This is a genomic window from Brevundimonas albigilva, from assembly GCF_023503965.1.
GTDB classification, from domain to species: Bacteria; Pseudomonadota; Alphaproteobacteria; order Caulobacterales; family Caulobacteraceae; genus Brevundimonas; species Brevundimonas albigilva.
This window is the reverse complement of the sequence record NZ_CP097298.1, coordinates 112,184-224,428: the sequence shown is the minus strand read 5'-3', so window position 1 is coordinate 224,428 and position 112,245 is coordinate 112,184. Positions and strand designations below refer to the sequence as shown.

Annotated in this window: 103 protein-coding genes, 6 tRNA genes and 17 pseudogenes (2 of these 126 only partly in view); 69 read left to right on the top strand and 57 right to left on the bottom strand. The window is 66.7% G+C overall.

The genetic code is table 11. The annotated features are described in order from the left end of the window. Both MU852_RS01175 and MU852_RS01170 read right to left on the bottom strand, forming a co-directional pair. Positions 1–603, bottom strand: the 5' portion of a protein-coding gene (locus MU852_RS01175) for a thymidylate synthase (protein WP_249750673.1). It extends 255 nt beyond the left edge of the window; only the first 603 of its 858 coding nucleotides appear in the window; the start codon lies at positions 601–603; its stop codon lies off the left edge, out of view. A 67-nt stretch (positions 604–670) separates the two neighbouring features. Then, a complete protein-coding gene (locus MU852_RS01170; protein WP_249750672.1) occupies positions 671–1,213 on the bottom strand; it encodes a DUF924 family protein in 543 nt (180 codons plus the stop codon). Between MU852_RS01170 and ilvC the strand changes: the two are divergent. Further along, positions 1,212–2,232, top strand: a pseudogene (ilvC, locus tag MU852_RS01165) (ketol-acid reductoisomerase). The gene MU852_RS01170 and the pseudogene ilvC sit on opposite strands and share 2 nt — an antisense overlap. 28 nt (positions 2,233–2,260) lie before the next feature. Here the strand turns inward: ilvC and MU852_RS01155 are convergent. Next, a tRNA-Pro gene (locus MU852_RS01155) sits at positions 2,261–2,337 on the bottom strand. A 200-nt stretch (positions 2,338–2,537) separates the two neighbouring features. Here MU852_RS01155 and MU852_RS01150 point away from each other — a divergent pair. After that, a tRNA-Gln gene (locus tag MU852_RS01150) sits at positions 2,538–2,611 on the top strand. A 181-nt stretch (positions 2,612–2,792) separates the two neighbouring features. Here MU852_RS01150 and MU852_RS18060 read toward each other — a convergent pair. The 3 genes and pseudogenes from MU852_RS18060 to MU852_RS01140 form a co-directional block, all read right to left on the bottom strand. Further along, positions 2,793–3,551: pseudogene (locus MU852_RS18060) on the bottom strand (tyrosine-type recombinase/integrase); the annotation flags it as partial. Between the two features lie 223 nt (positions 3,552–3,774). After that, complete coding sequence (locus MU852_RS01145; RefSeq protein WP_003167202.1) at positions 3,775–4,026, bottom strand: helix-turn-helix domain-containing protein; 252 nt, start codon at positions 4,024–4,026, stop codon at positions 3,775–3,777. A 302-nt stretch (positions 4,027–4,328) separates the two neighbouring features. Next, positions 4,329–6,681: pseudogene (locus MU852_RS01140) on the bottom strand (heavy metal translocating P-type ATPase). 85 nt (positions 6,682–6,766) lie between these two features. Between MU852_RS01140 and MU852_RS01135 the strand changes: the two are divergent. Next, the gene (locus tag MU852_RS01135) at positions 6,767–7,039 is read left to right on the top strand and encodes a metal-sensitive transcriptional regulator (RefSeq protein WP_054766929.1); all 273 of its coding nucleotides are present in this window, start codon (positions 6,767–6,769) and stop codon (positions 7,037–7,039) included. A 181-nt stretch (positions 7,040–7,220) separates the two neighbouring features. On the opposite strand, the gene MU852_RS01130 is transcribed toward MU852_RS01135, so the two are convergent. After that, positions 7,221–7,652, bottom strand: coding sequence for a RidA family protein (locus tag MU852_RS01130; protein WP_003167198.1), 432 nt, complete (start codon positions 7,650–7,652; stop codon positions 7,221–7,223). A gap of 150 nt (positions 7,653–7,802) precedes the next feature. On the opposite strand from MU852_RS01130, the gene MU852_RS01125 reads away from it, so the two are divergent. Beyond that, the gene (locus tag MU852_RS01125) at positions 7,803–8,738 is read left to right on the top strand and encodes a LysR family transcriptional regulator (RefSeq protein ID WP_249750669.1); all 936 of its coding nucleotides are present in this window, start codon (positions 7,803–7,805) and stop codon (positions 8,736–8,738) included. A 108-nt stretch (positions 8,739–8,846) separates the two neighbouring features. Here the strand turns inward: MU852_RS01125 and MU852_RS01120 are convergent, their stop codons facing one another. Continuing rightward, positions 8,847–9,587 carry an SDR family NAD(P)-dependent oxidoreductase gene (locus MU852_RS01120; RefSeq protein ID WP_035283814.1) on the bottom strand — a complete coding sequence of 247 codons (741 nt, stop codon included), beginning with the start codon at positions 9,585–9,587 and terminating at the stop codon, positions 8,847–8,849. A gap of 53 nt (positions 9,588–9,640) precedes the next feature. Here MU852_RS01120 and MU852_RS01115 point away from each other — a divergent pair, with 53 nt between their 5' ends. Then, on the top strand, positions 9,641–10,342 hold the full coding sequence (locus MU852_RS01115) for a TetR/AcrR family transcriptional regulator (protein ID WP_249750668.1): 702 nt from the start codon (positions 9,641–9,643) through the stop codon (positions 10,340–10,342). A gap of 16 nt (positions 10,343–10,358) precedes the next feature. On the opposite strand, the gene MU852_RS01110 is transcribed toward MU852_RS01115, so the two are convergent. The 3 genes from MU852_RS01110 to MU852_RS01100 all read right to left on the bottom strand — a co-directional run bounded on the left by MU852_RS01110 (position 10,359) and on the right by MU852_RS01100 (position 12,593). After that, entirely contained in the window at positions 10,359–10,820 is a 462-nt protein-coding gene (locus tag MU852_RS01110) for a VOC family protein (RefSeq protein ID WP_054765647.1), read from the bottom strand. 116 nt (positions 10,821–10,936) lie between these two features. After that, entirely contained in the window at positions 10,937–11,563 is a 627-nt protein-coding gene (locus tag MU852_RS01105) for an FMN-dependent NADH-azoreductase (RefSeq protein WP_054765648.1), read from the bottom strand. A 121-nt stretch (positions 11,564–11,684) separates the two neighbouring features. Then, on the bottom strand, positions 11,685–12,593 hold the full coding sequence (locus tag MU852_RS01100) for a LysR family transcriptional regulator (RefSeq protein WP_249750667.1): 909 nt from the start codon (positions 12,591–12,593) through the stop codon (positions 11,685–11,687). 126 nt (positions 12,594–12,719) lie between these two features. On the opposite strand from MU852_RS01100, the pseudogene MU852_RS01095 reads away from it, so the two are divergent. Then, positions 12,720–14,230, top strand: a pseudogene (locus MU852_RS01095) (alginate export family protein). A 191-nt stretch (positions 14,231–14,421) separates the two neighbouring features. Beyond that, positions 14,422–14,772: a hypothetical protein gene (locus MU852_RS01085; protein WP_003167189.1), complete on the top strand. Its 351-nt coding sequence runs from the start codon at positions 14,422–14,424 to the stop codon at positions 14,770–14,772. A 43-nt stretch (positions 14,773–14,815) separates the two neighbouring features. On the opposite strand, the gene MU852_RS01080 is transcribed toward MU852_RS01085, so the two are convergent. Beyond that, positions 14,816–15,685 carry a hypothetical protein gene (locus tag MU852_RS01080; protein ID WP_054765649.1) on the bottom strand — a complete coding sequence of 290 codons (870 nt, stop codon included), beginning with the start codon at positions 15,683–15,685 and terminating at the stop codon, positions 14,816–14,818. Between the two features lie 551 nt (positions 15,686–16,236). Between MU852_RS01080 and MU852_RS01075 the strand changes: the two genes are divergently transcribed. Next, the gene (locus MU852_RS01075) at positions 16,237–18,045 is read left to right on the top strand and encodes an amidohydrolase (protein ID WP_054765650.1); all 1,809 of its coding nucleotides are present in this window, start codon (positions 16,237–16,239) and stop codon (positions 18,043–18,045) included. A 174-nt stretch (positions 18,046–18,219) separates the two neighbouring features. Here the strand turns inward: MU852_RS01075 and MU852_RS01070 are convergent, their stop codons facing one another. After that, on the bottom strand, positions 18,220–18,861 hold the full coding sequence (locus MU852_RS01070) for a TetR/AcrR family transcriptional regulator (RefSeq protein ID WP_035283885.1): 642 nt from the start codon (positions 18,859–18,861) through the stop codon (positions 18,220–18,222). A gap of 66 nt (positions 18,862–18,927) precedes the next feature. Here MU852_RS01070 and MU852_RS01065 point away from each other — a divergent pair, with 66 nt between their 5' ends. Genes MU852_RS01065 through MU852_RS17160 form a run of 5 tightly spaced genes read left to right on the top strand, consistent with a single transcriptional unit; the run spans position 18,928 to position 23,669 of the window. After that, positions 18,928–20,343 carry a TolC family protein gene (locus MU852_RS01065; protein ID WP_054765651.1) on the top strand — a complete coding sequence of 472 codons (1,416 nt, stop codon included), beginning with the start codon at positions 18,928–18,930 and terminating at the stop codon, positions 20,341–20,343. Continuing rightward, positions 20,340–21,392, top strand: coding sequence for an HlyD family secretion protein (locus tag MU852_RS01060; RefSeq protein ID WP_017505076.1), 1,053 nt, complete (start codon positions 20,340–20,342; stop codon positions 21,390–21,392). The genes MU852_RS01065 and MU852_RS01060 overlap by 4 nt, the downstream gene beginning before the upstream one ends. Next, positions 21,389–22,552, top strand: a complete 1,164-nt coding sequence (locus tag MU852_RS01055; RefSeq protein ID WP_003166883.1) for an ABC transporter permease — start codon at positions 21,389–21,391, stop codon at positions 22,550–22,552. Before MU852_RS01060 ends, MU852_RS01055 begins: the two co-directional genes overlap by 4 nt. Continuing rightward, positions 22,549–23,313: an ABC transporter permease gene (locus MU852_RS17165; protein WP_283843722.1), complete on the top strand. Its 765-nt coding sequence runs from the start codon at positions 22,549–22,551 to the stop codon at positions 23,311–23,313. The genes MU852_RS01055 and MU852_RS17165 overlap by 4 nt, the downstream gene beginning before the upstream one ends. Then, positions 23,226–23,669 carry an ABC transporter permease gene (locus MU852_RS17160; protein ID WP_283843879.1) on the top strand — a complete coding sequence of 148 codons (444 nt, stop codon included), beginning with the start codon at positions 23,226–23,228 and terminating at the stop codon, positions 23,667–23,669. Before MU852_RS17165 ends, MU852_RS17160 begins: the two co-directional genes overlap by 88 nt. Positions 23,670–23,700: 31 nt before the next feature. Here the strand turns inward: MU852_RS17160 and MU852_RS01045 are convergent, their stop codons facing one another. The 6 genes and pseudogenes from MU852_RS01045 to MU852_RS01020 all read right to left on the bottom strand — a co-directional run bounded on the left by MU852_RS01045 (position 23,701) and on the right by MU852_RS01020 (position 28,932). Then, positions 23,701–24,390 carry a transporter substrate-binding domain-containing protein gene (locus MU852_RS01045; protein WP_249751999.1) on the bottom strand — a complete coding sequence of 230 codons (690 nt, stop codon included), beginning with the start codon at positions 24,388–24,390 and terminating at the stop codon, positions 23,701–23,703. Between the two features lie 197 nt (positions 24,391–24,587). Beyond that, a complete protein-coding gene (locus MU852_RS01040) occupies positions 24,588–26,354 on the bottom strand; it encodes an oleate hydratase (RefSeq protein ID WP_054765655.1) in 1,767 nt (588 codons plus the stop codon). A gap of 44 nt (positions 26,355–26,398) precedes the next feature. Then, positions 26,399–27,262, bottom strand: a complete 864-nt coding sequence (locus MU852_RS01035) for a 3-hydroxyacyl-CoA dehydrogenase (RefSeq protein WP_003169322.1) — start codon at positions 27,260–27,262, stop codon at positions 26,399–26,401. Positions 27,263–27,311: 49 nt separating this feature from the next. Next, a pseudogene (locus MU852_RS01030) lies at positions 27,312–27,689 on the bottom strand (acyl-CoA thioesterase); the annotation flags it as partial. A 66-nt stretch (positions 27,690–27,755) separates the two neighbouring features. Continuing rightward, positions 27,756–28,379: a TetR/AcrR family transcriptional regulator gene (locus tag MU852_RS01025; RefSeq protein ID WP_035285090.1), complete on the bottom strand. Its 624-nt coding sequence runs from the start codon at positions 28,377–28,379 to the stop codon at positions 27,756–27,758. Positions 28,380–28,743: 364 nt separating this feature from the next. Beyond that, positions 28,744–28,932 carry a hypothetical protein gene (locus MU852_RS01020; RefSeq protein WP_003169318.1) on the bottom strand — a complete coding sequence of 63 codons (189 nt, stop codon included), beginning with the start codon at positions 28,930–28,932 and terminating at the stop codon, positions 28,744–28,746. A gap of 476 nt (positions 28,933–29,408) precedes the next feature. Here MU852_RS01020 and MU852_RS18055 point away from each other — a divergent pair. After that, positions 29,409–29,612 (top strand): annotated as a pseudogene (locus MU852_RS18055) (Arm DNA-binding domain-containing protein); the annotation flags it as partial. Positions 29,613–29,800: 188 nt separating this feature from the next. Then, a complete protein-coding gene (locus tag MU852_RS01015) occupies positions 29,801–30,661 on the top strand; it encodes a tyrosine-type recombinase/integrase (RefSeq protein WP_430641176.1) in 861 nt (286 codons plus the stop codon). Here the strand turns inward: MU852_RS01015 and MU852_RS01010 are convergent. Further along, complete coding sequence (locus MU852_RS01010) at positions 30,618–30,818, bottom strand: helix-turn-helix transcriptional regulator (protein ID WP_430641175.1); 201 nt, start codon at positions 30,816–30,818, stop codon at positions 30,618–30,620. The two genes, MU852_RS01015 and MU852_RS01010, sit on opposite strands and share 44 nt — an antisense overlap. Before the next feature lie 224 nt (positions 30,819–31,042). Here MU852_RS01010 and MU852_RS01005 point away from each other — a divergent pair, with 224 nt between their 5' ends. From MU852_RS01005 to arsH, 5 genes and pseudogenes are all read left to right on the top strand, one after another. Then, positions 31,043–31,378, top strand: a complete 336-nt coding sequence (locus MU852_RS01005) for an ArsR/SmtB family transcription factor (protein WP_003169314.1) — start codon at positions 31,043–31,045, stop codon at positions 31,376–31,378. A gap of 7 nt (positions 31,379–31,385) precedes the next feature. Further along, entirely contained in the window at positions 31,386–31,811 is a 426-nt protein-coding gene (gene arsC, locus MU852_RS01000) for an arsenate reductase (glutaredoxin) (protein WP_003169312.1), read from the top strand. Next, positions 31,808–32,896, top strand: a complete 1,089-nt coding sequence (gene arsB / locus MU852_RS00995) for an ACR3 family arsenite efflux transporter (RefSeq protein ID WP_054765657.1) — start codon at positions 31,808–31,810, stop codon at positions 32,894–32,896. Before arsC ends, arsB begins: the two co-directional genes overlap by 4 nt. Then, complete coding sequence (locus MU852_RS00990; RefSeq protein ID WP_003169309.1) at positions 32,896–33,315, top strand: GNAT family N-acetyltransferase; 420 nt, start codon at positions 32,896–32,898, stop codon at positions 33,313–33,315. Before arsB ends, MU852_RS00990 begins: the two co-directional genes overlap by 1 nt. Continuing rightward, positions 33,312–34,066 (top strand): annotated as a pseudogene (gene arsH, locus MU852_RS00985) (arsenical resistance protein ArsH). Before MU852_RS00990 ends, arsH begins: the two are co-directional and overlap by 4 nt. A 186-nt stretch (positions 34,067–34,252) precedes the next feature. On the opposite strand, the gene MU852_RS00980 reads toward arsH, so the two are convergent. The 7 genes and pseudogenes from MU852_RS00980 to MU852_RS00950 form a co-directional block, all read right to left on the bottom strand. Then, positions 34,253–35,362 carry a Fic family protein gene (locus tag MU852_RS00980; protein ID WP_003169307.1) on the bottom strand — a complete coding sequence of 370 codons (1,110 nt, stop codon included), beginning with the start codon at positions 35,360–35,362 and terminating at the stop codon, positions 34,253–34,255. Positions 35,363–35,590: 228 nt separating this feature from the next. Continuing rightward, entirely contained in the window at positions 35,591–36,886 is a 1,296-nt protein-coding gene (locus MU852_RS00975) for an FTR1 family iron permease (protein ID WP_249750666.1), read from the bottom strand. Between the two features lie 65 nt (positions 36,887–36,951). Next, positions 36,952–37,521, bottom strand: a pseudogene (locus MU852_RS00970) (c-type cytochrome); the annotation flags it as partial. Between the two features lie 163 nt (positions 37,522–37,684). Beyond that, positions 37,685–39,088 carry a dihydrolipoyl dehydrogenase gene (lpdA, locus tag MU852_RS00965; RefSeq protein WP_249751998.1) on the bottom strand — a complete coding sequence of 468 codons (1,404 nt, stop codon included), beginning with the start codon at positions 39,086–39,088 and terminating at the stop codon, positions 37,685–37,687. A gap of 72 nt (positions 39,089–39,160) precedes the next feature. Beyond that, the gene (locus MU852_RS00960; protein ID WP_054765659.1) at positions 39,161–40,420 is read right to left on the bottom strand and encodes a cytochrome P450; all 1,260 of its coding nucleotides are present in this window, start codon (positions 40,418–40,420) and stop codon (positions 39,161–39,163) included. Between the two features lie 163 nt (positions 40,421–40,583). Continuing rightward, entirely contained in the window at positions 40,584–41,018 is a 435-nt protein-coding gene (locus MU852_RS00955; RefSeq protein WP_054765660.1) for a MerR family transcriptional regulator, read from the bottom strand. A gap of 54 nt (positions 41,019–41,072) precedes the next feature. Then, positions 41,073–41,375, bottom strand: a pseudogene (locus MU852_RS00950) (MAPEG family protein); the annotation flags it as partial. 83 nt (positions 41,376–41,458) lie between these two features. Between MU852_RS00950 and MU852_RS00945 the strand changes: the two are divergent. Continuing rightward, complete coding sequence (locus MU852_RS00945) at positions 41,459–41,911, top strand: lasso peptide biosynthesis B2 protein (protein WP_249750665.1); 453 nt, start codon at positions 41,459–41,461, stop codon at positions 41,909–41,911. A 1-nt stretch (position 41,912) separates the two neighbouring features. After that, positions 41,913–43,628, top strand: a complete 1,716-nt coding sequence (locus tag MU852_RS00940) for an asparagine synthase-related protein (RefSeq protein WP_066624967.1) — start codon at positions 41,913–41,915, stop codon at positions 43,626–43,628. On the opposite strand, the gene MU852_RS17155 is transcribed toward MU852_RS00940, so the two are convergent. From MU852_RS17155 to MU852_RS00915, 6 genes are all read right to left on the bottom strand, one after another. Next, positions 43,561–43,893 (bottom strand): alpha/beta hydrolase family protein, encoded by a 333-nt coding sequence (locus MU852_RS17155; protein ID WP_283843721.1) that lies wholly within the window; start codon positions 43,891–43,893, stop codon positions 43,561–43,563. The genes MU852_RS00940 and MU852_RS17155 overlap by 68 nt on opposite strands. Continuing rightward, a complete protein-coding gene (locus tag MU852_RS17150; protein WP_283843720.1) occupies positions 43,886–45,865 on the bottom strand; it encodes a S9 family peptidase in 1,980 nt (659 codons plus the stop codon). Before MU852_RS17150 ends, MU852_RS17155 begins: the two co-directional genes overlap by 8 nt. An 84-nt stretch (positions 45,866–45,949) precedes the next feature. Continuing rightward, positions 45,950–48,901: a TonB-dependent receptor gene (locus MU852_RS00930; RefSeq protein WP_249750664.1), complete on the bottom strand. Its 2,952-nt coding sequence runs from the start codon at positions 48,899–48,901 to the stop codon at positions 45,950–45,952. Between the two features lie 91 nt (positions 48,902–48,992). Further along, a complete protein-coding gene (locus MU852_RS00925) occupies positions 48,993–49,181 on the bottom strand; it encodes a hypothetical protein (RefSeq protein WP_249750663.1) in 189 nt (62 codons plus the stop codon). Positions 49,182–49,398: 217 nt separating this feature from the next. Beyond that, positions 49,399–49,887, bottom strand: coding sequence for a FecR family protein (locus MU852_RS00920; RefSeq protein WP_249750662.1), 489 nt, complete (start codon positions 49,885–49,887; stop codon positions 49,399–49,401). Between the two features lie 95 nt (positions 49,888–49,982). Then, complete coding sequence (locus MU852_RS00915; protein ID WP_066625047.1) at positions 49,983–50,471, bottom strand: RNA polymerase sigma factor; 489 nt, start codon at positions 50,469–50,471, stop codon at positions 49,983–49,985. A gap of 476 nt (positions 50,472–50,947) precedes the next feature. Here MU852_RS00915 and MU852_RS00910 point away from each other — a divergent pair, with 476 nt between their 5' ends. Both MU852_RS00910 and MU852_RS00905 read left to right on the top strand, forming a co-directional pair. Further along, on the top strand, positions 50,948–51,190 hold the full coding sequence (locus MU852_RS00910; RefSeq protein ID WP_084375300.1) for a helix-turn-helix domain-containing protein: 243 nt from the start codon (positions 50,948–50,950) through the stop codon (positions 51,188–51,190). Positions 51,191–51,384: 194 nt separating this feature from the next. Beyond that, positions 51,385–51,684: a DUF7662 domain-containing protein gene (locus tag MU852_RS00905; RefSeq protein ID WP_017505555.1), complete on the top strand. Its 300-nt coding sequence runs from the start codon at positions 51,385–51,387 to the stop codon at positions 51,682–51,684. A 67-nt stretch (positions 51,685–51,751) separates the two neighbouring features. Here MU852_RS00905 and MU852_RS00900 read toward each other — a convergent pair whose 3' ends face one another. The 7 genes and pseudogenes from MU852_RS00900 to MU852_RS00870 form a co-directional block, all read right to left on the bottom strand. Beyond that, complete coding sequence (locus MU852_RS00900) at positions 51,752–51,979, bottom strand: hypothetical protein (protein WP_017505554.1); 228 nt, start codon at positions 51,977–51,979, stop codon at positions 51,752–51,754. 10 nt (positions 51,980–51,989) lie between these two features. After that, positions 51,990–52,373, bottom strand: a complete 384-nt coding sequence (locus tag MU852_RS00895; protein ID WP_017505553.1) for a copper resistance CopC family protein — start codon at positions 52,371–52,373, stop codon at positions 51,990–51,992. Positions 52,374–52,390: 17 nt separating this feature from the next. Beyond that, a complete protein-coding gene (locus MU852_RS00890) occupies positions 52,391–53,587 on the bottom strand; it encodes a copper resistance protein B (protein WP_066624985.1) in 1,197 nt (398 codons plus the stop codon). Beyond that, a pseudogene (locus tag MU852_RS00885) lies at positions 53,584–55,393 on the bottom strand (copper resistance system multicopper oxidase). The gene MU852_RS00890 and the pseudogene MU852_RS00885 overlap by 4 nt, the downstream one beginning before the upstream one ends. 126 nt (positions 55,394–55,519) lie before the next feature. Then, a complete protein-coding gene (locus MU852_RS00880; RefSeq protein WP_017505550.1) occupies positions 55,520–56,083 on the bottom strand; it encodes an RNA polymerase sigma factor in 564 nt (187 codons plus the stop codon). A 9-nt stretch (positions 56,084–56,092) separates the two neighbouring features. Then, positions 56,093–56,533, bottom strand: coding sequence for a Spy/CpxP family protein refolding chaperone (locus tag MU852_RS00875; RefSeq protein ID WP_017505549.1), 441 nt, complete (start codon positions 56,531–56,533; stop codon positions 56,093–56,095). Then, positions 56,530–56,811, bottom strand: coding sequence for a hypothetical protein (locus MU852_RS00870; protein ID WP_017505548.1), 282 nt, complete (start codon positions 56,809–56,811; stop codon positions 56,530–56,532). Before MU852_RS00870 ends, MU852_RS00875 begins: the two co-directional genes overlap by 4 nt. 129 nt (positions 56,812–56,940) lie before the next feature. On the opposite strand from MU852_RS00870, the gene MU852_RS00865 reads away from it, so the two are divergent. From MU852_RS00865 to MU852_RS00850, 4 genes are read left to right on the top strand one after another with little or no spacing between them, the layout of a single operon-like run. After that, a complete protein-coding gene (locus tag MU852_RS00865; protein ID WP_249750661.1) occupies positions 56,941–57,954 on the top strand; it encodes an acyltransferase family protein in 1,014 nt (337 codons plus the stop codon). Next, positions 57,918–58,091, top strand: coding sequence for a hypothetical protein (locus MU852_RS00860; RefSeq protein WP_249750660.1), 174 nt, complete (start codon positions 57,918–57,920; stop codon positions 58,089–58,091). Before MU852_RS00865 ends, MU852_RS00860 begins: the two co-directional genes overlap by 37 nt. Beyond that, positions 58,088–58,564, top strand: a complete 477-nt coding sequence (locus tag MU852_RS00855) for a DUF411 domain-containing protein (protein WP_066629153.1) — start codon at positions 58,088–58,090, stop codon at positions 58,562–58,564. Before MU852_RS00860 ends, MU852_RS00855 begins: the two co-directional genes overlap by 4 nt. A 40-nt stretch (positions 58,565–58,604) precedes the next feature. Further along, entirely contained in the window at positions 58,605–59,096 is a 492-nt protein-coding gene (locus MU852_RS00850) for a YybH family protein (RefSeq protein ID WP_017505545.1), read from the top strand. A 175-nt stretch (positions 59,097–59,271) separates the two neighbouring features. On the opposite strand, the gene copD is transcribed toward MU852_RS00850, so the two are convergent. The 5 genes from copD to MU852_RS00825 all read right to left on the bottom strand — a co-directional run bounded on the left by copD (position 59,272) and on the right by MU852_RS00825 (position 62,299). Continuing rightward, a complete protein-coding gene (gene copD / locus MU852_RS00845) occupies positions 59,272–60,186 on the bottom strand; it encodes a copper homeostasis membrane protein CopD (RefSeq protein ID WP_066629157.1) in 915 nt (304 codons plus the stop codon). 4 nt (positions 60,187–60,190) lie between these two features. Next, positions 60,191–60,553 carry a copper homeostasis periplasmic binding protein CopC gene (gene copC, locus MU852_RS00840; protein ID WP_017505543.1) on the bottom strand — a complete coding sequence of 121 codons (363 nt, stop codon included), beginning with the start codon at positions 60,551–60,553 and terminating at the stop codon, positions 60,191–60,193. 200 nt (positions 60,554–60,753) lie between these two features. After that, positions 60,754–61,200 (bottom strand): DUF305 domain-containing protein, encoded by a 447-nt coding sequence (locus MU852_RS00835; protein WP_066629159.1) that lies wholly within the window; start codon positions 61,198–61,200, stop codon positions 60,754–60,756. A 96-nt stretch (positions 61,201–61,296) separates the two neighbouring features. Continuing rightward, positions 61,297–61,740 carry a DUF305 domain-containing protein gene (locus tag MU852_RS00830; protein ID WP_283843717.1) on the bottom strand — a complete coding sequence of 148 codons (444 nt, stop codon included), beginning with the start codon at positions 61,738–61,740 and terminating at the stop codon, positions 61,297–61,299. 22 nt (positions 61,741–61,762) lie between these two features. Beyond that, positions 61,763–62,299 carry a MerR family DNA-binding protein gene (locus MU852_RS00825; RefSeq protein WP_249750658.1) on the bottom strand — a complete coding sequence of 179 codons (537 nt, stop codon included), beginning with the start codon at positions 62,297–62,299 and terminating at the stop codon, positions 61,763–61,765. 68 nt (positions 62,300–62,367) lie between these two features. Between MU852_RS00825 and MU852_RS00820 the strand changes: the two genes are divergently transcribed. After that, positions 62,368–63,132, top strand: a complete 765-nt coding sequence (locus MU852_RS00820) for a glutaredoxin family protein (RefSeq protein WP_055808283.1) — start codon at positions 62,368–62,370, stop codon at positions 63,130–63,132. Positions 63,133–63,375: 243 nt separating this feature from the next. Continuing rightward, complete coding sequence (locus MU852_RS00815; protein WP_249750657.1) at positions 63,376–63,801, top strand: hypothetical protein; 426 nt, start codon at positions 63,376–63,378, stop codon at positions 63,799–63,801. On the opposite strand, the gene MU852_RS00810 is transcribed toward MU852_RS00815, so the two are convergent. From MU852_RS00810 to MU852_RS00795, 4 genes are all read right to left on the bottom strand, one after another. Continuing rightward, entirely contained in the window at positions 63,793–64,263 is a 471-nt protein-coding gene (locus MU852_RS00810) for a hypothetical protein (RefSeq protein ID WP_249750656.1), read from the bottom strand. The two genes, MU852_RS00815 and MU852_RS00810, sit on opposite strands and share 9 nt — an antisense overlap. Beyond that, complete coding sequence (locus MU852_RS00805; RefSeq protein WP_249750655.1) at positions 64,260–64,880, bottom strand: hypothetical protein; 621 nt, start codon at positions 64,878–64,880, stop codon at positions 64,260–64,262. Before MU852_RS00805 ends, MU852_RS00810 begins: the two co-directional genes overlap by 4 nt. Before the next feature lie 341 nt (positions 64,881–65,221). Then, on the bottom strand, positions 65,222–66,004 hold the full coding sequence (locus tag MU852_RS00800; protein ID WP_003170293.1) for an NACHT domain-containing protein: 783 nt from the start codon (positions 66,002–66,004) through the stop codon (positions 65,222–65,224). 277 nt (positions 66,005–66,281) lie between these two features. Further along, complete coding sequence (locus MU852_RS00795) at positions 66,282–66,860, bottom strand: hypothetical protein (protein ID WP_249750654.1); 579 nt, start codon at positions 66,858–66,860, stop codon at positions 66,282–66,284. A 251-nt stretch (positions 66,861–67,111) separates the two neighbouring features. Here MU852_RS00795 and MU852_RS00790 point away from each other — a divergent pair, with 251 nt between their 5' ends. The 3 genes from MU852_RS00790 to MU852_RS00780 all read left to right on the top strand — a co-directional run bounded on the left by MU852_RS00790 (position 67,112) and on the right by MU852_RS00780 (position 69,015). Further along, positions 67,112–67,495: a hypothetical protein gene (locus tag MU852_RS00790; protein ID WP_054765707.1), complete on the top strand. Its 384-nt coding sequence runs from the start codon at positions 67,112–67,114 to the stop codon at positions 67,493–67,495. 19 nt (positions 67,496–67,514) lie between these two features. Next, the gene (locus tag MU852_RS00785) at positions 67,515–68,171 is read left to right on the top strand and encodes a hypothetical protein (RefSeq protein ID WP_003170290.1); all 657 of its coding nucleotides are present in this window, start codon (positions 67,515–67,517) and stop codon (positions 68,169–68,171) included. A gap of 70 nt (positions 68,172–68,241) precedes the next feature. Beyond that, positions 68,242–69,015, top strand: coding sequence for a DUF3307 domain-containing protein (locus MU852_RS00780; protein WP_035285540.1), 774 nt, complete (start codon positions 68,242–68,244; stop codon positions 69,013–69,015). Positions 69,016–69,562: 547 nt separating this feature from the next. Here MU852_RS00780 and MU852_RS00775 read toward each other — a convergent pair. Next, positions 69,563–69,757 carry a hypothetical protein gene (locus MU852_RS00775; protein WP_249750653.1) on the bottom strand — a complete coding sequence of 65 codons (195 nt, stop codon included), beginning with the start codon at positions 69,755–69,757 and terminating at the stop codon, positions 69,563–69,565. Positions 69,758–69,912: 155 nt separating this feature from the next. On the opposite strand from MU852_RS00775, the gene MU852_RS00770 reads away from it, so the two are divergent. Next, complete coding sequence (locus MU852_RS00770) at positions 69,913–70,428, top strand: Dps family protein (protein ID WP_249750652.1); 516 nt, start codon at positions 69,913–69,915, stop codon at positions 70,426–70,428. Positions 70,429–70,440: 12 nt separating this feature from the next. Here the strand turns inward: MU852_RS00770 and MU852_RS00765 are convergent. Beyond that, positions 70,441–70,523, bottom strand: a tRNA-Leu gene (locus tag MU852_RS00765). A gap of 394 nt (positions 70,524–70,917) precedes the next feature. Here MU852_RS00765 and lon point away from each other — a divergent pair. From lon to MU852_RS00745, 4 genes and pseudogenes are all read left to right on the top strand, one after another. Then, positions 70,918–73,316 (top strand): annotated as a pseudogene (gene lon / locus MU852_RS00760) (endopeptidase La). Positions 73,317–73,432: 116 nt separating this feature from the next. Then, a complete protein-coding gene (locus MU852_RS00755) occupies positions 73,433–73,708 on the top strand; it encodes an HU family DNA-binding protein (protein ID WP_249750651.1) in 276 nt (91 codons plus the stop codon). 31 nt (positions 73,709–73,739) lie between these two features. Continuing rightward, a tRNA-Val gene (locus MU852_RS00750) sits at positions 73,740–73,816 on the top strand. A 465-nt stretch (positions 73,817–74,281) separates the two neighbouring features. Then, positions 74,282–76,015, top strand: coding sequence for a hypothetical protein (locus MU852_RS00745; RefSeq protein WP_249750650.1), 1,734 nt, complete (start codon positions 74,282–74,284; stop codon positions 76,013–76,015). 218 nt (positions 76,016–76,233) lie between these two features. Here the strand turns inward: MU852_RS00745 and MU852_RS00740 are convergent, their stop codons facing one another. Further along, on the bottom strand, positions 76,234–79,533 hold the full coding sequence (locus MU852_RS00740) for an autotransporter outer membrane beta-barrel domain-containing protein (RefSeq protein WP_249750649.1): 3,300 nt from the start codon (positions 79,531–79,533) through the stop codon (positions 76,234–76,236). Between the two features lie 322 nt (positions 79,534–79,855). On the opposite strand from MU852_RS00740, the gene MU852_RS00735 reads away from it, so the two are divergent. After that, positions 79,856–81,106, top strand: a complete 1,251-nt coding sequence (locus MU852_RS00735; protein ID WP_249750648.1) for a glycosyltransferase — start codon at positions 79,856–79,858, stop codon at positions 81,104–81,106. 85 nt (positions 81,107–81,191) lie between these two features. Here the strand turns inward: MU852_RS00735 and MU852_RS00730 are convergent. From MU852_RS00730 to MU852_RS17140, 4 genes and pseudogenes are all read right to left on the bottom strand, one after another. After that, positions 81,192–81,268 (bottom strand) — tRNA-Asp (locus tag MU852_RS00730). Between the two features lie 82 nt (positions 81,269–81,350). After that, positions 81,351–81,427, bottom strand: a tRNA-Asp gene (locus tag MU852_RS00725). Positions 81,428–81,524: 97 nt separating this feature from the next. After that, the gene (locus MU852_RS17145; RefSeq protein WP_283843878.1) at positions 81,525–82,343 is read right to left on the bottom strand and encodes an AbgT family transporter; all 819 of its coding nucleotides are present in this window, start codon (positions 82,341–82,343) and stop codon (positions 81,525–81,527) included. Between the two features lie 44 nt (positions 82,344–82,387). Continuing rightward, positions 82,388–83,142 (bottom strand): annotated as a pseudogene (locus MU852_RS17140) (AbgT family transporter). Positions 83,143–83,360: 218 nt separating this feature from the next. On the opposite strand from MU852_RS17140, the gene MU852_RS00715 reads away from it, so the two are divergent. The 29 genes and pseudogenes from MU852_RS00715 to MU852_RS00580 all read left to right on the top strand — a co-directional run bounded on the left by MU852_RS00715 (position 83,361) and on the right by MU852_RS00580 (position 108,060). Next, the gene (locus MU852_RS00715; protein ID WP_201216089.1) at positions 83,361–83,738 is read left to right on the top strand and encodes an NADH-quinone oxidoreductase subunit A; all 378 of its coding nucleotides are present in this window, start codon (positions 83,361–83,363) and stop codon (positions 83,736–83,738) included. Then, positions 83,708–84,318, top strand: a pseudogene (locus tag MU852_RS00710) (NuoB/complex I 20 kDa subunit family protein). Before MU852_RS00715 ends, MU852_RS00710 begins: the two are co-directional and overlap by 31 nt. Next, entirely contained in the window at positions 84,315–84,944 is a 630-nt protein-coding gene (locus MU852_RS00705; RefSeq protein WP_249750647.1) for an NADH-quinone oxidoreductase subunit C, read from the top strand. The pseudogene MU852_RS00710 and the gene MU852_RS00705 overlap by 4 nt, the downstream one beginning before the upstream one ends. Before the next feature lie 56 nt (positions 84,945–85,000). After that, positions 85,001–86,221: an NADH-quinone oxidoreductase subunit D gene (locus tag MU852_RS00700; protein WP_249751997.1), complete on the top strand. Its 1,221-nt coding sequence runs from the start codon at positions 85,001–85,003 to the stop codon at positions 86,219–86,221. Beyond that, on the top strand, positions 86,218–86,895 hold the full coding sequence (gene nuoE / locus MU852_RS00695) for an NADH-quinone oxidoreductase subunit NuoE (RefSeq protein WP_249750646.1): 678 nt from the start codon (positions 86,218–86,220) through the stop codon (positions 86,893–86,895). The genes MU852_RS00700 and nuoE overlap by 4 nt, the downstream gene beginning before the upstream one ends. Further along, positions 86,895–87,164, top strand: coding sequence for a hypothetical protein (locus MU852_RS00690; RefSeq protein ID WP_249750645.1), 270 nt, complete (start codon positions 86,895–86,897; stop codon positions 87,162–87,164). The genes nuoE and MU852_RS00690 overlap by 1 nt, the downstream gene beginning before the upstream one ends. Continuing rightward, positions 87,164–87,394 (top strand): hypothetical protein, encoded by a 231-nt coding sequence (locus MU852_RS00685; protein WP_249750644.1) that lies wholly within the window; start codon positions 87,164–87,166, stop codon positions 87,392–87,394. Before MU852_RS00690 ends, MU852_RS00685 begins: the two co-directional genes overlap by 1 nt. A 2-nt stretch (positions 87,395–87,396) precedes the next feature. Then, positions 87,397–88,710 (top strand): NADH-quinone oxidoreductase subunit NuoF, encoded by a 1,314-nt coding sequence (nuoF, locus tag MU852_RS00680; RefSeq protein ID WP_249750643.1) that lies wholly within the window; start codon positions 87,397–87,399, stop codon positions 88,708–88,710. 2 nt (positions 88,711–88,712) lie between these two features. After that, positions 88,713–89,204, top strand: a complete 492-nt coding sequence (locus MU852_RS00675; RefSeq protein ID WP_249750642.1) for a hypothetical protein — start codon at positions 88,713–88,715, stop codon at positions 89,202–89,204. Then, positions 89,204–91,249 carry an NADH-quinone oxidoreductase subunit NuoG gene (nuoG, locus tag MU852_RS00670; protein ID WP_249750641.1) on the top strand — a complete coding sequence of 682 codons (2,046 nt, stop codon included), beginning with the start codon at positions 89,204–89,206 and terminating at the stop codon, positions 91,247–91,249. The genes MU852_RS00675 and nuoG overlap by 1 nt, the downstream gene beginning before the upstream one ends. 3 nt (positions 91,250–91,252) lie before the next feature. Further along, positions 91,253–92,329 carry an NADH-quinone oxidoreductase subunit NuoH gene (nuoH, locus tag MU852_RS00665; RefSeq protein ID WP_249750640.1) on the top strand — a complete coding sequence of 359 codons (1,077 nt, stop codon included), beginning with the start codon at positions 91,253–91,255 and terminating at the stop codon, positions 92,327–92,329. Then, the gene (locus tag MU852_RS00660; RefSeq protein ID WP_249750639.1) at positions 92,329–92,538 is read left to right on the top strand and encodes a hypothetical protein; all 210 of its coding nucleotides are present in this window, start codon (positions 92,329–92,331) and stop codon (positions 92,536–92,538) included. Before nuoH ends, MU852_RS00660 begins: the two co-directional genes overlap by 1 nt. After that, positions 92,538–93,029, top strand: a complete 492-nt coding sequence (gene nuoI, locus MU852_RS00655; protein ID WP_249750638.1) for an NADH-quinone oxidoreductase subunit NuoI — start codon at positions 92,538–92,540, stop codon at positions 93,027–93,029. The genes MU852_RS00660 and nuoI overlap by 1 nt, the downstream gene beginning before the upstream one ends. Before the next feature lie 71 nt (positions 93,030–93,100). Beyond that, entirely contained in the window at positions 93,101–93,724 is a 624-nt protein-coding gene (locus MU852_RS00650; protein WP_249750637.1) for an NADH-quinone oxidoreductase subunit J, read from the top strand. Continuing rightward, the gene (gene nuoK, locus MU852_RS00645; RefSeq protein WP_249750636.1) at positions 93,724–94,032 is read left to right on the top strand and encodes an NADH-quinone oxidoreductase subunit NuoK; all 309 of its coding nucleotides are present in this window, start codon (positions 93,724–93,726) and stop codon (positions 94,030–94,032) included. The genes MU852_RS00650 and nuoK overlap by 1 nt, the downstream gene beginning before the upstream one ends. A 7-nt stretch (positions 94,033–94,039) precedes the next feature. Continuing rightward, positions 94,040–96,151, top strand: a complete 2,112-nt coding sequence (gene nuoL / locus MU852_RS00640; protein ID WP_249750635.1) for an NADH-quinone oxidoreductase subunit L — start codon at positions 94,040–94,042, stop codon at positions 96,149–96,151. A 4-nt stretch (positions 96,152–96,155) separates the two neighbouring features. Beyond that, positions 96,156–97,640 (top strand): NADH-quinone oxidoreductase subunit M, encoded by a 1,485-nt coding sequence (locus MU852_RS00635; RefSeq protein ID WP_249750634.1) that lies wholly within the window; start codon positions 96,156–96,158, stop codon positions 97,638–97,640. 9 nt (positions 97,641–97,649) lie between these two features. Next, positions 97,650–99,089 carry an NADH-quinone oxidoreductase subunit NuoN gene (nuoN, locus tag MU852_RS00630; RefSeq protein ID WP_249750633.1) on the top strand — a complete coding sequence of 480 codons (1,440 nt, stop codon included), beginning with the start codon at positions 97,650–97,652 and terminating at the stop codon, positions 99,087–99,089. A 24-nt stretch (positions 99,090–99,113) separates the two neighbouring features. Then, positions 99,114–99,842, top strand: coding sequence for a biotin--[acetyl-CoA-carboxylase] ligase (locus MU852_RS00625; RefSeq protein WP_249751996.1), 729 nt, complete (start codon positions 99,114–99,116; stop codon positions 99,840–99,842). Continuing rightward, complete coding sequence (locus tag MU852_RS00620; protein WP_249750632.1) at positions 99,839–100,621, top strand: type III pantothenate kinase; 783 nt, start codon at positions 99,839–99,841, stop codon at positions 100,619–100,621. The genes MU852_RS00625 and MU852_RS00620 overlap by 4 nt, the downstream gene beginning before the upstream one ends. Continuing rightward, positions 100,618–102,295 (top strand): annotated as a pseudogene (locus MU852_RS00615) (ribonuclease J). The gene MU852_RS00620 and the pseudogene MU852_RS00615 overlap by 4 nt, the downstream one beginning before the upstream one ends. Before the next feature lie 53 nt (positions 102,296–102,348). After that, positions 102,349–103,119, top strand: coding sequence for a hypothetical protein (locus MU852_RS00610; protein ID WP_249750631.1), 771 nt, complete (start codon positions 102,349–102,351; stop codon positions 103,117–103,119). Positions 103,120–103,346: 227 nt separating this feature from the next. After that, entirely contained in the window at positions 103,347–104,021 is a 675-nt protein-coding gene (locus MU852_RS00605; RefSeq protein WP_249750630.1) for a class I SAM-dependent methyltransferase, read from the top strand. 53 nt (positions 104,022–104,074) lie between these two features. Beyond that, positions 104,075–104,413 (top strand): DUF3088 family protein, encoded by a 339-nt coding sequence (locus MU852_RS00600; protein ID WP_249750629.1) that lies wholly within the window; start codon positions 104,075–104,077, stop codon positions 104,411–104,413. Between the two features lie 12 nt (positions 104,414–104,425). Beyond that, positions 104,426–104,692 carry a DUF1467 family protein gene (locus tag MU852_RS00595; protein WP_249750628.1) on the top strand — a complete coding sequence of 89 codons (267 nt, stop codon included), beginning with the start codon at positions 104,426–104,428 and terminating at the stop codon, positions 104,690–104,692. A 77-nt stretch (positions 104,693–104,769) separates the two neighbouring features. Then, positions 104,770–106,085: pseudogene (gene proS / locus MU852_RS00590) on the top strand (proline--tRNA ligase). A gap of 123 nt (positions 106,086–106,208) precedes the next feature. Then, a complete protein-coding gene (locus tag MU852_RS00585; protein ID WP_430641174.1) occupies positions 106,209–107,096 on the top strand; it encodes an ABC transporter permease in 888 nt (295 codons plus the stop codon). A 5-nt stretch (positions 107,097–107,101) separates the two neighbouring features. Continuing rightward, a complete protein-coding gene (locus MU852_RS18050; RefSeq protein ID WP_430641173.1) occupies positions 107,102–107,365 on the top strand; it encodes a hypothetical protein in 264 nt (87 codons plus the stop codon). Continuing rightward, positions 107,358–108,060: pseudogene (locus tag MU852_RS00580) on the top strand (ABC transporter ATP-binding protein). Before MU852_RS18050 ends, MU852_RS00580 begins: the two are co-directional and overlap by 8 nt. Here the strand turns inward: MU852_RS00580 and msrA are convergent. After that, on the bottom strand, positions 108,061–108,699 hold the full coding sequence (gene msrA / locus MU852_RS00575; RefSeq protein WP_249750627.1) for a peptide-methionine (S)-S-oxide reductase MsrA: 639 nt from the start codon (positions 108,697–108,699) through the stop codon (positions 108,061–108,063). A gap of 477 nt (positions 108,700–109,176) precedes the next feature. On the opposite strand from msrA, the pseudogene dnaE reads away from it, so the two are divergent. Then, positions 109,177–112,245 (top strand): annotated as a pseudogene (gene dnaE / locus MU852_RS00570) (DNA polymerase III subunit alpha) (it continues 396 nt past the right edge of the window).

Sequence of the window (112,245 nt, the reverse complement as noted above, 5' to 3'; positions counted from 1 at the left end):
GGCGATGTTGAACGGCACGCCCAGGAAGACGTCGGCGCTGCGCTGATACAGCTGGCAGCTCAGCTTGCCGTCCGCGACGAAGAACTGGAACAGGCAGTGGCAGGGCGGCAGCGCCATGTCGTCGACGTCGGCGGGATTCCAGGCGCTGACGATGTGGCGACGGCCGTTGGGGTTGGTCTTCAGTCCGTGAACCAGCTTCTGGATCTGGTCGATGACGCGGCCGTCCGGCGCCGCCCACGACCGCCATTGCTTGCCATATACCGGGCCCAGCTCGCCCTCGGCGTCGGCCCATTCGTCCCAGATGCTGACCCCGTTTTCCTTCAGCCAGCCGATGTTGGTCTCGCCCCGCAGGAACCACAGCAGTTCGACGATGATCGAGCGCAGGTGCAGCTTCTTGGTGGTCAGGACGGGAAAGCCCTTCGACAGGTCGAAGCGCATCTGGCGGCCGAACACGCCCAGCGTCCCGGTGCCCGTCCGGTCGTCGCGCCGCACCCCGTTGTCCAGAATGTCGCGCAGCAGGTTCAGATACTGCCATTCCGGGTGATCCGCCGGCGCGGCGCCGGTGCGGGCCTGAAGTGCAGCGATGGCGACCTGGGCGTTCATGCCGACAGATTGACCCCCGAATCACTCGAACGCCAATCGCTCGCGTGATCCTCTCTTGTGGATCGAATCAGCCGCCGAAGCCGCCTTCGTCCAGGAAGGCCTGTTCCTCGGGCGTGCTTGCGCGACCCAGCGCGGCGTTGCGGTGCGGAAAGCGGCCGAAGCGCACGATGATGTCGCGGTGGATGCGGCCCCATTTCTCCATCTCCGCATCGCCGGCGGCCAGCGCCATGTAGCGGTCCTGGTCCTCGATCCGCTCGGAATGCTCGAACGGCAGCAGGATGAAGTTCTTCATCTCCGGCGCGACCGCCAGATGATGGCCACGCTCGACCGCCATCCGGGCGAACCACAGGGCCAGGGGATCGGTCGCGAACTGGTGCGCCGTGCCGCGAAAGCTGTTTCGTGGATACTGGTCCAGCAGCAGGATCAGGGCCAGCGCTCCCTCGGGCGTCTCCATCCAGTCGTCCAGTTCACGTCGTGCGGCGGCCCAGTGCAGGGCCCGGCCGCTGTCGCGGAACAGGGTGTCGAAGGCGGCGTCCTTGACGAACCACTTTTCGGGCCCGGCCTCTTTCCAGAAGGCGACGACGGCGGATGGCGTTATGAGGACGGTCATGACCCAGACCCTAGCCAATCCCTTGCCCGTCTTCCATGACCGCGACTGCGACCTGTCGATCCTGCGCGGTCGCCGCGTCGCCATGATCGGCTACGGCAGCCAGGGGCGCACCCATGCGCTGAACCTGCGCGATTCGGGCGTGCCCGACATCGTCGTCGGGTTGAAGACGGACTCCAAGACCCGCGAGCTGGCGCTGGCCGACGGCTTTCGCGTCATGACGGCGGGCGAGGCGACCGCCGGCGCCGACGTCGTGGCCGTGATGGTTTCGGACGAGGCGCACCGCGACCTGTGGCGCGACGAACTGGAGCCGAACATCCGCCCCGGCGCGGCCCTGGTCTTCGCCCACGGCCTGTCGGTCCGCTTCGGCCTGGTGCGGCCCCGCCCCGATCTGGACGTGATCCTGGCCTCTCCCAAGGGGATCGGCCCGCGCATCCGCGACCTCTATGAAGCCGGCGAGGGGGTCTTCTGCCTGTTCGGGGTCCAACAGGACGCCACCGGCGGCGCCCATGCGTTGGGCCTGTCCTACGCCGCCGCCCTGGGCTGCGGGCGCAAGGGCATCCTTGAGACCACCATGAAGGACGAGTGCGAGAGCGACCTGTTCGGCGAGCAGGTGGTGCTGTGCGGCGGCGTGGCCGAACTGATCGACGCGGCCTTCATGAAGCTGGTCGACGCCGGCTATCCGCCCGAGGTCGCCTGGTTCGAATGTTTCTACGAGACCAAGCTGGTCACCGACCTGATGTATCAGCGCGGCATCGCCGGAGCCTTCGCCCGCATCTCCAACACCGCCGAGTACGGCGCCTATCTGACGGGTGCGCGAGATCATCAACGCCGCCTCGCGCGCGGCGATGGATCAGGTCCTGGCCGAGGTCCAGGGCGGGGATTTCGTGCGGCGGCTGATGGCCGACTATGACGCCGGCTCGCCGGACCTGCTGGCGCACCGCCAGGCCCTGGGCCAGCGCTACATCGAGCGGGTCGGCGCGCATCTGAACGCCGTGGCTCAGGCGGCGAACGACGCTTGAGCCCAAGTCTCTGAGGAAGAAGAGAGAATGGTCGGAGTGAGAGGATTCGAACCTCCGACCCCTGCGTCCCGAACGCAGTGCTCTACCAGGCTGAGCCACACTCCGACCGTGGGGACGGGCCGTTCGGCGACGCCCCGAAGTGAGGACGCGGCTTATAGCGACGGCCGCCAGAGCCCGCAAGCACCCATTTCACCCATCTTTCGCGGCCGCGAAAATTGTCCTCTGAGAGGGTGTTGCATCCGAAAACGGCTTGGCGTATCTGACCGCCTCCGCCGGGCCACGGCCCTGCGGATACGCCGATCCGCTGGGGAATGGTGTAATGGTAACACTACGGTTTTTGGTACCGTCATTCTAGGTTCGAGTCCTAGTTCCCCAGCCACCGCCCTCACTGCATTTGAGCCCTTTTGACCTCTCCTGAGGGAGGTGGGTTTTACACTGGGTTTTACAGTTGGCCTTCTGTTCTGCCCTTCCTGAAGCCGGGCGATCATACCCAATCCGATAGCTTCCCCTGTGACGTAGCGCCGGGCGATCTCCTTCACACGCTGCAACTCCCACCCCAGGATCGTGGCCACGTCGTCGAGCGGCAGGCCGGCGAGGATGTAGTTCGTCGCCGCGGTGCCTCTCAGGTCATGGAAGCGCAGTCCATCCAGACCGGCGGTCGCTTCCGATCCTGAACGCGTCTGCGCCGCTTCCTCAGCATCATTGCGGGCGCGTTGTACGCCGCTGTCCAGACCGCGGCCTGGCGGTGTCCACGGTTCACCGTCGGAGGTGGACAGCACGGTCGGGCAACTGCCGCGCTCAAGGGAGCCCAGTACCTCCCGGACAGCGTCCGTGATCGGAAGGACCACGCTCTTTCGGCCCCGGCTTTTGCCGGTTTGCCAGATGATGGCGTTCTCCTTCACCGCCGCCCAAGGCAGGGCGATGAGGTCGTTCTTGCGCAGACCCGTGACCGCAGCCAGTCGGATCGCCGCCGCGATTGGCGGGTCAGCGTAGGCCAGGATGGTCTCCAGATGCTGCGGCTCCCAGATTATGTCGGCCCGGTTGACCTTGTAGATGCGCGGGAAGTTCGCGACGGGATTCGTAGCCAACTCACCCCGGTTCACGGCCCAGTTCAGAACCAGTGACAGCGCGCCCAGAAGCTCGTCGTCGGCGGTCTTGGGCGTGTTCGCTCGCTTGTCGCGCCAGGTGAGCAAGAAGGATCGCGCCTTAGGTGAGGTGAGGGCGGCCAGCGTTAGATCACCCAATTCCGTCCGTACGAGGTCAAGATGTTTGCGGCGATCCGTCTTGGTTCGAAGAGCCAGTGATTTGTCCTGGTTCATCAGGTCGAGGTAGCGCGTGATCAAGCCGTAGAGTGTCGGCTCGTCGGTCGCGCTTTTCTCGGTCTTGATCTGCGCGCGATAGGCCTCCATCGCCGCCGGCGCCTTTCGGGCGACCTCTCGCGCGAGGGAGCGCAGGCTGGAAGCTTGCGCCGCCAGGATTTGCGGACCGCCGCGCCACGCGTACCAGTATTCAAAAACCCGGTTCGCCTTGGCGCGCTTGATCCTATGGACCCCGGGCAGCATCCGGGTGATCGGCAATGAAGCGGGCGAGTTCGGCATCGGCCTTGTTCACGTTCAGTTCCGCAGAAGAATCCAGTCCGGCCAGCCGGTCAAGATGGGCGTCCAGAACCTTGCGGTCGTATCGATGTCGTGTTCCGAGCCGCACGTGCCCGAACGATAGTTTGCGGACGCTGGCCGCTGGCAGGCCCAGGTACTCTGCGGCCTCCTTTTCAGTGAAGAGCCGAGGCTCGGTCATGTGACGCCTCCTGAGCCGCTGCGCGAGGATCGCGAGAAGCTGAGTCGAGCGCGATGTGCAGACAAGCGCTACCCGTAGGTTTCCGGTAGCCACAGACTTTTACGAGCCTGACCGTTTGACGCGTGCAGCCAGACGCCTTCCTTGCGACCTGTGGTGACGGGACTGAGCTTCGGGTGATCGTCGCGTTTTAGGCCTCGTCGAACCCGCCGCGCAGAATGCTACAGGCGCCAGACGTCACTCCGCGTTGACTGGTCGTCCGATGGCGGGCCGATCGGCAAGCAGGACTTTCGGCGCTCTGCCTTCTACAGCCGGACGCCCTTAAGCCGTAGGGCGTTGGAGATGACGCTGACAGACGACAGCGACATGGCCAGGGCGGCGATCATCGGACTGAGCAGCAGGCCGAAGGCCGGATAGAGGACGCCCGCCGCCAGAGGCACGCCGAGCGCATTGTAGCCGAAGGCGAAGCCGAGGTTCTGGCGGATGTTGCACACCGTGGCGCGCGACAGGCGTCGCGCCCGGACGATGCCGTTCAGGTCGCCGCTGAGCAGGGTGACGCCCGCGCTCTCGATCGCCGCGTCCGAGCCCGCGCCCATCGCCACCCCGACGTCTGCGGCGGCCAGGGCGGGCGCGTCATTGACCCCGTCGCCGGCCATGGCGACGCGACGGCCTTCAGCCTTCAGGGCTTCGACCACGGCGGCCTTGTCGGCGGGGCTGACGTCGGCGCGGACCTCATCAATGTTCAGGCGGGCAGCGATGGCACGGGCCGTGGTTTCGTTGTCACCGGTCAGCATCAGGATGCGAACGCCCTCGGCGTGCAGGGCCGCGACCGCCTCGGCCGTGGTCGCCGCCTTGACCGGGTCGGCCACAGCCAGCAGGCCCGCGGGCGCGCCGTCCACGGCCACGATGACCACGGTCGCTCCATCGGCGCGCAGGGCGTCGGCCGGGGCGGACAGGCCGGAGGCGTCGACGTCTTCGTCCTTCAGGAAGCCGACTGAACCGATCAGCACGCGGCGGCCCTCGACCAGGCCCAAGGCCCCGCGCCCGACGGGGCTGTCGAAGTCCTCGGCGGCGGCGGGCGTGATCCCGCGCGCGGAAGCGCCCTCGGTGATGGCGCGGGCGATGGGGTGCTCGCTGGCCCGCTCGACCGCGGCGGCGAGGCGCAGCAATTCGGCCTCGTCGAAACCGGGCGCGGGCTGGACGGCGGTCAGGGCGGGGCGGCCCTCGGTCAGGGTGCCGGTCTTGTCGACCACCACTGTGTCGACAGAGGCGAAGGTTTCCAATGCTTCCGCGTCGCGGATCAGTATGCCCGCCTGGGCGCCGCGCCCCACCCCGACCATGATCGAGATGGGCGTGGCCAGACCCAGGGCGCAGGGGCAGGCGATGATCAGCACGCTGACCGCCGCGACCAGCGCATAGGCCAGACGCGGCTCCGGCCCGATCACAGACCAGACGATGAAGGCCGCGACCGCCGCCAGCACCACGGCGGGCACGAACCAGGCGGAGACGCGGTCGGCCAGCCGCTGGATCGGCGCGCGGCTGCGCTGGGCCTTAGCCACCAGGGCGGCGATCTGGTTCAGCAGGGTGTCGGCTCCGACCTTCTCGGCCTCCATCACGAAGCCGCCGGTGGCGTTCAACGAGCCCGCGATCAGATCGTCGCCGACCTGCTTCGTCACCGGCAGGGATTCACCGGTGACGAGCGACTCGTCCAGCGATGCCCGGCCTTCGATCAGGCGGCCATCGACCGGGACTTTCTCGCCCGGCCGCACGCGCAGGCGGTCGCCCACGGCAATGTGTTCGACGGCGATCTCCTCGTCCGTTCCGTCCAACCGGATGCGCAGGGCCTGTTTTGGCGCCAGGTCCAGCAGGGCTCGGATGGCGCCGGAGGTACGTTCGCGGGCGCGCAACTCCAGCAGTTGGCCCAAGAGCACCAGGGTGACGATGACGGCGGCGGCCTCGAAATAGAGGGGCGGCTGGCCGTGCATGTCCTTGAAGGCGTCGGGGATCAGGTCGGGCGCGACGACCGAGGCCGTGCTGAAACCCCAGGCGACCAGGGTCCCGAGCGCGATCAGGGTGAACATGTTCAGGTTCCAAGTCCTGACCGAGGTCCAGCCGCGCGCGATGAACGGCCAGCCCGCCCACAACACCACCGGCGTCGCCAGGGCGAACTGGACCCATCCGCTCCAGCCGTGGGGTAGGGGAATGTGCAGACCGAGCAGGTGCGAGCCCATCTCCATCACGAACAGGGGGACCATCAGGACGGCGCCGACGACGAACCGGTGGGTGAAGTCGGCGATCTCGGGATTGGGGCCGGCGCCGGCCGTGGCGTCTTCCGGCTCCAGCGCCATGCCGCTTTGGACAGGCTCCCGGGCCGATCTGGCGCACCTCGGGGTGCATGGGGCAGGTGTAGATGACGCCGGGCTTGACGGGTTCGGGCGCGGCGGGCGTCAGGTATTTCGCCGGATCAGCGACGAACTTCGCTCGGCAACCGGCCGAGCAGAAGTGGAACTCGTGCCCGTCGTGCGTCGTATGGTGGGTCGTCTTCGCCGGATCGACCGTCATGCCGCAGACGGGATCCTTCGCTGTGGCGTTGGTCGAGGATTGGGCGTCGGGGCCCTGGGAATGACGGTGATCGTGCGGGCTATGGTCATGCGACATGGGCGATCCTCGACCTTAACTATGGACCGCAATTATACCCCCATAGGGTATTTTGCAAATGGGTGATCCACGCTATGATCCGACCATGCATCACCACGACAAGCCCGCGCTGACCAAGCGTTTGAACCGCATCGAGGGCCAGGTGCGCGGCGTCTCGCGTATGGTGGAGGACGGCCGCTATTGCATCGACATCCTGACCCAGGTCCGGGCCATTAAGGCCGCCTTGGGCCGGTTCGAAAACGAGATGCTGAAGGGGCACCTCAGCCACTGCGTCGAGGACGCCATCGTCTCGGGTGACCCAGCGGAGCAGCGTCGCAAGATCGAGGAGATCATCGCCCTGTTGGATCGGGTAGGTTGATTGGCGCAATGCGCGCCGTTAGCGCACACTTTGTTCCGGCTCGGCTGTCTTCTGACGCATCCGATACGAGCGCACTTTTCGAATGCCGAAAGCGCGCGACCCGGATGTTTTCCGACGGTCACTGAGGTCCTGAAGACGGAGATATCGGCCCCTTAGAGCCGATATCCGATCCGCAGGGCTATCAACAGGGATGTGAAATGCCGGGGTCAGCCTTGGGGAAATCCCCTGGCACGCGGGCAATCACCTTTATCTCGAAATCGAACCCTGCCAGCCAAGTGGCTCCGATGGCGGTCCAGTTGGGGTAAGGCGGTCCGCCGAGAAGCTCTGCTCGGACAGCCATCACCGTCTCCAGTTGGGCGTCTGGGTTCGTGTGGAAGGTGGTCACATCGACGATGTCGTCGAACCCGCAGCCGGCGGCGGTCAAGACTCCTTCGAGATTTGCGAACGCCCTTCTGACCTGATCCTCAAACGAAGGCTCGGGCGAGCCGTCTTCGCGACTGCCGACCTGTCCGGACACAAAGACGAGGTCACCGGACCGAATGGCGGCGGAATAGCGATGAAGATCGTAAAGGGCGTGACGATTGGGTGGGAAGATCGCTTCGCGGTCAGACATTGGAGTTACGTCTCGGTTGTTGAGGTTTTGCGCCGAGCTTGTCGGGGCTGATCGAAGGTAGGAGACGTCGATTTGATCGGTTAGACGTTCAATTCCGCACGAGTTGATGAAATAATCCCACGAATGGCCCGCCCGTCGCTAAACGATCTGATGACCTTTGCGACGGTGGCCCGCCTTCGCAGCTTTCGGCGGGCGGCGGATGAGCTGGGCGTGGCTCCCTCGACGCTCAGCCACGCCTTGCGGACGCTCGAGACACGTCTCGGTGTGCGCTTGCTGAATCGGACAACGCGGAGCGTCTCACCCACTGAGGCGGGAATCCGTCTGCTCGAAGGCCTGGGCCCAGCATTCGACCTGCTTGACGACGCGTTGGAGAGCGTCGCTCCATTCCGCGGGCAGGTGCAGGGCGTGGTCCGTCTGAATGCACCGCGTCTGGCCGTGGCGATGTTTGTCCGCGACATCCTGTCGAAGATGGCCGAACGGTTTCCCGAGGTGACCGTGGATATCGTCGCGAAGGATCGTCTCGTCGATATTGTAGAACAGGGTTTCGATGTCGGCGTACGGCCGCATGACATGATCCCCAAGGACATGATCGCGGCGCCCATGCCTGCCGGGCTTCGATACGTGTGCGTCGCGGCTCCGGCTTATCTCGAGCGCGCCGGCACGCCGGACACGCCGGAAGCTCTGAATCGCCATCGCTGCATCGGCCACCGATTGCCGAGCGGCAAACCCTATCGCTGGGAGTTCGAGCGCAACGGAACTCCGCTAGCGCTCGCTATCAGCGGCCGTCTGGTCCTTGATGACGAGGCGCTGATGGTGGACGCCGCCGTCGCTGGTTTGGGCATCGCCTACGTTCCAGAGTTTGCGGCGTCCGGTGCGCTGACGCGGGGACGTTTACGCCAGGTCCTTTCGGACTGGATGCCGGGCGAAGAGAGGCTGGCGCTCTACTTCCCTGGGCATCGGTCTATCCCCCTGCGTTGCGCGCTCTGCTGGATGTCGTCAGGGATGTCGGAGCCAGCCGAAAGCCTGGCGCGGCCTGGGCTTCAGCCCGCGATTGATGCGACGGACCATGGGGATCGTGCTCGGTGATGATCGGCGGATCCCTCAGCTTTAATGCGGTGCGTCCGGGCCAATGATCTCATGGGGCGCTGGCCGCCATGACGCCTCCGGCTGCAAGAACCGGAGGCGTCTTAGGGATCACGCTGTGGCGCCGCCGTCTGCGGTCAGGACGGAGCCGGTGATGACGCCGGCGGCCGCACTGGCCAGGAAGGCCACGGCGTTGGCGATCTCGGCCGGCTCGGCGAAACGTCCCAGCGCCGTCAAACCACGCTGGAACTCAGCGCTCTCGCCGTCCGCCGGGTTGGCCTCGGTATCCGTCGAGCCGGGGGCGACCAGATTGACCGTGACGCCCTGTGGCCCCAGTTCGCGGGCAAGACCACGCGTCAAAGACAGAAGCGCCGACTTCGACATGGCGTAGGCGGTCACGCCCGGGAACGGGACGCGATCCCCCAGGCTGGAGCCGATAAAGATGATGCGTCCGCCCGAGGTCAGATGCGGGATGGCGGCCTTGGAGAACAGCACCGGGGCCCGGACGTTGATGTCCATCATCGCCTGGTAGGCGTCCACATCGAGATCGGCGATCAGGCCATTGAAGCCCACTGCGGCGCTGTTGACGAGGATGTCCATCCCGCCAAGTGCTGTGACGGCCTCCGCGACGGACCGTTCAATCGCCTTGGGGTCGGCGCTGTCGGCCTTGATGGCGAAAGCCCTGCGCCCCTTGACTGCGATCGCGCCTCTAACGCCCTCTGCGCGATCGGGGGAGTTGGCGTAGGTGAAGGCGACATCGGCACCGTTCTCGGCCAGGGCCAGAGCGATCGCCGCCCCGATGCCGCGAGAGCCGCCGGTGACGAGGGCGCGTTTCCCACTCAGATCAATCATCGTCTCATCCATTTATGCAGTGACTGGTGCATAATTAGGTAGGGACGTTGAAAATGGGCGTCAACGGAATTATACATCATTCAATGCAGAATTTAGATTCACCCCTTTCCGAGGCGCTTCCGGCGCGGCGCGGCCGCGGCCGACCGCGGGCGTTTGATCGTGACGCCGCGCTCGACACGGCGACCACCCTGTTCTGGTCCAAGGGTTATGAAGCGACCTCCATCGCGGACCTCACCCAAGCCATGGGCATAGGCGCCAAGAGCCTCTACGCGGCCTTTGGATCGAAGGACGACGACCTCTTCACCCAGGCGCTGCATCACTACGTGCGGAAATATGAGGGTCTGGCCTGGGATCGCGCCCGCCAGGCGACGACAGCACGCGAGGCGACCGCCGCCTTTCTTCACGATTCAGCCGCCGCCTTCTCAGGCGCGGTCTTCGACATCCCGCGCGGCTGTATGGCCACGATCGCCTCCATGGGGTGCGAGGGCCTGCCCGCGCTTCAGGCCTTCGCCAAAGACGTGGAGACGACGTTCAGCCGATTGAAGGCCCGCATCGATCGAGGCGTGGCGGAAGGAGATTTGCCGCAGGATCTCGACACCGCGCGACTGGCGCGCTTTGTGGAGACCGTCCAGGCGGGCATGTCGATCCGGGCCCGCAACGGCGCCGACCGTTCCGAACTCGACAGCGTCGTCGATGTCGCGATGGCGGGGTGGGACGGCATTGTCAGCGCGGCCTCCGCTGCCGGTCGATCATAGGCGACATGGTCTGTGATCAACTCAGGACCTCTGCGAGTTCGATGAGATTGCCGAAGGGGTCGCAGAAGAACGCGAGCTTGCGGTTGATCGCGGGGACGACGAAGGGATCTGTCACGATCGTCACCGCGCGTGCGCGCAGTCGCTCGATGGTCGCGTCCACGCTGGCGACGGCGAAACAGAGGTGATGATAGCCGCGATACTGCAGGCTATCGCTCAAATCTGCGTAGGGGCGAGTCTCGACCGGTACTGGCGCGCCGCCTCCCAGAATCTCGACGTAGAAATGGTCGTCAGCGGGCGGGGCGATATAGGCGAGCAGGCTGTCGCCGTGAGGCCAGGTCGCAACGATGCGGAAATCCAGAACGCCGACGTAGAAGTCGAGAGCTTGCTGCAGATCGGGCGTGCGGATGGCGACGTGGTGGGCGCGCATGTCGGCGAAAACGGAGCCGTGATTCACAGCGGGCGGCGCGAAGTCAGGCATGGAAGACCTCCTTTTCAACGCGCAGCGACGGCGGGACGTGGGTGGGGCATCGGTGGCTCGCTCGCTCCCAAGGGCAGGGCTCGGGCTGGCCAGCCGGGGGCTCGCCGAGGCGGGGTCTAGACGTCGTCGGACAAGGGCTGAGCGGCGACGACCGCGATTGTGGATTTCGCCTGGTTGATCGCCGCTTCTCGGGCGTCCGGTCCAAGGCTGATCCGCTCAGCCTGGACGAACGCGACATCGCTGATCCCGATGAAGCCGAGCAGGAGGCGAAGATAGGGTTCCTGAAAATCCAGGCTCGCCAAGGGGCCTTCGGTATAGAGGCCGCCGCGGGACTGGATCACGATCGCCCTCTTGCCCGTGACGAGGCCCTGGACGCCCGCCTCGCCGTAAGCGAACGTGATCCTCGGCCGTATGACGTGGTCGAACCACGCTCTCAAACCGGTGGGTATGCTGAAGTTGTACATCGGCGCGCCGATCACGATGACATCGGCGGCGAAGACCTCGCCGATCAACTTGTCGGAGAGCCGACGCGCCGTCAGCTCCGGCGCGGTATTGGCCACGGCGCGCACGCCCGCGACGGTCTCGGGCGTCAGATGAGGGATCGGGTCCTGGCCGAGGTCGCGTCGCGTGACCGCCCCGCCGCTGTGAAACTCCACCAACTGTCGAACGGCGTAGTCGACCAGGAGGCTCGAGACCGAGGCGTCGCCCGCAACGCTGCTGGTGAGCGCGAGAATATTGGGCACGTCGGGCTCCGGGCTGCTGCGAGAAGCTCGACTATCCCTGTTCCGATCGGGGATGAGTAGTCGCGCGGCGAGCGCCTCGGTGTCGCCATTCCGGCAACGCGGGGCGTCGGCTATCTGGGGCTCAAACAGCCCGACTGGAGTTGGCTCCGGCCGTGCGACCCTTCAGAGCTAAACGCACATCTCGATGAGCAACTCGGTCAAGACGCGAATCTTGCGGGACGGATGCTGGCCGGGCGGCCTGAGGACGTAAGCCCCGCCCGGCGGCACCGGAAACTGCGGCATCACCTCCACAAGTCTGCCGGCCTCCACGTGGGGCGGTGAAATCGTCCGGCAACCAGGCCAGCCCGAGCCCAGCCAGGGCCGCCGAGACGAGCGCGGTTCCGTTGTCAGCCTTGAACCGGCCGCGGGGACGGATCGAGACGGTTCGGTCGCCATCGATGAACTGCCAGGTCTCGGACCCCTGCATCAGAGCCTCGTGGTCCATGATGTCGTCCGGCGCCTGTGGCGCGCCATGGAGGCGGATGTAATCGGGGCTGGCGACGAGCTTGCCGTACACGGACCCGAACCTGCGGGCGATCAGGGTGGAATCCTGCAGATAGCCGACCCGAATGGCGCAATCGAAACCTTCGGCCACTAGGTCGACGAAACGATCCGAGTAGCAGGTCTGCAAGGTGAGCTTGGGGTGCCGTCGCGCCATTTCAGCGAGGGCAGGCGCATAGTGGGTCGGGCCGAAGGTGAGGGGCGCGGCGACACGCAGACGGCCCTGAAGCTCCCCCTGTGGCGCGATCGTCTCCCGCGCCGTGTCGACCTCAGCGCAAATCCGGGCCGCATGGTCCCGAAAGGCCGCGCCCGCCTCGGTGAGGACGGCGCCGCGCGTGGTTCTCGACAGGAGTTGCACGCCCAGATCCGCTTCCAGCCTGAAAAGGCGGCGGCTGACGACGGACTTGGCGACGCCCAGCCGCCGCGCAGCGGGCGAAACGCCGAGGGTGTCCGCCACCTCCACGAAGGTGCGCAGTTCGTCGATGTGCATGATTGTTCCTCCTTGGGCGACACTGCGTAGCCCCATGGGGCCATACCGCATCGAAATCGGAACTGCCAATGTCGCAAGGGTCGGCGCTGTCGGCGTCTGCTCCACCTCCAACAAGAGAGATTCGGCATGGCGTCCCGCCACCCCTTCGACCCGACCAATCCCTCTTCCTTCCTCGCCATGGCCGGGCGGCGCAGCGGGTCGCTCCGTCGCGGGGCCGAGAAGCCCTTCGCGCGTCGGCTCTGCTGGAGAGGATGTCTGACGGGGATCGCGGCCATCGCCGTTTCGGCGCCGGCTGCCTGGGCTCAGGCGCCGGCGAGCGTGGGCGGCCCCGGCATCACCATCGAGCGATACAGTGAGGATTGGTCGGTTCTTGCGGACCCGCGGAGGCGCACGGGGCGCTGGACCGAACCGTTCAAATACCTTCCGCTCAACGACGCCGGAGACCTGTATCTGACCACCGGCCTTGAGGCGCGGACCCGATATGAATCCTACCAGCACGGGCAATGGGGGCAGCAGCCACGCAACGACTATCTCTGGAACCGTGTGATGCCCTACGCGGACCTGCATATGGGTCAGCTGCGCGTGTTCGCCCAGCCGATCATCTCAGACATTTCCGGAGCCGATCGCGTCGAGACGCCTGTGGATACGACGGGCGTCGATTTCCTGCAGGGCTTCGTCGGCCTGGAGATGGAGATTGCGTCGGGGACCACATTGGATCTAGCCGCTGGGCGGCGGCTGCGATCCTTGGGCGGCGGGCGTCTGGTGGATACGCGCTACGGCGTGAATGTGCCGTTGGCGTTCGATGGCGCCGATGTCTCCCTGACCCGGGGAACGCGTCGGATCACCGCCCTGGGTCTGCGGCCCGTCGAAAACCGTGTTGGCGACTTCGATGACCGGTCCTCGGACCAGAAGGCGTTGTGGGGGCTCTATGGAACCCAGTGGCTTGCCCAAGACCGCCGGACCGGCGTTGATCTCTATTGGTTGGGATTCCGGGATCGTAACGCGGTCTATGACCAGGGCTCGGGTCGCCAGACCGTTCACTCCTTCGGCATGCGCTGGTTCGGGGTCGAAGGCGGATGGCGATGGAACGTCGAGGGCGTCATCCAGCGCGGCGAGTTCAACGATGCCGCACAGCGGCCTGGGGCGTGGGCGGCGAAATCCGTCGCCGATTTGCGACAGCTCCGCTCAGTCCCGAAGTCGTTATGATGATCGACTACATCTCCGGCGACGACGACCCCGACGACCCCGAGCTGAACACCTTCAACGCCCTGTTCCCCCGTGGGCGGTACTTCGTCGCCCAGTCGCCGATCGGTCCTCGCAACCTCATTCACCTCCAGCCTTCGGTCACCCTTCGTCCCCGTGACGACCTGGACGTCACCTTGATGGGGGCGGCCTACTGGCGCGAGAGCACTCGCGACGGAGTCTATTCCATTCCAGGAGCGCTGGTCCGCAGCGGCCGCGGCAGCAACGCTCGCTATATCGGCACCCAGATCGAGCTGTCAGCGACATGGCGCGCGACACAGGAGTTGGCGCTGGCGGTTTCGGCCGGCGCCCTCGGGGCCGGTCCCTTCATCCGCGAGACCGGATCATCGCAGACCATCTTTCTCGCCAGCGCCATGGCGACCTTCAAATACTAATAAGCGCCGCCCTGGTCGGAAGCGGCTCGGATTCCGGGCGCATCGGCATCCGTCGCGTCCAGCCGCCGCGCTCGTCGCGTCTTCCTCACCAACAAGGCGCAGGGCGACCCTGGCGGGATCGGGGATCATCTCGAGGAACGGTCCCGGCCGTCGGGAATTTGCGTTGCAGACGAACAGACGGAAGCCGCACCATGAAGATGCAGGGATTCATATTCGCCGACGCCGCAATGGAGCGCTCGCCCGGCCAGAAAGACGAGATTGAAACCGGCGATGTCGTTAATGACGCCGACGGCGCGCCGATCAGCATCGGCTACGGGCGTTGGGGGGCGGGATCGAGACTGACCGAAACCATGCGGGTTGATGACGTCATGATCGTGCTGGAGGGCGGACTTGAAGTAACGTCAGAGGGGAAAACCGTTTCGGCCGCGCCCGGCGCAATCGTGCACATGCCCAAGGGGGTGGAGGTGACCATCACCGCCGGGGCCGACGGCGCCAGGACGGCCTATGTGACCTATCCCAACTGGCGCACGGCCCGCAGTTGAACGGGACCGTATCAGGGCCTCTTCCCCGCTCATCGGTCCGTCTTCAGGGTGGTGGAAGGCCGGCTGGTGAACCGTCAGGCCCAAGCCTGCCCCAAACCGCCCCGATCAGGGCGCCGAGGGCCAGGAACTCCAGCAGGAATTGGCTCCAGCTGAACAGGCCGATCCAGGGGTTGTCGCCGGTGAAGACGCCATAGAGGACGGTCCCGCCCACGACGCCTTTGATGAGGGCCGTCAGGAGCGCCAGCGAGGCCAGTCGCGCCCATAGCCGGGCCGGCAGACGATCCCAGATCAGCGCGGTCAGGATGACGGCGCCGACGACGGCCTCGATGAAGCTGACGTAGGCGGCGACGGTGACATGGAAGGGATAGGGGAAGACGAACAGGGGGGCGCGCGACAGATGATCGAAGGTGTCGAGCCAGGGGTTCAGAAACGGATGGATCAGGCGTTGGGCGCCGGTCGCCACGGCCGCCGCCGCGAGCGCCGCGGCCATCGCCGAGATCGGTCCACGCGCCCAACGCACCGCCACCGCGCAGAGCAGTGCGAGGATCAGGGACCGGAGCAGGGGCTTGATGAGGCCGATCGCGCCATAGGCCCAGCCGCCGGTGACCACGCCGTTCATGACCGCGACCCTGAAGGTCTCCTGCAGCAGCACCAGTATGGCGAAGGCGAGCAGCGTCCGGCCCGCCAAAGATCCACCAAGTCCCCGCGGTCCCGCGGTTGCAAGCGCCATGATCAGGCCGCCCGCGACCAAGGCGGTGTGCAGCCATGTCGCCCACAATGGCGGGGTCGGAATGGGGAAGGGGACGCCTGCGGCGAGCAGGCCGACATGGATGCTCAGCGCGATGAAGCCGGCGACGAGACAGGCCGCCGCAAGCACGCCCGTTCGGCGGAAGTCGGAAACTGAGAAAAGCATATGGCCTCGCCGTGCGTTGTTTCCGCCCGCGCACCGAGTTGAGCCTCGCCTTCGCCCGACGCTAGCGCCTTTTCGTGCGCCACCGCGTCTCCATTCGGGGAAGGTTGGAAAGGCAAGAGAGTGAGGCAAGCCGTCTGAGGGCGCCGTCGCAAACGCCGTCCGTAGCCGGAGGCCGGACCGATTGGCCCCTCCATCCGGGCAGACGCCGCCCGAGCCGACGCGAACAGCCGCCAGGGGCAAATCCGGTCGCTACAGCCTCTGTCCTGCCAAGCTGACGGTTGGATCCCGGGGGCGAAGCGCTGGAACGGCGTGCGCCGGCAGGCCAGCTTGCCCGGTACGTCCACAGAGGGGAAGGCGAGGCGGCTCTAGATCGTTTCGCCGCCACCGTACGCGTTCCTCGCACGGCGACACAGTGTGCCGGTGTCGCGGTCTATCCCGGAGGGAGGAGGCTGCGAGAACCTGTGCATTGGGGCTGCTCAAGGCCTCGCACCGAACTTCGGCGCTCCGGCTCGCGCCGGACCGGCGCCCCTTGCGAGTGAAACGAGGACAGAATGATCAGGACACTTCTCATCGCCGTCGTTGCGGCGGTCTCGTTCACCACTGCGCACGCGCAGACCGCGCCGGTCGCCGGCGCGGGCGCGGACCTGATCGTGGTCAATGCGAAGATCTTCACCGGCAATCGGTCTCAGCCGGAAGCGTCGGCGCTCGCCGTCCGAGGCGGGCGGATCTATTCGGTCGGCTCCGACGCCGAAATCCGCGGCCTGTCGACTGCGCAAACGACGGTGATCGATGCGCGCAGCCGCAGGCTCATTCCCGGCATCGTCGACGCTCACACCCACGTCCTCAATGACCTGGCCTACAACTACAATGTCCGTTGGGACGGCGTGCCGACGTTGCGGCAGGCCCTCGACATGCTCAGCGAGCAGGCGCGACGCACGCCGGAGGGCCAGTGGGTCAAGGTCATCGGCGGATGGTCGCCCTATCAGTTCGAAGAGAACCGCTTCCCGACGATCGATGAGCTGCGCGCGGCGGTTCCGGATCGTCCCGCGATTGTTCAGTACGCCTACAACCGGGCCCTTTTGAACGACCAGGCCATGGCGGCGCTCAACGTCGGCTCCGAACAGTTCGCGCAACTCCCGGATATCGAGATCGAGCGTGACAGCCGGGGAAATCCCACCGGCGTCATCCATGGCTACACATGGCTGTTTCTCGCGCTGGAAACGATGGTGCCCCAACCCAGTGTCGAGGAGCAGGTCAGCTCGATCACCTACAGCGTTCGCGGCCTGAACCGTCTGGGGGTGACCTCGATCATCGACAACGGCGGCCGGTGGCCGTACCCGGAAGCGCAAGCCCGGGTCGATGTGCTGGCCCGCGACAATCGCCTGAATGTGCGCATGCCGTTCGTGGACCTCCAACTCGGCGACGGCGGTCCGGTCAATATGGTCGATCTGGAGATCGAGGCCATCACGAGGACCGCTCCGATCAGTCCGGGACAGAACCTGCATCCCACGCTCCAGCACGGTCATGAGTATCGCGGGGCGGGCGAGGTGCTGAACGGAGCGGTGCACGATCACGAGAATTTCGATCGGCCGGCGGTGATCATCGATCCTGACACGATGCAGCGCTTCGTCGAGGAGGACGTCTCTCGGCTGATCGCGCGACGCATCCCCTTCCGGATGCACATCTCCTACAACGAGAACATTACGCCCTTCCTCGACGCCTTGGAGCGGGTGAATGAGACTGTGCCGATCGACGGCTTGCGCTGGAGCCTGGAGCACGCCGAAACCATCAGCCCGGAAAACATCGAGCGCGTCAGGCGACTGGGCGGCGGTATCGCCCTGGACGCCAAGATGGCGCTGCATGCCGATGGCTTCATCAAGACGCACGGGCGGGAAGCGGCCTTGCAGACCCCGCGTCTGCGTATGCTGGTCGACAGCGGCATCCCCCTGGCGATGACGACGGACGCCTTCCGGGCCGCCACCTTCAACCCTTGGGTCGGCATCAGTTGGATGGTGACCGGCAAGTCCGTGTCCGGCTCACAGGCGCTCGCCGATGACAACCGGCTCACGCGGGCCGAGGCGTTGAGGCTGTTCACCCGGGGCGGCGCCTGGTTCATGAATGCCGAGGCCGAGCTGGGCGCCATCGCGCCCGGGAATCTGGCGGACTTCGCCATCCTGGACAGGGACTACTTCTCCGTCTCGGAGGATGAAATCGAGGCCATTTCATCGGTCCTGACGGTCATGGACGGCAGGGTCGTTTTCGGCGTGGAAGACTACGGTGATCTGACGCCGGCCTTGCCGGCAGCGCTCCCGGCGTGGTCGCCATCCAACCATTTCGGCAGCTACTACGGGGACAAGTGACGGCGAGCCGGGCCCCCTCTTAAGAGGGGCCTTGCTTTCATCTGATCATCCGACCGGACGTTTATCCTCTTGATAGGCCGTCCGCCCATGGCTGGCGGCGTTTTGTCCTCGCGTTGCGCCGCCTGCATCGCGGTCGTTGCCGAAGGCGGAGGCGAGCGGGCGGCGCCACGCTCATCACGCGTCGATGACGGACCTTGAGACCAGAAACTCGGCGAAGAGGGCGAGCAATTCCCCGTCCTTGATTGCGGATGGTTCCAGCAGGCGCTGGAACATGGCGCCTTCGTGGACCGCCAGAATGAGACGAGCGACGCGAGAAGACGCGTGGGGGCGGCCGGGCTCGATTCCGCTCCAGACGCGGCAGACGGCCTCTTCGATAACCGAGAGGATGCGAGCCTGCCGTGCGGCGTAGTGGCTCGCCACTGCGGGGTTGCGCAGGGCGTGCAGGCCGAACTCCGCCTGCAGCAGATACCAACTGCGGTCGAAGGCGTAGCCGGCGATGAACGCCCTGACGAAGTTCTCCACCGCCGGTCCCGGTCCGGACAGGGCCGATGCGATCGAGGTTTCGAGATGCCGTTCAAGCCGTTCGATCGTCCGATCGTAGATGGCGAAAAACAGCTCCTCCTTGGACCGGAAATTGGAGTTGTACGCCCCCCGGCTCAATCTGACCCGTTCGCAGATGTCCTCCTGTGTCGCCCCCTGGAAACCGCGTTCGGCGAAGGCTTCCAGGGCGCCGTTGAGGATACGCTCGCGCGTCTGGGCACGCGTGGGACGGCTCCGGACAGGCCTTGGGCTCAAGAGAGCAGTCTTCTGGATCATTCGATACAGGTATGTATTGAGATGGATCGATGTCAACGCTACGGTCGGCCAAGGAGAACCTCGCTCATGACCTTGCGACCTTCCATCCTGCTGATCCTGCTGATCTCGTCGACCTGTGCGGCCGCCTACGCTCCCGCATCCAAGGCCCAGATCTCTGACGCCGAAACCTCCGGCCTCCAGACCGTTGGTCCTTTGCCCCTGACCTATCCCGACGCGCAGGCCAGGCTCCTGCAACGCTCGGACGCCATTGAGGCGTCGGACGCCGATGTCCGCAGCCGGGAAGCCCAGGAAAACGCTGTAAGGACGCTGCGGCTGCCCACGGTGGAGTTCGAGGGCCAGATGATGCGGTATCAAAAGACCCTCTATCTGCCGCTGGGGCCCTTGGCGGATGTCGCTCAGGACTACGCCATCAGCGATCCGTTGCAGTTCCAGATGGAACGCGACAGCACGCGGCCGATCATCACCGCCACCGTCCCGCTTTATTCCGGCGGCCGGATTCCGGCCGCCCAGGCGGCCGCTGAGGCTCAACTCGGCCAGTCCCGGGCTGAGCGCCAGATCGTCGTCGATAACGCCCTGTTGCAGATGACCGAACTCTATTTCGGGCAACAGTTGCTCACCCGGGTTCGGGACGTCCGCCGCGACGTCCTGGCGGGCCTCGAACGCCACCTGGCCGATGCGACGATTCTGGAGCGCGGCGGGTTCATCAGTCGCGCCCAGCGCCTGCAGGTGGAGGTGGCGCGTGACGACGCGGCGCGCGAGCTGGAGACGGCCGAAGCCAATCTGGCCAGCGCGGACACGGCGCTCTCTGGGACCTTGAGGGCGCCGTCGGGGATCGATCCGGCTACGTCTCTCTTCGTGCTTCTCCGGCCGCTCGAGCCGCTGGAGACCTATCTGCAAGCCGCCTATCGCGCCCACCCGCAGCTGGAGCGGCTCCAGGCCCTGGAAGACCAGGCGGAAGCCGGGGTCACCGCCCAGCGCGCCGAGCTTCTGCCGACGGTCTATGGCTTCGCCCAGTACAACTTTGATCGTCAGGACACCTTGTTGACCGATCCGGACTGGTCCGTGGGGGTCGGTCTCCGTTACACCCTCTTCTCCGGCGTCGATCGCTCGCAGAATGTCCGCGCCGCGCGCGAGAAGGTCGCCCAGGCCCAGGCGGGGCTGCGCGAGGCGCAAAGCCAGATCGAGATCGGCGTGACCCGATCCTGGAACGACGCGGAAGCGGCCCGGCGGCGGTTCCAGAGAACCGACAGCGCCATCGTCGCCGCCGAGGAGAACCTGCGCGTCCAGATGGTCGGCTACCAGGTGCAGCAAACCACCTCGCTCGACGTCATCGACGCCCAACTCGGCGTCGGACGCGCGCGGATCCAGCGCGCCCAGGCCGCCCATGACTTCGTGGTCGCGCTCGCCCGCCTTCTTCATGTCAGCGGCCGGATCGAGGACATGCCCGACTATATCGACCAGGGCGAAAGGATCGCGCCATGACCGACACCCAGGACACGCCGACGCCGAACACGGAGCCGGGCGGGGAACGGGGCGACGCCGGACCGTCTCGACGGCGCCGAAAACTGCTGCCCCTCGGCATCGGGGCGCTGATCGTGGCGGGGCTCGGCGTCGGCCTCTGGCTCAGCTACCGACCCGTTCCCGATCAGCTTCAGGGGATGGTGGATGCGCGGGAGCTTCGGATCACCAGCAAGGTGACGGGGCGGATCGCCGACTTCCATGTGGAGGAGGGGCAGCCGGTCCGGGCCGGCCAACTGCTCTACACCCTCGACAGTCCCGAGGTCGCGGCACGTTCAGAACAGGCGGGCGGCGCCCTCGTCGCCGCCGAGGCCACGGCCGACAAGGCCGACGAAGGTGCGCGTCCGGAGGATATCCGGGCCGCGGAAGCGCAATGGCGGCGCGCGCAGGCGGCGGCGGATCTGGCCCAGACGACGTATGCCCGCACCCAGGAGATGTACGATCAGGGCGTGATCGCGGGGCAGAAGCGCGACGAGAGCCGGGCCAATGCGGTGGCCTCGACGGAGGCCGCCCGCGCCGCTCGCGCCCAGTATGACCTGGCGCTGGCCGGGGCGCGCCGACAGGATCGCCAGGCGGCCGGGGGACAGGTGCGGCAGGCGCGCGGCGCCGTGGCGGAGGTCGAGGCGGCGGAGCGCGAAACCCGGGTGCTGGCGCCGTCGTCCGGCGAGGTGGGCCGGCGGCTCGCCCAGCCCGGCGAACTGGTCCCCCAAGGGTTCCCGGTCTTCATGCTCACGGACATAGAGCATCCCTGGGTGACGCTCACCCTGCGCGAGGATCAGTTCAGCGGGATTCGACGCGGACAGACTCTGACGGGTCGTATTCCCGCTCTGGAGAACCGCACGGCCCGGTTCCGGGTGACCTTCATCGCTCCCGCCGGAGATTTCGCTACCTGGCGTGCGACCCGGCAGTCGAGCGGCTTCGACGTCAAGAGTTTCGAGGTGCGCGTCGCACCGGTCTCGCGCGTCGACGGGCTGCGGCCGGGCATGACCGTCCTGTTCGACTGGCCGCAATGATCGCGGCGTTTCTCGCCGGCGCCCGACGCGAGATCGCCTTTCTGCGCGGGAGCTTCTGGGATCTGTTCCTCGTCGTCTGGCTACCGCTGGCGCTTCTCGCCCTCGTCGCCGTGCAGATGTCGGCGGGGGTTATGCGCGATCTGCCGGTCGCCGTCGTCGACGCCGACGGCGGAAGCGTCGCTCGCGATCTGGTTCGTCGTCTGGACGCCTCGCCCGGCCTGCACGTGGCGGCCCGCCCCAAGGATATGGCCGAGGCCGAGAGCGTGGTGCGGTCCAACCGCGCCTATGCGATCGTCATGCTGCCGCAAGGGCTCGAACGCGCGGTGCTGCGCGGCGAGGCGGGCAGGGTGCTGGTCTTCTACAACGCCAGCTACTCCACGCCCTCGGGGTCAGTGCTGCGCGAGGTCGGCGCCGTGATCCAGAGCCAGGCCCGGACCCTGGCCGCGCAACAGAGCGCGGCGATCCTCGGCCCGGGCCGGGTGCGGCCGGCGCCGATCCAGGTCCAGAGCCGCATCCTCTACAATCCCCAGGCCAGCTACGAGCTGCAACTGGTCGCCCTGATCCACCCGGCCTTGCTGCATCTGCTGTTCATGGTGGCGGTCGTCAGCGCCCTGGGACGCGAACTGCGAGACGGGACGATCGGCGGCTGGCTGGCCGGGCCGCCGCGCGAGGCCGCTGCGGCGGTCGTGGGCAAGATCGCGCCCTATGTGGCGATCTTTCTCGTCTGGGGCGCCCTGGCGACCATCTATCTCGCGGCGTTTCGCGGCTGGCCGGTTGAAGGCAGCGTCGGCCTGCTCCTGGCGGGCTATGTCGGCCTCTATCTCGCTTATGCGGGTATGGCCACGCTGATCGTCGGCCTGACGCTGTCCATGGGGCAGGCGCTGTCCATGACCGCCCTCTATGCGGGCGCCTCCTTCGCCTTCGCCGGGGCCGTCTTTCCAATCGAATCCGCTTCGGCCTTCGCGCGCGTCTGGAGCGCGCTTCTGCCCTACACCACCTTCGCCCGTCTCGTCGCCGAACAATGGATGATGGGCGCGCCCGCGGCGATGTCGGTCAACCTGCTGCTGATCCTGATGACCTTCGCGGTCGTGGGGTTCGGGCTGGGCCTGCCGCAATATCTGGCCGCCTCCCGCAAACCCGATGTCTGGGGGCGACGTTGATCGGCCGGGCCTTCATCGCGACGTTTCGCGCGGTCCTCGCCGACCGGTCGGCCTTCATGCTGATCGTGGTGTCGACGATCCTCTATTCCTTCTTCTACCCTTCCGCCTATTCCGGCGAGGTCGCCGTCCGGATCCCGGTCGCCGTGGTGGATCTGGACAACACCGGGGCCAGCCGTTCGCTGGTGCACAAGCTCTCGGGTCTGCAGCAGGCGGATCTCGTCGCCCGCCTGCCGTCGCCCGAGGCGGCGGACGACTGGTTGCGGACGAGAGGGGCGGGGGCGATCGTCGTCGTGCCTGCGGGGTTCGAACGTCGCATCCTGACCGGCGGGCAAGGGACGGTGGCCCTCTATGGCAACGGCGCCTATCTGCTGCGCAGCAGCACGGCGCTGGCCGGCATAGGCGCGGCGATCACGGCCGAGGCGGGCGAGGCCGCCGTCGATCAGGCGATGGCGCAGGGCGCGCCGGCGCCGCCGGCCCTGTCGGTGATCGCGCGCCCGCTGTTCAACACCCGCGAAGGATACGGCAGCACCGTCTTTCCGGGCGTCGGCTTCCTCATCATTCATCAGACGCTGCTGATGGGACTGGCGATGCTGGCGGCCACCCTGCGTGGCGAGGGGGGCGGCTTCGGTTTGCGTCCCGTCGTCTCCTCGGCGTCGCGCTCGCCTTCTTCGTCATCGGCTGGATCGATGTCGCCTACTACGCCGGCTTCGTCTTCTGGTTCCAGGACTATCCACGGGCCGCCGCCGCGCCCGGAACGCTGATCGTGGCCGGCAGCCTCTTCGTGGCGGCGACGGTTGCAGCGGCGCTTGCCCTGGCGAGCGTCTTCCGCACCCGCGAGCGGCCCCTGCAACTGCTCATGGGCACCTCCCTGGTCATCTTCTTTCTCGCTGGACTGTCCTGGCCCGCGGAGGCGACGCCGACCTGGCTCGCCTTCCTCGCCCGACTGCTGCCCACGACGCCCGGAATCCATCTCATGGTCGGGGTGAACCAGATGGGGGCCAGCCTCGTCGAACAGGGGCGCGAGGTTCTCAACCTCCTGGGCCTCATCCTCCTTTACGGCGGCGTGGCGTGGTGGCGCTTCACCCGGCCGTCCGGAGCGCCCTCGACCGGAGCGTGAACTGCGGCTGGGAATGATCGCCCGCCGCAGCCTAGGCCGGCGCCGGGCGTCCCGGACCGATCGCGAGGGCGGCGTCCTGTCCGCTGGCGACCGGCCTTCGGGCGACGAAGCCGGAGGCGACCAGATCTTCGAAGAGCGCTTCCAGGAAACCGCGCCCGTGAGGCCGCTCGCGGGGGAGGGCGACGGCCTGGTCGATGGCCTGGAAACTGTCCGGGAGCAGGCGGACGCCGGCCCGGTCGCGCGCCGCCGCCTCAAGCGTCTGGCGCACACCGGCGCAGACATCGGCGCCGCCCTCCAGGAAGAGGGCGACGGCTGCCTGGGAGGAGGGCGTATGAATCCGTCGGGCCTGTTTCAGCGAACGGTTGAGAAAGAGGTCGTAGGCGGTGTTCAGGCCCGACGCGATCGTCACGTCCGCAACGTCCACGTCGCGGACGGAGCGGAAGCGGGACTCGGAGGGGACCAGATAGGAGGCTTCGATCCGGACGTAGGGCGCGGTATAATCCAAGACGGTGCGACGATCCGGATCGATCGCGAGGAAGGCGAGATCGCAGGCCTGATCCTGAAGCGCCGCCACCGCCGCTCCCGCCGTGGCGAAGTTCGACAGCTCCATCTCCACGCCGAGGCGCACAGCGATCTCCCAGGCGAGATCGACCGACACGCCAGCGAGAGTTCCGTCCGCCGCCCTCTGCGCCAGGACCGGATTGCCGAGATTGATCGCCACGCGCAACCGCCCCAAGGGCGCCAGTTCGGACCGGATGATGTGCATCGACACGTCCATTCCCTTCTCTTGGAGGGAACTGGACGGCGCTGCGCCGTCCAGCCCTTGAGAAAGCCGTTGCCGTCGGCCTGCGGCGGGTCCGCTTCGGTGATCGTCGTCAGCCATCCTTCACCTTCCTTCGGGACGACGTCGCGCTTCGCTCACTCCGATATCAGGTGAAACTCCTCGATCAGTTTCGCAATCTCGGTGCCTTCAAGCTTCTTCATCAGCAGTTTGCGCAGGAAGGCGGGGCCGGGGACTTCTATGCCTTCGCCATCCCGCAGAGGCGTGACGGCGGCCAGCAGGGTGCGGATGTCATAGGTGGAGTTGAACACTTCCGGCACGCCGCGTTCCACATTCATCAGCGTATAGACGGCCTCCATCGGCGTACGCACCGAATATTCGGTGGTGAAGATGCAGTCGCGTTGTTTCGATTCCGCGAACTGCCCGATGAAGGCGAAGTTGACGGCGCCTTCAGGCACCACGTCCGGCCGGTCGCCGGCTTGGCGCGGCATGAAGAAGGCGGTGATGTAGGGCATCATGGTCGGGACGGTGCTGGCGCCCTTGGCGGCGAGTTCCGCAATCTCCTCCACCGGGACGCCGAGGTGATAGAGCCATTCCTGGGTGATCTCCTCGCCGGTGCAGTCCTGCATGGGCTTCTTCACATAGTCGCCGGGGGTGTCGACGAAGAGGGCGTAGAACCAGGCGATCATCTGGTCCTTGGGCTGCTTCTTGAAATGCGGCTGGCGATGCACCGTCCAACTGAGCAGCCAACTGGAATCCTTGACCGTGACGATGCCGGCGGAGACGATCTTGCCAGTGAACGGGTTCCGCTTGGTGATCTTCTCGACATAGTGGGCGATCCGCGGATCGAAGGCGGTGATCGAGGCCGAGGCCCATTTGGTCTCGGGAATATGGGCGCCGAACACGTCCGGACGTCCGAAGGACGGATCCTTGGCCGCGATGCGTCGCCACAGGTCCCAGGCGGGAGCAGGGCCTTCCTTCAGCTTCGCCGGCGTGTGATGGTCGCCGTTGTCCGAGTTTTCCGTCAGCGATCCGATGGTGATGAAGACGAGATCGTCGTCGCCGAGATCGACCCCGCCCTCCTCGCCCTTCTCGATCCAGTGAATGCGGGTGGCCTGTTTGCGTCCGTTCTGGATGTCGAAGTCCACATCCGTGACCTCCACGCCGTAGCGGAACCGGACGCCACGTTCGGTCAGCCATTTGACCAGCGGCAGGACCATGGATTCATACTGGTTGTAGCGGTTGAACTTGAGCGAGGAGAAGTCCGCCAGGTTGGCGATGTGGTGGATGAAGCGGTGGAGATAGAGCTTCATCTCCAGCGCCGAGTGCCATTCCTCGAAGGCGAACATGGTGCGCCAGTAGAGCCAGAAATTGCTCTTGAGGAAGTCCTCGCTGAAGACCTCGTTGATCCGCTTGTTCTCCATCTCCTCGCGGGTCGCCAGAAAGATGGAGATTAGATCCTTCTGCGCCCGGTCATTCAGCGTCAGCAGATGCTTGTCCGGGACGTCCTGGCCCTGGTTCTGGGTTGTACGCTGCAAGGAGAAGTTCGGATCGTCCCTGTTGAGCCGGTAGAATTCGTCAAGAACGCTGGCGTCCTCGATTTCTAGCGAGGGGATCGAGCGATAGAGATCCCACAGGCACTCGAAATGCTCCTCCATCTCGCGACCGCCGCGGATAACGAAGCCCTTTTCCGGCACGTCCAGCCCGTCGAGCGCCCCGCCGGGAATCTCCAGTTCCTCAAGGATGGTGATGCGATCACCGGGCACGCCGCCGTCCCGGATCAGGAACGCGGCCCCCGCGAGACCGGCCAGCCCCGATCCCACAAACCACGCCGTCTTCCTGTCGGCGCCCTCGGGTTTGCGGGGACGAACAAAGGCCTCATAGTTTCCACTGCTGTAGTGCACGGCGAACTCCTTCGGTTGGGCGTGGGGGAGGATTTGGTCAGGGCTCAGTCGGTGGATTTGTAGCTGTAGAAGCCTTCGCCGGAGGCGACGCCCAGCCTGCCCTTGTCGATGTAGTTTTCCTTCAGCCAGGCGGCGAGCGCGCGGGCGCGGGCGTCGCCCTGCGACAGGATGTTGTAGGGCGTGTTCAGGCCGATGACGTCGTACATCTGGAAGGGGCCCATCGGCGCGCCCGTCGCGATCCGCCAGACCTTGTCGACATCGTGGGGATCGGCATAGCCGCCCGCCGCCAGATCGGCGGCGGCGTTCAGGAATGGTGCCAGGAGGGAGTTGAGGATGTAACCGGCCTTTTCCTTGCGGATCGGGATCGGCTCCATGCCGATGTCCGCAGCGAACTTCAGGACGGTCTCGAACACCGACGGATCGGTGTCGTCCGTTCCCATGACCTCCGCGGTGTTGAACTTCCAGATGTTGTTGGCGAAATGCAGCGCGAGAAACCGGTCGGGTCGGCCGGTGAACGCCTTTAATGCGCTCGGCAGAAGGGTGGAGGAGTTGGTGGCGAAGATCGTCCTGGCCGGCGCGAGCGTGGCCAACTGTTCATAGACCGCCTGTTTGAAAGCCAGAACCTCGGGCACGGCCTCGATCACGAGATCCGCATCGGCGACGGCGGCCGCCAGATCCGTCGACAGCGTCAGACGCCTTATGGCCTCCGCCTCCTTTCCGCCGACCGCGCCCGGAACCTCCTTCCGGTACGTCTCGACCAAGGCCGCCAGTCGCAGGCGCGCCTTGGCGAGGACGTCGTCGCTGACGTCGCAGGCAATGACGTCGAAGCCGCTGTAGGCGGTCTGAAAAGCGATCTGGCTTCCCAGGACGCCCGTCCCGATCACGACCACCTTCTTGATTTCGCCCATCGTCGGATTCCTGTTTCAGTTGTCCTGGAGAAGGAAACGGCGCCGCCATGTCAGGCACGACGCGAACAAGCTTGTGGGTGCATCGATCGATCACGGCCCATTCGGCCAGGCCCGCGACGACGACCCGGCCCTTGACGTCAATGAAGTCGATCCGGCGCCGGTAGCGCGCGCCGCGGAGCGAGTCCTCGACCCAGGTGACGGCGGTCACCGCCTCTTCGGCCGCGATACTGCCGCGGTAATCGACCTGATGACGCAGAACCACCGAGACGTAGCGGTCCACATCGCCCGGGGAGGCCATGGCGAACCAGTGCGCCACCGAGGCGTCCTGGATCCAGACGATCCAGACCGCATTGTTCACATGGCCGAGTTCGTCGATGTCCTCGTCCTGCGCCTGGAAGCAAAGGTGGAACCGCCGCTGTTCGTCCACCTCGCCCTTCAGGGGCGCGCCGGACGGATGACAGCCGATCTCGACGATGCCTCGGCAGGACGGAGGTCATCCCCGGACGCTTTCGAGAGGGCTGGCCTGCAGGCCCGCGGTGGCGCGAAAGAAGGCCAGCAACATGGCGTCCCGGGCGGCGGCTCCTTCGATATCCCCCTGGACCGCCAGCCCCATCCAGAGGCCGTAAAGACCGATCCCGGCCTGGAACGGCGGCAGGAGAGGGCGCAGGTCGAACCTTTGAGCCAGTTCCTCTATGAGGTCGCCGAACAGTCGATAACAGGACGCCTTGCTCTCGCGATGTCGTTCGGCGAAGTCGGGATCCCGACGGGCGTGTAATTGCAACTCCACGGACAGCAGGGACCATTCGGGTTGGGCCGCCAGATCGGACAATCGGCCCGCCAGACCAAGCAGGGTCCGTTCGATGTCGTCTCCATCGGCGCGGCGGATCAGATCGCGGAGGAACATCACCTCGTCATGGATGTGCGTCTCCATGATCTCGACGAGCAGGTCGTCCTTGGTGGCGAAGTTGGAATAGAAGGCGCCCTGGGAATGACCGGCCGCGCCGCAGATGTTGCGGATCGACAGGGCGGCTACGCCCTCCTCGACGATCGAGGCGTGGGCGGCCGCCAAGAGGCGACGTCGGGTCCGCCCTTGCGCTTCCTTCCGGTTGACCCTCATAGCGTCGTGAACCTTTGCCGTCGTCGTGGAACATCAACTCACATATCACACGATATTCGAGTCGCATATCGTGTGATATTTGAAATATGGCAGCCAGGAGAGTGTTTCGCCCGGCGTCCGGGCCGCCGGGCCTGGACAGGTTCAGGCGTTCCTGCCGGCGGCTATTCATTCATCGATGAACGAAGCTTGCACGATGCTGCGCTGCAACATAAGTTCGGTGTCGCCCTTCCTGGGGCGTTTTCCTCCCTATGAACTTCGGGGCCGCATGACGGCCCCTTTTTTCTGCCGAGAAACCATCGCGGGCCTGTCCGCCTGCTCCGGACGTCGCCTCCAGGCCGATCGGGCTCGCGCCGATTGGCGGCGGTTACTGGGGCCGCCTGACGAGCGCCACTTCCATTCCGCGTCGCGTCACCAGGATGCTGAACAGGTCCGGACTGGCTGCGAAGCGCAGTTGCGCCAGGAGTTGCGCTTCTGCGGGGTCGACCGCCTCAACGGTTTCGGCCATCAAGTCGGTGCTGCGTCCGTCGTCTAGGATGAGTTGATATTCAGCCATCCGCCCCCTCCATCGCCTTCCACGGTCATCCAGGCGAACAGCCTATGAAGAGGCGCGGCCGGTGTCTTTGACTTTTTTGAACCGAGAGGGCGGCGCTCCTGTTTCGTCATACCCGGACATCTGCGGTAAGCATCGCCGCGGGCTCCTCAGTTGGACCCGTCGGCCCAGGCGGAGAGTCAGGGAATGATTCAGAGCTTTCGGTGCCTTTCGACGCCACTTCCGAATCTACCACTAAAACACTGACTTACAAGAAAAATATGTTCGCTGCCTCTCGGTATCTATCGAGGGGCAGCGAACCCGTGTGTCGGTATGCCAGACGGTCTTTCTCCCGTTGCCTCTCGACCCCCCGATTCATACCCTCATAGGGCTGAGGGCGTCCTGACGGTCTTTTTTCTGAAACAAGCCTATGAGTTTCTTGAAGAAATCGCTGCCGAAGACCCCGAAAACGCCTGACGGTCTTTTGGAGTAAAATTCGCATGCTAACCGACGCAGAATTGCGAAATACGCGAGGGAAATCAAAAGCGTACAAAAAGACCGACAGGGACGGTTTGTACGTGCTCGTAACACCGACAGGCGGCATCGCTTTCCGGTACGACTATCGCTTCAACGGGCGGCGCGAGACGGTGACCTTCGGTTCCTACGGTCCGGCGGGACTCTCCCTGGGGGAGGCGCGGGAAAAGCTGCGTGAAGCGAAGCGCCTGATCGCCGAGGGCGTTTCACCGGCGCTGGACAAGCAACGCGTGAAACGCAGGCTGAGAGAGGCCCAGCGGTTTGAACAGGTGGCGATCCGGTGGATGGACCACGCTCCGATGGCCGACAGCACGCGCCAGATGCGACGGTCGATCTTCAACCGAGAGGTTTTGCCCGAATGGCGAAACCGGCTCCTGAACGAGATCACGCCGAACGACCTGAGAGCGCACTGCATGACCATTGTGGATCGCGGCGCCCCGGCGACGGCATCCATGTTCGCGACATCGTCAAACAAATCTACGCCTACGCCATCCTGCACGGCGAGAAGATCGACAATCCCGCCGACGGGGTCGGGCCGGCGTCCATCGCGACCTTCCGGCCGCGGGACCGGTCGCTGTCGCCGAGCGAGATCCGGATCGCGCTGAACCTGCTGGGGGAGGTGGCCACCCTGCCGACCATCCGTCTCGGGCTGAAGTTCATCCTGCTGAGCATGGTGCGGAAGAGCGAATTGCAGGACGGGACCTGGGACGAGGTCGATTTCGAGAACGCAGTTTGGTCGATCCCGAAAGAGCGGATGAAGCGGTCGCGGCCGCATAACGTCTACCTGTCGACCCAGATGCTCGACATCCTGATCGCGCTGAAGACCTGCGCCGGGAACTCTCGCTACATCCTGCCGTCGCGCTATGACGCCGACGCGCCGATGTCGCGGGCGACTTTCAACCGGGTGACCAGCGCCATCGCCGAGCTGGCGCGCGAGCGCGATCTGCCCCTGGAGCCCTTCACGGTTCACGACCTGCGCCGGACGGCCTCCACGCTCCTGCACGAGATGAGTTTCAACTCGGACTGGATCGAGAAATGCCTCGCCCACGAAGAGCGATCTTCCCGCGGCGTGTACAACAAGGCCGAATTCGAGGCCCAGCGGCGCCACATGGCCCAGCAGTGGTCAGACGCCGTGGACGCCTGGGAGGCGGGGCGCGGATTCACGCCGGATCTGACTATCCCGGAAACGGCCGGCCCTCGTTTCGATCCGCGGCTCTGACCGGGCGGGTGATCCGCTTGCGGACATCGGGCGGCGGCGCCCGGCGGATCGGCTTGGCCCGCCGAAGCGCCAGCCAGGCTTCCACCTCGGCCAGGTCCCAGACCACGCAGCGCGGGGTCAGCAGGAAGCGCCGGGGAAACTGGCCGCGCTGCTCCATCTCAGATGGTGCTGTCCGCCAATGGCACCATCTGACGGAGCTGCGGCTTCTTGATCGTGCGCCTCAGCGGCGGGTCGGCCTGGGCCATCGAAGATCTCCATGTTGTCATGGGAATCGAACTCGAAAGGCTGCGGCAGGCCAACCCGCCAAACTCTCCACCGTAAGCTTACGGCCGGCTGCAGAGCGGGGATTGCACATTTCTATAGTTCGACTAGTTCGGAAATATGGAAACCGCAGCCTCGATTCTTGCTCTCGCCGCCCTGGCGCAGTCGACGCGGCTGGAGGCGTTCCGACTTCTCGTGCGGCACGAACCGGCCGGTCTGCCGGCCGGTGACATCTCCAACCATCTGGCGATCCCGGCCAATACCCTGTCGTCGCATCTGGGGGTGCTGTCCCGAGCGGGACTTATCAAATCGGAGCGTCGCAGCCGGTCGATCATCTACCGGGCCGATCTGGACCGGCTGCGCGACCTGGTCCTGTTCCTGCTCAAGGACTGCTGCGGCGGCCGGGCGGAGCTATGCGAGCCTCTGCTGGCCGAACTGACCCCCTGCTGCGCCTGAGGATCCCGTGGACGTCATCATCTATCACAACCCGGCCTGCGGGACGTCGCGCAACGCTCTGGAGCTCATTCGCCACGTCGGCATCGAGCCGCACGTCATCGAGTATCTGAGGTCGCCGCCATCGCGCGTCATGATCGCCTGGCTGGCCGAACGAACCGGCAAGCCGCTGCGCGACCTGTTGCGCGACAAGGGCACGCCCTTCGCCGACCTGGGCCTCGGGGACCCGGGCCTGACAGACGATCAGTTGCTCGATGCGATCGAGGCCCATCCGATCCTGCTCAATCGCCCGATCGTCGTCAGTCCTCTCGGCGTCGGCCTGTGCCGACCGTCCGAGGCCGTTCTGGACCTCCTGCCCGCCGATGATCTCAAGCGGTTCACCAAGGAGGACGGCGAGGTCGTCATCGAGGCGGCTGGCCTTCGGGTGGCGCGATGATCGATACGCCGGTCACCGACGCGGCCCCGCCGCGCCGCCTGTCCTTTCTCGACCGCTGGCTGACGGGATGGATCTTCGCCGCCATGGCTTTGGGCGTCGCACTGGGGACTCTGGTTCCCGGCCTGCCCGCCTGGGTCGACGGCCTCTCGGTCGGGACCACCAACATTCCGATCGCCATCGGCCTGATCCTGATGATGTATCCTCCGCTGGCCAGGGTCCGGTACGAGGAACTGCCGCGCGTCTTCGCCGACAAGCGGGTGCTGGCCCTGTCCCTGTTCCAGAACTGGGTGCTGGGCCCTGTGCTGATGTTCGCCCTTGCGGTCATCTTCCTGCGCGACCAGCCGGAATACATGACCGGCGTGATCCTGATCGGGCTGGCGCGCTGCATCGCCATGGTGCTGGTCTGGAACCAACTGGCGCGGGGCGACGACCAGTATGTCGCCGGTCTCGTCGCGTTCAACTCGATCTTCCAGATCCTGTTCTTCAGCCTCTACGCCTGGGTCTTCCTCACCGTCCTGCCGCCCCTGTTCGGCCTGCAGGGCAGCGTGGTGGACGTCAGCGTCTGGACCATCGCCGGCGCCGTTCTCGTCTACCTCGGTCTTCCCTTCCTGGCCGGCTTCCTGACCCGGCGCAGCCTGATCGCCCGCCGCGGGGCCGACTGGTACGAGCGGCGCTTCCTGCCGCGCATCGGACCGATCACCCTGATCGCCCTGCTGTTCACCATCGTGGTCATGTTCAGCCTGAAGGGCGGCGAGGTGGTGGCCCTGCCGCTGGACGCCCTGCGCATCGCCATTCCCCTGACCATCTACTTCCTCGTCATGTTCGTGGTCAGCTTCCTCATGGGCAAGCTGATCGATGCCGACTACCCGCGCACGACCGCCCTGGCCTTCACCGCCGCCTCGAACAATTTCGAGCTGGCCATCGCGGTGGCCATCGCGGCCTTCGGGCTGACCTCGCCGGTCGCCTTCGCTGCGGTCATCGGTCCGCTGGTCGAGGTGCCGGTGCTGATCCTTCTGGTCTCGGTCGCGCTGTGGATGGGCCGACGCTGGTTTCCGGACACGGCCCCGCCGGCGGACGCCGCCTGATGGTCGTGCTGCATCTCCTGGACGCGGATGACGCCGGCCTGATCGCGGCCCTGCAGGGCGAGGGCCTGCCGGAGCCCGGGGCCGGCCGCTACTTCCGAGCCGACGACGACAGCGCCCTGGCCGGCTACGTCGGCCTGGAAGGAGAGGGGCGGGACCTGCTGCTGCGCTCCCTGGTCGTACTCGCTGGCCTGAATTCGCGGGGGCTCGGGAGCCGGATCCTGAGCGCCGCCGAGGCCGCGGCGAGCGAGCTGGGCGGAGAACGGCTCCACCTGCTCACCACGACGGCCGAGCCCTTCTTCGCCCGGCGCGGCTTCGCCGCCGCAGATCGGGCGGCCGCGCCCGCCGCGATCCGGCGAACCCGCGAGTTCGCAGACATCTGCCCGGCCTCGGCCGCCTATCTGACCAAGGATCTCGGATGATCTTCGCCCGCCTGCGGCCGCTGCCGGATCCCGATCATCTGCCGGCCCTGGACGCGGCCTATCTGTCGAGCAACCCGGCCGCCGGCCTGGGTCCGCACGACCACCCGCCACGCATCCTTCTCCTGTACGGGTCGCTGCGCGAGCGCTCCTATTCGCGGCTCTGCGTCGAGGAAGCGGCCCGCTTGCTGCAGCGCATGGGATGCGAGACCCGCATCTTCGACCCCTCCGACCTGCCTCTGCCGGGCTCGCCCGGCGACGACGACCATCCGGCGGTGCGCGAGCTGCGCGAGCACGCCCTGTGGTCGGAGGGCATGGTCTGGTGCAGTCCGGAACGGCACGGCCAGGTCTCCGGACTGATGAAGCTGCAGATCGATCACCTGCCATTGAGTTTGGGCGGCATGCGCCCGACCCAGGGCCGCACGCTCGCGGTGATGCAGGTGTCGGGCGGTTCCCAGAGCTTCAACGCCGTCAACACCCTGCGCCTTCTGGGCCGCTGGATGCGGATGATCACCATTCCCAACCAGTCGAGCGTGGCCAAGGCCTTTCAGGAGTTCGACGAGGCCGGCCGGATGAAGCTTCGGCCTACTATGAGCGCATCGTCGATGTGATGGAGGAGCTGGTGCGCTTCACTGTCCTCACTCGACCGCACGCCACCCAGCTCGTGGACCGCTACTCCGAGCGCAAGGCGGCCGGCAGTCCGGTCGAGGCCGCAGCGGATCTCTCCGCCATCGCCATCGCGCGTCAGGCGTGAGGCCGCGTCGGCGGCGCCTTGCGGCGTCGCGCGCCTGGCAAAGGTGGTAATTCGCCACTTCTGGCGAATTAGGCGGGTTGTTGGCGGTAACTCGCCAGATGTGGCGAATTGCGATCCTCCCTGTTGAGGCTCGGGTCTTGAGCGACCGACCTGGCGAAGTGCCGTGCCGGCGTCGTGCGGTCCCGCCTATCCTCGATCGACCAGCGAATAGCTTGTGCTGCGCCCGCCGCCTTCATCCTTCACGAGGATGCCCCGCCCCACCAGATCGTTGATGTCGCGCAGGGCCGTGTCGGGCGAGGACCTCGTCAGCGCCGCCCATTTGGTCGAGGTGAGCTTGCCTTCGAAGCCGTCGAGCAGCCGGTTGATGACCGTGCTCTGGCGCTCGCTCAACGTCTGACCTGCTAGCGCCTCCCAGAAGCGCGCCTTGCGCATGACATGCGTCAGGGTGGTTTCCGCGCCATCGAACGCGCGATCGAGGCAGCCGAGGAACCAGTCCAGCCAGAGGGACACGTCCAGCGCGCCTTTCTGGGTCGCCTCCAGGGTGGCGTAGTAGTCCTTGCGCTCCAGCCTGATCTGGGCGGACATGCTGTAGAAGCGTTGAGCGCTTTTCTCGGAGCGGGCGAGCGCCATGTCGGCGATCGCCCGCGCGATCCGGCCGTTCCCGTCGTCGAACGGGTGGATGGTCACGAACCACAGGTGGGCGATCGCGGCCTTGAGGACCGGATCCGTCCGCGGCTCGTCATTGAACCAGTCGAGGAACGCCCGCATCTCGTCCTGCAGACGGTCGGCAAGGGGCGCTTCATAGTGCACGCGCTCTCGTCCGAAGGGGCCCGAGACGACCTGCATCGGGCCGGAGCTCTCGTTGCGCCAGGCGCCGACGACGATCCTCGTCATGCCGCTGCGCCCGGTCGGAAACAGGGCGGCGTGCCAGGCGAACAGCCGTTCCTCGGTGAGCGGAGACGCAAAGTTCTGGGTCGCGTCGAGCATCATTTCGACGACGCCTTCGACGTTGCGATCCGCGTCGGCGAGGGCCCCGATATCCATGCCGAGGCGGCGGGCGATGGAGGATCGCACCTGATCCTTGTCGAGCAGCTCGCCTTCGATTTCGCTGGATTTCAGGACATCTTCGGTAAGGGTCTCGAGGACGGCTTCAGCGCGGAGGTCGAAGCCGAGCGTGTGCATCCGGCCAAGCAGAAGGCCCTGGCGATGACGGACGGCTGCGAGGCGATCGGCAAGCGCGTCAGCGCGCCAGTCCAGACGCGGCCAGCCTTCGATCTCATGGATGTATTGCGCCATTCCCCGCACTCCTTGCGGAGAATATGGGCGCTATTCGCCGCAAGAGCAAGGTTATTCTCCGCGCGAAGTGCGGAGAATAGGGCGCCTAATCTCCGCACCAAGGGTGGTCTCCGCACGCTATCGGCTGCGGCCCCGCACCTTGGGTATCCGCGGACTGCGCGGCTATCGGCGCCCAAGCAGCTCCGAAACCCTGCCAACGGGTCGCAGTTGAGGGCCTCAGACGCCCGCTCAAGAGGCTGGGCGCGCGCCTTTCGGCGCCGCATGCCGGGAGAAGCCGACCACGAGGATAGCGATCGTCAGAAGCTGAACGGCGACGCCTTCGACCGTCGGATAAAGACCGAGGATCTCGATGCGGGGGATCCACGCCAGCGGATGGACATCGAGCCAGCCCGCCTCCTGCAGCGCCGCCACCCCCTTGCCGACGAGGACGACCGACAGGATGGCCATCAGGATCGAGCTCAGGGAGAAGAACCGGCCGATCGGGAGGCGCTTGCTGTAGGCCAGCAAGGCCCAGGCCACCACGGCCAGGATCGCCACCGCCGTAAGGGCGCCGGCCAGCATGCCGAGATGGCCGCCCTGGCTCCAGATCGCCGCATAGAACAGGATGGTCTCGAACACCTCGCGGTAGACCACCACGAAGGCCAGCAGGAACAGGAACCAGGCCGACCGTTTCGACAGGGCGTGAGAGAGCTTGTCGCGGATATAGGTCTGCCAGGCGTCGGCGTGCGACTTGCCGTGCATCCAGATGCCGACCGAGACGAGCACGACGGCCGCCAGAAGCGAGCCGAACCCTTCGGTCAGCTCCCGGCTGGCGCCGCTGATGGAGATGAAGAAGGTCGCGGCCGCCCAGGTGGCGCCGCCGGCGACCAGCGCGGCCACCCAGCCGCCGTGGACGTAGCGCAGCACCTCGGGACGTTCGGCCTTCCTGAGGAAGGCGATCATCGCCACCACGATGAAGATGGCTTCCAGACCTTCGCGCAGCAGGATGGTGAAGGCGCCGAGGAAGCTGGCGAGATTGTCCGCCTCCTCGGGCGCGAGTGCGCGTTCGGCCGTGTCCAGCAGGGCGTTCGCGCGGGCGACCCGGTCCGCGACCTCCTGGGCCGGCGCGCCCCTGCTGATCGAGACGCGCAGGTCGGTCATGGCCGTCTCGACCCGCCGCAGCAAGGCGCCGTCGCGGGCGCCCAGCGCCGGCTCCATCGGTTCGACGCCGTCGAGATAGGCCGACAGGGCCAGGTCGGTCGCGGCCCTGCGATCGCCCCGGCGATAGGCGGCCTCGCTTTCGGCCAGTCGCGTCCGGGCCAGGGACAGGGTCGATCCCTCGGCGCGGACCGTCGCCTCCGGGTGGCGGCGCAGGTAGGCCGTGACCGCCCGTGCCTTCGTCTCGCCGATCCTTGTCGCCAGCTCGGCCGGCGTCGCCTGGGTGAGGGCGGCCAGGTCCGGGAAGACGGCGCGGATCGCCGGGTCGCTCTCCCAGAGGCGTCGACCTTCGGCGGCTTCGGCGTCGGTGAAGGCGAACCGGCCCACGTAGAGGCCAGGGCCCAGCGGTCCTCGGCCGGCAGATGGGCGAAGCTGGCCATCGCCGTGCCCTCCAGCCCCTGATCGATGACCTGGTAGAGGCCGAACACGCTGCGCTGACGGGCGCGCTCCACATCCGCGAAGGCGATCGCGGGCGGATCAAGCCCCTCGGCGCCCGGGCCGTCGGCGCGTCCGGTCACGCCATGGCAGACCGAGCATTGCTCGGCATAGAGCGTCGCGCCGCGGGCCAGATCAGGCGGGAACGAAGGCGCCAGCGGGCTCGGATAGGCCGTCAGCACCGCGCCGGCGAGCGCCTTGGCCCGGTCGCCAACGACGCGCGGATCCGCCTTGTCCCTGATGGCCGCCTGCAGGGCCTCGGCGTCGCGGACCAGACCGGCCTTGGCCGGATTCGGCGGCAGGGCGTCCAGGCGGGTCCGGATCTGGCCGCCGAACTCGATCATCTCCCCGTATTCGGCCGGATTGGTCACCTGACCGTCGGCCACCGCGCCGGCGTAGTCGACCGCTACATAGTCGAGCAGCCGCCAGGCGACCTGGGCCTCGGAGGCGGACGGCGTCTGGGCCAGGGCGGGCGCGGCCAGCCCCAGGGCGAACAGCAGGGCAAGCAGACGGAGCAGAGGACGCATGGTCAATCCAGATGTGAACGGCTCGCATTAGCATTCAGGCGGCGACGCTGTCGCGCTTTATTCGCGACGCGGCCGGGCTCGTAGGCGGCTACGGGTCCTCTACGCCCGCCGGGACGCCTCGGCGCCGCGCGGCCAGCCCGGGCAGCCACGCGACGGGCGGTCGTTACAGGTGGATCGTGCGGTCGGCCACAGCCAGGCATGCCTCGCGCAAGGCTTCCGGAAGCGTCGGATGCGCATGGCTCGTCCGCGCCACGTCTTCGGCCGCCGCGCCGAATTGCATGACGGCGACCGCTTCATGGATCAGGCTGCCCGCGTCCGGCCCCAGGATGTGCACGCCGAGAATCCTGTCCGTGCCGGCGTCCGCCAACAACACCTTGACCAGCCCGTTCTTCTCCAACCGCGCCTTGGCCATGGCGTTTGCCGAGAACGGAAAGCGCCCGACGCGATAGGCCACGCCGGCCGCCTTGAGGTCGTCCTCGGTGCGCCCGACTGAGGCCAGTTCCGGCCAGGTGTAGACGACGGCCGGGATCGTTCCGTAGTCGACATGGCCCGCGGCGCCGGCAAGGCGCTCGGCAAGGGCGATCCCTTCTTCCTCCGCCTTGTGGGCCAGCATGGCGCCGCCGATGACATCGCCGATGGCGTAGACCCCTTCGGCGCTGGTTCGAAAGCCGTCGTCGACCGGAATATAGCCCCTTGGGTCCGGCTTGATGCCGACCGTCTCCAGATCGAGTCCGTCGGTGGCGGGACGTCGGCCAATGGACACGAGCACGACATCGGCCTTGATGGTTCCTCGCGCGCCGTCTCCCATGGGCTCGACCTCAAGGACGACGTCGTCCGCCTCCATTCGCGATCCGACCACCTTGTGCGCCAGGCAGAATTGGAAGCCCTGGGCCTCGAGCACCTTGTGCAGCGCCGTCGACATCTCTGAATCAACGCCGGACGCGATCCGGTCGAGCACCTCGACGACGGTGACCTCGCTGCCGAGACGGCGCCAGACGGAGCCCAGCTCCAGTCCGACATAGCCGCCGCCGATCACCGCCAGATGGCGCGGCGCCGCCGTCAGGCTGAGGGCGCCCGCCGAGGTGACGATCCGCTGCTCGTCGATGGGCAGGTCCGGCAACGTCGCCGCTTTCGATCCGCTGGCGAGCACGATCGCCTTGCGGACCTGCACCTCGAAGCTGCCGTCCGGGGCGCTCACTTCCACACGGTCGCGCGACAGCAGCCGGCCGCGGCCCTGCAGGCGGGTGACCTTGTTCTTGCGCAGGAGGTAGGCGACCCCTTCACCAAGCTCCGTCACGACCCTGGCCTTGTGCCGCATGACGCCTGCAAGGTCGGCCCGCACATTGTCGACCAGGACGCCGAAAGCCTCGAGATTGCGGGCCATCTCCAGCCGCTCTGTGGCCTGCAGCAGCGCCTTTGACGGAATGCACCCGATGTTCAGGCAGGTTCCACCGAGGAGTTCCCGGTCGTCGATAACCGCCACCGACATGCCGAGCTGGCTCGCCCGGATGGCGCAGGGGTACCCGCCCGGCCCGCCGCCGATTATCACCAGGTCATAGGATGTCATCGAAGCCATCGCGTCAGCCTTCGCTGTAAGTGAAAGAGGGACGAAGGCGCCGGCCACCCGCATGAGCAAACATCAGGCGCCGCCCTCACGCGGGGAAGTCCGACGCGTCATCATTCGGAACCCGCTCCTGGGGAGGGCCGGAAGGCGGCGGAAGTCGATCTCCAGATCCTGAGCCGGCAGCCGGTAGTTCAGGCCGGCGAGCAAGCCGAGGGCCCGCTCCATCAATTCGACGACGATGCTTTCGCCGGGACAACGGTGACCGGTCAGGGCGTTCCCGCCGCCTTGGGGAATCAGGCCGAACGCGTCCCCGGAGCCGTCGATGAAACGCTCTGGCCGGAATTCGTCGGGATCGGTCCAGACGGCAGGATCGTGATTGGAGCCATAGAGATCGAGGATCACCTGCCGACCCACCGGGAAGTCAAGGTTGCGCCAGCGAAACGGCGCGCGCACACGCCCGATCACCGCCGGGAAAAACGGATAAAGGCGTCGCACCTCCTGAACGAAGGCGCGGCGGCGGCCGGCGTCCGCGGTGGCCAGACGGGCCGCCGCGGGGTGCGCCTGCATCGCGTGCGCCACAAACACGATATAGACCGAGGTCGCCACGGTCGGCCTCAGCACATTGGCCAGTTCGACCGCCGCCGTCCGGGCCGCCAACGGTTCGCCATCATCCGCGCTCGCCCAGGCCCAGGCGTAGGCGGCGGTGTCTGGATCCGGCGCCAGTCGTCCGGCGCGAATGCCCTCGATGATCGAGGCCAGCCAGGCGTCGACGCGTCGCCGCGCGTACCTCGACCACAGGTGGCGAGGCCCCCGCGATCCTGCCGCGTCAAACAGCGCCCTGAGGTGACTGACCCGTTTCGCTTCGTCGTCGGGATTCAGCGGCACCCCCGCCCAGCGGCAGACGGCGCGGGTGAGCACCGGCTGCAGGGCGTCGTACAGCACGATCTCTTCCTGGCCAGCCCATTCAACGGCCGCGCGTCGCCATTCCGCCTCGAACAGGTCGCCCAGCCGCGCGATCCGTTCCGGCGACATAAGAGCCATGAACACGCGTTTGCGGGCGCGGTGCGCTTCGCCATCCAGGCCCTGGACGCCGCCTTCGCCGAGCAGTGTGCGTCGGACAGGCGCCGGCATGGCGCCCGCGCGCGAGATGCGGGTCTCGTCGTAGAAGACCTGGGCCGCTTCGCGCCCTCTCAGACAGGCCGTCTCCTTCAGCGCCAGACGGGTCTCGATTGCGTCCGCGCCGGCCTGCTCGAACAGGCGGGAGATGCGCCTGTACGGGTCCGTCAAAAGGGCGAACGTCTGATCGGCGTGTCGCTGTGTCGATCGATGCGCCATCGAAGTCCTCCATGGACGAAGGGAGCGCGACGAGGGCCGCGGGATTACTCAAAACGTCGCGGTGACCCAATGGCTCCTGCATCATCCCGGGCCCGTTCTGACCTTCAGCGCCGACCTGCACGGCGAGGCCGAGGAGCGGTGCAAACCCGGGTCGGGTTCGTCTTCAAACCGGCGCCGAGGGATCGTGCAGGGCTTCGATCACCTTGCAGGCGGACACGCGGCCGCCGGCACATTCCGCCGTCATCCGCGAAAGCTCGCGTTGCAGGGCCCGGAGTCGGGCGATCTTATGCGTCACCTCCGCCAGATGACGTTCGGCGAGGATGCTGGCTTCGGCGCAGGGCCGATCAGGGTGATCGGACAGATCCAGCAGGGAGCGGATCGAGTCCAGATCGAAGCCCAATTGCCGTGCATGCCGAATGAACGACAGGCGGCGTTCCGCCGCGTCGTCATACATCCGCCGGTCGCTGGCGGTGCGCGGGGCGGCGGGAAGCAGGCCGATCTCCTCGTAGAAGCGGATGGTCGGGACCTTGACGCCGGTGGCCGCGGCGAGCTTGCCGATAGGGCGCAGGCCGGACGAGGCCGGGGAGGGCAGGGTCATCGCATCATCTCGCAGCAGCGGGCTGAAGGGCGGCAGGCGCAGGACGGAAAAGGATCATCGGCCCAGCCCCATGAGGACGATGGCGGCGCCGAAGGCGGCGATCGTGGAAGCGCCGGTAAGGGCCATGCCGAAGGCCCTGGCCGCCGCGCCCCGGGCATAACCGTGGGCGAACAACACGCGGCCGATCAGATAGAGGGCGACCAGCACCGGCAGCACGACCATCTCCTCGCCGCGCAGCACGGTGGCGAGCACCAGGTGGGCGCCCACCGCCAGGACCGTCTGCTCCAGGGTGTTCTGAAGTCCGTGTCGGCGACGATCTGGTCCTGCTCGATCTCGCCGCGGACGATTATCTGTGCCTGCCGGAGTGCGGCGATCTCCGGATCGAGGGACGGCGGGCGCTGGGGTCGATAGACGATCTTCTTCGCCTGGCCGCCGAGGAGTTGCTGCATCCCACGTCGGCGCCGGAAGATCGGAGCCCGCCGCCGGCCCTGCCGTCGGCGCGCCTGCCGCCTGCGCCGCCGATCCGGCCGACGCTGCGGGACCTCGTTACCTTCGGCGTCATCTGGGTCGAAGCGGTGCGGCGTCGGCCGACACTTCTGGACCTCAGCCGGCGATACGCCCGGCGTCGCGGTCGCCGGTCGGATCCCGAGGCGCTCGCCGCGCGGGTCGAGGTGTTCCGCCAGTTGCTGCCGCTGGCGCCCTGGACCGGCGCCTGTCTGCTTCAGGCGGAACTGCTGCTGCGCTTCGTGAACGCCGCGGATCTGGACGCGGACTGGGTGTTCGGGGTCCGCACCTTCCCCTTTCTCGCCCATTGCTGGTTGCAGAGCGGAGACCAGTGCGTCAGCGAAGCCCCGGAAACCCTGACCGTCTATCGACCGATCCTGGTGATCTGAGGTGGCGGCGGACTCTGCGATCATTCTGGTCGGCGACAATCCGGCTGCGCTCGACGCCTTGGTCGCGCCGCTTCGACAGCGCCTGAGCCGGGCCGGCTGGTCGCGCAAGTCGCATGACCCCTTCATCCAGGTGTTCGCCCCGACCGGCGGACGGCTCGAGGTGGCGCGGGGGCTCGACGGGCACGGCGTGGTGCTCGGCGAGATCTACGACCGCGAGGGCCAGGCGCTGTCGCTGCGGGCGCGCGGCGCCCTGGGATGCCGACGGCTGGACGCGGCGCAGGCCCGCACGGTCTGTTCGGACCATTGGGGGCGCTACCTGCTGGTCCGGCGGGTCGAGGGCGACGTCGCCGTGCTCCGCGACCCGTCGGGCGCCCTGGACTGCGTCGTCTGGCGCAAGGCCGGCGTGACCTTGATCTCGACGAGCGCCGCGGCGGTCATCGATCCCTGGCTGCCCGACGGGATCGCGCTGGATTGGGACGCGGTCGCCGCCCTGGTGGCCCGCCCCGGCGAATATCGACATCGACTGGCCCTAACCGGATTGCAGGCCGTCGCCGGTGGCGAACTGCGGGTCGTTGGGGAGGGCGTCAACCAAGGTCGCCAGATCTGGCGGCCCGCGGAGGTGTACCGGGACCGGGGTTCGCGTCCGCCTCCCGACCTCCGAGGGGCGGTGCAACGGTCGGTGCGGGCGCTGGCGGGCGACAGGCCCTGGATCACCGAGGTCAGCGGCGGCCTGGACTCCGCCATCGTGGCGGGCGTCCTGACCGCCGACCAACGCCGCAACGTCGCCGCCTGGGTCAACCATTACGTCGATCAGCCCGAGGGCGACGAGCGGGCCTACGCCCGGGCGGTGGCGGAAAGGCATGGCTTCGCGTTGACCGAAGTCCGCCGCGACGGCCTCAGACTCGACGCCGTGCGTCTGGCCGCCTGCGCCGAGACCTTCCGGCCGGCGGCCAACGACATCGATCCCGACTACAACGACGACATCGCCGACCGGATCGAGGCGACAGGCGGCTGGGGCTCGCTGACGGGGCAGGGCGGCGACGCGGTCTTCTTTCAGATGCCCAGCCTGCTGATCGGGCTGGACGAGATCTGGGAGCGGCGCGGTCGCGCGCGATTGGCGGTCCTGCATCGGCTCTCGCGCTGGCTGCGGCGCCCCCTGTGGCCGACGGCGCTGGCGAAGGACTGGCGCGAGGAGGTCCGCCATCGCGCAGACTGGGATCACCCCTGGCTCGACGATCTGGGCGGCGTCCCGCCAGCCAAGGCCTTGCAGATGTCCGCCCTGGCCTTCTGTCAGACCTTCCAGGGGCTGGCGGTCCGCAGCCGTCTCGGTCCCTGCCTCAATCCGCTGCTCAGCCAGCCGGTGATGGAGGCGGGGCTGGCCCTGTCGGCGGTCGATCTGACCTGGGGCGGACGGGATCGCGCCGCCGCGCGCGCCGCCTTCGCGGATGTCTTGCCGCCCTCGATCCTCGATCGCCGCTCGAAGGGCGAACTGGGCGCCTACTATGGCAACGCGGTCGCCGCGCACCTGGACTTCCTGCGCGACTATCTGCTCGGCGGCGCCCTGGCCGAGGCGGGGCTGATCGATCCCGGCCTGGAGGACCGCCTCACCCGGGACGCCCTGCTGTGGCGTGGCGGCCATTCCCACCTGCTCAGTCTGGCCCTGACGGAGGCCTGGGTGCGGCGCTGGCGGGAACGGCTGGACCACCGGAACCCCTGAGATGCCGGTCGAACCAGTCGCGGACCTGGTCGTAATAGAGCCGGATGTTGCCCGGGCTCTGAACCCCGTGGTCCTCGCCGATGAGCAGGGTCAGGGCCACCGGGCGGTTCAGACGGTGCAGGGCGCCATAGAGCTGCTCCGACTGGCCCAGCATCAGGTCATACTCGCCCACCACGAGAAGCGTCGGCGCGGTGATGCGGTCCGCCTGCTCGAACGGACTGTTGCGCCGATACCGGTCGGGGGCGCGCCAGTAGGCGTCACGCATCTCGGCCTGGCCCGGATTCCAGCCAGCGGGCGCCGGCCGTCGCGGCGAGCGCATGCCCGCCCTCCAGCCGCAGGGTCGAACCGACGTCTCCGATGACCGTCGAGAAATTCATCGGCCCGTTTAACGCCACCACGGCGTCGAAGCGGGGAGACTGGGCAGCGCTCATCACGGCGGACCAGGCGCCGAAGCTCCAGCCCCACAGACCAATGCGCTCCGCATCGACCAGCCCCTCCGCCGCCGCGGCGTCGACGACCGACAGGATGCGCTGGGCGAGGCCGTCCGCCGGTTCCGGGGTCGCGGGGAGGTCCGGGATGAGGATGGCGTAGCCCGCCGCGACCATCAGCTGGGGCGCCAGCGACAGGCCGGTGGACTCCGCCGCATCCACCACGGCGGGGCGGGGTAGGCCTCGCCCTGATAGGGCACCACGATCACGGGCGGCGTCGCTGTCGGGTTCGACGGCGAATAGAGCCAGCCGCCCGCGCCGCCAACGCCGGTGATGCGCCGGGGCGCCCGCGACCGCGATCCGGTCGAGCTCGGGGTTCAGCCGCCAGACCACCTCCCGGCTATGGCCGCGCTGGAGGCGAAGCGTATTCGGTTCGGCCTCCGGCCCGCTCCGGTCGAGGCCGATCCCCTGGCTCCAGCTGATCGCGGCCCCAGGCGTCGCCGCGACGCATCGGGGCTCGGCCCCGGGATCGGCCCAGGCCTGGCACAGTCGCCCGTCGGGACGTTCGATCACCGCGAAGTCCGCCTTCAGCGGACCGCTCTGAGCCCGCAATCCGAAGGGACCGCGCGGGTTCACCGCCGAGGCGGCGGCCCCGAGATCGACGGACTCGCCGTCTGCGCCGAGGCGGATGACGCGACCGCCGCTGGCGAACAGAACCGAGGAGCGACCCTCGGCGACGAGTCGGGCGTCCGGAGACAGGCCTGTGAGCGGCTGGGCGTCGGCCCCTGCGACGAACCAGCCCTCGCCGGATGCGGAGCGGCCCTTGAAGATCGGGACACCGCCCAACCAGCCGCCCTCGGCCGTGGCCATGCCCTGGAAGTCGATCGGCGTGGTCGGGTGCGCCCCGGCCGGGGTCACATCCCGCGCCGCGCCGTCCGGAGCGACGGTCAGGAGCCGGGCCGGTTCGTCGCCGATCGTCGCCACCAGAAGGGCGTCGGAGGCCGGCGACCAGGCCAGCAGGCTCGTGGAGATGTTGCCGGCTTCGGGCGGCCGGACGGCGGCCCCGGTGGTCAGCTCGACGAGCTCCAGCCCCCGGGCGCGGCGCACCTCGCTCGCGGTATCGGCGGAGGGCGGCGGCAGGAGGGGGCCGTCCAGCAGAAGCGCGGCGTATCGTCCGTCCGGAGAGACCTCGAGGTCGAGGAAGGGACCGTCGGCGATCGCCGCGGCCTCTCCGGTGACGGCGTCGATCCGCCAGAGACGTCGCGGCGGCAAGGCTTCCGGCGGGCCGTCTTCGCCCACCGTGATCGCAGCCGGCGACCCGGCCGTCGCCGCCGCCCTCAGCGCCAGCAGGCGTGCCTGTTCGGCGCGGGGGCCCGCCAGTCTTGGAGGAAGCGCCCCGTCCGGCATGCCAAGCACGACGAGGGTGTCGTCCGTGAGCCATTCCAGGGACCGGCCCCACAGGCTAAGCTCCGGCGCCACATCGGTCCACACCACCTCCCCCGCGGCGATCTCGACGATTCCCAGCCGCCATTCGTCGTTCCGGAGCCGAAACACGGCCAGACGCCGACCGCTGGGCGAGAAGGCGCCGACGGAATAGCCGGCGTCTTCGTCCATCGTCAGGAGCGGTCGCGGATGGTCGGGGGCGTCGAGGTCGATGCGGTACAGCCGGGCGTACCGGTTGGCGCCTTCGGCCTCCAGATCATGGCGGGGGAGATCGCCTCGGGCGCGCCGCTCCTCGAAGACGGCGACCGCGCCGGACGGATCGATCGCGACCCGTCCGAAGCTCTCGAGCCCCAGAATGACATCCACCGTGAGCGGCTCTTGCCTGGCCAACGCCGGGCCCGCCGTCGCGAGCAGGCCCGCGAGGGCGAAAGCGACCATGCGCATGGACGCTCACCAGCGCTTGACGAGCTGAAGGGAGATCTGCCGGCCCAGCACATTGGTGTTGGCGGCGTCGTAACCGATCCCCGCCGGCGCATCGTAGAAGGGCGGCTCCTCATTGGTCAGGTTGAGCACATTGAGGGTGAGCGAAAGGCCTTCGCCCCATCCGCTCCCGAAGTCGTAGCGGACCTGGCCGTCCAGGGTGATCCAGTCATCGATCCCGCGTCCGTTGACCCGATCGCGTCCTCCGCTGACGTGGTTGAGGGCGCTGCCGAGGGTGAGCGGGCCCCGCTGCCACTGGGCGCCGAAGCGGCCCCGCCACCGGGCGGGAAAGTTCGGGGCGCCGAGCAGGTCCTCGGTGGGCGACGCAGCCGTGACCGTCCGGTCGTTGGTCAGCAGATGGGTCACGCTCGCGTCGAGCGAGATGTCATCCGACCCCAGGGTGAAGCGATAGCGGGTCGAAAGGTCGAGCCCCTCGACCTCCACGGCCGAAGCATTGACGTAGCGGCTATCGATGACGGCGCCGTAGGCGGTCGCCGGGAAGACGTTCGGATTGAAGTTGCCCGGGTGGCCGAGCAGGGACTGGACATAGGCCCGGTCGTCCGCGTTTGAGCCGGGGCTCACATAGCGGATGAAAGGGGCCAGGGTCGGATCATTGAGCGCATTGATCAGGTTCTCCGCGACCGGGGTCGCGATCCGGTCCTCGAAGGTCGTCCGGAACCAGCCGCCCTCGATCCGGAGACCTTCGGCGGCGGCGGGCGTCCAGACGAAGCCCGCCGTCCAGGACTCCGCGGTCTCCGGGATGAGATTCGGGTTGCCCCCGTACTGGACGATGCTGATCACATTGGCGCCGGCGCGGTCCAGGAACACCGGGCCGAGCCGGTAGGCGCTGTTCAACTCCCTCAGCGAAGGGGCGCGGAACGAGGTGCCGTAGCTGGCGCGCAGGAGCAGGTCGGGGGTCGGGTTGTAGAGGACGCCGACCTTGGGATTGCTGGTCTGGCCGATCCCCTCATGGTCCTCGACACGACCGGCAAGGGACAGCTCCAACCGTTCGAGGCCGGGCCGGGCGTTGTCGGGCCCCACGAGCGGCGCGCGCAGTTCGACGAAGGCGGCCGAGACGTCGCGCTCGAACGCCGTCGGGGCGGCGATGCGCAGCGCTGCGCCGGAGATGAAATTCTCGCCGGAGGTTTCGAAACGCTCCTGGCGATAGTCGACACCGACGGCCATGCGCAGGTCCCCGCCTGGCAGGGCGAAGAGGACGCCGTCGGCCTTGAGGTTGAAGGAGCCGACCGTGCTGATGTTCTCGGACCGAAGGTAGCCGGACCCGATGAAGGCCAACAGGGCCGGGCTATGGGCGGCGGGATCGCCATAGGGATTGAAGTAGCCGTCGACGGCCGGGTTGAAGGTGGTTCCCGGATTGTTCGGCGTAGAGCCGAGGGCTTCGTCGAGCCGGGTCGTCTGGACCCGGTTCGAGGCCATAAGCCCGGTAGTCTCCCGACCTCCGCTCAGATAGGCCGCGAGGTTCCATCCGGCGAGTTCACCCGTGACCCCGACGGCGCCGCCGACGCTGCGGGAGAAGCCTTCGTCACGGCCCGGCCCCAGGTCGTTGATGAAGGAATAGGCGATCTCCTGATAGGGCTCGCCCGCCACCGGCACGAAGAAGGGATTGTCCGGCGTCACGAACAGGATGCCGATGTCGGCCACCGACTCCTGGATGTAGGTCCGGTCGGTGTAGCGAAGGTCGCCGTCCAGACTGAAACCACCCGGAAGGTCCTGCCGGCCCGCCACGAAAAGGCTGTGCCGGCGCTGGTGCGGCAGGCTCCACAGGCCCTCCATCTGATTGGTCAGATTGACTTCGCCCGGGCGAAAGTCTCCAGGCGGGAGGCCCACGCCGTTCTGATTGCGTGGGATGGCGTAGACCGGTTCATAGGATCCGCTGACCGGATCGAACGCCATGAGGTTGCCCGGGGCCGCGTAGGTGAAGCGCCAGTCCGAGCCGCCCAGCGGGCGCAGGTCCGCATTCGCGGTTGCGCGACGGTCGGCGGCGCGCAACTCGCCGCGGTCGTGGAATTCGTAAGCGGCGAGGAGGCCGCCGTTGGACCAGTTGAAACCGCCGCTGTGAGACAGGAGAGTCTCCTCGGCCCCGCCGTCGCTGGTGCCGCCAACACGTAGCCGGGTTTCGGCTCCGTCGAACCGTGACTTCAGGATGATGTTGACCACACCGCCGACCGCGTCTGCGCCGTAGAGGGCCGACGCGCCGTCGAGCAGCACATCCGCTCGGGCGATGGCGCTGCTGGGAAGATTGGAGATGTCCGAGAAGTCGCCGGCGCTGCCCGTGCCCGCGATCCGCCGGCCGTTGACCAGGACGAGGGTTGCATCCGCGCCCAGACCCCGCAGGTTCACCCCGGTCGCATAAGCCGAGTTTCGGCTCGTGCGGTCTGCGCCTGTCCCGGCAGACCCCTCATAGGCCGCCCCGGTGAAGTTCTGCGGCAAGGCGGCGAGGGTCTCGGCGACCGTCGCGCGGCCTTGCCGGGCGATGTCGTCCTGGGTGATGACGGTGACCGGCGACGGACTGTCCGCGCCCCGCAGATAGGTCCCCGTGACCACGATTTCTTCAAGCTGGGTGGCCTGCGGTTCGGCCTCGGCGCGGGCTGAGGGATCAACGAGCACGAAGACCGTCGGGCGGCTCTGGCGATAGGCCAGGCCCGTCCCGCGCAGGAGCTCCGCGAGCGCGGCCTCAGGAGTGTATTCGCCGGTGAGGGCGCGAGCCTGTCGGCCGGTTACCAGCGCGCTGGGATAGAGGATCTGCAGGCCGCTCTGCTGGGCGAACACCGGCAGGCTACGCTCAAGCGGCCCGGCGCCGATGCTGAACGTCCGGACGGCCTCGGTCGATTGCGCGATGACCGGCGTCGCGACACCCAGCATGAGCGCAGCGAGCGCGGTTGAAGTGAACCTGTGACCCATGATCTCCCCCTCTTTTCTACCCGCGGCTTTGCGGGGCGGGGAGGAGACGTTGGGTCGCGGGGCGTCCCCTAAGTCCGGACGCAGATTATTTTCATGCCGGCCCCGAAAGGATCAGATGGCCGTCGGCCGCCGTGGCGGCTTCAAGGTGATAGAGGTCGCGCAGGGCGGCGACGAAGCCGTCGATGTCCCCGGCGTTGAAAACGCCGCTGACCCGGATCGACGAGATGCGTTCGTCGCGAAGCTCGATCGGTTTGGAGGTGTAGCGGTTCACCTCCGTCACGGCCGCAGCGATCGGCGTGTTCTCAAAGGTCAGCCGGCCGACTGTCCAACTGGTTTCGGCCGGGACATTGACCGCGACGACCCGGGGCGTTGGACCCGAGGTGGTGACCTGCTGGCCGGGCTCCAGGGTCCATTGGGCCGTCCTCGAGGACGGCTTGTGAACGTCGACGCGCCCTTCGACCAGGACGACACGCGCCCCGGAGCCGGATCGCCGAACGTCAGCGCGTGCCGACGGCGGTGACCTCCGTGTCGCCCGCCTGGACGAAGAAAGGCCGCGCGGCGTCGCCCTCGACCTCAAACATGGCGCGTCCTGCTGCGAGCGTGACCACGCGACGGGCGTCGGTGAAGCGAACGGTGACCCGCGAGTCCGTGTCGAGGACGATGCGGGAACCGTCTTCCAGCCGCACGGTGCGTTGCTCGCCGATGGCCGTGGCGTAGGCGTCCGGCCGCTGCAGGGACCACCAGGTCAGGCTCCCGGCTCCGATCACAAGCGCCATGGCGCCCGCGACGCCGAGCGGGATCAGACGGCCGGCGTCCCGCATCCGACGGCGCGGGCGCGCCTTTTCGACCCGACTCAAGGCCTCGTCGGCGAGCCCCGCCATCCCGGGGCTTTGCGCCAGCGTCCCTGCCGCGTCCCACATGGCTTCGAGACGGCTGAAAGCGCGCGCGTTCTCCGGGTCTCGCCGCCACGCGCTGAACGCCTTCACGTCGGCGGTCGACCTTGCGCTGGTTCAACTTGCTGAACCAGTCGGCGGCTTCCTTGCGCCTGATGTCGGCTTCAGCCTCGATCATCATCCGTTGCCTACAGGTCCAGCCGAGACGCGCAGTACTGAAGCGCCCTGGACATTCGCCATTCCACCGTTTTCACGCTGATCTCGAGCGACACGGAGATCTCGGGATAAGTCATACCGCCAAAGCGGTTCAAGACGAAGACGTCGCGGTAGAGTTGCGGCATGGACCGGATAACCTGTTCGAGAAGGACTTGGTCGAACTGCGGCGCGGCCTCGGCCTCGGCAGGTCTTTGAAGCGCCTGGCTCTGGCGGCGTCGGCCCTCTCTTCGGCTTTCATCGCGGACCAGATTGAGGGCGATCTGCAGCAGGAACGCTTTTGGATGGCGGATGTCCGACACGGCGTAAGGCGCCGCCCTGAGGTAGGTCTCCTGGACGACATCCGCCGCAGCGTCGGCGCCGATGTGAGGGCGCAACCGGCGATCCAGCCAGACGGCGTATCGCCGGTAGAGACGGTTGATCCCGTCCTGCGCCTCCACCCCCAGCTGCTTCGTATCGGTCACCACGGATCTCCGACCTCTCGACGAGAGGGGCGGGAATCCCGGCGTGGCCGCGCGATTCCGGGCAGGCGCGCCGACGCGCGCGCTCAGATGGCGGCAACCGGCCGACGCACAGAGCGGCAGCCGTCGATGATTTGATATCGCACAGGGGATTCCAGGCCCCTATCGGCGCGAACGCCGACATCGAAGCATGAATCAAACGGAATCCCGACGCAAGCGGGAGGGGTCGGGCGTTGGAATCCTCTGCGATCGAGGCCCGTTACTTCAGCGCGCAGCGCCGCCTCCGTCAGCGACGAACCCCGGCTCCGGCTGTGCGCCTATCTCGCGGCGCCCGACGGCTCCGCTGTAGGCGCGACCCTTCTACGGTTCAACCGGCGCCGTCGGACCGCAAGAAACCTGCGGGCGGCCCGCAATTGATCGACGTTGCCCGGGTCCGAACCCGCCGTGTACGGAGAAAGTCGGACAACCCGTGGTGTAATATGGAAGCTGTCTCCGAAGATCCGGACCGTGGATCGCCCGCGGTCAGCCTGAGCCCGCGCGAACAGGAATGCCTGCAATGGGTCTGTCGCGGGAAGAGCTCCTCCGACATCGGAACCATATTGTCGCTGTCGCCCCGCACCGTGGACAGCTATCTTGAGAAGGTCTGTTCCAAACTCCGGGTCCGGACCCGGATCGAAGCGGTCGCCTCGGCGGTCCGGCGCGGTCTGATCGACCCGGGATGAGGGAAGGGGGCGGGCCAGGAACTTCTGTGATGAAGCCCGGCGTTTCGCCGCCGATCGCCGCCGACGTTTGCACGTCCCCTGGCTCTCGATCGGCGCCTATCGTTCCCGGAACCCGCCGCCGGTAAGTCTAGATCGGGCAGCGCAAGCGCGCCAGCCGGGCTTGACCCCCGGCAGCAGCGGAGCAAGACACCCAGATGGCTAAATACACGCCGCTCGCAGCCTTTCTCAGACGTCAGAAGGGCGCCGAGGTGGACCTGTCGTTTCGGGACATCGAGCGGATCGTCGGCGGCATCTTGCCCAAGGCGGCCTCGCTGGAGGACTGGTGGCGCGCGAATCCGGCGAGGGAGCAAATGCCCCAGCACCTCGCCTTCGCCGACGCGGGCTTCGTCGCCGAACCGCGGACGCGGGCCGAAACCGTCCGTTTCATCCGGGTTGCGGGAGTGGGCGTCACAGGGAGCGCGGCGCGGCTCAGCGCGGCGAAGACCGAGAGTTGACGCCTGTCTGCTCCGGACAGACCTCCGATCCGTCGGAGCGCCTGCCGGAGTGGTTCAGATCGGGCGGTCAGTTATGGTCGGCGTGACCCTGGGGAGCCGGAGCATCTGAGGGCGCCGGCGCGGGCGGCGCGGGTTCGGCGGGCGGCGGAGCGTCGGACTTCATCTTGTCGCAGCAGCTCATGGCGGCGTCAGCGGCCATATCCTTGCAGCATTCGCAGCCTTCGGCGGCCAGGGCCGCTCCAGCGCTCAGGGCCAGAATCGCGCCGGCGGCGGCCAGCAGGTTGGAAACTCGCATCGTCGTTCTCCTAGTGAACCATGAAGCTGACAGAGCCGGACATCTTGTGGCCGTCCGGACCTTCAGCGGTCCAGGCGGCGGTGTAGGTTCCCGGGGCAAGCCGGGGAAGGGCCACGCTGACGGTCGCGGCGGCCGGTGCGGCGGGGGCATTCACGACCACCGGGGCCTGCCCCTCGGCGCTCAGGGTCACCGTCTTCAGGACCATCGCATGGGGGAAGGTGACGCTGAAGCGTTCTGGCGATCCGTGGGTCATGGCCCCGTTCGCCGGAACCGTGGTGACGGCCGATTGAGGCTCGGCGGCCTGCGTCTGCATATTGTGCCCGGCGTGCGGATCCTGGGCGGCGGCGGCGCCGGCGAAGGCCAGGGCGGCCGTGAGGGTGAGAATGCGGATCATGGGGTGGTCTCCTTAGGTCAGAACCAGGCCTTGAGGCCGACGACGAAGCGGGTGTCATCAGCCCCACCGCCTCGGGCTTCGATGTAGTCGGCGGTGTTTCCGAGCGCCCGGCTCCACTCAACGCCGACATAGGGGGCGAACTCCTTGCGGAACTCGTAGCGCAGGCGCAGGCCCGCCTCGATGGACGACAAGCCCGAGCCGATCTCCAACTCCGGAATGTCGCTGGCTGAGGCGTCGATTTCGAGGCGGGGCTGGAGGATCAGGCGCTGGGTGATGCGCTGGTCGTATTCGGCCTCGACGCGGGCGGTCAGGTCGCCCTCGGTGGAGAGGAAGGCGGCCGCGTCGATCTCCCACCAATAGGGCGCCAGGCCCTGGAGGCCGAGGACCAGGTGCGTCGTATCCTCGCCGTCGGGCCGGAAATCCTGACGCACGCCGGCCTGCACATCCCAGAACGGCGCTATCGCGCGGCTGTAAAGCGCTTGGAGTTCGGCCTCTTCCAACTTGCCGCCAAAGTCGCCTTCGCCCTCGGACTTCCACCAGAAGCGATTGATGTCGCCGCCGCTCCAGCCCTGGACGTCCCAGAGATACGACTCCTCAGCACCGCCGAAGCCGGCTTCGAGACGATCGATGATGACGGCGGTGGTGCGGACCTCGCCGTTCTCGCGAACCAGAATCTGACGGGCGGCCGCCATCGCTTCGGCGCCAAAGACCAGATCGGCGGCGTGCGTGGGGCCGCTCAGGGCGGCGGCTGGGAGCGGGTCCTCCGGAGGACGGCCGGGATTGTCGGCGCTGGTCGGCACGTCCGGCGGTCCCATACTCATGGTCGACATATCATGCCCGGCACGAGGGTCGACCTGGGTGGAGGGCATGGCGGACATGTCGTGGCCGGCGTGCGGATCGGGCTGCGCCGTCGGCGGCATTGTCGACATGTCGTGACCCGCATGCGGATCAACGACCGGGGGCTCAGCCGGCATCTGATGGCCGGCGTGAGGGTCGGCAGCTGGCGGCGTTTGCGCGGGCGGCATGACATGACCGGCGTGCGGGTCTTGCGCCGGCGGCCGGGTGGACGTCTGAGGCCGAACGGCCGGAGCGGGCGTGGCTCGCGGCGCCGCGGTCGCCGGCATGACATGGCCCGCGTGCGGGTCCTGCGCTTGGGCGGTGACGGCGCTGGCGGCGAGGATCAGCGGAGCGAGGGCGACGGCGAAGCGGTTCATGACGCGGCTCCGTCCATGGGCCGGACCGTCACGACATTGAACATGCCGGCGTGCATGTGCATCAGCATGTGGCAGTGGAAGGCCCAGTCGCCGGGCGCGTCGGCGGTCAGGTCGAAGGTCACCTTGCCCCCGGGCGCGACGTTTACCGTGTGCTTCAGCGGCTGATGCCCCGGGGACCGCCGGTCACCAGTTCGAAGAAGTGGCCGTGCAGGTGGATGGGGTGGGCCATCATGGTGTCGTTCACCAGGGTCACGCGCACCCGCTCATTCCGCTCGAAACGGATGGGTTCGACCAGTTCACTGAACTTCCGCCCGTCGAAGCCCCACATGAACCGCTCCATATTGCCGGTCAGGTGTATTTCCATGGTCCGCGACGGCGGGCGTTGGTCCTTGTTCGGCTGCAGCGACACCAGGTCGGTGTAGACGAGAACGCGGTGATCGACGTTGGTCAGGCCGATCGGCCGCTCGCCGAGGCGGTTGGCGGGGGCCATGGCTATCGCGTCGACGCCCACGCCGACCGCCATGTCCGGCGGGGCGTTCTCGGGATCTCGCATGTTCATGCCTGACATGGACATTCCGCCCATCTCGCCCGCCGGCGCCGCGCCTTGGGCTGGGGCGCCGTGGTCCATGCCGGCCATCGTGCCGTGGTCCATTCCGGACATGCCGCCCATTGAGCCGTGATCCATTCCGCCCATGCCCATGTCTCGCATGGTCAGGTTCGGGACCTCGCGCAGCGGCGGAACCTCGGCGGTCATGCCCAGGCGCGGCGCAAGGGTGGCGCGGCCCATCCCCGAGCGATCGATCGCCTCCGAGACGATGGTGTAGGCCCGGTCTTCAGTCGGCCGGACGATGACGTCGTAGGTTTCGGCGACCGAGATCTGGAACTCGTCGGTCTCGACCGGGCGGACGTTCTCGCCGTCGGCCTGCACCACGGTCATCGGCAAGCCGGGGATGCGGACGTTGAAGATCGACATGGCCGAGGCGTTGATGATGCGCAGCCGCACGCGCTCGCCGGGGCTGAAAAGGCCGGTCCAGTTCTCCTGCGGCCCGTGGCCGTTGATCAAATAGGTATAGGTCGAGCCGCTGACGTCGAGGATGTCGCGCGGGTCCATCCGCATCTCACCCCACATGCGCCGCTCCTCCAGGCTCATGCGGTCGCTGCCGTTGATCAGACCGGCGAGCGTGGTGCGCTGCCGGTTGAAGTAGCCCGGGCTCTTCTTCAGCTTCTCCAGGATTTCGTGTGGGTGCATAAAGCTCCAGTCCGACAGGACCAGCACATGCTCGCGGTCGTAGGCGACGGGATCGGCGCCTGCCGGTCGATGACGATCGGACCGTAGTGGCCCATCGCCTCCTGAAGATTCGAGTGGCTGTGGTACCAGAAGGTGCCTGACTGCTTGATCGGGAACTCATAGACGAAGGTTTCCCGCGGCTTGATGCCCGGGAAGCTGATGCCCGGGACGCCGTCCATCTGGAACGGCAGCAATAGGCCGTGCCAATGGATCGAAGTGTCCTCATCCAGCCCGTTGGTCACGGAGAGTCGCACGTTCTGTCCCTCGCGCAGGCGCAGCAAGGGCGCCGGGAGCACTCCGTTGATCGTCACGGCATGGCCGGTCCGTCCCCCGACCGTGAAGGGCGAGTGGCCGACCGTCAGGTCGATGTTGGGCCCGCTCAACGTCGGCAGGGCCGTTCTCAAGCCCGCCGTACCGGTCTGCGCCCAGGCCGGCAGAAGTCCCTGCAGGCCAAGCAGCCCGCCGCCAACGGCGGCGCCCCTGAGAAGCATTCGGCGATCGAAACTTGGCATGGGCATAAGCGTGGGGTTCCTCGGACGCGTGTCGGCTTCTGGTTGACATACGCACGTCGGCGACAACGCCCTTGCGTCAGGTCGCCACACCGCGAAAAGAAACGCCCTTCGCCATCGGGCGGGCCGATGAGATCAAGCACCTCCCGGAACGGCCATGTCCTCGGCAAGTCGCTTGCGGGCGCGGGCGATCCGCGTCTCCACGGCCTTGGTCGTGACGCCCAGGATCGCCGCGATTTCGCCGTGCGAGCGACCTTCGAGCGTAGCGAGCAGGAGAGGGGCCTTGAGGCCGTCAGGCAGGCGGGTCAGCGCGCTGCGCAGCGCCTCGGCGCGACGGCGATCGTCCAGTCGGGCTTCGGGAGATGGCGTTTCCATCCGGACCGCTGACGCTTCGGGGGCGTCGAGGCCCATGACGCCGCGCACCACCCGACGCACCGCACGCCGACGGCTCCAGTCCCTGCATTTGTTCAGGGCGATCGAGCGGAGCCAGACCTCGAAGGGGCGAGCCGGATCGTACCTTCGCAGGGCGAGCCATGCGGCGGTGTAAGTTTCCTGGAGCAGGTCGTGCGCTTCCGCTTCGTCGCCGACATAGCGGCGCACGAACCTGTAGAGATCGCCCTTGGTCGCCGCCATCAAGGCGCCGAACGCGCCGGCGTCGCCGCCAGCCGCGCGGGCTTCAATGCTGTCGCCGTCCTTCACGCGCCGCGCCTAGCCGGCGTCGGCACGCAGGGCGTCCACCACGGCGGCGTCGAAGACCTCGGCCTGCGCGGGGGTGAGCACCGACCGCATCTCGAAGACGTGGGCGATGGTCGCCTTCTGCAGATCGCCCATGGCCACGTGGAAGTGATCCACCGCCGCCTGCACCTGGGGCGTGTTCCCATCGCTTGCAGCGATGGCGGCGGCGAGCTCGCGGTTGGCGGCTCGCACTTCTGCCTCCAGCCCGGGGCGGCGCGCGGCGAAGCGCGCTTCGATCGCGTCCAGACGACCATCCTGTTCAGCGCTCAGGTTCAACTGCTCATGGACGACGCTATGCAGGCTCGGCGGCTGACGCTCGCGCATGACCCAGGTTGCGCTCGCCCAGGTCGCCGCGCCGCTGGCGAGCGCCGCCAGCACGGCTGTCAGGACGATCGATTTCCAGCGCGCTCTCATCCCCGGGCATCCAGTGGACCGAGCGGCGACAGGCCCGCCGAGACGGTGAAGATGCGCAACTCAGAGGGCTCAGGCCGCGGCGACGCCACGAGGAGCAATCCACCGTTGGCCACGCCGAGCACGAGCGCCAGCCCTACGGCGGCGACCCGAACCTGGCCCATTGACGCCGCCTCCCGGCGCACGGCGATCCGTGTCCAGACAGCGTCTTCCAGGCCGTCCAGCCGCCCCGCATCGTCTGGCCCTTCCGCCGCAATCAGTCGTTCGATCTCATCAGTCATTGCGCACCTGCATCACGCCCCCTTTGCCATACGCGCCAAACCGTCCGGCCCCTTACGAGGGGACGAGATGTCCGCCGCGTAGATACCAGAGAACGACCGGGAGGACCCGCTCGTGTCGGGGGAGGCGATGTGAGCGAGAGGACAGATCCGGCCGCGGGTCCGTTTCCGGATCGGCTCGATCCGCTGACGGGGGTGAGGTTCTTCCTCGCGCTCGGCGTGGTGCTGTTTCACTACCAGCTGCAATGGACGCTGCCCGAAGGTGCGGCCGGACTGTTAAACCGGGCCCGTCTCGGGGTCGATATCTTCTTCATCCTGTCTGGGTTCATCCTCACCCACGTTTACCTGCAGGGTGATCAGCCAGTGAACTACAGGCGGTTCATCGCGGCGCGGTTCGCGCGCATATACCCGGCGCATTTGTTCATCCTGTTGGCGATGCTGTTGCTGGTGCTCGCCGCGCCGGTGTTGGGCATCGGCCTGGAGCCCGGGCGGTTCAATCCTGCGGATTTTCTGGCCACCCTCTTTTTGGTTCAGGCCTGGTTGCCGCGAGACGGGATGGTCCTGTGGAACGGGCCCGCCTGGTCGCTGTCAGCCGAATGGTTCGTCTATCTCGCTTTTCCAGCCTATGCTGCGGTCGCCCTGCGGTTTCGACACAGGCCATGGATGCTCGTAGCCGCGGCGACGAGCCTGTTCATCCTGCTGGATGCGATCTACCGGCATTGGTTCGGCTCGGTTCTGCCCCGGGCGGAAGACAATATGGGCGTCTTGCGCATCATTCCGGAGTTCCTGCTCGGGATTGGCCTCTACTATCTCGGAGCGCGCTGGGCGCCGTCCCCGCGCGTCGCGATCGTCGGCGCCGTCGGAGCCACCGCGCTCCTCTTGCTCGCTATGCAGATCGGGGCCGATGATCGCCTTATCGTCGCCGCGTCGGGACCCTTCGTTCTCGCCTTGGCGCTGCTCGCCAAGGCGGGTGTCAGAACCTTCCTGTCGCACCCGGTCGCAATCTTCGCCGGTGAGGCCTCGTTCGCCCTCTACCTCGTCCATATTCCGATCCTGATGGTCTGGCGCAATGCCGCCCAGGCCATCGGGGTTGGCCGGGCGACTATCGAATGGGGCTTCTGGAACTGGCGGCGATGTTGGCGGTGACCCTCGCCGCGGCGGCCGCCATCTATGGTCTGGTCGAGCGACCGAGCCGCCAGTGGCTGAGGCGGCGCACCTTCGGTCGGATGCCGGATGCCGACGCCAGACGCACCGTTCACAGCGATCAGGGAGAGCCCTTTTGACGACCGCCTACCTCCACCGAAGGCTTTTCTTAGGCGCCGCCGTCAGCGTCGCCCTGACCGGAACAGCCTGCGCCCAGACCCAGGCGTCGAGAACCCTCACGGTCTTCAAGACGCCAACCTGTGCGTGCTGCGACGCCTGGATCTCGCACATGCGGGAGGCTGGCTTCAACACGACCATCACCGTTCTGCCGAGCCTCCAATCCGTCCGCAGCAGCCGGGGGCTTCCGGACAGCCTGGCCTCCTGCCACACCGGGTTGATTGATGGCTATGTCGTAGAGGGCCATGTTCCGGCACGGGACGTCATACGGTTGCTTGCCGAGCGGCCGGCAGCGCTCGGTCTCGCGGTTCCGGCCATGCCCCTCGGTTCGCCCGGCATGGAGACGCCGCAGGGACACAAGGACCCTTACGACACGCTGCTGGTGCTTCGCTCCGGCGCGACGCAGGTGTTCGCCCGTCACAACCCGCCCACCTGACCTGACCTTGTCTCACCTGATTCATAAGCCGGAGCCCATCATGTCCCCCAAACCTCTCGTTCTCGCCCTCTCTCTCGCCGTCCTGTCGGTGACGCCCGCTGTCGCGCAGGACCATTCTCACGGCCATGCCCAGACCGCGGGGTCGATCAGCGCGGAAGCGACGGAGGCGGCCACGACCGTCGATGCCTTCCATGCCGCGCTCAAGGCCGGTGACACATCTGCCGCCCTGTTGCTTCTGGCCCCCGACGTCATGATCTTTGAAGAGGGCGGAGCGGAGCGCTCGCGCGACGAATACGCCTCTCACCATCTTGCGTCGGACGCCGCCTTCGCGGCCGCGTCGGACAATGTCGTAAGCCGCAGATCGGGCTGGGCGGACGGCGATGTGGCGTGGATCACGAGCGAAGGCCGCACCACCGGTCAGTTCAACGGACGCGCCGTGGACCGTCTGACAACGGAAACCATGGTGCTAAAGCGCCACGCCGACGGCTGGCGCATCCATCACATTCACTGGTCGTCGCGCGCTCCGCGGTAATCCGCCTCTCCGGTTTGAACGCCTCAGTGCGAAAGCGCGCGGCGTTCAGACCGTATTTGTCCGCTTAAGCCGGGATCCGGGAAGCCCGATGGGAGGACGTGACAACATCTCGACCTCGGAGAATGGCGCCACGACCGCAGCGGTGCTCCACGCCGCGGGCCACTAGATCGTCGGATCACGTCGCGACCGGCGGAGGGAGGGTGCCCATAAGCGCGACGACGGCGAGGACGACGAGCCCGAGGGCCGTCTCCGTGACGATACTGCGCCGCAGCCGTCGAACCGCCGAGATTGACTGTCCTGTGTGCTCCAGTTCCAGACGCAGGGCGGGTGTCAGGCGGAAACGGTTGTCCGCCGCCAGGCCCAGCATCAGCACGAAGAGCGCCAGCTTGGCGATCAGAAGCTGTCCATAGAGGCTTTCGCCAAGGTTCACGAAACGCTCCGATCCGACGAGGAACCAGCTGTTCGCGAGACCCGTGGCCACAAGAAGGGCTACGGCGAGCGTGCCCAGGCCCGAGAACCCATGCAAGGCACGGTAGAGGGCCCCATCGTCGACCCCGGGGCGGCGAAGCAGCAGGATCGTCAGCGCTACAAGCGCACCAAGCCAAAGGGCCGCCCCGACGGAATGGACCATGTCGGAGGCGAGGTGGACCAGGCCCTCGGGGCCTTCTGTCGCCGCGCCGTGTCCAGTCCAAGCGAAGCTCGCGACCACGAAGAGCCCAAGGCCTAGCGAGATGCTCCAGGCCGTCTTGCCCGGTCTCAAGGCCAGGACCGCGACGACGGCTGCGAGGGCGAGGGCGGCCCGCGCGACCATGGCTTTCCCCAAGGCCGTGCCGGTGATCATGAAAGACAGAGACACAGGCTTGATGGCTTCCGCCAGCGAGCCCGCCATGACCGCTGTCTGTGCGAGTAGCGCCAGGAGCGCGCTCGCGACGACGACCAAACCTGACCCTATCAGGATCGCGCGCGACCAGGTGAGATCCACGCCGTCGCCGCGCCTGAAGGTGTACAGCAGGAACAACGGCGTCCCGAGAAGGACGACGGCTCCGGCGTACTGGAGCCACCGGAGCGCGACGACCGCGATCTCGAGCACGGCGTCAGCGCACCGTGAAGGTGTACGAGCCGGTCATGCGGTGACCGTCGCTCGAGGCGATGCGCCAGTCGACGCGATAGTCGCCAGCAGTCAGCGGTCGCGTCAGAGTCCCGGTCAGGGTCTTGCCGTCTTCAGCGACCGAAGTGCGGACCGCGAGCTTCTCGCCGGCCGAGTTGACCACGTCGAAGCCGGAGAACGCAGGCACAGAGCGCTCGCTGAAGGTCAAGGTCAGCGTGCGGGTCGCACCGACTGTGGCGTTCGGCGCGGGCGTGGCGCTGACAAGACGAGCGTGAGCTGCCGCAGGTCCAGCGGCGAGGACGACCGCAGTCGCCAGGGCGACATAGGGAACGGGGTTGAATGCACGCATACTGTGTCTCCTAACGAGTGGCCGGTCCGGCCTTCGACTAGTCTACGCGTCGCATCGACTTTCCCCTCGCCAACGGCGGCCGACGCTGGCCGACCTCACGCCGTGAAACCGACGACAACACTCGGGGCGGCGAGCGAGGCCACCTCGAACGGGAATGGCGAGTTGGCGGGACCGGCGGACGTGTCCCGCCGGAAGAGCCGTCAAAGCCGATCCTGAATCGCCTGCATCTGTCGGATCTCGCGCTTCTGGGCCTCGACGATCTCTGCGCACAGCGCGACCAGTTCCGGGTCGCTCAGCTTGGCCTTGCCGCACATCAGGATCGCGCCGGAGTGGTGGGGGATCATTCCTCGAATGAGTTCCTTGTCGCCGATCGCCGCCTGGGTGCGCATGGCGTAGAAGCTGCCCGCGAAGATGATCACCGAGGCCAGCCCAATGGCCAGGTTGAGCCGATTGTTCGGATACATCTCGCGCATCAGAACCAGCATGAGGACAGCCATTGGCGCGACCATCATCAGCGTCATGTAGAGATTGTTCAGATTGAAGTTGAAGTGATCGAGCGTCGCGATCATCGTGAACATCACCAAATACATGATGATGAAGTGGACGATGAGTTCAATCGCGAGGTTGCGATAGCTCTTTTCGTGCATGAGTGACCTCCCGCCGGCGGACAGACGCCGACGATCGACGCCGTTCAAAAGCAAATACGCACGGGCAGACCAGTCCCCGCGCGTATTCGTCCCGCGTCAGGCTCCGGGCTGGACCGAACCCGAAGCGGGGGTTGCCGCGGCGGACCGATGTTGCGCGACCCACTGCTCCAGCGCCGTGATCTCCTGGCGCTGCATCGTAATCGTCTTTTCGGCCATCTCGCGGAGCGCAGCGTCCGGGTTCTCGCGCATCAGAACCTCCGACATGGCGATGGCGCCCCGGTGGTGCTCGATCATCTTCAGGGCGTAGGTCTCCTGCGGGTCTGCGCCGTGCGCCTGCACCATGGCCTGATGCATCTGCTGTTCAGAGGTGGAAAAGGGCGTCTCGGGCCCCGCCATCGGCTGGACCGCCGGAACGCTGTGTTCGGCCGCCGACCCCGAGTCGGCAGTCGCGGTTCTATCGGCCTGTCCCGCAGGATTGCACGCCGTGAGGAGCACGGATAGCGCGGCGGTCGCCAGACCAACGTTCAGTTTGATCGACATCTTCGTTCTCCGAAAGTGATGATCAACGAACAGTTCTGGCTGCGGGACGTTCCGGTCCTCGCGCTTGCGTGGCCACGCAGTCGGGTTTTTCCCAGGCGGGACGGCTGCCGGCCCTCGCACCCCGTTCGCCAAGACAGGGCAAGATTTCAAACCTTTTCACCTGAAAGGCCGAAATGATCGGACACGGTCCGCTGTCGTTCGCCGCGCAAGCGCTCGCCAGTCGGCGCAACGCCGCTCTCGCCCCCTCAAGATCGGAGATGGTTCGATCCAGCGCCTCCAGCCTCTCCGCGGCCAACGCACGGGCGCGCGTGCGATCCTCGCCAGCGTCGAGCGACAACAGCTCTTTGATCTGCTCGAGGGTGAAGCCCGCCGTCTGTGCGGAGCGAATGAACTTCAGCTGGCGCACGTCCTCCTCGCCATAGCGTCGAACGCCCGCGCCAGCGCCATCACGCGACCATTTGTCAGGCGTCGAAAGCAATCCGCGACGCTGATAAAAGCGGACAGTCTCCACCCCGACGCCGCCGTCTCGCGCCAACCCTGCGATCGTCCGAACGTTCATGCTTGACTCCGTATCTAGGTACGGAACCTAAGAGCTGTAGCTCGGATTTGAAGATCAAGGAGCCTGCAATGACCAAGACCGCTGTCATCTATCGGATGGTGATGCCCGACCACACCTGTCCGTGGGGGCTCAAGGCCCGGCATCTTCTCAAGAGCCGGGGCTACAAGGTCGAGGACCACTGGCTCACGACCCGCGAGCAGACCGACGCCTTCAAGGCCGAGCACGGGGTGAAGACAACGCCGCAGGTGTTCATCGACGGCCAGCGTGTCGGCGGCCACGACGATCTGCGCCGCTATCTCGGTCTCAAGGTCCGCGATCCCAAGGCGACCACCTACACGCCGGTCCTCGTCGTCTTCCTGACCACCGCCGTGATGGCGACGATGCTCAGCCTGACGATTTTTGGCACGCCGTTCACCGTGCGGGCAGGGGAGTGGTTTATCGCCCTGTCTATGATGGCCCTCGCCATGCTGAAGCTCCAGAACATCGAGAGCTTCTCATCCATGTTCCTGAACTACGACCTGCTGGCCAAGCGGTGGGTGCCATACGGCAAGGTCTATCCGTTCGCCGAGTTCGGGGCAGGCGCGTTGATGGTCGCGGGCGTCCTGACTTGGTTGTCGGTCCCGGTGGCCCTGTTCATCGGCGGCATTGGCGCGGCCTCGGTCTTCAAGGCTGTCTACATCGACAAGCGCGAACTGAAATGCGCCTGCGTCGGTGGAGACAGCAATGTGCCGCTTGGCTTCCTATCCCTGACCGAGAACCTGATGATGATCGCCATGGCGATCTGGATGCTGGTTATGCACTACGCTCTGCCGGCGTCAGCGATGGCGATGTAGGTTCTGTTCATGCTAGTCTAGCGGAGGCAAGTGAACGCGCAAGAATCGATTGTTAATTCGAGTTTGAGATTGTCAATACGTCTCGAAAGATTGCGCGATCACGCGGTTTTTACATCGGTCTATTTATCTAATGTTTTCAGAACCAAGCCGAACGGTCGGGCGGCGAGCCGGTGTTAAAGTAGGTGGGCCGCGAAAAAACCAACTGATTCATGATTTTATCCAGCTTAGAGCAATCGAGTGGGAATGGTCTATCTGATCGTGCTGGAGGCGGACGGACGCCTCCATCCGCGCTGGCTGTCCGGCCGGTCTTTCGAGGCCGCCCGTCGTGAAGGCCTGCGGTGGATCCGCTGTCGACCTGACGCCGTGCAGGCCTTGTTGTTTGAAGGTTCCCGGTTGCGCGCGGTGCTCGATCAAACCAGCGAAAAAGCCCGTGACGATCATCCGGTGTCTGAGTGCGACCTTTACAAGGCGTCCCGCGCCGGATCCCGCCTTTCGACCATCCAATCGCGGGCGCCGGTCGTCACGGTAAGGCGGGCGGAAAGAATTTCGTCGGGCGGGGGGGCTAGGGTCAGCGCGTCACCTCGCCCCCGGCAGGAGAAAATGGGTGATGCCCAGTCTTTGCCGCCTATGAGCGGATTGCCGCCCAAATGCGATCCGGCCTCAATCTGACCAGGTGGCGGGGCCGATGCCGGCGATCTTCGACCCATCGCGGCCATAGACGCCGGCGATGTCTTCGATCGATCCGATCTCGACATAGAGACAGCCGTCCGCTGCGGTCTTCAGATATCCCAAAGGGTCCACCGCGAACCGGACCTCCCGTTGGTAGGCATAGGCCATCAGCTTGGACCGGATCGCCTGCAGGCCGTCCCCGGGCGGATAGTAGGGGTCGAAGTAGTCGTTCTGGACGAGACTGTACGTCCCGCCGGGCGCAGCATCAGCCAGGACGGGCGCCGCGCGTTCGAAAAAGGCCCGAACATCGAAGACGACCAGAAAGGCGTCCTCGTCAGGGTCCGCGCTGGCGAAGGCGTCGAGCAATCGCGGGTCGAGATCGGAGCTGAAGGACATCATCCAGTAGGGATGATCGACCAGCGCGCCGGCGTCTTCGGACCGGCGTTGTCGCGCGAAACTCACGTCTCCGATCGCCTCGATCGCGCGACCGTCTTCGGTGGTGATCCGCAGGACCTGTCCGGGTCTCTGGTAGGCCTTGGCCATCTCGTCGTCGGCGCGGGCGGCGTCCAGGCGGGAGTCGTCATAGGAGGCCGCCGGCGCAAGCGAAGCTGTCCCGCCTGAAGCATCTGCATCAGGTATCGTTTCTGGCTCAGGCGCACGAGCAGTTCCCCGCCGCCGGTGTTGACGCCGCGCAGGGCCGGGGCGAGCACGATGGGCGGCGGGATGACTGGGGCCGGCACGGGCGTCAAACCGCGACGCTCGAACTCCAGGAGCGTCAGGTGACGCGCCCGCCACCACCACCACGGGCTCTTCCATCCGCTGAACGCCGTGTGGCCGGCGGAGACGGGCTGGCCGGTGTCGAGATACTGGATGTTGGTCTCGATCGAATCCAACCGCTTCTGCAGCGCGGCGTCGTCCACATTGACCAACCGACTCACCCCCGACTTCGACAGATCGATCTGATCGGTGAAGGCCCAGACTTCCGGGTCGAAATGGCGGGTGTCGACGCGGCGCAGCGCGAGAAGCTCGTTAAGCAGAGGCGTCCCTGGCAGATGGGCGCCGATATGCAGAAACTCCATATCGGCGGGCGCGATGTCGTCGAGCCCGCGATCGGACGAACAGGGCTAAGTCCGTATGTCCTTTCCCTCGTCCGGCGTGATGTCCCGGGGTTCGGCTCTGCGAGATTGATATAGCCGCTGGGAGGTCGGTCCGGGCTCAGGCTTTGGGCTATGAGGGTCATGCGCGTTCTGATTCCCGCATTGGTACTTCTCGTCGGCTGCGCGCCGGAGCCGCCTACTGTCGAAGGGCGGGCGTCGGTCATCGATGGCGACACCCTGGAAGTCCACGGCGTCCGCATCCGGCTGTGGGGTGTGGATGCGCCCGAGGGCCGGCAGGTCTGCGACGATGCGCAGGGCAGGGCCTATGCCTGCGGGCGGCTGTCCGCCAATCGGCTGGCGGCCCAGGCGCCAAGGCGCCGATAGCCCTCCTGGTAACGCTTCAGGCCGCGCAGGACATGAACGTGCTCCTCCGTCGAGGTGAAGGCGCTCGGCCGCCCCGATAGGACGACCTTGGCCTTGCCGTGCGTGAGCCGGTTCAAGCTCGCGATCTGGGCCCGAAAGTCGCCCCACGTCATGGCATGCTTCATCTCATCGAACCCGTCGAGGGCCACCAACAACCGGCCCTTGTCGCTGAGTTCCAGGAAGTGATGGACGTTGAAGCCGTCCACCGGGAAGTCGTGGGTGAACTTGCCACCCAACAGGCCTTCTAAACTGGAATATCGCGCGTACTCACCGAGACCGATTAGGATCGGGCGGCGTGCGTAGGGATCGGACAAGGCCCGTTCGGCCTGGTTGGCGACTAGGCGCTTGATGAAGCTGGATTTGCCGGCACCGTAGCCGCCCAAGATCGCGATCGGTTGATAGTCCTCGCCGTCGATCCAGGTCGTGACGGCTTCGAACAGCAGGGTGTCCGTCTCGGACAGGGTGCGGTGATCACTTTCGTATCTGGCCAGGCGCGCGCGGCCGGGAATGTAATAATCGCTCAGGCCATCCTGGTGGAAGAGGCCGGTCAGGGAGCGGACGTAGTCGGTCAGCCCCAGGATCTCGTTCTCAAGTTCCCAAATGGTCTGATGACGCAGGCCTGCCTGCTCATCGACATAGGCCTGGGCGTCCGTAGACAGACCTTGGCGCGTGATCACCAGCAAAGTGGCCGGCGCGGATTTCTGGACGATGCCGCTATAGTCGGCCCAGATGGTGACTAGGTCGGACCGGGTGGCCGATCACAGGCTATCTCGATGCGCTTCGCCCGCCTCCCGGGTGGAAGACCGAACTGGCGCTTCTGGCCGCCTATTCCGCTGATCCGATCTCGATCGTCGCCGCGCTCTTGGCGCTTATCGGGCGAGACGATGAAGACCGTCCGGCGTCCCGTCGCGACCTCGCGGACGCCATTGAAGCGCTACGCGGCAAGACCCGGGTCATTATTCAGCGCGGGCGTCTGGCGAAGATGGCCAGGGTTCCCAGACTGACGGGGTTCTGGATCAGTTCGTGAGGGACGTGCCCTTCGATGAGCGTCACCAGAGCTGGCATCCCAAGGCGGCCCTTGTTCGGATGCGGTCGGAAAAGGCCTTCGAGTGGCGATTGTGGGTCGGAAGCCGCAATCTCACCGCGCCGGAAAACCGGGACCTTGGTCTGGTTCTCGTCAGCGGCCAGCAAGCCAAGGGCCGCCTCGTGCCAGGGGCGGACGATATCGCGCGGCGCCTGGCCGAGAGGGCCGGTCTGGGCGGTTTGTCGCCAAGCCGCTTGGCGACGGAGGTTTCTGCGCTGAAGTGGCGGGCGCCCGACGGGGTGCGTGTAGATCGCCTCCGGATCAGCCGGGGTCAGAGCGAATGGAGCCTTCCGATCTTGCCCGAAATGGTGGACGCCCTGACCGTTGTCAGCCCGTTTCTCGATGCCGGCTTCCTTCAGCACTTGTTGAAGACGAGATGCCGAACGGGGGAACAGGGAGGCGAAAATCCGTAAATTGCTGGTCGCCGAGAGTTTGAGGCTCAAAAGCTCGACCACATCGGAGGAGCGCCTTTTGGGGGCGCTCGTCGAACGATTTGTCCGATCGCGAGCGGATCCGCAGACACGTGAGGAGGCGCTCCAACGGCGAAACGCGGAGCTTCGCGAACGGGACGGCGTGGATCGGGGGCGCTAGAGGGCGCGCTGTCGTGTCCTCATAAAGGGGGTATCTACAACTGATTTTGGTCGTTAACTGTTGATACAACCAAAATCAGTTGTATGGTCATCGTCAAAGCGTAGGGTCAGGGTCAATGAAGTTTGGCGCCGTCGAGATGATAGGAGGCGCGGTCGTCGTGGCGGCGAGCTTGAGCGCTTGTAGTCGCCAAGCCGATGTCGCGCCGCCGACCCTGGTCCAGTTCACGTGCAGCTTCGAGCCGGCCGCCCCGATGACCATGGTCATCGACACCGGCCTGCGGACCGCCCGGTGGATGAATCTGCCGGCTCCGAGAGAGGGGAGCGCGTCGGTTTCGTCTCATCAGTACCGGATTGAGTTTCCGGCTCTGGAAGACGCGCCCCCAGTCCATGCGCGTGTGAACCGCTACGACGCCACGATCCTGCGGACAATCGGGGACGGCGCGACGGCGGTGCGCCAGACGGGGCGCTGTGTGAAAGACGAGACGGGGCCGCGCCTGTGATCACGCCGGAGAGCCTTTCATGACCACGCGCGCGGTTCTGACCGGAGACCTCGTCGGCTCCAGCCGGCTCACCCCCGCTTCTCTTGAGGGGGCCCGGGACGCTTTCGCGACCGCAGCCACGGAGATCGAAACCTGGCGGGCCAAGCTGGTCGGAGCGCCGGCCGACTTCTTTCGCGGCGACAGCTGGCAGATGCTGCTGACGCAGCCCGGGTTCGCTCTGCGCGCGGCGCTCTATATTCGCGCCAGCCTGAAGGCCGGGGACCCCGAGTGGGATACGCGCATCGCCATAGGCTACGGCGAGGTTGATCGCATCGACAAACAGCGGACCTCCCTGTCCTCAGGCGAAGCCTTTCTCCTGTCCGGTCGCGCCCTGGATGATCTTGGCGACACGGTCGACATCACGGTTCGAGGTCCTCAAACGGGTCTGAAGTGGGGCGCCTTGGGTCCGCTCTCTCACCTCTGCAGCGTGCTGATGGATGACTGGAGCCAGAAGCAGGCGCAGGCGGCCAGGCTGGCTCTGGCGCCGGAGGCGCCGACCCAGGCGCGCATGGCGGAGATGCTTGGGGTCTCGCAGCAGGCTGTGAGCAAGGCGCTTTCCGCCGCCAAGATCACCGCCTTGCTGCGCGCCGTCGACTATAGCGAGGCGTTGACCTGGAACCGGGTGAGACTGATATGACAACCCAATTCGGTTGTGATCGTCGCCTACAACCCAAATGGGTTGTTACAAAGCGCGGGAGCGTAGCACGGTGATCGAAACCTTCCTGCTGTTGCTGGCCGGTCATCTGCTTGGCGACTTCGTCTTCCAGTCGGACGCCCTGATTGCCCGCAAACAGACCTTGCGGGGCTTGGCGGACCATGTGGCCATCGTCACGGTCCTGACCTTGCTGATGCTGGCGCCGACCCGGCTGTCCATACTCGGCCCGGTGGCCATCATGGCCGCCAGCCATTTCGCCATGGACTGGCTAAAGGTCCACCGGCTGGGCGACCGGCTGTGGGCGTTCGGCCTGGATCAGGCCGTCCATATCGCCGTGCTGGTCGGTCTCGCCGTCGCTTGGCCGGCCATGGCCTCGCAAAGCCTGTGGGGGCTCCAGCCCTCGCCGGTGCAGGTCCAGATCTACGCCGCGCTCGCTGTGCTGTGCGGGGGCGTGGTCGCCGTCTGGGTGGGTGGCGTCGTCATCAAAAAGCTCGTCGAGCCGCTTTCACCGGCCGGGCGCGCCGCCAACACCCTTCTGACGACCGGCGTCGCCTCAGGCCCGATCGTCGGCATGCCCAACGCCGGCAAATATATCGGCTGGTTGGAGCGCGGGTTGACGCTGACCTTTATCCTCATCGGCCATCCTGAGGGGGTCGGCTTTCTGCTCGCCGCCAAATCCATCCTGAGGTTCAGGGACGTCCAGGATCAGAACGATCGCCACCAGGCGGAGTACATCATCATCGGCACCTTCCTGAGCTTCGGCTGGGCGCTGGCCGTCGCCCTGGCGACCCAGGCCGCTGTGCTGCACTGGTTGCCCAAGGGCTGACATCGCAGCCTTAACCGCGGCGGCAGGGCGCCTGATCGTCTACGAGCGTTTTGCGCCGGAGATCCTCGCCTCAGATGTCTTTTTCGGTCGGACTGCCGAACTGTTTGACGAAGGTCGTATAGGGACAGCGGCCGATATAGCGGCGCTGAACGCCGAGTTCGGGTCGCTGAAGACATTCCGGGAGTGGCTGGCTTCCACGGGCAAACCGCTCCTTCAGGAAGCGGTCGGACGGTGATCTGATCTCTACGGGCCCGCGCCAGTTTCGCGATTGAGAGGACCACCGAGTCCTCTCCGCGCCGCCAAATCGTAAAATCTGACCGCTCATGGCGTTTTACATCGTCTTGCTAAGTCATTGATTTCACTAGGTTCGGATAGCCGGGGTTTTACAGCCTAAGTGTCTGTTTCTTCTTCAGAGATTTCAGATTTTGGTACCGTCATTCTAGGTTCGAGTCCTAGTTCCCCAGCCATCGACCTGCTTCCGGCAAGACAGAAGACGCGGGCCGCCCGACGACGGCGGCGGCGTTAGCGCGCCAATCGGCCGTCGGGCTCAGGCCGTCGGGCTCCACCACAGGAACAGGGCGATCAGCGCGCCGATGACCAGCGCGGCGACGCCGATGGCGGCGGCGGACACGCGAAGAGCGCCGCCGGCGATCTTTTCGTCGGGGCTGGTGTAATCGACGTCGATCGGCGGCATGCCGGGCTTGTCGCCGATCTTTCCGCCCGGATGTTTGTTCTTGTCCATGGCGCATCAACGCGCGTCGAGGCGCGCCGTTTCGCCTGGCGACCGGCAGAGGCGCGGGTGATGGGCGCCATAAGCAGAATTGACCTGCGTCAGGGCTTCCGCCGCCGCGATCTGCTGCTTAGCTAGGCTGCACCACGCGATCGAGGAGATGGATCATGGCTGACGCGCACGACCGGCGCCTGGCGCCGCTGAGAACCCCCACCAGCCTGTCGGAGGAGGCGACCCGCGACGTTTCCGCGGCCTTGACCGGCCTGCTGGCCGACGTCTTCGCCCTGTATCTGAAGACCAAGAACTTCCACTGGCACGTCTCGGGGCCGCATTTCCGCGACTTCCACCTTCTGCTGGACGAGCAGGCCGCGGAACTGTTCGCCATGACCGATCCGATCGCCGAGCGGGCGCGCAAGATCGGCGGCGTGACGCTGCGCTCCATCGGCCAGATCGCCGGCGAGCAGCGCATTCTCGATAACGACGCCGATTACGTCGATCCGTTCGACATGCTGGCCGAGCTTCGCGACGACAACAACGAGCTGGTCGGCTGGATGCGCGAGCTTCACGAGCTGTGCGATGATCACAACGACGTCGCCACCGCCAGCCTGCTGGAGAACTGGATCGACGAGAGCGAAAAGCGCGTATGGTTCCTGTTCGAGGCCGGTCGTCGCGGGAACGCCTGACCCGCCTCGGGGTGGTGCGGCTAGAGGGACTCGAACCCCCACGGTCTCCCGGCAGGACCTAAACCTGCTGCGTCTACCAATTTCGCCATAGCCGCGACGCCGACTGCTCTACAGACCCCCTCGTCGCGGGGCAAGCAGCGGCGCGGGCAAGCCGGGCGCGCATCGACGGTGTCGGGAGAGGCGCCGCCGATGACGCGCGTCTGCGTCGAGCACCGGCGGCGATGCGGACGGCTGGACGCTGTCATCGCCGGCAGGCGCGAACGGGGAGAGCAGGGGCCCGGCGCCTCCTAAGCCAAACCCCGCCGAGGCCTGCTGATCCACGCACATGTGGGCCGTTCCCCGGCGACGCTTGAACCGGGCGCCGTGCGAACCACATACTCACTCGAACGCCGTCGGAATCGACGGGCCGCGACGCACTGTCGGAGCATAGCGCCGAGACGGACGACGCGGCGGGCCGGAGATCATCAATGGCCCAGGAGTATAGGCATCATGTCCGAGACGAAAATCCTGCCCGTCCTGCCTCTGCGGGACATCGTGGTCTTTCCGCACATGGTCGTGCCGCTGTTCGTGGGCCGCGAGAAGTCGGTCAAGGCGCTCGACGAGATCATGAAGGGCGAAAAGCAAATCCTGCTGGCGACCCAGAAGAACTCGGTCGACGACGACCCGTCGCCCGACGCCATCTATCCCACCGGGGTGCTGGCCAGCGTGCTGCAACTCCTCAAACTGCCTGACGGCACCGTGAAGGTGCTGGTCGAGGGCAAGGGCCGCGCGCGCTTGACCCGCTTCACCGACCGCACCGACTATTTCGAGGCCGAGGCCGAGGAAATCGCCGACGAGCCGGGCGACACCGCCCAGTCGGAAGCCATGCTGCGCGCCGTCGTCGAGCAGTTCGAGAACTATGTGAAGCTGAACAAGAAGGTCCCGCCCGAGGCCCTCAGCTCCATCCCCCAGATCGCCGACGCGTCCAAGCTGGCGACTCGGTGGCCGCCCACCTGTCGGTCAAGATCAGCGACAAGCAGGGCCTGCTGGAAACCATTGAGGTGCCCAAGCGCCTGGAGAAGGTCTATGGCCTGATGGAGGGCGAGATCAGCGTCCTGCAGGTCGAGAAGAAGATCCGCTCGCGCGTCAAGCGCCAGATGGAGAAGACCCAGCGCGAATACTATCTGAACGAGCAGATGAAGGCGATCCAGCGCGAGCTGGGCGAGACCGACGACGCGCGCGACGAGATCATGGACCTGGAGAAGCGCATCCGTAAGACGCGCCTGTCCAAGGAAGCCCGCGCCAAGGCCGAGGCCGAGGTCAAGAAGCTGCGCAACATGAGCCCGATGTCGGCGGAATCGACCGTGGTCCGCAACTATCTGGACTGGCTGCTGTCCGTGCCGTGGGGCAAGGCCAAGCAGAAGCCCATCGACCTGCAGAAGGCCGAGGACATCCTGGAAGAGGATCACTTCGGCCTGGAAAAGGTCAAGGAGCGGATCATTGAATATCTGGCGGTCCAGGCCCGCACCGGCAGCCTGAAGGGCCCGATCCTGTGCCTGGTCGGCCCTCCCGGCGTCGGCAAGACCTCGCTGGCCAAGTCGATCGCCAAGGCGACCGGCCGCGAATACGTCCGCATGTCGCTGGGCGGCGTGCGCGACGAAAGCGAGATCCGCGGCCACCGCCGTACCTACATCGGCTCCATGCCCGGCAAGATCATCCAGTCGATGAAGAAGGCCAAGACCACCAACGCCTTCGTCCTGCTGGACGAGATCGACAAGCTGGGCGCCGACTGGCGCGGCGACCCGTCCTCGGCCCTGCTTGAGGTGCTGGATCCGGCCCAGAACTCGACCTTCGGCGACCACTATCTGGAAGTGGACTACGACCTGTCGCAGGTCATGTTCGTGACGACCGCGAACAGCCTGAACATGCCGCAGCCGCTGATGGACCGGATGGAGATCATCCGCGTCTCGGGCTACACCGAGGACGAGAAGGTCGAGATCGCCAAGCGCCACGTCCTGCCCAAGCAGCTGCAGGACCACGGCCTGAAGGCCGGCGAGCTGGTGGTGCCGGACGAGACCATCCGCGACCTGATCCGCTACTACACCCGCGAGGCCGGGGTCCGGTCGCTGGAGCGCGCCCTGGGCGGCCTGGCCAGAAAGGCTGTGCGCGAGATGGCCAAGACCAGGGCCGTCTCGATCACGGTCGATGCGGAAAAGCTGGCCGAATACGCGGGCGTCAAGAAGTTCCGCTACGGTGAGACGGACGAGGAGGATCAGGTCGGCATCGTCACCGGCCTGGCCTGGACCGAGTTCGGCGGCGACATCCTGACCATCGAGGCCATCAAGATGCCGGGCCGCGGCCGCATGACCGTGACCGGCAACCTGAAGGAGGTCATGAAGGAATCGATCTCGGCCGCGGCCTCCTATGTCCGCGCCCGCTCGCTGGCCTTCGGCGTCAAGCCGCCGGTGTTCGAGAAGACCGACATCCACGTCCACGTGCCGGACGGCGCCACGCCCAAGGACGGTCCGTCCGCCGGCGTCGCCATGACGGTGGCCATGGTGTCGGTCCTGACCGGCGTGCCGATCAGGAAGGACATCGCCATGACCGGCGAGATCACCCTGCGCGGCCGGGTCACCGCCATCGGCGGCCTGAAGGAAAAGCTGCTCGCCGCGCTCCGCTCGGGCGTCAAGACGGTGCTGATCCCGCAAGAGAACGAGAAGGATCTGGCGGACGTGCCCGACAACGTGAAGTCGGCGCTGGAGATCGTGCCGATCTCGACGGCCGACGAGGCGCTGAAGTGGGCCCTGACCGGCTCGCTGACGCCGGTCGAATGGGACGAGGCGGCCGAGCCCCTGCCGGCCCCGGCGCCCGCCACGACCGATCCGGCCACGGTCTCCGTCAGCCACTGATCCGCGTCGGAACGAACGCAAAGCGCCGCCGGGAGCCCATCCCGGCGGCGCTTTCGCTTTTGACCTGGGCGTCGTTACGTCCTTTAGTGATTCGCTTTCAGGCTGTGGGGCGCGCGATGACCAGAACGGAACTGATCGGCCGCATGGCCACCGCGGCGGACATCAGTCGCGACCAGGCCAAGGCGGCGCTGGAGGCCTTCACCGACGGCGTGGTCGAGGCGCTGACCCACGGCCAGGACGTGCGCCTGGTCGGCTTCGGCAGCTTCGTCGCCGTGGATCGCAAGGCCGGGGTGGCGCGCAATCCCCAGACGGGAGAGGCCGTGGCGCGCCCGGCGTCGCGCACCGCGCGCTTTCGTCCTGGGGAGGGGCTGAAAAGCGCCTTGAACGGCTAGGGCGCGACGGGCATAAGCCCGGCTCGCATTCGGGCGGCTAGCTCAGCTGGTCAGAGCACCTCGTTTACACCGAGGGGGTCGGGGGTTCGAACCCCTCGCCGCCCACCAAGGATTTCCGGGGATTTGGCGGCGGCGCCGCTGATCCTCGAGCCCGAAGAGCTGGGGCGCTGGGTCATGCCCGGCGATGACACCGCCTGGACGCCGTCACCAGACCGCGCTGACCGCTTCGAAGTCGCCGCCTGAGGCCCCCGGCGGCCCTGGCCGCCGCCCCCAACCCACCTCGACCGGGAGCGCCGCGCTTTTCCCCCCGCCTCGCCCGCGGGCTACCTTGCTCTGAATCATTGCACCGCCGGATGCCCGAAATCGCGAAAGCCAACGGCGCTTGAAAAGAGCGGCGCTCGCAACGGATCTATTGCGGTTCCTTGCGGCCATTCATGAGCCACGAGCCGGTGCGTGGGCCTGAAGCGAGTGTTATATACGACGCCTTCCGGTTGCGTTGGGGATGAGCGGATGATCAAAGCGATAGAACTAGCTTCTCAGCGATGCATTGCATGGGTCAGTAGACCGACCCGCGTGCCCACGCTCATATGGGTCGGGTTGCCGCTGGTCCTGTCCACCCTGCTAATCGCCGCCGTCGGCCCTTACTGGCAAATGCACACTTTGCCCCTGGCTACGAGTGTGGCGCCGACGATCTACGATACGATTTATCCAGATCAACTCGCCCGCTTCCCATCTTTGGCCGACTGGTTCATCGAAAGCATCAGTTTTGTTGCCTTAGCCATCGCCATATTGACGGCAGCCGTAGCTCTCCGCGCCAATACTTGTCATGGATGGGCGATCGGCGCTGGAACCACTTTCGCATTCGCCTACACAGTATACGATTTCGTCGTACTAATTAGCAGCGAGCAGGAGGTAAACTTCTTAGCCAGTGCAGTCGCAAACATAGCCGGTGGCGTGTTTGTGTCGATGGTATATTATCTTTTTGCTGCGATCATAATACGACTGTCGAGGTCTTCATTAGGTAGAGCCACATACAAGGTGTTAATAGGAGGGGCAATACTAGCAATAGGATTCCTAATTTCCCTATTAAGCCTAATGTTGCTGATTGTGTTCTATCGACCACTTCAAGCGCCACTCGAAATGGCTGTGCCTCTGCCATTTGATGGATGGGTGAGAGCTAAGGTCCGCTCGCCCGACGAGAACGAGCCATCATACACCAATCGTTTCAGTGCTGTGCCAACAGGAGCAAAGTCGAAAGAGGTCGAGATTTCGAGCCCTCATGAGGCCGGGAAGATAGCTTGGCTCCAAACCGGTAGGGGGAGCAAAACCAAGCTAGAGGTATACGCTCTGGACGGCTGCGCCGGGGGAATGAATCCAAGCCTAACTGAACCTCCTGCTATGACAATGCTAGGAGTAAGCTCACTTTCAGTAGATAATGGCACCAGCTTCATTAGCATAAGATCCCCAAAAGATTATAAATTATGGAGTGTCATAAGTGAAATAGCTTATCTGTCGGTTTCCCCTAATGACACGGGGGGTCTAGATATATTCAGCTCCGCGAGACCGCTTGATCGCCTAGAGATCGAGGCATCGGACACCGTTGAAATTCTGGTTTCGGCAATCCTGCTGACATTTGGTGATGAGGGTGCCGTATCTCCTCAGCCACAGCGTCTGAGTTTCTCGGTGGACGGGAAGCCCGTGGCGGCAGTGCTCAGTCCGAAGGGTGGTGTGAACCCAAAAGACAAGCTCAAGTGCTCGCAACTGGTGCCGAGTGAAAATCTCGATACGACATCGCATGGCCAGCCGGCGATGATCAGCACGTCTAGTCTTGCAGGAGGATTATTTTTTCGCCTAACGCCGGAACCGGACTCCCCGTATGCATCAACAACTTCGTCTCTAAGCGTTGTTGAGACGAACGGGATGATTCAGGCCTCTCTGCTCGAAATGCGCGCGGGTTCAGATTTCGGAGACGCTGACTATATTGGTACCAGCGGAGCGGTGCGCGATGTGAGTGTGTACGGTCTTCAAATGTCTGGCGGTATCGACCGACTATTCGCCGTCGGCGATTTCGATGTCTTTCTGGGGCCGGATAAAGCTCTACGTGTCAGCGGGGAAGCTTCGGCGCTCGCCCAAAGCGGCCAAAGGCTCAACCGTACCAGATGGGAGTTCGCGAGCGACACGGTTCGGTGGGGCGCTCTGATCACGGCGTTTGGTCTTGTTGCGACTTCGGCGGCATTCGTCCGTCGATCCATAAAGGGACGGGTCAGGCGTTCACCTCTCTGGTTCTTTAAGACGAGGGGCGTCTAGATATTGCGAGTCCCCAGAAATTTCCCGGAATTTCGTTCCATTAGCGAGAACGAATCCAGAAACTAGCGACATCTCGATTGAGGCAGTGCGGGCATCTGCGGTCCGTCCACCTTGTTTACACCGAGGGGGTCGGGGGTTCGAACCCCTCGCCGCCCACCAGACGCCGAAAGGGCCGCCGGATCGCTCCGGCGGCCCTTCGTTTCTCTGCAGGCTTGGCCTCAGAACCGGAAGCTGGCCCGCAGCAGCAGGGAATAGCGGACGTAGTCCTCGAGCAGTTCGGCGTCGCCGGTGATCGACAGCATGCCCAGCTCGTTGCCGACGTTCAGGCGGAAGCCCAGGATCGGTCCGCCGCCCTCGATCGCGTCGGGGGTCAGGATGAAGTCGGGGCCGCCGCTGGCGAAGCGGGCGATAGTCTCGCCGGCGTCGACCGAGATGTTCTGGCGATAGCCGACGCGCAGCTCAGGCCGGATCCAGCCGTTCCGACCGAAGCCGTAGCCGACGTTCATCGCCGCGACCGCCGAGAAGATGTGGCTGTCGCGGCCGTCGATATCCAGGTCGAAGCCGTCGCCGCCTCCGGTTTCGCTGCGGGCGTCTTCCGACAGGCGGAAATACTCCGCGTAGATCTCCGGTCGGACGTTCAGGCGGCCGAAGTTCCGCTCGTAGGAGGCGCCCCCGGCGGCCGCGGCCGTCCAGCCGTGCCAGTCGGAGGTGTTGTTCAGATAGACCCCGTCCGCCACCAGGGAACGATCGGCGCTGAAGCTGGCGTAGCCGCCGGCCGCGCGCGCCCAGGTCGTCCAGTACTGGCCCTGGGCGCGCCAGTAGAGGCCCAGTTCCAGCAGGTTGGCCGACAGGATTTCCTCGGCCTCGGCCTCGGGATCCTCGATGTCGGACGAGGTGAAGGCGACCGAGACGCCGAAGGCGCCCAGGCTGCTGCCTCGCTCGACGCCGCCGGCCACCCCGAAGCCCTCGGAACGGAATCCATAGGACTCCGTCTTGTCCTTGTCGGCGTAGAAGTTGATCTCCTGCACCCAGGCGCTGGTCTCGCCCGGCGCGGCCGAGGCGTTTCGACCCGTCAGCGCCCGCGTCACGGCGTCGACGCCCGCCGACAGCGACATCAGCGGACCGCCCGAGTGATCGGGCAGCATCTGCTCGTACACGTCGATGAAGTCGTCGCGGGAGGTCTGTCCAAGGAAGAGGTTCTGGAGCGTCTCATTATCGCCAAGGGCGGCGTAGATCGCGTCGAAGGCGGACGCCTCCACCCGGATCAGGCCGGCCTCTTCGGCGGTGCGGCGACGCGCGTCCACGTAGAGCTGGCCCGCGCCCTGGTCGACCCCGGCCTCGACCACGTACAGATATGGCGAATTCTGTTCCAGAAGGGTCTGGTCCAGCTCGCCGACGTTGAGTTCGCCGGCGGTCAGCAGCGTGAAGCGCTCGGGCTCATCCAGCAGCGAGGCGAAGCGCACGCCCAGAGAGGCACCCGTCGCGACGTTCGCCGCGCCCGACACATTGAAACCGCCGGCCGCATCGGCCGCCGGATCGACATTGAACAACAGGGTCCCGTCGGCGCCGACGGATAGGTTCGAAATATTCGTCGAGCTTGTCTGAGACGCGAACAACGTGCCGTCGCCGACAGTGATGTCGAGGCGTCCATCCGCGTCAGTAATCGCGCCGACGACGTATGCGCCCCCTGATATCGCCAAAGAATCTGCGCCGACGCCGAACGAGAGATTGCCCGTGAGGGTCCCGTTTTCGATAGACACGCTATCGTCCCCGGATCCCAGCAGCATATCTCCTCGGATCGATGGTTCGTTGATATCGGAGACGCCGTCGCCATCCGTGTCGGGCAGGGTGCTGTCTTCGTCCGCGAGCACTCCGAACTGACGGATCGTGACGCCGGCTGTGTTGGCCGACAAGTCGATGGCGACGGCGGACCCGTCAACCTGCGTATCGTCGTCAGGGTTGGCCGTGACGGCCGCTGTGATTGTTCCACTGTTCGTAAAGGAGGTTAGCGTGCCTGACAAATCTCGGACCGCGACCGCGTCACCGTGATTTCCGCCGATGCCTGCGGAAATAACCCCGGAGTTATTCAATGCAGGAAGGTTGGCTCCCTCCGAAATCAGAACCGCTGTCGCCGTGTGTGCGCCATCGGTGGATGCGCCGGCCTGAATGGTACGTTCGTTCTGCAATATCGGTGTCGAAACGTTATCAAGAAACTGCAACGCCGTGGAATCTGCATCGACCGCGCCCGTTGCGATCGAGCCAATATTTCTAACACCGCCTTCGACCGTGACAGCCTGACCGCCTTCGACGCCAAACTGAAGACCGTGAGCGGCGACACCGGCGTAGGTGCCGACGCCGGTGATTGTCCCGCCGTTAATGAAACCAAAAGCTTGGTCGTCCTCGCCGACCATGCCCAGCGTAACGCTACGTTCGGTCGAACCGACCACCATGGCCGGCGCGCCGCCGATAGAGGTGATGTTGGCGTTGGTCTCGCTTGTATCGGGAATCCCATCGCCGTCGCGATCGGTGTCTTCGCGGTTGATGACGCCGTCGCCGTCGTCATCCTCGTCGCCGTTCTTGACGCCGTCGCCATCATCGTCGCCGTCAGCGCCATCCGCGCTCTCATAAGCGGGAGCATTGGCGAGAATCACGCCCCCGGCCACGTCACCTTGGACGGAGAATGCAGGCCCGCCTTGAAGCAAATCGTCGGCGTCGAGATCTTCAAGATAAAGCCCCCGCCGCTCGATTCTCCGCCTTCGGGACGAGCCGACGGCGGAGTGGTATACCGATAGCCGGTCGCGCTGACCTGCGAATGGATGACGAGGGAGCCGCCTACGTCGCCTTCCACTGACACGCCACGGCTGTTTTCTCCGACCGCCGATACCGTTCCCGCCACGACCACATTGTCCGACACGTCGCCCTGGACCCGAATTCCCATAGGAATCGTTCCCAACCACAGCCACGGCGCCCAAGTTCGTCAATGAACCGTCGAGGCCTGATTGGATGCGCAGACCGTAGCTCTGATTGCCTTCAACGGTGACCGACCCGCCAGATTCCACCAAGATGTCGCCGACATAGGGGGACGAGCCTTGAATGCGGACGCCATGCCGGTCGGTCCCCGCAGCAAAAGGACCGTCTAGGTCGCCGTCCTTGTCCTCATCCTTGAAGTCCTCGGACTCGAGCGAGTCAGTCACGTTTACCCGGCCCCCGATCGTGACCGAGCCGCTTGTGCCGCCCTGGACCAGCACGCCCGTGGCGCCGTCGGCCGCTTCGGTCATGGTGATCGACCCGCCGGAATCGATGTCGAGATCATCGTCCGAGTCGACGGTCACGGCCGCGCCCGTCGTCACCTTGACGTTCCCCCCGCTGCCGATCCGGATGTCGGAGGCCGCGCCGTTGTTGGCGGTCGACGTGCTGATCGGCGTGGTGCGCTCGTTAGAGATCACGACCTGGGCTTCGGCGCCGGCGGCGATCATCAAGGGGGCGATCGCCACGGCGGTCGCGAGCAGAATACGCATTCGAAAGAAACCCCTGGTGGTCACGCACGGACGGATTGGAGGCCCTCTTAGCAGACCTCTCTCCAGTGTTTCCAAGTTTATCGAATTTGAGGCGAATGCAAGGCGCTGAGGGTGGGGCGGCGCCGGGCCGGCGCGACCGGCGTTCGCCGACGCCGACGACTTGCGGGTGTTTGCGTCGTGTGCGGAGGTTATCGCGCGGCATTCCGCTTGAGCTTTGCCGCGACGAGGTTTACGGGCGGCCATGGTCAAGCGCGTAACCGCGAAACGCATCCAAAGCCCTTCGCGTCGCGTTCGTGGGGCCAGGCCAAGCGAGAACACCCCCATGACCCTGACCGACCTCGAAGTGCAGGAAAGCGAAATCCGGCTGATTCCCGGCCTGGACGTCGAGGTGGCCGAGACGCTGCGCGCGCTGAAGGCGTCGACGCAAGACGAGCGGCCGCGGCTGGTGGACACCACCATGCTGTTCGCCCCGCGCTCTGGCGGGGTGAAGCGCTACCTCCTGTCGAAGAAGGCGTGGATCGAGGCGAACCGGCCGGACGTGGCGCACTCGCTGATCGTGCCGGGCGCGCGCCACCGGGCGGGCGGGGACGGGATCATCAGGCTCCGGGCCACAAAGCTGCCGTTCAGCGACGGCTATCGCTGGCCGAACTCGGTCAAGCGATGGAGCGCGTGGGTCGCGGCCATGAAGCCGTCGATCATCGAAGCGGGCGATCCCTACACGCCCGGTCAGGGCGCGCTCGAGGCGGGCCAGCGCGTGGGTTGCCCCGTCGTCGGCTTCTGTCACTCCGACCCCGCGGCGCTCGCCGCGCTTCATTTCGGCGAATGGGCCAAGAAGCCGGTCGAGAAACGCTGGGCGCGCCTTTTTTCGCAGTTCGACCGCGTGGTCTCGCCCAGCCGCTACATCGCCCGGCGCCTGGAAGAGGCCGGCATCGAGAACATCTTCATCCGGCCCCTGGGGGTGGAGATCGACACCTTCCGACCGGACCGCCGCGACCGCCAGTGGCTTCTGGACAGGCTGGGCCTGGGCCCGGACGCCCGCCTGCTGTGCTTCGCTGGTCGTCCCGCCAAGGAGAAGAACGTCGAAGTCCTGATCGACGCGGTCCAGAAGTTGGGCGCGCCGTATCACCTCGTGCTGGTCGGCGCCGGGTCGGGAATGCCGGCGGAGGACCGTGTCATCTCGCTGCCCTATGAGAAGGACCCTCGGGCCGTCGCCAAGATCATCGCCAGCTGCGACGCCTTCGTCCACGCCAACGACAAGGAGCCGTTCGGCCTCATCGTGTTGGAGGCCATGGCCTGCGGCCGTCCCGTGGTCGGCGTCAACTCCGGCGGCGTGGCCGAGACGGTGGACGATTCGGTCGGCCAACTGGCCGCCCGCGCGGACGCCGACGACTACGCCGAGGCGGTCGAGGCCCTGTTCACGCGCGATATCGAGGCTATCGGCCGCGCGGCGCGCCTGAAGGCCGAGACCCAGTTCGCCTGGAACCGGGTGTTCGAGGATCTGTGCGACTTCTACGGCGGCCTGACGGGCGAGCCCGGCTTCCTGGCGCGCACGGGTGATCGCCCGGTCCACTGACGCGTCCGGGCGGTCGCGCTTTGCCGCCGACCGCGCTGTTCGGGATGAAGGGACGGGCGGGGCGCCACTCTCTGTGCATCAGGAGTGGCGCGAGTGACGGGGCTCGAACCCGCGACCTCCGGCGTGACAGGCCGGCACTCTAACCAACTGAGCTACACCCGCGTATCCAGGTCGAAACTTTTGAGCTGTTCCGAAAGCTGTTCTTGGGAAGGCGGTGCGCCACTCCCTCTATTCCTAGAAGAAGTGGCGCGAGTGACGGGGCTCGAACCCGCGACCTCCGGCGTGACAGGCCGGCACTCTAACCAACTGAGCTACACCCGCGTTTCCCGGCCGAAGCGGCTGTGCGCCTCGGCGAGGGGCGTCGTTTAGGCGGACCGACCGGGCGCGTCAAGCGACCTTTTCGGCAGAAGTGAACGCCTCACCGCATCGTCGGCGCGGCGGCCGGCTGAGGCGGGCTGTGCGGACCGGCGAAGCCGCCGGAAATCGGCTCCTGCGCGGCCACGGCGGGCGGCGGCGGCTCGTAATGCACGCCCACGCCCGGCCCCAGCGGCAGGTCCAGCGCCACCCAGGCCGCAACCATCAGAAGCCCCGCCGCCAGGAAGGCCCCGGCGTAGGGCAGCATGGTCGCCATCAGGGAGCCCAGCCCGAATCGCGGATCCCACCGCTGGGCGAACGTCAGGATCAGCGGGAAATAGCTCATCAGCGGCGTGGCGATGTTGGTCACCGAATCACCCATCCGATAGGCGGCGGTCGTCATCTCTGGCGAGATGCCCAGCAGCATGAACATGGGCACCACGATCGGGGCCAGCGCCGACCACTTGGCCGAGGCCGAGCCGATGAACAGGTCGAACACGCAGCTGACCAGCACCACCACGATCAGAAGCAGCGGCGCGGGCAGGGCGATGTCCTCAAGGGCGTCGGCCGCGTTGACCGCCAGGATCGGCCCCAGGCCCGACCAGTTGATCATCGCCACGAAGTGCGCGGCGAAGAAGGCCAGCACGATATACGGCGCCAGTTGCGATATGCCTTCGCCCATCATGCGGACCATGTCGCGGTGCGACTTCACGGTGCCGGCGCCCGCCCCATAGGCGCCGCCGGCGACGAAGAAGGTCACGGCGAAGAAGGCGATCAGCGAGCGATAGAGCGGGTTGAAGGTCTGGCCGGGCTCCGCCTCGGCGTCGACGAAGGGTGATCCGGGGATCAGCGTCAGCGTCGTCCACAGCGCGATCATGCCCAGGATGGCCAGGCCCGCCCAGGCCAGGCCCTTTTTCTGCTCGGGCGTCAGCGGGGCCTTCTCGGAATCGGACGCGGGGCCTGAGACCCGGACGCCGGGGTCCAGCGTCCCAGACGCGGCTCGATCACCCGATCGGTGATGAACCAGACGATGGGGGTGAAGATCAGCACCACCCCGATGATGAAGAACCAGTTGCCGGCGATGTTGACCGAATAGCTGGGGTCGATCAGCCGCGCGGCTCCGTGATGCCCAGGATCAGCGCGTCCTGCGAGCCGGGAAACAGATTGCCGGCGTAGCCGCCCGACACCGCGGCGAAACCGGCCGCCAGCCCGGCGAGGGGATGCCGGCCCGCCGCGGCGAAGATCACCGCCGCCAGCGGAATGACCACGACGTAGGAGGCGTCCGACGCATGGTGCGACATCATCCCCACGATCACCACGATCGGCGTCAACAGGGCCTTGGGCGCATTCAGCAGCGCGCCGCGGATCGCCGTGGTGAACAGGCCGGTCCGCTCCGCCACCGACGCGCCGTAGATGATGGTGACGACGATCGCCAGCGGCGGGAAGTCCGCCAGGGTGCGCGGCATGCCGATGATCAGACGCTCCAGATTTTCCGACGACAGCAGGCTCTGCGCCACCAGCCGGTCGCCCGTGACGGGATTGACGGCCGACCATCCCAGGCCGGCGCCCACAAGGCTGAGCGCGATCAGTCCGGCGATCAGCCACAGAAACAGGAAGACAGGATCGGGCAGGCGATTGCCGATGCGCTCGACGGCGTTCAGGGCGCGACCGGCCAGGCTCATTCGGATGACTTTCTGTTACGGATCAGACGCCTCAATAGGGCGCGGCGCGGCGCCGCTCCGCAAGAAGCCTTGCTGCGACATATGGCGCAGGTCATCACCCGTTGAATTTGCGATCCGTTCTCAACAAAACCTTAGGCCCTTCCGGGGTTTGAACCTCGCGGAGGTTGGGTCTAAGAAGCGCCGAATCCCGCCTCTCCCCGGCGGGCGAGGTTCTTCGCATGAACGCATTTCTGCTCGAATATCTGCCGGTGCTGATCTTCGCCGGCATCGCGGCGCTGATTTCGGTGCTCTTCATCGCCCTGCCGATGCTGCTGGCGCCGAAGAACCCCGACAGCGAGAAGCTGTCGGCCTATGAGTGCGGGTTCAACGCCTTCGACGACGCGCGCATGAAGTTCGACGTCCGCTTCTATCTGGTGTCGATCCTGTTCATCATCTTCGACCTGGAAGTGGCCTTCCTGTTCCCGTGGGCGGTGTCGATGTTCGACCTGCCGCAGGCCGGCATGGTGTTCGCCTTCTGGTCGATGATGGTCTTCCTGGGCGTCCTGACCATCGGCTTCATCTACGAATGGAAGAAGGGAGCCCTGGAATGGGAGTGATCGCGCCTTCGTCGCCGCTTCCCGGCGCCGCTGTTCCCGCCGGCTCGGCCGCGCGTTCGATGGTCGAGGGGTACGATCCCAAGGTCCACGACAAGTTCTTCGAGGCGGTCAACACCGAGCTTGGCGAGCGGGGCTTCCTGACGGCGTCGCTGGACGACGTCATCACCTGGGCCCGCACGGGCTCCTGATGTGGATGACCTTTGGTCTCGCCTGCTGCGCCGTCGAGATGATCCAGATGTCGATGCCGCGCTTCGACGTGGAGCGCTTCGGCATGGCCCCGCGCGGCAGCCCGCGCCACTCGGACCTGATGATCGTCGCCGGCACCCTGACCAACAAGATGGCCCCGGCCATCCGCAAGGTCTATGACCAGATGCCCGATCCGCGCTACGTCGTGTCGATGGGCAGCTGCGCCAACGGCGGCGGCTACTACCACTACAGCTACAGCGTCGTTCGCGGCTGCGATCGGGTCGTGCCGGTGGACGTCTATGTGCCCGGGTGCCCGCCGACAGCGGAGGCGCTGCTGTACGGCCTGCTGCAGCTGCAGAAGAAGATCCGTCGCACGGGGACGATCGAGCGATGACCTCTCTCGCCGTTCAGGCTCAACATGAGGCCGTGCTGACCCCGCTGGGCGCCGAGGTGGCGGGCGCGCTGGGCGTCGAGGCGCAGGTGGCGTTCGGCGAACTGACGCTGGTCGCCCCGCGCGAGCGCATCGTCGAGGTGCTGACCGCGCTGCGCGACCGGTTCCAGTTCCAGCAGCTGCTGGACGTCTGCGGCGCGGACTATCCGGATCGCCAGGAGCGGTTCGAGGTGGTCTATCACCTGCTGTCGCTGACCAAGAACGCGCGGGTGCGCGTCAAGGTGACGACCGACGAGGCCCAGCCCGTGCCGACCGTCATCGAAGTCTATCCCTCGGCCGGCTGGTTCGAGCGCGAGGCCTACGACATGTACGGCATGGTGTTCGAGGGCCACCCCGACATGCGCCGCCTGCTGACCGACTACGGCTTCGAGGGACATCCGCTGCGCAAGGACTTCCCGATGACGGGCTATGTCGAGGTCCGTTACGACGAGGAGCAGAAGCGCGTCGTGTACGAACCCGTCAAGCTGACGCAGGAATTTCGCACGTTCGATTTCCTGTCGCCGTGGGAAGGCGCCGAGTATCCGGCGCCCGTGCTGCCCGGCGACGAAAAGGCTGGAGTGAAGGGCTGATGGCGGACGTAGCCGAAAACCCGCCGGTCTCGCCGGCCATCGACCCCTGGGGCGAGATGGACCACGACGCCGATCCCCGGACGCCGCACGCCCGGGACATGGACGACCGCAAGTTCACCATCAACTTCGGCCCGCAGCACCCGGCCGCGCACGGCGTTCTGCGCCTGGTGCTGGAGCTGGACGGCGAGATCGTCGAACGCGTCGATCCGCACATCGGCCTGCTGCACCGCGGCACCGAGAAGCTGATGGAGGCGCGCACCTATCTGCAGAACGTGCCCTACCTGGACCGGCTGGACTACGTCGCACCGATGAACCAGGAGCACGCCTTCTGCCTGGCGATCGAGAAGCTTCTGGGCATCGAGGTTCCGTACCGCGCCCAGCTGATCCGGGTGCTGTATTCCGAGATCGGACGCATCGGGAACCACCTGCTGAACGCGACCATGCAGGCCATGGACGTCGGCGCCCTGACCCCGCCGTTGTGGGGCCACGAAGAGCGCGAGAAGCTGATGGTGTTCTATGAGCGCGCCTGCGGGGCGCGCCTGCACGCCAATTACTTCCGCCCCGGCGGCGTCCATCAGGATCTGCCGATGGACCTGATCGACGACATCGGCCGCTGGTGCCAGGAGTTCCCGGCGGCGCTGAAGGACATCGAGAGCCTGGTCACCGAGAACCGCATCTTCAAGCAGCGCAACGTCGACATCGGCGTGGTGTCCAAGGAACAGGCCCTGGCCTGGGGCTTCTCGGGCGTGATGCTGCGCGGGTCGGACATCGCCTGGGACCTGCGCAAGTCGCAGCCGTACGAGTGCTACGCCGAGCTGGAGTTCGACGTGCCGGTCGGCAAGAACGGCGACTGCTGGGACCGCTATCTCTGCCGCATCGAGGAGATGAAGCAGTCGGTCCGCATCATGGAGCAGTGCATCCACAAGCTGCGCAACTGCCCCGGCGAGCCGGTGATGATCGAGAACAACAAGATCGTCCCGCCGCGTCGTGGCGAGATGAAGCGCTCGATGGAATCGCTGATCCATCACTTCAAGCTCTACACCGAGGGCTTTTCGACGCCCGAGGGCGAGGTCTACGCCTCGGTCGAGGCGCCCAAGGGCGAGTTCGGCATCTATCTGGTGTCCGACGGCACCAACAAACCCTATCGCGTGAAGATCTCGGCCCCGGGTTTCCGCCACCTGCAGGCGATGGACTGGATGAACCGGGGCCACCAGCTGGCCGACGTGTCCGCCATACTGGGTTCGCTCGACATCGTTTTCGGAGAGGTGGACCGATGAGCGTTCGTCGTCTCGCCAAGGACCAACCGGCCTCGTTCGCCTTTTCGGCCGACACTGCGGCCAAGGCCGAATGGTGGTTGAAGAAATACCCGGAAAACCGTCGCCAGTCGGCGGTGATCCCGGTCCTGTGGCTGGTGCAGAAGCAGGAAGGCTGGGTCTCCGAGCCCGCTATCCGCGCCGTGGCCGAACTGCTGGGGATGCCGTTCATCCGGGTGCTGGAGGTCGCGACCTTCTACACCATGTTCATGCTGGAGCCGGTCGGCACGACCGCGCTGATCCAGGTGTGCGGCACCACGCCGTGCATGCTGCGCGGCGCGAACGACCTGATGAAGGTGTGCAAGGAAAAGATCGGCCCCAAGGACCATCTGTCCGCCGACGGCCGCTTCACCTGGCAGGAAGTCGAATGCCTGGGCGCCTGCTCGAACGCCCCGATGGCGCAGATCAACGACTACTATTTCGAAGACCTGACGCCCGAGACGATCGGTCAGATCATCGACGACTTCGCCGCCGGCAAGACGCCCGAGCGCGGGTCCTACATCGGTCGCACCAATGCGGCGCCGGCCGGCGGGGCCAAGACCCTGCTGGATCCGACGCTCTACGACGGCTCGGCCGCCAAGCCGATCACCAAGCTGCCGAACAGCGATCCGGCCCCGGCCGAGAAGGCGCCGGCCTGATGTCGCGACCGGACCTGAACACCGAAGAGGGCAGGGCCGCCTACCGGCGCGAACTTCGCCGCGTGGCCTGGCCGATCCGCTGGGGCGGGCTGGGCCTGATCGTGCTGGCCGCCGTCATCATCCTGGCCGCGCGCCAGAACCTGTTCGGGATGGGCGAAGCCGCCGTGACGGTCGCCTACGGGCTGCTGGCCGCCGGCTGGGCCCTGTGGATCGCCGCCGTCTTCATCCGCACCCGTCACCACAAGCGCCGTCTGGCGGAGGGGTTGTGATGGCCAAGACGCCGAAAGCCGCCGATTACAAGATGATGAGCTACATCGGCCTGATCGATGTGGTGCTGGGCCTTGGGCTGGTCGCGATCGGCTTCGCCGGCGTGCTTGAGGCCGGCCCCGAGATCATGACGCCGGTGGGACTTCTGGTCTCGGCCATGGGCGTCGCCCTCGCGCTGTGGGCGCGCAACAAGATGGCCCAGGCCGAGCGCCAGGGCGGAGATCGGAACTGACCATGGTCGGACTCCTCGAAGACAAGGACCGGATCTTCACCAACCTGTACGGCTTCCAGGACTGGACGCTGGAGGGGGCGAAGAACCGCGGGGCCTGGAACGCCACCAAGGACATGCTGGACCTTGGCCGCGACTGGATCATCGACAACGTCAAGGCGTCCGGCCTGCGCGGCCGGGGCGGCGCGGGCTTCTCCACCGGCCTGAAGTGGTCGTTCATGCCCAAGGAGGTGAAGGACCGTCCTCACTACCTGGTCGTCAACGCCGACGAATCCGAGCCCGCGACCTGCAAGGACCGGGAGATCATGCGCCATGATCCCCAGCTGCTGATCGAAGGCTGCCTGATCGCCAGCTTCGCCATGCAGGCCCACGCCTGCTACATCTATCTGCGCGGCGAATACGTGCTGGAACGCGAGCGGATGGAGGCGGCGGTCAAGCAGGCCTATGAGGCCCGCCTGATCGGCAAGGACAACGTCCACGGCTGGGATTTCGACGTCTATATCCACCACGGCGGCGGCGCCTATATCTGCGGCGAAGAGACGGCCCTGCTGGAATCGCTGGAAGGCAAGAAGGGCCAGCCGCGCCTGAAGCCGCCGTTCCCGGCCGGCGCGGGCTTGTACGGCTGCCCGACCACGGTGAACAACGTCGAGTCGATCGCCGTCGTCGGCACCATCCTGCGTCGCGGGGCCGACTGGTTCGCCGGCTTCGGCCGTCCGAACAACACCGGCACCAAGCTGATGTCGCTGTCGGGCCACGTGAACACGCCCTGCGTGGTCGAGGAGGCGATGTCGATCCCGCTGCGCCAGCTGATCGAAGATCACGGCGGCGGCGTTCGCGGCGGCTGGGGCAATCTGAAGGCCATCATCCCCGGCGGCGCCTCCTGCCCGGTCATCACGCGCGAGCAGGCCGAGACCGTGCTGATGGACTTCGATTCCATGCGCGAGGTGCGCTCGTCGCTGGGCACCGCCGGGGTGACGGTGATGGACGAGTCCACCGACATCGTGAAGGCGATCGCCCGCATCAGCTACTTCTTCAAGCACGAGAGCTGCGGCCAGTGCACGCCGTGCCGCGAAGGCACCGGCTGGATGTGGCGCGTGCTGGAGCGGATGGCCGTGGGCGAGGCCGATCCGTCGGAGATCGACCTGCTGCTGGACGTCGCCGGCCAGGTCGAGGGCCACACCATCTGCGCCCTGGGCGACGCGGCCGCCTGGCCGGTCCAGGGCCTGATCCGTCACTTCCGCCACGAGATCGAAGAGCGCATCGCCACCTACCGGTCGCGCCGCGCCAACTTCGCCGGCCACGCGATCGCCGCGGAGTGATGATGCGCCTGTCGTCCGCCATCGTGATCGGAGCTTTCGCTCTCGCCGCCTGCGGCGAGCGCGAAGCCGCGCCGACGCCGGCGGAAAAGGTCGCGGCCGAGGCGCCGGTGTCGGACGCCGTTCAGACGGCGCCGCGCGTGCTGGACGCCGCCGACCTGCGTCGCGTCTGCCGCGCGGGCCTGGCGGCGATCCACGGCCAGGAACCGTCCGCGGTCACGGTCGACGGCGTCGAGGGCGAGGTGGTCCACGCCTCGTGGCGCGCGCCGGTCGACGGCGGGCGGATGCGCGCCGACTGCCGCGTCGAGAACGACCTGGTCGTGTGGATGCCGCTGGGCCTGCCCGACGCCGCCATGGTCCGCTGGATGAACCAGTCCGGCGATCCGGTGATCCGCTACGCCCTGGACGGCGATGCGGTCGCCATCACCCAGACTCTCCCTGACGGGACGACGGAACGGACCGAACTGGCCGTTCCCGCTGAAGAAGAGGCCCATTGATGCCTATCGCCAAGGTCAACGGCGTCGAAACCGAGTTCGAGCCCGGCATGACCGTGCTGCAGGTCGCCGAGCGCGCCGGGCACGAGATTCCGCGTTTCTGCTATCACGAGCGGCTGTCGATTGCCGGCAACTGCCGCATGTGCCTGGTCGAGGTGAAGCCCGGGCCGCCGAAGCCGCAAGCCTCGTGCGCCCTGCCGGCCGCCGAGGGCCAGGAGATCTTCACCGACACGCCGATGGTGAAGAAGGCCCGCGAAGGGGTGATGGAGTTCCTGCTCATCAACCACCCGCTGGACTGCCCGATCTGCGACCAGGGCGGCGAATGCGACCTGCAGGACCAGGCCATGGGCTATGGCCGCGACGGCTCGCGCTACGCCGAGAACAAGCGCGCGGTCGAAGAAAAGAACATGGGTCCGACGGTCAAGACCTTCATGACCCGCTGCATCCAGTGCACGCGCTGCGTCCGCTTCATCACCGAAGTGGCGGGCGTGCCGGACATCGGCATGATCTCGCGCGGCGAGAGCGCCGAGATCACCACCTATCTGGAAAAGAACATCGACTCGGAACTGTCGGGCAACGTCAACGACCTGTGCCCAGTCGGCGCCCTGACGCACCGGCCGTGGCAGTACCACTACCGCCCGTGGGAGCTGAAGAAGACCGAGACCATCGACGTGATGGACGCGCTGGGGTCGAACATCCGCGCCGACTATCGCGGATCCGAGGTCATGCGCGTGCTGCCGCGCGTGCACGAGGGCATTAACGAAGAGTGGCTGTCGGACAAGAGCCGCTACGTCGTCGACGGCCTGACCGCGCGCCGGCTGGACCGTCCGTGGCTGCGCGAGAACGGCAAGCTGCGTCCTGCGACCTGGGACGAGGCCCTGGGCGCCGTCGCCGCCCGTCTGAAGGCCGCGCCGGCCGACCGTATCGGCGTGATCGCCGGCGACCTGCAGGACGCCGAGAGCATGAAGGCGACGCTAGACCTGTTCCGCGCCCTGGGCTCGGCCAACACCGACTGCCGCCAGGACGGCGCGGCCCTGGGCCACGGCCCGCGTGAGAGCTGGCTGTTCAACTCCGGCCTGCAAGGCATTGAAAACGCGGACGCCGTTCTGCTGATCGGCGTCAATCCGCGCGTCGAGGCGCCGCTGCTGAACGCGCGCCTGCGCAAGGCCTGGCTGAAGGGCGGACTGGAGGTCGGCGTGATCGGCGAACAGGTCGACCTGACCTATGGCTACGCCTATCTGGGCGCCGGGTCGAAGACCCTGGCCAAGCCGCCCAAGTCGGCGATGGACTTCCTGACCAAGGCCCAGCGTCCGGCCATCGTCGTCGGCGCGGGGGCCCTGCGCGGCGAGACCGGTCCGGCCGCCCTGAACGCCATCGGCGCCCTGGCCAAGAAGGTCGGCGTGATCACCGAGGGCTGGAACGGCTTCAACGTGCTGCATAGCGCCGCCGCGCGCGTCGGCGGCCTGGACATGGGCTTCGTGCCGGGCGAGGGCGGCCTGGCGGTTGCCGACATGCTGAAGCCGGGCGCGCTGGACGTGCTGTTCCTGCTGGGCGCCGACGAGGTGGACCCGACCGGATCGGACGCCTTCCGCGTCTATCTGGGCAGCCACGGCGACCGCGGCGCGCACGGCGCCGACGTCATCCTGCCGGGCGCGGCCTACACCGAGAAGTCGGGCCTTTACGTCAACACCGAGGGCCGGGTGCAGATGGCCGAACGGGTCGTTTTCCCCAAGGGCGACGCCAAGGAAGACTGGGCCGTCATCCGCGCCCTGTCCGGCTATGTCGGCCAGACGCTGCCCTACGACACGCTGGAGCAGCTGCGGGCCAGGCTGATGGCGGATCATCCGACCTTCGGCCGGATCGACTATCTGGCGGCGCCGGCGGCGTTCGATCCGTCGACGCTGGGCGCCAAGGGCGACCTGGGCGACGTCGCCTACGTCTCGGTCGTCGCCGACCCCTATCTTTCCAACCCGATCGCGCGCGCCAGCGCGACCATGGCCGAGCTGTCCGCCCAGCGGACCCAACCGGTCGTGATGGCGGCGGAGTAAGTCATGGACCCCGTTTCCTTCTGGAGCACCCCGGTCGGCTGGACGCTGCTGACGGTCGGCCAGGTCCTGCTGATCACCGTGGTCGTCTTGGTCTTCGTCGCCTTCCTGCTGCTGGCCGACCGCAAGGTCTGGGCCGGCGTGCAGATGCGCAAGGGCCCCAACGTCGTCGGCCCTTTCGGCCTGCTGCAATCCTTCGCCGACATGCTGAAGTTCGTGCTGAAGGAGGTCGTGGTCCCGGCGGGCGCCGACAAGGCGGTCTTCCTCTTGGCGCCGGTCATCACCGTCATCCTGGCCTTCATGGCGTGGGCGGTGATCCCGTTCGCGCCGGGCTGGGTGATGTCGGACCTGAACGTCGGCATCCTGTACATCTTCGCGGTGTCGTCGCTGGGCGTGTACGGCATCATCATGGGCGGCTGGGCCTCGAACTCGAAATATCCCTTCCTGGGGTCGCTGCGGTCGGCCGCGCAGATGGTGTCCTATGAGGTGTCGCTGGGCCTGATCATCATCAACGTGATCCTGCTGGCCGGTTCGATGAACCTGTCGACCATCGTCGACAGCCAGAAGGGCATGTTCTGGAACTGGTACGCCTTCGGGGGCGGGGCGGGGACCTGGCCGCTGATCCTGGTCCTGTTCCCGATGATGATCGTCTTCTTCGTCTCGGCCCTGGCCGAGACCAACCGCCCGCCGTTCGACCTGCCCGAGGCCGAGTCCGAACTGGTCGCCGGCTACCAGGTCGAATACGCCTCCACGACCTATCTGCTGTTCATGATGGGCGAGTACGTCAACATCGTCTTCATGTCGGCGATGGTCAGCATCCTGTTCTTCGGCGGCTGGAACCCCGGGATCATCCCGCAATCCGTTCTGGACGGCCTGCCGGGCTGGCTGGAGTACACGATCTACGTCGCGACCTTCATCGTGAAGACCGTGCTGTGGTTCCTGGCGTTCGCCCTGGTGAAGGCCTTCGTGCCGCGCTACCGCTACGACCAGCTGATGCGCCTGGGCTGGAAAATCTTCCTGCCCGCCTCGCTGGTCGCCGTGGTGATCACCTCGGCCTGGCGCGTCTTCGTGGTGGGCGGCTGATGAGGGCGTCCATTTCCATCCTGACGCTGGCGGCGACCGGCGCGGTCCTGGGCGGCTGCGCGGCCGACCCGCGCATGCCCGAGTCCGGCTATCAGTGGGAGCGGCGCCAGGACCGCATCGAGCAGGAATGGCGCGCCCGACAGGCCAAGGCCGCGCCCGCCCAACCGACTTCAACCAACGGCGCCCCCGCGCCAGAGGATCGTTTCTGATGTTCAACCGGATCGCCCAGGCCGCCAAGGGCGCGCTGATGCTGGACGCCGTCGGCGCCATCGGCCTGACCCTGAAATACATGGCCCGTCCCAAGGCCACCGTGAACTATCCGTTCGAGCGGAATCCGCAATCGCCCCGCTTCCGCGGCGAGCACGCTCTGCGCCGCTACCCGAACGGCGAGGAACGCTGCATCGCCTGCAAGCTGTGCGAGGCCATCTGCCCGGCCCAGGCCATCACCATCGAGGCCGAGCCGCGCGCCGACGGCAGCCGCCGCACGACCCGCTACGACATCGACATGGTCAAGTGCATCTACTGCGGCCTGTGCCAGGAGGCCTGCCCGGTGGACGCCATCGTGGAAGGCCCGAACTCGGAGTTCGCGGTGGAGACCCGCGAGGAGCTGCTGTTCGACAAGGCCCGCCTGCTGGACAACGGCGACCGCTGGGAACGCGTGATCGCCAAGAATCTGGAACTCGACGCGCCTTACCGCTAAGGCGCTGACGCTAACGGGCCGCCGATTCCGCCAAGGGACCGGGGCCGAGACGAAAGGGGCTTCGTCCCGACATGCTGCAAGGCATAGCCTTCTATCTGCTGGCGGCGACCGCCGTGGTGTCCGGCCTTCTGGTCGTGACCGCGCGCAACCCGGTGCACAGCGTGCTGTGGCTGATCCTGGCCTTCTTCTCCGCCGCCGGCCTGTTCGTGCTGCTGGGGGCCGAGTTCCTGGCCATGCTGCTGGTCGTCGTCTACGTCGGCGCCGTCGCGGTGCTGTTCCTGTTCGTCGTCATGATGCTGGACGTGGACTTCCTGAAGCTGCGCGAAGGCTTTGCGCGCTACCTGCCGCTGGCGATCATCATCGCCGGCGTGTTGCTGGTCGAGATGATCCTGGTGTCCGTCGCCGTGGTCCAGAACGGCGCGGCCGCCGACGCCGTGCTGGGCGCGCCCCGGCCCGACGTGAGTAATGTCGAGGCGATCGGCCGGGTGCTTTACACGGACTACGTCTATTTCTTCCAGGCCGCCGGGATCGTGCTGCTGATCGCCATGATCGGGGCCATCACCCTGACCCTGCGCCACAAGCCGCACATCAAGCGCCAGAACATCGCCGACCAGATCAACCGCCCGGCCGCCAAGGCCATGGAGGTCAAGACGGTCCAGAGCGGGCAGGGCGTGTCGCCCGAGGAGCTTCTGTAATGGTCGTCGGACTGCAGCATTACCTGGCGGTCGCCGCCATCCTGTTCACCATCGGCGTGTTCGGCATCTTCGTGAACCGCAAGAACGTCATCATCATCCTGATGTCGATCGAGCTGATCCTGCTGGCGGTGAACATCAACTTCGTCGCCTTCTCGACCTACCTCAACGAGGTGTCGGGGCAGATCATGGCCATGTTCGTCCTGACCGTCGCCGCGGCCGAGGCCGCCGTCGGCCTGGCCATCCTGGTGACCTTCTTCAGAAACCGCGGCGACATCGCCGTGGATGACGCCTCCGTGATGAAGGGCTGATCCGACAGTGACTCTTCAGACTCTCGTCATCCTGGGCGTCTTCGCCCCGCTGCTGGGCGCGGCGATCGCCGGCTTCTTCGGCCGGCGGATCGGCAACGTCCCGTCGCAGGCGGTCACGACCGGCCTGCTGTTCTTCTCGTGCGCCGTGGCCTGGACGGTGTTCGGCCAGTGGACCTGGGGCCATCTGGAGCCGTTCACCCTGCGCCTGCTGCCGTTCATCAACGTGGGCGACTTCCAGTCGGCGTGGTCGATCCGCATCGACGCCCTGTCGGCGACCATGCTGATCGTGGTCACCAGCGTCTCGTCGCTGGTGCACCTGTACTCCTGGGGCTACATGGCGGAGGACGACTCCAAGCCGCGCTTCTTCGCCTATCTGAGCCTGTTCACCTTCATGATGCTGGCGCTGGTGACGGCGGCGGACTTCATGCAGATCTTCTTCGGCTGGGAAGGCGTGGGCCTGGCGTCCTATCTGCTGATCGGCTTCTGGTTCAAGAAGCCCACGGCCAGCGCCGCGGCCATCAAGGCCTTCGTCGTCAACCGCGTCGGCGACTTCGGCTTCGTCCTGGGGATCATGACGATCTTCTGGATGTACGGCACGATCGAGTTCGCCGAACTGTTCCCGATGATCGGCGAGCGCGCCGGCACGACGTGGGAGTTCCTGGGCGTCCAGTGGTCGGCGCTCGATCTGGCGGGCTTCCTGCTGTTCATCGGCGCCATGGGCAAGTCGGCGCAGTTCTTCCTGCACACCTGGCTGCCCGACGCGATGGAGGGCCCGACCCCCGTGTCGGCCCTTATCCACGCCGCCACCATGGTGACCGCCGGCGTCTATATGGTCTGCCTGCTGAGCCCGATCTACGAGCACGCGCCGGGCGCGGCCCAGATCATCGCCATCATCGGCGCGATCACGGCCCTGTTCGCCGCCACGGTCGGCCTGACCCAGAACGACATCAAGCGGGTCATCGCCTATTCGACCTGTTCGCAGCTGGGCTACATGTTCTTCGCGGCGGGCGTCGGCGCCTATCAGGCCGCCATGTTCCACCTGTTCACCCACGCCTTCTTCAAGGCCCTGCTGTTCCTGGGCGCCGGTTCGGTGATCCACGGCATGCACCACGAGCAGGACATGCGGAGGATGGGCGGACTGTGGAAGCTGCTGCCGGTGACCTATGCGGTCATGACCATCGGCACGATCGCCATCACCGGCCTGGGCATCCCCGGCGTCGGCGGCTTCGCCGGCTTTTACTCCAAGGACTCGATCATCGAGAGCGCCTTCGCCTCGGCGGCTTCGGGCCACAGCGCGGTCGGCATGTTCGCCTTCTTCGTGGGCATCATCGCCGCAGGCCTGACGGCCTACTATTCGTGGCGCCTGGTGTTCATGACCTTCCACAACAAGCCGGTGTGGAAGGAAGAGGGCGCCCATCACGCCGACGATCACGCCACCGACGCGCAGCTGGAGACCCATTCGGAGCCGCTGCCCGACGCCGATGGTCACGCCGTGGCCCACGCCGCGCATGACGACCACGCTCACGACGACCACGCCCACCACGGTCCGCTGCATCCGCACGAGAGCCCGTGGGTCATGCTGGTGCCGCTGCTGGCCCTGTCGGTCGGCGCGGTGGCGGCGGGCTTCGTCTTCGCGCCCTTCTTCATCGGCCACCACGAGCACGAGTTCTGGCGCGGGGCCATCTTCGTCGGCACCCACAACCATGTGCTCCACGAAAGCCACGACGTCCCGACCTGGGTGAAGTGGTCGCCGCTGATCCTGACGCTGATCGGCACAGCCTTCGCCTACTGGATCTACGTCGCCCGTGAAGGCATGGGCCGCCGCATGGCCGAGCGCGACGGCGTCGTGTACCGCTTCCTGTACAACAAGTGGTATTTCGACGAGCTGTACGACTTCGTCTTCGTGCGCGGCTTCCGGGCCATCGGGAACTTCTTCTGGAAGGTCGGCGACGTGAAGATCATCGACGGCCTGGGCCCCAACGGCGCCGCCTGGGCGTCGCTCAAATCCGCGGCCCGACTGGCCAAGATCCAGTCCGGCTATGTCTATCACTATGCCTTCGTGATGCTGCTCGGGGTGGCGGGTCTGCTCACCTTCGCCATCCTCGCGTGGGGAGCCTGATCTCGTGCCCTACATCCTGAGCCTCGTCACCTTCCTCCCGCTGCTGGGCGCCCTGGCGATCTTCGTCGCCCGGCTGGCGTCCAGGTCGCAGGACGCCGCCGCGCCGGCCGCGCGCTGGATCGCCCTGGGCGTGACCCTGGCGGTCCTGGCCGTCTCGGTCGTGCTGGTCGCCGGCTTCGATCCGGCGAACACCGGCTATCAGTTCGTGGAGTTCGCGCCCTGGTTCGCCGGCGCCAGCTATCATCTGGGCGTGGACGGAGTGTCGATCCTGTTCGTCCTCTTGACCGCCTTCCTGATGCCGATCTGCATCCTGGCCAGCTGGAAGTCGATCGAGACGCGAGTCGTCGAATACATGATCGCCTTCCTGGTGCTGGAGACGCTGGTCATCGGCGTGTTCACGTCGCTGGACCTGTTCCTGTTCTACATCTTCTTCGAAGGCACCCTGGTGCCGATGTTCCTGATCATCGGCATCTGGGGCGGTCAGAACCGGATCTACGCGGCCTACAAGTTCTTTCTCTACACCCTGCTGGGGTCGGTGCTGATGCTGCTGGCCATGCTGTGGATGGCCCATACGGCCGGCACCACCAGCATCCCCGAGCTGAAGCGCTTCGCCTTCGACCCGGCCGTGCAGCCGATCCTGTGGCTGGCCTTCTTCGCCTCGTTCGCGGTGAAGATGCCGATGTGGCCGGTGCACACCTGGCTGCCCGACGCCCACGTCCAGGCGCCCACGGCCGGTTCGGTCATCCTGGCCGGCATCCTGCTGAAGCTGGGCGGATACGGCTTCATCCTGTTCAACGTGCCGATGTTCCCGATGGCGTCGGAGATGTTCCGTCCGCTGGTCTTCACCCTGTCGGTGATCGCCATCGTCTACACCTCGCTGGTCGCCTGGCGTCAGACCGACATCAAGAAGCTGATCGCCTACTCGTCGGTGGCGCACATGGGTTTCGTGACCCTGGGCATCTTCTCGGGCAACGACCAGGGGATGCAGGGCGCCGTGTTCCAGATGATCAGCCACGGCCTGATCTCGGGCGCGCTGTTCCTGTGCGTCGGCGTCGTCTATGACCGGATGCACACCCGCGAGATCGCCTTCTACGGCGGGCTGACCAACCGGATGCCGTGGTTCGCCGCCATCTTCCTGATGTTCACCATGGCCAACGTCGGCCTGCCGGGCACCTCGGGCTTCATCGGCGAAGTGCTGACCATGACCGGCGCCTACCGCGCCTCGACCTGGGCGGCGCTGATCGCGGCCTCGGGCGTGATCTTCTCGGCGGTCTATGCGCTGACGCTGTATCGCGCCGTGATGTTCGGCGAGATCACCAATCCGAAGCTCCAGACCATCACCGACATCGACAAGCGCGAACTGCTGCTGTTCGTGCCGCTGATCGTCGGCACCCTCTGGCTGGGCGTCTATCCGGGCGCCGTCCTCGATTACACCGGGCCCGCCGTCGAGGCCCTGACCAATGCCTATCGCGTCGCGATCGGCGGGTGAGACTGAAGCATGATTGACCTCTCCTCGGCCCTTCACCTCGCCGCCTCGGAAGCCACCCTCGCGGTCGGCGCCCTGGTGCTGCTCATGGTCGGCGCCTTCGCCGGCGACAAGAGCACGCGCCTGGTGTCGCTGCTGTCCGTCCTGCTGCTAATCGCCGGCGCGGTGATCGCGATCACCGGCCCCTGGGGCCAGGCGTTCAACGGCGCCTATGTCGCCGACCCGCTGGCCATCTACGGCAAGAGCGTGATCTATCTGTCGGCGGCGGTGGCCATCATCCTGGGCGACGGCTGGATGCGGCGCACCCGCATCGCCAAGACCGAATATCCGATCCTGATCGTGCTGGCCGCGGTCGGCATGGGCATGATGGCGTCGTCGGGCGACCTGATCTCGATGTATGTCGGGATCGAGCTGCATTCGCTGGCGCTCTATGTCCTGGCCGCCTTCCACCGCGACGACGCCAAGGCGTCCGAGGCGGGCCTGAAGTATTTCGTCCTGGGCGCCCTGTCGTCGGGCCTGCTGCTGTACGGCGCCAGCCTGATCTACGGCTTCGCCGGCTCGATGCGGTTCCAGGACATCGCCGCCTTCGCCGTGGACAACCCGGGCCCGGGCCTGATTTTCGGCCTGGTGTTCCTGATCTGCGGCCTGGCGTTCAAGGTCTCGGCCGCGCCGTTCCACATGTGGACGCCCGACGTCTATGAGGGCGCGCCGACGCCGGTCGTGGCCCTGTTCGCCACCGCGCCGAAGATGGCCGCCATGGTCCTGATCGCCCGCGCGCTGGAAGGCGGCTTCGGCGAGGCCCACGCCCAGTGGTCGCAGGTTCTGGTCGCCATCTCCCTGGTCAGCTTCGCCGTCGGCGCCTTTGGCGGCCTGGCGCAGAAAGACATCCAGCGCCTCTTGGCCTATTCGTCGATCGCCAACATCGGCTACGCCCTGCTGGGCCTGGCCGCCGGCACCTCGGCGGGGCTCCAGGCCATGCTGATCTTCATGACCCTGTACGTCATCGACCAGATCGGCTTCTTCGCCATCCTGCTGTCGCTGTCCAGGTCGGGCCGTCCGATCCGCCGCATCCAGGACCTGGCCGGGCTGAAGAAGGACCGGCCGCTGACGGCGGTGGCCCTGACCGTCCTGTCGCTGTCCGTCCTGGGGATGCCGCCGATGTCGGGCTTCTGGGCCAAGTACTATGTGTTCGGCGCCGCCGCGAACGCGGGCCTGTGGATCGTGGCCGCCATCGGCCTGGTCGCCTCGGTCGTGGCCTTCTACTATCTGCGCATCATCAAGCTGATGTGGTTCGACGCTCCGGCCGATGAGATCGCGACCGACAAGGCGCCGGCCGAGGCCCAGTGGATCGGCTGGGCGGCCGCGGCCTTCTCCTTCCCGCTGGTGCTGGGTGCCCTGGCCTGGCTGGAGCCGGTGACCAAGGCCGCCGCCGCCGGCTTCGGGAACGGGTAGGGCGGTGAACGCCGCCCCCTCGTCATCCTCGACGAGATCGACTCGACCAACGCTGAGGCGCGCCGCCTGGCCGAGGCCGGAGAGACGGGACCCCGCTGGATCGTGGCCCGCCGCCAGACGGCCGGTCGCGGCCGGCGTGGCCGTCATTGGAGCACCGAGCCGGGCAATCTGGCCGCCACCCTGCTGCTGCACACGCCGATGAAGGCGGGCGAGGCGGCCAAGGCCACCTTCGTCGCGGCCCTGGCGGTCGCGGACCTGCTGGACGTCTTCGTCTCGCCGGCTCTGGTGGCGATCAAATGGCCCAACGACGTCCTGCTGGACGGGGTCAAGGTGTCGGGCATCCTGGTCGAGAGCGGTCCGCATCCGGCCGGCGGCCTGTGGCTGGCCATCGGCGTCGGCGTCAACCTAGCCCATGCCCCGGCCGAGACCGAGCGCGGCGCGACCGCCGTGGCCGACCGCCTGCGCGGCGACCTGGGCTTCGCGCCCCCGGTCGAGGCGGCGGCCGAGATCCTGGCCGAGACCTTCGCCGTCTGGTGGGGCCGCTGGCGCACCCTGGGCTTCGAGCCGATCCTGGACGCCTGGACCAGTCGCCTGGTCGGTCTGCACGGCCCGTGCACCGCGCGGCTGGAGCACGAGACGCTGGAAGGCGTCGCAGAGGGGGTGGAGGCGGACGGCGCGCTTCGCCTGCGCCTGGCCGACGGATCGCACCGCATCATCTCGGCCGGCGACGTCTTCTTCGGGCGTGCAGCGTGATGCTGCTGGCCGTCGAACAGGGCAACACCAACACGCTGTTTGCGATCCACGACGGAAACGAGTGGACCGCCCAGTGGCGCACCGCGACCGACGCCAGCCGCACGGCCGACGAATACGCCGTCTGGCTGCACCAGTTGCTGACCATGAAGGGGCTGCAGTTCGACGCCCTGAGCGGCTGCATCATCTCCAGCGTGGTGCCGCAGTCGATCTTCAACCTGCGAAACCTGGCGCGGCGCTATCTGCGGATCGAGCCCCTGGTGATCGGCGAGAACGTCGACCTGGGCATAGAGGTCCGCATCGCCAAGCCCAGCGAGGCGGGCGCCGACCGCCTGGTCAACGCCATCGGCGCGCATCTGCTCTATCCCGGCGATCTGATCGTGATCGACAGCGGCACGGCGACCACCTTCGACATCGTGGCGGCCGACGGCGCCTTCGAGGGCGGGCTGATCGCGCCGGGCATCAACCTTTCGCTTCAGGCGCTGCACGAGGCGGCCGCCAAACTGCCCCGCATCGCCATCCAGAAGCCCGAGCACGTGATCGGCCGGGGCACGGTCGAGGCCATGCAGTCCGGCGTCTTCTGGGGCTATATCTCCCTCATCGAGGGACTGGTCGCACGCATCAGGACGGAGTGGGGACGCCCCATGACGGTCATCGGAACGGGCGGCGTGGCCAGCCTGTTCGAAGGCGCGACCGACAGCATCGACCGGTTCGATCCGGACCTCACCATCCGCGGCCTTCTCGAAATCTGGCGCCGCAATACCCATCTGACGGCTGAATGAAAAAACAAGCAAACGACGAACTCGTCTTCCTGCCGCTGGGCGGCTCGGACGAAGTTGGCATGAACCTGAACGCCTACGGCTATGGGCCTGAGGAGAACCGCCAGTGGCTGGTGGTCGATGTCGGCGTGACCTTCGGCGACCTGTCGACGCCCGGCGTGGACGTGATCGTGCCCGATCCGGCCTTCCTGGAAGGCGAGGACATCCGCGGCATCGTCCTGACCCACGCCCACGAGGACCACATCGGCGCCCTGGGCTGGCTGTGGCCGCGCCTGAAGGCCCCGGTCTATGCGACGCCCTTCACCGCCTATCTGATCCGCGACAAGCTGCGCGAGCGCAATCTGCTGGACCAGGTGGAGATCATCGAGGTTCCGCTGGGCGGCGCGGTCCAGATCGGTCCGTTCGGCGTCACCTTCGTCACCATGACCCACTCGATCGCCGAGCCGAACGGCCTGGCCATCGACACGCCCCTGGGCCTGGTGTTCCACACCGGCGACTGGAAGATCGACGACCAGCCGGTGATCGGCTCCATGACCGACGCCCCCGCCATCCGCGCCCTGGGCGACAAGGGCGTGCTGGCGATGGTGTGCGATTCCACCAACGTCTTCGTGCCGGGCGTGGCGGGGTCCGAGGGCGACGTGGCCGTGGCCCTGGGCAAGCTGATCTCGACGCTGAAGGGGCGGGTGGCCGTGGGCTGCTTCGCCTCCAACGTCGCGCGCATGGACAGCGTCATCCGCGCCGCAGAGGCCTGCGGCCGCCGCGTCGCCCTGGCCGGCCGGTCGATGCACCGGATCACGGCGGCGGCCAAGCACGTCGGCATGCTGCAGGACATCAAGCCCTTCCTGTCCGACGAGGAAGCCCGCGTCTGGCCCGCCGACGAGATTCTGTACCTGTGCACCGGCAGCCAGGGCGAGGCGAGGGCCGCCCTGTCGCGCGTCGCCGACGGCACCCACCCGACGGTCAAGCTGGGCCTGGGCGACCACTGCATCTTCTCGTCGCGCCAGATCCCGGGCAACGAACTGGCCATCGGCCGGCTTCAGGACCGGCTCGCCGACCGGGGCGTGCGCCTCTACACCGAGAAGGACCACCCCGGCATTCACGTGTCCGGCCACCCGTGCCGCGACGAGCTGAAGCAGATGTACGAATGGGCGCGGCCGCAGATCGCGGTGCCCACCCACGGCGTGCGCCGCTTCCTGCTGGAACACGCCAACCTGGCCAAGGAAGTCGGCGTCCCCGAGACCGTCACGCCCCGCAACGGCGACATGGTGCGCCTGGCGCCCGGCCCGCCGGGCCGCCATCGTCGACGAGGTGCCGAACGGGCGTCTGTACGTCGACGGCGGAATGCTGGTGACCGAACAGGGCGAGGCGCTGAAGGAGCGCCGCCACGCCTCGACCAACGGCGTGCTGGTCGTGGCCTTCTGCCTGGACAAGCGCGGCCGCATCGTCAGCGACATCGACATCCGCAGCGTCGGCCTGCCCGGCGACCTGCGCAAACCCCTGGGCGACGTGCTGGACGACCTGGCCGAACGGGTCGAAAACGTCGTCTCCAGCCTGAAGGGCGAGGCGCTGGAGGACGAAATGGTCATCGAACAGGCCGTCGCCCGCACCCTGAAGAAGGCCAGCCAGCAGATCTGGGATCGCCGCCCGATCGTGGAAACGGTCGTCCTGCGCCTGTGATGCAACCTTGACCGTTCGGGCGCATTCCTGCGCTCGAACCGTTGGGGCCGCCGATGTCGACGAAGCCGAAGCCAGCGACGCGCCTGTTGCAGCGGGTGCGCCACGCGCGCCATCCGCTGCAGGGCTGGCGGCGGTGGGCGGTGATCGCGGGCCAGGGGCTGGCGGGCTTCGTCGCCCTGTTCGCCGCGGTCAACCTGACGCTCAGCCTGTCGACGTTCCGCGGCGAGGACCCGCTGGCGCGCACCGTTCAGGAACTGCGCGTCCTGTGGTTCAGCCCGCCGCCGGGGCAGCCCATGTCGCCGTCCGCCTTTCCGACGGTCTACGGCCGTGACCTGGGTCCCGCGCCCGATACGGCCGCCATCCACGCCTTTCTGGAGGACGAGGCCGAGGACGGCGTCTTCCTGCTCGACCATGTGATGGTGGACCGGATCCTGAAGCTGAACGGGCGCATCGACGCGCGCAGCCTGCCGGCCGGGGTCTATGTCGGCGCCCATGCCCTGGGGCCCGACGGCCTGCCGTTCGTGCCGGTGACGAAATTCCTGGCGCACTATCTGCTGTTCCCGCGCCATGCCTACATCCTGGTCGTGCCGGCCCAGGGGCCGGCCATCGCCTTTTCGGCGAGCCAGAACGCCAAGTTCGGCATCGACGCCCACCCGAATCGGCTGTCCGCCGAGGTCGCGCCCTTCACGCCGGACGCCTATGACTTCCCGAGTTCCGGCGAGGCCCTTCACGAGATGACCCGGATCACCAACGACCCGGTCCGCGTCGCCGGCGCCGTCCAGGCGCTGAAGGCGCCCAGGCGCGCCTGGCCGAGGAAAAGCTGACCTACGGCCTGCTGGCGCCGAACTCCAACACCGCCGTCGGCTGCGTGCTGGAAGGCGCGGGCGATCAGCGAACGGGCGCGATCGTCCATCCTTCTGGCCCTGAGGGCGCCGGGATTCGGGCTCCGTGCGGCTAGAAGCCGGCCCGCGGCGCCATCAAGAGTCCCTTTCTTCCTTGCCCAAGTCGAATCCGCTGGGCTACGCCCTGAAGCATCCTGAGGAGGAAGCGCATGAGCAACGTCATCCCCGAACACATCCAGTGGTTTCACGGCATCGATCTTGGCGAGGGCGTGATTACGCCGGGCTTCAAGGCGAACGATCTGCTGCGTGCGGAGGCGGACGTGGTTTTCAGCTATCCCGTGGCGGGAAAGACCGTTCTCGATATCGGCGCCTGGGACGGCTTCTTCTCGTTCGAAGCGGAAAAGCGTGGCGCGTCCCGCGTCCTGGCGACCGACTGGTTCTGCTGGGGCGGGCCGGGTTGGGGCACCCAGGCCGGGTTCAACCATGCGCGCGCCGCCCTTGGCTCCAAGGTGGAGGACAAGGAGATCGACGTCCCGAACATTTCGCCGGAAACGGTCGGCATGTTCGACATCGTGCTGCTTTCCGGCGTGATCTACCACGTCACCGACCCGCTGATGATCCTGAAGCGGGCGGCGGAGGTCACGCGCGAATGCCTCATCATCGAGACGGCGGTCGCCCTGCTCGACGTGAAGGATCCCGCGATGCAGTTCCTTCACTCGATGCCGCACAACCAGGACCCCACCAACTTCTGGTCGCCCAATCCGGCGGCGGTGATCGCCATGCTGAAGTGGTGCGGATTCCGCAACGTGATGGTGTCCGAACATCCCCACAACAAGTTCGACGACCCCGTCAATCCGCGCTGCTATTTCCACGCGGTAAAATAGCACCCGGGGCCAAGGCGCTTGACTCTGCGTCGAGCGCCTTGGCACGGACAGGGATGGCCGAACGACTCTTCCTGCTGAACCCCGACTGGCATGACGACCAGGGCGGTCCCTGGTTCTGCCCGGCCGGCGCCTACATCGAGGGCGTCCTGGCCTTCTACCCCCGCCTGCGCGACCTGTTGAACGTCGTCTATCTGGACCATGCCCGCCCCCGCCCGCCGGTGATCGCCCAGGTGGGGGAGGCGCACCAGGGCTGCCCCGTCCTGGTCCTGGACGGGGAATGGGATTGGCCTGACGCCCAGCTCAGCGAAGCGACCGGAAGGCGCTTCCTCCAGGACCACGCCATCGCTCCCTATCTGGCGGCCCGCTACGGCGTCGGCCGCCCGCATCCCTGAAAGGATCGCCCCATGCCCCTCGGCCCCGTGACCATGATCGGCGTCTATCTGGTGGTGTGGTGGACGGTGCTGTTCGCCGTCCTGCCGCTGGGCTCGTCCAGGGAGGTGCACGAGCCGCCGACCGACGGGAGCCAGTGGGGCGCGCCCCGGACGCCGAACCTGAAGAAGAAGTTCATCACCACCACCTGGGTCTCGGCCATCGTCTGGGCGCTGATCATGGTGCTGCTGTTCACCGGCTGGCTGCCGCTGCCCGACTTCTCGCGCGCCCCGGCGCTTTGATTGTCGCGCCGGCCTAGCCTTTGGGCCGCCGGTGCGGCTAAAGGCTTCGTCTGTCTCTACGCCTAGGATTCCCGACCATGCGCCTGTCGCGCTATTTCCTGCCGACGCTGAAGGAAGCGCCCTCCGACGCCCAGATCGTCTCGCACCAGCTGATGCTGCGCGCGGGCATGATCAGACAGGAGGCGGCCGGCATCTACGCCTGGCTGCCGCTGGGCCTGCGCGTGCTCAGGAAGATCGAGCAGATCGTGCGCGAGGAACAGGTGAGGGCGGGCGCGGTCGAGCTGCTGATGCCGACCCTGCAGCTGGCCGACCTGTGGCGGGAATCCGGCCGCTACGACGCCTATGGGCCGGAGATGCTGCGCATCACCGACCGGCACGAGCGCGAGCTGCTGTACGGCCCGACCAACGAGGAGATGGTGACCGACATCTTCCGGGCCTATGTGAAATCCTACAAGTCGCTGCCGCTGAACCTGTTTCACATCCAGTGGAAGTTCCGCGACGAGCGCCGCCCCCGCTTCGGCGTGATGCGCGGGCGCGAGTTCCTGATGAAGGACGCCTATTCCTTCGATCTGGACGAGGCCTTGGCCCGCAAGTCCTACAACCGGATGTTCGTGGCCTATCTGAACACCTTCGCCCGCATGGGGCTGAAGGCCGTGCCGATGCGCGCCGACACCGGCCCCATCGGCGGCGACCTGAGCCACGAGTTCATCGTCCTGGCGAGACCGGAGAGAGCGCGGTCTTCTGCGACCGCAAGCTGGTCGAGATGCCGGCCCCGGGCGCCGACCTGGACTGGGACGACCTCCAGGCCCTGGTGGACGCCCGCACGGCCATGTACGCCGCCACCGAGGAGATGCACGACGCCGCCACCTTCGAGAGCCAGACGCCCGAGGCCGACCGGCTGTCGGCGCGCGGCATCGAGGTCGGCCACATCTTCTACTTCGGCGAGAAGTATTCGGCCCCGATGAAGGCCCGCGTGGCGGGACCGGACGGCCAGGACGTCAATGTCCACATGGGCAGCTACGGCGTCGGCGTGTCGCGTCTGATGGGCGCCATCATCGAGGCCAGCCATGACGCCGGCGGCATCATCTGGCCCGACGCCGTGGCGCCGTTCGACGTGGTGGTCATCAATCTGCGCGTCAGCGACGAGGCCGTCTCGGCCGCCTGCGACAACGCCGTGGCCCAGCTCAAGGCCCTGGGCAAGGACGTGCTCTACGACGACACCGACGAACGGCCGGGCGGCAAGTTCGCCACCGCCGACCTGATCGGCGTGCCGTGGCAGCTGACCATCGGCCCCAAGGGGCTGGCCGACGGCGTCGTCGAACTGAAGCGGCGCGCCACCGGCGAGAAGGTCTCCGTGCCGCTGGCCGAGGCCATCGAAAGGCTGACCGCTTGACCCTGCCGTCCCGCCCCGCCGGCCCCTTCGTCGTGGGAGCTCGGCCTGGCCGTCCGCTATCTGCGCGCCAAGCGCAAGGAGGGGGGCGTCGCCACCATCGCGGTCATCAGCTTCGTCGGCATCATGCTGGCCGTGGCCGTGCTGATCAGCGTCATGAGCATCATGGCCGGCTTCCGCAGCGAACTGCTGGGCCGCACCCTGTCGTTCAACGGCCATATGTACGTTCAGGGCCCGGTGCTGAACGCGCCGGACCGGGCCGCCGCCCTCAGGCGCATCGCCGCCGTGCCGGGCGTGACCAGCGCGGCGCCGCTGAACGAGTCGCAGAGCCTGATCCGCGTCGGCAACTTCACCACGGGCGCCATGGTGCGCGGCGTGCGTCCGCAGGATCTGCCCTACACCTCCTATGTTTGGGACAGCCTGACGCCCGAGGCGCGCGAAAGCTTCGGCAAGGGCGCCTACGGCGGCGACCGCATCCTGATCGGCAAGACGATGGCGGCCCAGACGGGCCTGCGGGTGGGCGATCCGATCACCCTGTACTCCCCCACCGGCGCCGACAGCGCCTTCGGCAATCTGGGCGGGCTGGAAAAGACCTATTACGTCGGGGGCGTCTTCAGTTCCGGCACATCGGACTTCGATCAGGTCTTCATCTTCATGCCGCTGGAGCAGGCCCAGCTGTTCTTCGGCAAGGACGGCGTCTGGGACGTGATCGAGCTGAAGGTCCAGGACCCCGACCGGGTGGGCGACATGGCCGCCGCCGTGCGCCAGGCCGCGGGCCCCGGGGCGGTCGTCACCGACTGGCGCGAGCGCATGGCCGCCTTCGCCGGGGCGCTGAAGGTCGAGCGCGTGGCCATGAGCATCATCCTGGGCCTGGTCGTGGCCATCGCCGCCATGAACATCATCTCCGGCATCGTCATGCTGGTGAAGAACAAGACCCGCGACATCGCCATTCTGCGCACCGTGGGCGCCAGCCCGTCGGCGATCCTGCGGATCTTCTTCATGTCCGGCGCCTGATCGGCGTGGCCGGCACCCTGGCGGGCCTGGCCCTGGGCCTGGCCTTCTGCCTGAACATCGGCGCCATCCAGCACTTCCTGGAAGGGCTGCTGGGGGTCCAGCTGTTCAACTCCGACGTCTATATGCTGGACGCCATCCCGGCGCTGGTGGACCCGGCGGACGTCACCTGGGTCGCGGTCTGGTCGCTGCTGATGAGCTGCGTCGCCAGCCTGCCGCCGTCGTGGACCGCGTCCCGCATCGATCCCGTGGAGGCCCTGCGCTATGAGTGAGGCCCCCATCCTGTCGGTCCGCGACCTGACCCGGACCTATCCACCGCCCAAGGCGGTCTGACCGTGCTGAAGGGCGTCGACCTGGATGTCTATCCGGGCGAGATCGTGGGACTGATCGGGCCGTCGGGCTCGGGCAAGTCGTCGCTGCTGCACGCCGCCGGCCTGCTGGAAAAGCCCACCTCCGGCACGGTCGCCATCGACGGAGAGGCGGTCGGCGGGCTGGACGAGCGCGCCCGCACGCGCCTGCGCCTGTCGCGCATCGGCTTCGTCTATCAGTTCCACCACCTGCTGCCCGAGTTCGACGCCCGCGACAACGTGGTGCTGCCGATGCGGATCGCCGGCGTCTCCCTGGCCGAGGCGCGGGCCAAGGCGGGCGAGACCCTGGCGGCGCTGGGCCTGGGCGACCGCCTGACCCACCAGCCGGCCCAGCTGTCGGGCGGAGAGCGCCAGCGCGTGGCCATCGCCCGCGCCCTGGCCAACCGTCCGCGCCTGCTTCTGGCCGACGAGCCGACCGGAAACCTGGACCCGTCCACCAGCCAGTCGGTGTTCGATCGCTGCGCGACCTGGCCAAGACCACGGGCGTCGCCGCCCTGATCGCCACCCACAACATGGAACTGGCCGGCCACATGGACCGCGTCTTCGCCATCAAGGATGGCCACCTGGAGCAGCGCGCGGCCGAAAGCCACGCCTACTAGTCACCCCACGGCGGCGTCGCCCCAGATGGCGCGCAGGCGCTCGGAGCGGCGGCAACCGATGCGATAGGCCTCGTAGCGGGCGGGGTGTCGCCGGGCGTAGTCCTGGTGCTCGGCCCCCGCTGGCCAGAACCGCTGGGCCCCGACGATCGGGGTGGTGAAGGTCTTTCGCAGCGTCCGCATGGCCGCATCGCGCGAGGCGACGGCGTCCGCCCGCTGATCGGCCGTGGCGAAGATCGCGGTGCGATAGGACGGCCCGTGGTCGCAGAACTGCCCTTGGGGATCGGTCGGATCGATGGTGCGCCAATAGCGGTCGGCCAGGGCGCGATAGCTGACCACCGTGGGATCGAAGGTGACGCGCACCGCCTCCATGTGGCCCGTTCCGCCGCGCACCACCTGCTCGTAGGTCGGATGGGCGGTATGGCCGCCGACAAAGCCCGACACCGCCGAGCGCACGCCCGGCAGTCCGTCGAACGCCTTCTCCTCCGACCAGAAGCACCCGCCGGCGAAGACGGCCGTCTGCAGGCCCTGTGACTGGGCCGTGGCGGACGGGGGCGCCGCGCCCGCCGCCGCCAACGCAAGCGCCGTCGCAGTGGCCGCCCAGACCGCCGTGGTCGCCGCTGTCGTGAATTTCCGGATCATGCCGATCTCTCCTGTCCTGATCCTGCATACGATGGGCGGGTCCGGATGGTTTCAGCGGCGGCCCTTGACGGGAACGGAAGAGGAACATAGAACATTACCGGAACATGCAGCGCCGCCGGAGAGCAGGACATGCCGCGTTTGATAAGGGATATGTTGTCGCTGGCGTCGTGCGGCGGCTTTGTCTGGATGGCCTGGACCCTGGCCTTCAGCGTGACGGCCGCCTGATTTTCGCACGGCGCCTTGCGGGCTGTGCGAAATGCGCCGCTCGATGTTTCAATGGCTTAGGCGCCGATTTCATACCTTTCATACGGTTCAGACCCTGTTTTTCGCGTGTGCATTCGGGTGTGAAACGATATCCACAAACGATCTCGGCCCACGGCGGGCCTCGGTCGGTTTGCGATGTTCCGACGCCGCATGATGTGAGACTCGGGTCAGGATGATCGTCGCGATCCCGCGAAGATGTCGGTCGGAGGTTCGGTGAGCGAGGCGGTGAACAGTCAGGGGTTCGTGCATCTGCGGGTCCGCTCGGCCTATTCGCTGCTGGAAGGCGCGATCAAGGCGGGCAAGATCGGCCGGATGGCCGCCGATGCGGGGATGCCCGCCGTCGCCGTGGCCGACCGGGCCAATCTGTTCGGCGCCCTGGAGTTCAGCCAGACCACCCGCGACGTCGGGGTCCAGCCCATCGTGGCCTGCGCGCTTCCCGTCGTCGGGATCGGCGGACGGATCAACGCCCGCTGGGCCAAAACGCCGACCGTCGTGCTGCTGGCCCAGAACGAGACCGGCTGGCTGAACCTGTGCGCCCTGTCCTCGTCCGCCTATCTGGACGCCGGCGACATGGCCGAGCCGGGCGTGGCCTGGGATCAGGTGGCCGCCCGCGCCGAGGGGCTGATCCTGCTGTCGGGCGGACCGGACGGCCCGGTCGACCCGCTGTTCGCCCAGAACAAGCCCGCCGAGGCCGCCCAGGCGCTCCAGGCCATGCACGCCGCCTTCGGCGACCGCTTCTATGTCGAGCTGCAACGTCACGGCCTGGACGATGAAAAGCGCGCCGAGCCGGGGCTGGTTCGCTGGGCCTACGACCACGACGTTCCCCTGGTCGCCACCAACGACGTCTATTACGCCAAGGCGGCCCAGGCGAAGTCGCACGACGCCCTGCTGTGCATCGCCGACGGCGCCTTCACCGGCCAGGACGACCGCCGCCGCATCACCGGCCAGCACTGGTTCAAGCCGCCCGAGGCGATGCGCGAGCTGTTCGCCGACCTGCCCGAGGCCTGCGACAACACCCTCGACATCGCGCGGCGCTGCGCCTTCCTGGTGAAGACCCACGCGCCGATCCTGCCGCGCTTCGACACCGGCGCGGGCCGTTCAGAGCCCGACGAACTGGCCCACCAGGCGCGCGAGGGTCTGAAGGCCCGCCTGACCCAGGTGACGCCCGCGGTCCCGGAAGAGGAATACTGGGCCCGCCTGGAATGGGAGGTCGGGATCATCCAGCAGATGGGGTTCCCGGGCTATTTCCTGATCGTCTCGGACTTCATCAAATGGGCCAAGGCGCACGGTATTCCGGTCGGGCCGGGGCGGGGCTCGGGCGCCGGGTCGCTGGTGGCCTGGTCGCTGACCATCACCGACCTGGACCCGTTGCGGTTCGGCCTGCTGTTCGAGCGCTTCCTGAATCCCGAGCGGGTCTCCATGCCCGACTTCGACATCGACTTCTGCCAGGAACGTCGGGAAGAGGTGATCGATTACGTCCAGGCCCATTACGGCAAGGACCGGGTCGCCCAGATCATCACCTTCGGCACCCTGCAGGCGCGCGCGGTGCTGCGCGACGTCGGCCGGGTGCTGCAGATGCCGCTCGGCCAGGTCGACCGGCTCTGCAAGATGGTGCCGAACAATCCGGCCAACCCGGTCACCCTGGCCCAGGCCATCGACCTGGAGCCGCGGCTGAAGGAGGCGCGGGATTCCGAGCCGGCGGTCAGGACCCTGCTGGAGACGGCGCTGGAGCTGGAGGGGCTCTACCGCAACGCCTCGACCCACGCCGCCGGCATCGTCATCGGCGACCGGCCGCTGACGGAGCTGGTGCCGCTGTATCAGGATCCGCGCTCCACCATCCCGGCCAGCCAGTTCAACATGAAGTGGGTCGAGCCGGCCGGCCTGGTGAAGTTCGACTTCCTGGGCCTGAAGACCCTGACCACGCTGGACCGCGCGCGGGCTATCTGGAGCGACGCGGGGCCGCGCCCGACTGGAACGGTCTGCCGCTGGACGACGCGCGCACCTATGAGCTGATGGCCTCGGGCCAGACGGTCGGGGTGTTCCAGCTGGAATCCCAAGGGATGCGCGACACGCTGCGCAAGATGCGCTGCGGCTCCATTGAGGAGATCACCGCCCTGATCTCCCTCTATCGGCCGGGGCCGATGGAGATGATCGACACCTACATCGACCGCAAGTTCGGCAGGGCCGAGGTCGATTATCTGCACCCCAGCCTGAAGGAGGTGCTGACCGAGACCTACGGCGTCATCATCTACCAGGAGCAGGTGATGAAGATCGCCCAGATCCTGGCCGGCTACAGCCTGGGCGAGGCCGACCTGCTGCGTCGCGCCATGGGCAAGAAGAAGAAGGAGGAGATGGACTTCCAGCGGGCGCGCTTCATCAAGGGCGCCTCGGAAAAGGGCGTCTCGGAGGCGCAGTCCGGCGGCATCTTCGACCTGGTGGCCAAGTTCGCGGGCTATGGCTTCAACAAGTCCCACGCCGCCGCCTACGCCCTGATCTCCTTCCAGACCGGTTGGCTGAAGGCCAATCATCCGGTCGAGTTCTTCGCCGCCTCCATGAGCCTGGACCTGTCGAACACCGACAAGCTGGCGGTCTTCTACCAGGACGCCAAGCGGTTCGACGTGCCCGTGCTGCCGCCCGACATCAACCGCTCCTCGGCCGACTTCGACGTGTCGTGGGAGGACGGCAGGGGCGCGGTCCTCTATGCGCTGGGGGCCATCCGCAACGTGGGCCTGGAAGCCATGCGCCACGTCATCGAGGTGCGCGAGCAGGGCGGCCGCTTCGTCGACATCTTCGACTTCCTGGAACGGGTCGATCCGCGTTGCGTCAACAAGCGGGCGCTGGAGGGCCTGGCCAAGGCCGGGGCCTTCGACAGCCTGCATTCCAACCGCCGCCAGCTGGTCGAACAGGCCGACGTCCTGATGGCCTATTGCCAGAGCGTGGCGGCCGAACGCGCCTCGGCCCAGGTCAATCTGTTCGGCGGCGACCAGGCCCACGCCGGCCGCCCGCGCCTGAAGAGCGTCGAACCCTGGGTCGGGCCGGACCGGCTGGACCAGGAATTGTCGGCGGTGGGCTTCTATCTGTCCGGCCACCCGCTGGACGACATGGCCCAGGCCCTGAAGCGCAAGCGCGTGACCTTCGTGGCCGAAGCCCTGCCTCTGGCCGAGAGCGGGCACGAGGCCTTCCAGATGGCCGGCGTGGTGCGCCGTCGCCAGGAACGGGCCAGCGCCCGCACCGGCGAAAAGTTCGCCTTCGTCACCTTCTCCGATCCGACGGGCGAGTTCG

Excerpts from the sequence above, each read along its gene's own strand:
- MU852_RS01170 (WP_249750672.1), bottom strand. The coding sequence starts at position 1,213 with ATGACCGTCCTCATAACGCCATCCGCCGTCGTCGCCTTCTGGAAAGAG.
- MU852_RS01145 (WP_003167202.1), bottom strand. The coding sequence starts at position 4,026 with ATGACCGAGCCTCGGCTCTTCACTGAAAAGGAGGCCGCAGAGTACCTG.
- MU852_RS01135 (WP_054766929.1), top strand. The coding sequence starts at position 6,767 with ATGCATCACCACGACAAGCCCGCGCTGACCAAGCGTTTGAACCGCATC.
- MU852_RS01130 (WP_003167198.1), bottom strand. The coding sequence starts at position 7,652 with ATGTCTGACCGCGAAGCGATCTTCCCACCCAATCGTCACGCCCTTTAC.
- MU852_RS01125 (WP_249750669.1), top strand. The coding sequence starts at position 7,803 with ATGACCTTTGCGACGGTGGCCCGCCTTCGCAGCTTTCGGCGGGCGGCG.
- MU852_RS01120 (WP_035283814.1), bottom strand. The coding sequence starts at position 9,587 with ATGATTGATCTGAGTGGGAAACGCGCCCTCGTCACCGGCGGCTCTCGC.
- MU852_RS01115 (WP_249750668.1), top strand. The coding sequence starts at position 9,641 with ATGGGCGTCAACGGAATTATACATCATTCAATGCAGAATTTAGATTCA.
- MU852_RS01110 (WP_054765647.1), bottom strand. The coding sequence starts at position 10,820 with ATGCCTGACTTCGCGCCGCCCGCTGTGAATCACGGCTCCGTTTTCGCC.
- MU852_RS01100 (WP_249750667.1), bottom strand. The coding sequence starts at position 12,593 with ATGCACATCGACGAACTGCGCACCTTCGTGGAGGTGGCGGACACCCTC.
- MU852_RS01085 (WP_003167189.1), top strand. The coding sequence starts at position 14,422 with ATGAAGATGCAGGGATTCATATTCGCCGACGCCGCAATGGAGCGCTCG.
- MU852_RS01080 (WP_054765649.1), bottom strand. The coding sequence starts at position 15,685 with ATGCTTTTCTCAGTTTCCGACTTCCGCCGAACGGGCGTGCTTGCGGCG.
- MU852_RS01075 (WP_054765650.1), top strand. The coding sequence starts at position 16,237 with ATGATCAGGACACTTCTCATCGCCGTCGTTGCGGCGGTCTCGTTCACC.
- MU852_RS01070 (WP_035283885.1), bottom strand. The coding sequence starts at position 18,861 with ATGATCCAGAAGACTGCTCTCTTGAGCCCAAGGCCTGTCCGGAGCCGT.
- MU852_RS01065 (WP_054765651.1), top strand. The coding sequence starts at position 18,928 with ATGACCTTGCGACCTTCCATCCTGCTGATCCTGCTGATCTCGTCGACC.
- MU852_RS01060 (WP_017505076.1), top strand. The coding sequence starts at position 20,340 with ATGACCGACACCCAGGACACGCCGACGCCGAACACGGAGCCGGGCGGG.
- MU852_RS01055 (WP_003166883.1), top strand. The coding sequence starts at position 21,389 with ATGATCGCGGCGTTTCTCGCCGGCGCCCGACGCGAGATCGCCTTTCTG.
- MU852_RS01035 (WP_003169322.1), bottom strand. The coding sequence starts at position 27,262 with ATGGGCGAAATCAAGAAGGTGGTCGTGATCGGGACGGGCGTCCTGGGA.
- MU852_RS01025 (WP_035285090.1), bottom strand. The coding sequence starts at position 28,379 with ATGAGGGTCAACCGGAAGGAAGCGCAAGGGCGGACCCGACGTCGCCTC.
- MU852_RS01020 (WP_003169318.1), bottom strand. The coding sequence starts at position 28,932 with ATGGCTGAATATCAACTCATCCTAGACGACGGACGCAGCACCGACTTG.
- MU852_RS01015 (WP_430641176.1), top strand. The coding sequence starts at position 29,801 with ATGGCGAAACCGGCTCCTGAACGAGATCACGCCGAACGACCTGAGAGC.
- MU852_RS01010 (WP_430641175.1), bottom strand. The coding sequence starts at position 30,818 with ATGGAGCAGCGCGGCCAGTTTCCCCGGCGCTTCCTGCTGACCCCGCGC.
- MU852_RS01005 (WP_003169314.1), top strand. The coding sequence starts at position 31,043 with ATGGAAACCGCAGCCTCGATTCTTGCTCTCGCCGCCCTGGCGCAGTCG.
- arsB (WP_054765657.1), top strand. The coding sequence starts at position 31,808 with ATGATCGATACGCCGGTCACCGACGCGGCCCCGCCGCGCCGCCTGTCC.
- MU852_RS00990 (WP_003169309.1), top strand. The coding sequence starts at position 32,896 with ATGGTCGTGCTGCATCTCCTGGACGCGGATGACGCCGGCCTGATCGCG.
- MU852_RS00980 (WP_003169307.1), bottom strand. The coding sequence starts at position 35,362 with ATGGCGCAATACATCCATGAGATCGAAGGCTGGCCGCGTCTGGACTGG.
- lpdA (WP_249751998.1), bottom strand. The coding sequence starts at position 39,088 with ATGACATCCTATGACCTGGTGATAATCGGCGGCGGGCCGGGCGGGTAC.
- MU852_RS00960 (WP_054765659.1), bottom strand. The coding sequence starts at position 40,420 with ATGGCGCATCGATCGACACAGCGACACGCCGATCAGACGTTCGCCCTT.
- MU852_RS00955 (WP_054765660.1), bottom strand. The coding sequence starts at position 41,018 with ATGACCCTGCCCTCCCCGGCCTCGTCCGGCCTGCGCCCTATCGGCAAG.
- MU852_RS17155 (WP_283843721.1), bottom strand. The coding sequence starts at position 43,893 with ATGCGTGACGCCTACTGGCGCGCCCCCGACCGGTATCGGCGCAACAGT.
- MU852_RS00930 (WP_249750664.1), bottom strand. The coding sequence starts at position 48,901 with ATGGGTCACAGGTTCACTTCAACCGCGCTCGCTGCGCTCATGCTGGGT.
- MU852_RS00910 (WP_084375300.1), top strand. The coding sequence starts at position 50,948 with ATGGAAGCTGTCTCCGAAGATCCGGACCGTGGATCGCCCGCGGTCAGC.
- MU852_RS00905 (WP_017505555.1), top strand. The coding sequence starts at position 51,385 with ATGGCTAAATACACGCCGCTCGCAGCCTTTCTCAGACGTCAGAAGGGC.
- MU852_RS00900 (WP_017505554.1), bottom strand. The coding sequence starts at position 51,979 with ATGCGAGTTTCCAACCTGCTGGCCGCCGCCGGCGCGATTCTGGCCCTG.
- MU852_RS00895 (WP_017505553.1), bottom strand. The coding sequence starts at position 52,373 with ATGATCCGCATTCTCACCCTCACGGCCGCCCTGGCCTTCGCCGGCGCC.
- MU852_RS00890 (WP_066624985.1), bottom strand. The coding sequence starts at position 53,587 with ATGAACCGCTTCGCCGTCGCCCTCGCTCCGCTGATCCTCGCCGCCAGC.
- MU852_RS00875 (WP_017505549.1), bottom strand. The coding sequence starts at position 56,533 with ATGAGAGCGCGCTGGAAATCGATCGTCCTGACAGCCGTGCTGGCGGCG.
- MU852_RS00870 (WP_017505548.1), bottom strand. The coding sequence starts at position 56,811 with ATGACTGATGAGATCGAACGACTGATTGCGGCGGAAGGGCCAGACGAT.
- MU852_RS00860 (WP_249750660.1), top strand. The coding sequence starts at position 57,918 with ATGGGGCTTCTGGAACTGGCGGCGATGTTGGCGGTGACCCTCGCCGCG.
- MU852_RS00850 (WP_017505545.1), top strand. The coding sequence starts at position 58,605 with ATGTCCCCCAAACCTCTCGTTCTCGCCCTCTCTCTCGCCGTCCTGTCG.
- copC (WP_017505543.1), bottom strand. The coding sequence starts at position 60,553 with ATGCGTGCATTCAACCCCGTTCCCTATGTCGCCCTGGCGACTGCGGTC.
- MU852_RS00835 (WP_066629159.1), bottom strand. The coding sequence starts at position 61,200 with ATGCACGAAAAGAGCTATCGCAACCTCGCGATTGAACTCATCGTCCAC.
- MU852_RS00830 (WP_283843717.1), bottom strand. The coding sequence starts at position 61,740 with ATGTCGATCAAACTGAACGTTGGTCTGGCGACCGCCGCGCTATCCGTG.
- MU852_RS00825 (WP_249750658.1), bottom strand. The coding sequence starts at position 62,299 with ATGAACGTTCGGACGATCGCAGGGTTGGCGCGAGACGGCGGCGTCGGG.
- MU852_RS00820 (WP_055808283.1), top strand. The coding sequence starts at position 62,368 with ATGACCAAGACCGCTGTCATCTATCGGATGGTGATGCCCGACCACACC.
- MU852_RS00815 (WP_249750657.1), top strand. The coding sequence starts at position 63,376 with ATGGTCTATCTGATCGTGCTGGAGGCGGACGGACGCCTCCATCCGCGC.
- MU852_RS00805 (WP_249750655.1), bottom strand. The coding sequence starts at position 64,880 with ATGGAGTTTCTGCATATCGGCGCCCATCTGCCAGGGACGCCTCTGCTT.
- MU852_RS00790 (WP_054765707.1), top strand. The coding sequence starts at position 67,112 with ATGAAGTTTGGCGCCGTCGAGATGATAGGAGGCGCGGTCGTCGTGGCG.
- MU852_RS00785 (WP_003170290.1), top strand. The coding sequence starts at position 67,515 with ATGACCACGCGCGCGGTTCTGACCGGAGACCTCGTCGGCTCCAGCCGG.
- MU852_RS00775 (WP_249750653.1), bottom strand. The coding sequence starts at position 69,757 with ATGGACAAGAACAAACATCCGGGCGGAAAGATCGGCGACAAGCCCGGC.
- MU852_RS00770 (WP_249750652.1), top strand. The coding sequence starts at position 69,913 with ATGGCTGACGCGCACGACCGGCGCCTGGCGCCGCTGAGAACCCCCACC.
- MU852_RS00755 (WP_249750651.1), top strand. The coding sequence starts at position 73,433 with ATGACCAGAACGGAACTGATCGGCCGCATGGCCACCGCGGCGGACATC.
- MU852_RS00740 (WP_249750649.1), bottom strand. The coding sequence starts at position 79,533 with ATGCGTATTCTGCTCGCGACCGCCGTGGCGATCGCCCCCTTGATGATC.
- MU852_RS00735 (WP_249750648.1), top strand. The coding sequence starts at position 79,856 with ATGACCCTGACCGACCTCGAAGTGCAGGAAAGCGAAATCCGGCTGATT.
- MU852_RS00715 (WP_201216089.1), top strand. The coding sequence starts at position 83,361 with ATGAACGCATTTCTGCTCGAATATCTGCCGGTGCTGATCTTCGCCGGC.
- MU852_RS00705 (WP_249750647.1), top strand. The coding sequence starts at position 84,315 with ATGACCTCTCTCGCCGTTCAGGCTCAACATGAGGCCGTGCTGACCCCG.
- MU852_RS00700 (WP_249751997.1), top strand. The coding sequence starts at position 85,001 with ATGGACCACGACGCCGATCCCCGGACGCCGCACGCCCGGGACATGGAC.
- nuoE (WP_249750646.1), top strand. The coding sequence starts at position 86,218 with ATGAGCGTTCGTCGTCTCGCCAAGGACCAACCGGCCTCGTTCGCCTTT.
- MU852_RS00690 (WP_249750645.1), top strand. The coding sequence starts at position 86,895 with ATGTCGCGACCGGACCTGAACACCGAAGAGGGCAGGGCCGCCTACCGG.
- MU852_RS00685 (WP_249750644.1), top strand. The coding sequence starts at position 87,164 with ATGGCCAAGACGCCGAAAGCCGCCGATTACAAGATGATGAGCTACATC.
- nuoF (WP_249750643.1), top strand. The coding sequence starts at position 87,397 with ATGGTCGGACTCCTCGAAGACAAGGACCGGATCTTCACCAACCTGTAC.
- MU852_RS00675 (WP_249750642.1), top strand. The coding sequence starts at position 88,713 with ATGCGCCTGTCGTCCGCCATCGTGATCGGAGCTTTCGCTCTCGCCGCC.
- nuoG (WP_249750641.1), top strand. The coding sequence starts at position 89,204 with ATGCCTATCGCCAAGGTCAACGGCGTCGAAACCGAGTTCGAGCCCGGC.
- nuoH (WP_249750640.1), top strand. The coding sequence starts at position 91,253 with ATGGACCCCGTTTCCTTCTGGAGCACCCCGGTCGGCTGGACGCTGCTG.
- MU852_RS00660 (WP_249750639.1), top strand. The coding sequence starts at position 92,329 with ATGAGGGCGTCCATTTCCATCCTGACGCTGGCGGCGACCGGCGCGGTC.
- nuoI (WP_249750638.1), top strand. The coding sequence starts at position 92,538 with ATGTTCAACCGGATCGCCCAGGCCGCCAAGGGCGCGCTGATGCTGGAC.
- MU852_RS00650 (WP_249750637.1), top strand. The coding sequence starts at position 93,101 with ATGCTGCAAGGCATAGCCTTCTATCTGCTGGCGGCGACCGCCGTGGTG.
- nuoK (WP_249750636.1), top strand. The coding sequence starts at position 93,724 with ATGGTCGTCGGACTGCAGCATTACCTGGCGGTCGCCGCCATCCTGTTC.
- nuoN (WP_249750633.1), top strand. The coding sequence starts at position 97,650 with ATGATTGACCTCTCCTCGGCCCTTCACCTCGCCGCCTCGGAAGCCACC.
- MU852_RS00610 (WP_249750631.1), top strand. The coding sequence starts at position 102,349 with ATGTCGACGAAGCCGAAGCCAGCGACGCGCCTGTTGCAGCGGGTGCGC.
- MU852_RS00605 (WP_249750630.1), top strand. The coding sequence starts at position 103,347 with ATGAGCAACGTCATCCCCGAACACATCCAGTGGTTTCACGGCATCGAT.
- MU852_RS00600 (WP_249750629.1), top strand. The coding sequence starts at position 104,075 with ATGGCCGAACGACTCTTCCTGCTGAACCCCGACTGGCATGACGACCAG.
- MU852_RS00595 (WP_249750628.1), top strand. The coding sequence starts at position 104,426 with ATGCCCCTCGGCCCCGTGACCATGATCGGCGTCTATCTGGTGGTGTGG.
- MU852_RS00585 (WP_430641174.1), top strand. The coding sequence starts at position 106,209 with ATGCTGGCCGTGGCCGTGCTGATCAGCGTCATGAGCATCATGGCCGGC.
- msrA (WP_249750627.1), bottom strand. The coding sequence starts at position 108,699 with ATGATCCGGAAATTCACGACAGCGGCGACCACGGCGGTCTGGGCGGCC.